The 86,108-nt window shown below is 60.5% G+C and carries 82 protein-coding genes and 1 pseudogene; 53 read left to right on the plus strand and 30 right to left on the minus strand.

Annotated elements, in window-relative coordinates:
- The first annotated feature begins 271 nt into the window (after positions 1-271).
- The 7 genes from DWQ09_06855 (at position 272) to DWQ09_06885 (ending at position 6,270) form a co-directional block, all read left to right on the plus strand.
- A complete protein-coding gene (locus DWQ09_06855) occupies positions 272-1,030 on the plus strand; it encodes a bifunctional demethylmenaquinone methyltransferase/2-methoxy-6-polyprenyl-1,4-benzoquinol methylase UbiE (protein ID KAA3628819.1) in 759 nt (252 codons plus the stop codon).
- A gap of 245 nt (positions 1,031-1,275) precedes the next feature.
- The gene (locus DWQ09_06860) at positions 1,276-1,884 is read left to right on the plus strand and encodes a hypothetical protein (protein ID KAA3628747.1); all 609 of its coding nucleotides are present in this window, start codon (positions 1,276-1,278) and stop codon (positions 1,882-1,884) included.
- Complete coding sequence (locus DWQ09_06865) at positions 1,881-3,542, plus strand: ubiquinone biosynthesis regulatory protein kinase UbiB (GenBank protein KAA3628748.1); 1,662 nt, start codon at positions 1,881-1,883, stop codon at positions 3,540-3,542. The genes DWQ09_06860 and DWQ09_06865 overlap by 4 nt, the downstream gene beginning before the upstream one ends.
- A 279-nt stretch (positions 3,543-3,821) precedes the next feature.
- Positions 3,822-4,364 (plus strand): NfeD family protein, encoded by a 543-nt coding sequence (locus tag DWQ09_06870; protein ID KAA3628749.1) that lies wholly within the window; start codon positions 3,822-3,824, stop codon positions 4,362-4,364.
- A 122-nt stretch (positions 4,365-4,486) separates the two neighbouring features.
- The gene (locus tag DWQ09_06875; protein ID KAA3628750.1) at positions 4,487-5,440 is read left to right on the plus strand and encodes a paraslipin; all 954 of its coding nucleotides are present in this window, start codon (positions 4,487-4,489) and stop codon (positions 5,438-5,440) included.
- A 126-nt stretch (positions 5,441-5,566) separates the two neighbouring features.
- Positions 5,567-5,761 (plus strand): type II toxin-antitoxin system HicB family antitoxin, encoded by a 195-nt coding sequence (locus DWQ09_06880; GenBank protein KAA3628751.1) that lies wholly within the window; start codon positions 5,567-5,569, stop codon positions 5,759-5,761.
- A gap of 50 nt (positions 5,762-5,811) precedes the next feature.
- Entirely contained in the window at positions 5,812-6,270 is a 459-nt protein-coding gene (locus DWQ09_06885; GenBank protein KAA3628752.1) for a GNAT family N-acetyltransferase, read from the plus strand.
- Between the two features lie 234 nt (positions 6,271-6,504).
- Here DWQ09_06885 and DWQ09_06890 read toward each other — a convergent pair whose 3' ends face one another.
- Positions 6,505-7,692, minus strand: a complete 1,188-nt coding sequence (locus DWQ09_06890; protein ID KAA3628753.1) for a GGDEF domain-containing protein — start codon at positions 7,690-7,692, stop codon at positions 6,505-6,507.
- Positions 7,693-7,855: 163 nt separating this feature from the next.
- Positions 7,856-8,398 carry a DUF2889 domain-containing protein gene (locus tag DWQ09_06895; protein ID KAA3628754.1) on the minus strand — a complete coding sequence of 181 codons (543 nt, stop codon included), beginning with the start codon at positions 8,396-8,398 and terminating at the stop codon, positions 7,856-7,858.
- Between the two features lie 255 nt (positions 8,399-8,653).
- On the opposite strand from DWQ09_06895, the gene DWQ09_06900 reads away from it, so the two are divergent.
- The gene (locus tag DWQ09_06900; protein KAA3628755.1) at positions 8,654-9,136 is read left to right on the plus strand and encodes a peptidylprolyl isomerase; all 483 of its coding nucleotides are present in this window, start codon (positions 8,654-8,656) and stop codon (positions 9,134-9,136) included.
- A 12-nt stretch (positions 9,137-9,148) separates the two neighbouring features.
- Here DWQ09_06900 and DWQ09_06905 read toward each other — a convergent pair whose 3' ends face one another.
- Positions 9,149-9,649 carry a hypothetical protein gene (locus tag DWQ09_06905; GenBank protein ID KAA3628756.1) on the minus strand — a complete coding sequence of 167 codons (501 nt, stop codon included), beginning with the start codon at positions 9,647-9,649 and terminating at the stop codon, positions 9,149-9,151.
- A 212-nt stretch (positions 9,650-9,861) separates the two neighbouring features.
- On the minus strand, positions 9,862-10,215 hold the full coding sequence (locus tag DWQ09_06910; protein KAA3628757.1) for a phasin family protein: 354 nt from the start codon (positions 10,213-10,215) through the stop codon (positions 9,862-9,864).
- Positions 10,216-10,457: 242 nt separating this feature from the next.
- Between DWQ09_06910 and DWQ09_06915 the strand changes: the two are divergent.
- From DWQ09_06915 to DWQ09_06930, 4 genes and pseudogenes are all read left to right on the plus strand, one after another.
- Positions 10,458-10,731, plus strand: a pseudogene (locus DWQ09_06915) (cupin).
- A gap of 111 nt (positions 10,732-10,842) precedes the next feature.
- Positions 10,843-11,730 carry an AEC family transporter gene (locus tag DWQ09_06920; GenBank protein KAA3628758.1) on the plus strand — a complete coding sequence of 296 codons (888 nt, stop codon included), beginning with the start codon at positions 10,843-10,845 and terminating at the stop codon, positions 11,728-11,730.
- Positions 11,731-11,934: 204 nt separating this feature from the next.
- Positions 11,935-12,474 carry a universal stress protein gene (locus tag DWQ09_06925; protein KAA3628759.1) on the plus strand — a complete coding sequence of 180 codons (540 nt, stop codon included), beginning with the start codon at positions 11,935-11,937 and terminating at the stop codon, positions 12,472-12,474.
- A 106-nt stretch (positions 12,475-12,580) separates the two neighbouring features.
- Positions 12,581-14,311, plus strand: a complete 1,731-nt coding sequence (locus DWQ09_06930; protein KAA3628760.1) for a hypothetical protein — start codon at positions 12,581-12,583, stop codon at positions 14,309-14,311.
- 46 nt (positions 14,312-14,357) lie between these two features.
- Here DWQ09_06930 and DWQ09_06935 read toward each other — a convergent pair whose 3' ends face one another.
- Together DWQ09_06935 and DWQ09_06940 are read right to left on the minus strand one after the other, a co-directional pair.
- On the minus strand, positions 14,358-14,774 hold the full coding sequence (locus DWQ09_06935) for an acyl-CoA thioesterase (protein KAA3628761.1): 417 nt from the start codon (positions 14,772-14,774) through the stop codon (positions 14,358-14,360).
- Positions 14,771-15,088 carry a RidA family protein gene (locus DWQ09_06940; protein KAA3628820.1) on the minus strand — a complete coding sequence of 106 codons (318 nt, stop codon included), beginning with the start codon at positions 15,086-15,088 and terminating at the stop codon, positions 14,771-14,773. Before DWQ09_06940 ends, DWQ09_06935 begins: the two co-directional genes overlap by 4 nt.
- Positions 15,089-15,246: 158 nt before the next feature.
- On the opposite strand from DWQ09_06940, the gene DWQ09_06945 reads away from it, so the two are divergent.
- The 6 genes from DWQ09_06945 (at position 15,247) to DWQ09_06970 (ending at position 22,747) form a co-directional block, all read left to right on the plus strand.
- Positions 15,247-16,041 (plus strand): SDR family NAD(P)-dependent oxidoreductase, encoded by a 795-nt coding sequence (locus DWQ09_06945; protein KAA3628762.1) that lies wholly within the window; start codon positions 15,247-15,249, stop codon positions 16,039-16,041.
- Positions 16,042-16,047: 6 nt separating this feature from the next.
- Positions 16,048-16,545 (plus strand): MarR family transcriptional regulator, encoded by a 498-nt coding sequence (locus DWQ09_06950; GenBank protein ID KAA3628763.1) that lies wholly within the window; start codon positions 16,048-16,050, stop codon positions 16,543-16,545.
- 9 nt (positions 16,546-16,554) lie between these two features.
- Positions 16,555-17,373, plus strand: coding sequence for an enoyl-CoA hydratase family protein (locus tag DWQ09_06955; GenBank protein KAA3628764.1), 819 nt, complete (start codon positions 16,555-16,557; stop codon positions 17,371-17,373).
- A 10-nt stretch (positions 17,374-17,383) separates the two neighbouring features.
- A complete protein-coding gene (locus DWQ09_06960) occupies positions 17,384-18,589 on the plus strand; it encodes an acyl-CoA dehydrogenase (protein KAA3628765.1) in 1,206 nt (401 codons plus the stop codon).
- Between the two features lie 259 nt (positions 18,590-18,848).
- Positions 18,849-20,471 carry a benzoate-CoA ligase family protein gene (locus tag DWQ09_06965; protein KAA3628766.1) on the plus strand — a complete coding sequence of 541 codons (1,623 nt, stop codon included), beginning with the start codon at positions 18,849-18,851 and terminating at the stop codon, positions 20,469-20,471.
- 26 nt (positions 20,472-20,497) lie between these two features.
- Positions 20,498-22,747: a bifunctional salicylyl-CoA 5-hydroxylase/oxidoreductase gene (locus tag DWQ09_06970; protein ID KAA3628821.1), complete on the plus strand. Its 2,250-nt coding sequence runs from the start codon at positions 20,498-20,500 to the stop codon at positions 22,745-22,747.
- A gap of 173 nt (positions 22,748-22,920) precedes the next feature.
- Here DWQ09_06970 and DWQ09_06975 read toward each other — a convergent pair whose 3' ends face one another.
- The 6 genes from DWQ09_06975 to DWQ09_07000 all read right to left on the minus strand — a co-directional run bounded on the left by DWQ09_06975 (position 22,921) and on the right by DWQ09_07000 (position 28,858).
- Positions 22,921-23,763: a deoxyribonuclease IV gene (locus DWQ09_06975; GenBank protein KAA3628767.1), complete on the minus strand. Its 843-nt coding sequence runs from the start codon at positions 23,761-23,763 to the stop codon at positions 22,921-22,923.
- Positions 23,763-24,803, minus strand: coding sequence for a DUF2157 domain-containing protein (locus tag DWQ09_06980; protein ID KAA3628768.1), 1,041 nt, complete (start codon positions 24,801-24,803; stop codon positions 23,763-23,765). Before DWQ09_06980 ends, DWQ09_06975 begins: the two co-directional genes overlap by 1 nt.
- 34 nt (positions 24,804-24,837) lie before the next feature.
- Positions 24,838-25,389, minus strand: coding sequence for a DJ-1/PfpI family protein (locus DWQ09_06985; GenBank protein ID KAA3628769.1), 552 nt, complete (start codon positions 25,387-25,389; stop codon positions 24,838-24,840).
- Complete coding sequence (locus tag DWQ09_06990; GenBank protein ID KAA3628770.1) at positions 25,266-26,147, minus strand: divergent polysaccharide deacetylase family protein; 882 nt, start codon at positions 26,145-26,147, stop codon at positions 25,266-25,268. The genes DWQ09_06985 and DWQ09_06990 overlap by 124 nt, the downstream gene beginning before the upstream one ends.
- Before the next feature lie 34 nt (positions 26,148-26,181).
- Positions 26,182-27,519 (minus strand): S41 family peptidase, encoded by a 1,338-nt coding sequence (locus tag DWQ09_06995; protein KAA3628771.1) that lies wholly within the window; start codon positions 27,517-27,519, stop codon positions 26,182-26,184.
- 145 nt (positions 27,520-27,664) lie between these two features.
- Positions 27,665-28,858 (minus strand): peptidase M23, encoded by a 1,194-nt coding sequence (locus DWQ09_07000; protein KAA3628772.1) that lies wholly within the window; start codon positions 28,856-28,858, stop codon positions 27,665-27,667.
- Positions 28,859-29,008: 150 nt separating this feature from the next.
- On the opposite strand from DWQ09_07000, the gene DWQ09_07005 reads away from it, so the two are divergent.
- From DWQ09_07005 to DWQ09_07025, 5 genes are all read left to right on the plus strand, one after another.
- A complete protein-coding gene (locus DWQ09_07005) occupies positions 29,009-29,329 on the plus strand; it encodes an ArsR family transcriptional regulator (protein ID KAA3628822.1) in 321 nt (106 codons plus the stop codon).
- Between the two features lie 131 nt (positions 29,330-29,460).
- Entirely contained in the window at positions 29,461-29,925 is a 465-nt protein-coding gene (locus DWQ09_07010) for a rhodanese-like domain-containing protein (GenBank protein ID KAA3628773.1), read from the plus strand.
- Between the two features lie 2 nt (positions 29,926-29,927).
- On the plus strand, positions 29,928-30,191 hold the full coding sequence (grxC, locus tag DWQ09_07015) for a glutaredoxin 3 (protein ID KAA3628774.1): 264 nt from the start codon (positions 29,928-29,930) through the stop codon (positions 30,189-30,191).
- 21 nt (positions 30,192-30,212) lie between these two features.
- The gene (locus tag DWQ09_07020; GenBank protein KAA3628775.1) at positions 30,213-30,686 is read left to right on the plus strand and encodes a protein-export chaperone SecB; all 474 of its coding nucleotides are present in this window, start codon (positions 30,213-30,215) and stop codon (positions 30,684-30,686) included.
- 20 nt (positions 30,687-30,706) lie between these two features.
- Positions 30,707-31,717 (plus strand): NAD(P)-dependent glycerol-3-phosphate dehydrogenase, encoded by a 1,011-nt coding sequence (locus DWQ09_07025; GenBank protein KAA3628823.1) that lies wholly within the window; start codon positions 30,707-30,709, stop codon positions 31,715-31,717.
- Here DWQ09_07025 and trmL read toward each other — a convergent pair.
- Positions 31,714-32,178: a tRNA (uridine(34)/cytosine(34)/5-carboxymethylaminomethyluridine(34)-2'-O)-methyltransferase TrmL gene (gene trmL / locus DWQ09_07030; protein KAA3628776.1), complete on the minus strand. Its 465-nt coding sequence runs from the start codon at positions 32,176-32,178 to the stop codon at positions 31,714-31,716. The genes DWQ09_07025 and trmL overlap by 4 nt on opposite strands.
- A 26-nt stretch (positions 32,179-32,204) precedes the next feature.
- Between trmL and DWQ09_07035 the strand changes: the two genes are divergently transcribed.
- From DWQ09_07035 to DWQ09_07115, 17 genes are all read left to right on the plus strand, one after another.
- A complete protein-coding gene (locus DWQ09_07035) occupies positions 32,205-33,152 on the plus strand; it encodes a dihydroorotate dehydrogenase (GenBank protein KAA3628777.1) in 948 nt (315 codons plus the stop codon).
- 194 nt (positions 33,153-33,346) lie between these two features.
- Positions 33,347-34,324, plus strand: coding sequence for a hypothetical protein (locus DWQ09_07040; GenBank protein KAA3628778.1), 978 nt, complete (start codon positions 33,347-33,349; stop codon positions 34,322-34,324).
- Positions 34,321-34,932 carry a hypothetical protein gene (locus DWQ09_07045; GenBank protein ID KAA3628779.1) on the plus strand — a complete coding sequence of 204 codons (612 nt, stop codon included), beginning with the start codon at positions 34,321-34,323 and terminating at the stop codon, positions 34,930-34,932. The genes DWQ09_07040 and DWQ09_07045 overlap by 4 nt, the downstream gene beginning before the upstream one ends.
- A complete protein-coding gene (locus DWQ09_07050; GenBank protein ID KAA3628780.1) occupies positions 34,929-35,612 on the plus strand; it encodes a hypothetical protein in 684 nt (227 codons plus the stop codon). The genes DWQ09_07045 and DWQ09_07050 overlap by 4 nt, the downstream gene beginning before the upstream one ends.
- Positions 35,613-35,637: 25 nt before the next feature.
- Complete coding sequence (locus tag DWQ09_07055) at positions 35,638-35,958, plus strand: MSHA biogenesis protein MshK (GenBank protein ID KAA3628781.1); 321 nt, start codon at positions 35,638-35,640, stop codon at positions 35,956-35,958.
- Positions 35,955-37,661: a pilus (MSHA type) biogenesis protein MshL gene (locus DWQ09_07060; protein ID KAA3628782.1), complete on the plus strand. Its 1,707-nt coding sequence runs from the start codon at positions 35,955-35,957 to the stop codon at positions 37,659-37,661. The genes DWQ09_07055 and DWQ09_07060 overlap by 4 nt, the downstream gene beginning before the upstream one ends.
- 43 nt (positions 37,662-37,704) lie before the next feature.
- Complete coding sequence (locus DWQ09_07065; GenBank protein ID KAA3628783.1) at positions 37,705-38,622, plus strand: AAA family ATPase; 918 nt, start codon at positions 37,705-37,707, stop codon at positions 38,620-38,622.
- Positions 38,619-39,773 carry a hypothetical protein gene (locus tag DWQ09_07070; protein KAA3628784.1) on the plus strand — a complete coding sequence of 385 codons (1,155 nt, stop codon included), beginning with the start codon at positions 38,619-38,621 and terminating at the stop codon, positions 39,771-39,773. Before DWQ09_07065 ends, DWQ09_07070 begins: the two co-directional genes overlap by 4 nt.
- A 15-nt stretch (positions 39,774-39,788) precedes the next feature.
- Positions 39,789-41,531: a type II/IV secretion system protein gene (locus DWQ09_07075; protein KAA3628785.1), complete on the plus strand. Its 1,743-nt coding sequence runs from the start codon at positions 39,789-39,791 to the stop codon at positions 41,529-41,531.
- 29 nt (positions 41,532-41,560) lie between these two features.
- Positions 41,561-42,802, plus strand: coding sequence for a type II secretion system F family protein (locus DWQ09_07080; protein KAA3628786.1), 1,242 nt, complete (start codon positions 41,561-41,563; stop codon positions 42,800-42,802).
- 21 nt (positions 42,803-42,823) lie between these two features.
- Entirely contained in the window at positions 42,824-43,369 is a 546-nt protein-coding gene (locus DWQ09_07085) for a type II secretion system protein (protein ID KAA3628787.1), read from the plus strand.
- A 205-nt stretch (positions 43,370-43,574) separates the two neighbouring features.
- Complete coding sequence (locus tag DWQ09_07090; protein KAA3628788.1) at positions 43,575-44,048, plus strand: type II secretion system protein; 474 nt, start codon at positions 43,575-43,577, stop codon at positions 44,046-44,048.
- Positions 44,049-44,104: 56 nt separating this feature from the next.
- Positions 44,105-44,644, plus strand: coding sequence for a prepilin-type N-terminal cleavage/methylation domain-containing protein (locus tag DWQ09_07095; protein KAA3628789.1), 540 nt, complete (start codon positions 44,105-44,107; stop codon positions 44,642-44,644).
- Positions 44,641-45,117, plus strand: coding sequence for a prepilin-type N-terminal cleavage/methylation domain-containing protein (locus tag DWQ09_07100; protein ID KAA3628790.1), 477 nt, complete (start codon positions 44,641-44,643; stop codon positions 45,115-45,117). Before DWQ09_07095 ends, DWQ09_07100 begins: the two co-directional genes overlap by 4 nt.
- Positions 45,118-45,136: 19 nt before the next feature.
- Entirely contained in the window at positions 45,137-45,991 is an 855-nt protein-coding gene (locus DWQ09_07105) for a type II secretion system protein (protein ID KAA3628824.1), read from the plus strand.
- Positions 45,988-46,425 (plus strand): pilus assembly protein MshP, encoded by a 438-nt coding sequence (locus DWQ09_07110; GenBank protein KAA3628791.1) that lies wholly within the window; start codon positions 45,988-45,990, stop codon positions 46,423-46,425. The genes DWQ09_07105 and DWQ09_07110 overlap by 4 nt, the downstream gene beginning before the upstream one ends.
- Complete coding sequence (locus DWQ09_07115) at positions 46,425-51,233, plus strand: hypothetical protein (protein ID KAA3628792.1); 4,809 nt, start codon at positions 46,425-46,427, stop codon at positions 51,231-51,233. Before DWQ09_07110 ends, DWQ09_07115 begins: the two co-directional genes overlap by 1 nt.
- A 211-nt stretch (positions 51,234-51,444) precedes the next feature.
- On the opposite strand, the gene DWQ09_07120 is transcribed toward DWQ09_07115, so the two are convergent.
- The 16 genes from DWQ09_07120 to DWQ09_07195 all read right to left on the minus strand — a co-directional run bounded on the left by DWQ09_07120 (position 51,445) and on the right by DWQ09_07195 (position 69,679).
- The gene (locus DWQ09_07120) at positions 51,445-52,866 is read right to left on the minus strand and encodes a nitrogen regulation protein NR(I) (GenBank protein KAA3628793.1); all 1,422 of its coding nucleotides are present in this window, start codon (positions 52,864-52,866) and stop codon (positions 51,445-51,447) included.
- Positions 52,859-53,932, minus strand: a complete 1,074-nt coding sequence (locus tag DWQ09_07125) for a nitrogen regulation protein NR(II) (protein ID KAA3628794.1) — start codon at positions 53,930-53,932, stop codon at positions 52,859-52,861. The genes DWQ09_07120 and DWQ09_07125 overlap by 8 nt, the downstream gene beginning before the upstream one ends.
- Before the next feature lie 224 nt (positions 53,933-54,156).
- Positions 54,157-54,762 carry a DUF4124 domain-containing protein gene (locus DWQ09_07130; GenBank protein KAA3628795.1) on the minus strand — a complete coding sequence of 202 codons (606 nt, stop codon included), beginning with the start codon at positions 54,760-54,762 and terminating at the stop codon, positions 54,157-54,159.
- A gap of 126 nt (positions 54,763-54,888) precedes the next feature.
- On the minus strand, positions 54,889-56,298 hold the full coding sequence (locus tag DWQ09_07135) for a glutamate--ammonia ligase (GenBank protein ID KAA3628796.1): 1,410 nt from the start codon (positions 56,296-56,298) through the stop codon (positions 54,889-54,891).
- A gap of 300 nt (positions 56,299-56,598) precedes the next feature.
- Positions 56,599-57,768: a cation transporter gene (locus DWQ09_07140; GenBank protein KAA3628797.1), complete on the minus strand. Its 1,170-nt coding sequence runs from the start codon at positions 57,766-57,768 to the stop codon at positions 56,599-56,601.
- Positions 57,765-57,995: a sulfurtransferase TusA family protein gene (locus DWQ09_07145; protein KAA3628798.1), complete on the minus strand. Its 231-nt coding sequence runs from the start codon at positions 57,993-57,995 to the stop codon at positions 57,765-57,767. Before DWQ09_07145 ends, DWQ09_07140 begins: the two co-directional genes overlap by 4 nt.
- Positions 57,992-59,035 (minus strand): tRNA (5-methylaminomethyl-2-thiouridylate)-methyltransferase, encoded by a 1,044-nt coding sequence (locus DWQ09_07150; GenBank protein KAA3628799.1) that lies wholly within the window; start codon positions 59,033-59,035, stop codon positions 57,992-57,994. Before DWQ09_07150 ends, DWQ09_07145 begins: the two co-directional genes overlap by 4 nt.
- 84 nt (positions 59,036-59,119) lie before the next feature.
- Positions 59,120-61,225, minus strand: a complete 2,106-nt coding sequence (ppk1, locus tag DWQ09_07155) for a polyphosphate kinase 1 (GenBank protein KAA3628825.1) — start codon at positions 61,223-61,225, stop codon at positions 59,120-59,122.
- A 61-nt stretch (positions 61,226-61,286) separates the two neighbouring features.
- Positions 61,287-62,261: a porphobilinogen synthase gene (locus DWQ09_07160; GenBank protein ID KAA3628826.1), complete on the minus strand. Its 975-nt coding sequence runs from the start codon at positions 62,259-62,261 to the stop codon at positions 61,287-61,289.
- 159 nt (positions 62,262-62,420) lie between these two features.
- Positions 62,421-63,344: an AEC family transporter gene (locus tag DWQ09_07165; GenBank protein KAA3628800.1), complete on the minus strand. Its 924-nt coding sequence runs from the start codon at positions 63,342-63,344 to the stop codon at positions 62,421-62,423.
- A 12-nt stretch (positions 63,345-63,356) separates the two neighbouring features.
- Positions 63,357-63,914, minus strand: a complete 558-nt coding sequence (locus DWQ09_07170; GenBank protein ID KAA3628801.1) for a tRNA threonylcarbamoyladenosine biosynthesis protein RimN — start codon at positions 63,912-63,914, stop codon at positions 63,357-63,359.
- Positions 63,915-63,920: 6 nt separating this feature from the next.
- A complete protein-coding gene (gene purE / locus DWQ09_07175) occupies positions 63,921-64,433 on the minus strand; it encodes a 5-(carboxyamino)imidazole ribonucleotide mutase (protein KAA3628802.1) in 513 nt (170 codons plus the stop codon).
- A 48-nt stretch (positions 64,434-64,481) separates the two neighbouring features.
- Positions 64,482-66,782, minus strand: a complete 2,301-nt coding sequence (locus DWQ09_07180; protein KAA3628803.1) for a type I DNA topoisomerase — start codon at positions 66,780-66,782, stop codon at positions 64,482-64,484.
- A 134-nt stretch (positions 66,783-66,916) separates the two neighbouring features.
- Positions 66,917-67,396, minus strand: a complete 480-nt coding sequence (locus DWQ09_07185; protein KAA3628804.1) for a DUF494 domain-containing protein — start codon at positions 67,394-67,396, stop codon at positions 66,917-66,919.
- A 1-nt stretch (position 67,397) separates the two neighbouring features.
- The gene (gene dprA / locus DWQ09_07190; GenBank protein KAA3628827.1) at positions 67,398-68,486 is read right to left on the minus strand and encodes a DNA-protecting protein DprA; all 1,089 of its coding nucleotides are present in this window, start codon (positions 68,484-68,486) and stop codon (positions 67,398-67,400) included.
- A 149-nt stretch (positions 68,487-68,635) separates the two neighbouring features.
- Positions 68,636-69,679 (minus strand): LysM domain-containing protein, encoded by a 1,044-nt coding sequence (locus tag DWQ09_07195; GenBank protein KAA3628805.1) that lies wholly within the window; start codon positions 69,677-69,679, stop codon positions 68,636-68,638.
- Between the two features lie 216 nt (positions 69,680-69,895).
- On the opposite strand from DWQ09_07195, the gene DWQ09_07200 reads away from it, so the two are divergent.
- From DWQ09_07200 to DWQ09_07240, 9 genes are all read left to right on the plus strand, one after another.
- On the plus strand, positions 69,896-70,399 hold the full coding sequence (locus DWQ09_07200) for a peptide deformylase (GenBank protein KAA3628806.1): 504 nt from the start codon (positions 69,896-69,898) through the stop codon (positions 70,397-70,399).
- 82 nt (positions 70,400-70,481) lie between these two features.
- Positions 70,482-71,435 carry a methionyl-tRNA formyltransferase gene (locus DWQ09_07205; protein ID KAA3628807.1) on the plus strand — a complete coding sequence of 318 codons (954 nt, stop codon included), beginning with the start codon at positions 70,482-70,484 and terminating at the stop codon, positions 71,433-71,435.
- Positions 71,432-72,775, plus strand: coding sequence for a 16S rRNA (cytosine(967)-C(5))-methyltransferase RsmB (locus DWQ09_07210; protein ID KAA3628808.1), 1,344 nt, complete (start codon positions 71,432-71,434; stop codon positions 72,773-72,775). The genes DWQ09_07205 and DWQ09_07210 overlap by 4 nt, the downstream gene beginning before the upstream one ends.
- A gap of 3 nt (positions 72,776-72,778) precedes the next feature.
- Positions 72,779-73,411: a DUF4390 domain-containing protein gene (locus DWQ09_07215; GenBank protein ID KAA3628809.1), complete on the plus strand. Its 633-nt coding sequence runs from the start codon at positions 72,779-72,781 to the stop codon at positions 73,409-73,411.
- Complete coding sequence (locus tag DWQ09_07220; GenBank protein ID KAA3628810.1) at positions 73,384-75,645, plus strand: HAMP domain-containing protein; 2,262 nt, start codon at positions 73,384-73,386, stop codon at positions 75,643-75,645. Before DWQ09_07215 ends, DWQ09_07220 begins: the two co-directional genes overlap by 28 nt.
- Entirely contained in the window at positions 75,642-77,024 is a 1,383-nt protein-coding gene (locus tag DWQ09_07225) for a sigma-54-dependent Fis family transcriptional regulator (protein KAA3628811.1), read from the plus strand. The genes DWQ09_07220 and DWQ09_07225 overlap by 4 nt, the downstream gene beginning before the upstream one ends.
- A 57-nt stretch (positions 77,025-77,081) precedes the next feature.
- Entirely contained in the window at positions 77,082-78,455 is a 1,374-nt protein-coding gene (locus DWQ09_07230; GenBank protein ID KAA3628812.1) for a Trk system potassium transporter TrkA, read from the plus strand.
- A 5-nt stretch (positions 78,456-78,460) separates the two neighbouring features.
- On the plus strand, positions 78,461-79,912 hold the full coding sequence (locus DWQ09_07235; GenBank protein ID KAA3628813.1) for a potassium transporter: 1,452 nt from the start codon (positions 78,461-78,463) through the stop codon (positions 79,910-79,912).
- A 10-nt stretch (positions 79,913-79,922) separates the two neighbouring features.
- A complete protein-coding gene (locus tag DWQ09_07240) occupies positions 79,923-80,513 on the plus strand; it encodes a methyltransferase domain-containing protein (GenBank protein ID KAA3628828.1) in 591 nt (196 codons plus the stop codon).
- Between the two features lie 8 nt (positions 80,514-80,521).
- On the opposite strand, the gene DWQ09_07245 is transcribed toward DWQ09_07240, so the two are convergent.
- Entirely contained in the window at positions 80,522-80,746 is a 225-nt protein-coding gene (locus DWQ09_07245) for a DUF2007 domain-containing protein (protein KAA3628814.1), read from the minus strand.
- Between the two features lie 121 nt (positions 80,747-80,867).
- On the opposite strand from DWQ09_07245, the gene DWQ09_07250 reads away from it, so the two are divergent.
- The 4 genes from DWQ09_07250 to DWQ09_07265 all read left to right on the plus strand — a co-directional run bounded on the left by DWQ09_07250 (position 80,868) and on the right by DWQ09_07265 (position 85,777).
- Positions 80,868-81,287, plus strand: coding sequence for a rhodanese-like domain-containing protein (locus tag DWQ09_07250; GenBank protein ID KAA3628815.1), 420 nt, complete (start codon positions 80,868-80,870; stop codon positions 81,285-81,287).
- A gap of 171 nt (positions 81,288-81,458) precedes the next feature.
- Positions 81,459-83,129 (plus strand): methyl-accepting chemotaxis protein, encoded by a 1,671-nt coding sequence (locus tag DWQ09_07255; GenBank protein ID KAA3628816.1) that lies wholly within the window; start codon positions 81,459-81,461, stop codon positions 83,127-83,129.
- A gap of 90 nt (positions 83,130-83,219) precedes the next feature.
- Positions 83,220-85,040: a translational GTPase TypA gene (gene typA / locus DWQ09_07260; GenBank protein ID KAA3628817.1), complete on the plus strand. Its 1,821-nt coding sequence runs from the start codon at positions 83,220-83,222 to the stop codon at positions 85,038-85,040.
- Positions 85,041-85,339: 299 nt separating this feature from the next.
- On the plus strand, positions 85,340-85,777 hold the full coding sequence (locus tag DWQ09_07265) for a D-tyrosyl-tRNA(Tyr) deacylase (GenBank protein KAA3628818.1): 438 nt from the start codon (positions 85,340-85,342) through the stop codon (positions 85,775-85,777).
- Positions 85,778-86,108 lie beyond the last annotated feature (331 nt).

Genomic DNA, 86,108 nt, shown 5'->3' on the forward strand with positions numbered 1-86,108 from the left:
CTTTCATCGACTGGGCATCCTCAACCAACGAACCAAACAAATACTGATGCCAAAACAATGGCATCACATCAGTGACTAAGGTGTAAACCATGTGCCCGGTTCAATTCGTAAACAATGTTCGGGTTGCACAGTGAGGGCGGTGTGGGCGTGCCGCTGCCCCTCACCCCACACTCTTCCGGTGGAAGAGGAATTGAAGAATCTGTTCTCTTTGCGAACTTCGCGCCTTGGCGTCTTTGCGCGGGACAAGAGCTCTATCCAGAAGGCACAAACCGTGAACAACGACAACGATCAACCCACCGTCGACTTCGGCTATCAGCAGGTGCCGCTCCACGAAAAGCACAGGCGCGTGGCGCAGGTCTTTCACTCGGTGGCGGGCAGGTACGACCTCATGAACGACCTCATGTCGTTCGGCGTCCACCGCATCTGGAAACGTTTCACCATCGAACGCAGCGGTGTGCGCACCGGTCAGCGCGTTCTCGATATCGCGGGCGGTACCGGCGATCTCGCCAAAGCCTTCGCAAAACGGGTGGGCGACAGTGGCGAGGTGGTGCTGGCGGATATCAACGGTTCGATGCTCGACGTCGGTCGCACGCGCCTGATCGATGAGGGCGTGGTTGGCAATGTGCGCTACGTGCAGGCCGATGCCCAGCATCTGCCGTTTCCGGATGGCTACTTCAATTGCATCACCATCGCTTTCGGACTGCGCAACGTTACGGACAAAGATGCCGCGCTGCGCTCGATGTTTCGGGTACTGCGCCCCGGAGGCAAGGCGATGGTGCTGGAGTTTTCGAAACCTATGGCACCCGGCCTGGGACCGGTCTACGACCTTTATTCCTTTAAGCTGCTGCCGGTGATGGGCAAACTGGTGGCCAACGATGCCGAAAGCTATCGCTATCTCGCCGAGTCGATCCGCATGCACCCGGATCAGGGGATGCTCAAGGTCATGATGGAGGATGCCGGCTTCGAACGCTGCGAGTACCACAACCTGAGCGGCGGGATCGTCGCGCTGCACATCGGCTACAAGCTGTGAGCTGATCGCGCGAAAACAACATGATAAACGTAAGCAACCACCAAAGACACTGAAGCCACCGAAAGTGCGAATATGAATGTTGGGAAACGACTGTCGCAACGGCGACTGGTGGATTCGATTGCCTCGGGCTGGGCCGCCGACAGAGCACAGAACTGTTTTTCGGTGTGTTCAGTGTCATCGGTGGTTCCGCCTTTTTATAAACTGCGTAACTGGTGAGACACGAAGCCTGCTAACGAGCACGAATCATGGACCCCTTATCGCTGCCCCTTGCTCTCATCGAAGCCGCCTGGAACGCGGTGATCCGCGCCCGTCCCGAACTGCAGGCGGCGGTCACAGCGCTCGATGGCCGCGTGGTGCAGATAACGCTGAAGGGGTTGGAGCGCAGCTTCTTCGTACTGGTCAGTGAAGGCCAACTGCAGTTGCAGGGTGAGTGGCAAGGTGAACCCGACGCCCACATCAGTGGCACACCGCTGGCATTCATGGCGCTGCGCGCCGGCGAGGAGGCGACCCTGTTCCGTGGCGAGGTGACCATCGACGGTGATGCGCAACTGGGGCGCGAGTTTCGCAAGCTGCTCGATCAGATCGCGGAGCATTGGGAAGCTCCCCTGGCCGGCGTGGTGGGCGAAGAGTCGGCTGCCAAATTGAAGGCCGCGTGGGAAGAGTTCTTCGACTGGAGCGGGCAGACACTCCTGACCTTCGCCCGCGATTTCGCCGGCTATATGAAAAGCGACGCCGAACTGCTGGCCGAGCGCGAGGCGGTGGCGAATTTTCTCGACGCCGTCGACACCCTGCGTTCCGATGTCGACCGGTTGGCGGCGCGCGTCAAACGCCTGCAGGATCGGAGCGCCGGGTGATCCGCCCCGGCGAGGCATGGCGGCTCATCCACATAGCCTGGGTGCTGGTGGTGCACGGACTCGACGACATCATCCTTGCGACTCACCTGTTCCGCCCGGTACGTTTTTTACGCTATCTGACACCGTGGTTCTTCCTGAAGAGCCGCCGCGGCCCGCGCGGTGCGCGCATACGCGCGGCGCTGGAGGATCTGGGGCCGATCTTCGTCAAGTTCGGGCAGATGCTCTCCACGCGCCGCGACCTGCTGCCCCTCGACATCGCCATCGAACTGGCCAGGCTGCAGGACAGCGTGCCGCCCTACCCGGGTGCGCAGTCCAAAGCCATTGTCGCGAAGGCGTTGGGTAAACCGCTGGAAGAGGCGTACGCAAGTTTCGAGGACGAACCGTTCGCCAGCGCCTCTATCGCCCAGGTGCACGGCGCAATCCTGCCCGATGGCACTGCGGTGGTGGTCAAGGTGTTGCGCCCGGGCATCGAGCGCGTCATCCGTCGTGATGTCGCGTTGCTCTATCGTATCGCCGAGTTGGCCGAGCGCTATTGGAAAGAGGGGCGGCGACTGCGTCCCGTCGAAGTGGTCGAGGAGTACGAGACCACCATCATCGACGAACTGGACCTGATGCGTGAGGCCGCCAACGCCTCTCAATTGCGCCGCAACTTCGAAGCGAGCGACCTGCTTTACGTCCCCGAGGTCTACTGGTCGCACACGCGACGCAATGTGCTCACCCTCGAGCGCATCAGCGGTACCCAGGTCAGCGATATCGACGCCTTGCGCGCTCAGGGCATCGATATGCGCGACCTCGCGCACCGCGGCGTGGAGATCTTCTTCACCCAGGTGTTTCGTGACAATTTTTTTCATGCCGACATGCACCCCGGTAACATCTTCGTCACACCGCAGGGCAACTACATCGCGGTCGATTTCGGTATCGTCGGCAGCCTGACGCCCAGCGATCAGCGCTATCTGGCCGAGAACTTCATCGCCTTCTTCCGTCGTGACTACCGGCGTGTGGCGGAGTTGCACATCGAGTCGGGTTGGGTTCCCGGTGAAACACGGGTCGATGAGTTCGAGGCGGCGATCCGCACCGTGTGCGAACCGATCTTCGGGCGCCCGCTGAAAGAGATCTCATTCGGTCTGTTTCTGCTCAATCTGTTCCAGACCGCGCGGCGCTTCGACATGGAGGTGCAGCCGCAGCTGATTCTGCTGCAGAAGACCTTGCTCAACATCGAGGGGCTGGGGCGCGAGCTCTACCCCGATCTCGATCTGTGGGCGACCGCCAAACCCTTCCTCGAGCGCTGGATGCAGGAGCAGGTCGGCACCCGCGCCCTGATTCGCGGCTTGAAAGAGCAGGTGCCGCGCTGGGCGGAGATCCTGCCGCAGCTGCCCGGCGAACTGCACGACTTCGTGCACCGCGCCAATAGCGGCAAGCTGGAGGTGCAGTGGAAATCCGACGAGTTGAAACGGATTCGCAAGGAGATCCGCGAAGGGCACCAGCGCACCTACATCGCCATCGCCGGTGGCAGCCTGATCATCTCCGCGGCCGTGTTGTTGGGTCTCGATGGTTATGCATCCAAGATGATCTGGAACGCCCCTGTGCTGACCTGGGTCTCCGGTGTACTGGGTGCGGCTCTGCTGCTCGCCGCCTGGCCGGGCGGCGGTGAGGATTGAGACCACTCCGCCGGTCCCCCGCCCTTTGCAGAGGTATATAGCTCGCCAAGGGACCTGGCGGGATCCGCTCCCAGCCGAACACCACATCACAAAACGCCTTCGCCCTCAGGGAGAAGGCCGGGATGAGGGTGATTTTCAAGGCTGTACTACCGCCGCATGTCTGATGCACGGCAACCCATGGGACCGCTGCCTCCCAAACCCCATTTCCGCGTTCCCCACCAATAGCGCTAGAATCGACCCCGGGCTAGAAAGACCCGGAGGAACATCGAGCGCGACGGAATGCGGCCTTACCCGCGAATCCTCGCAACCAACCTCACGCCGTCAATAACGACAAAGTCAGTACCACCTCACGTGTGGTGGTCGCAACAGGGGGTAAGCATGAATCCTGTCATCATCTGGTTTCTGATCGGTCTGGCACTGGTGCTGGCGGAGCTCGCCGTGCCCGGCGTCATACTCATCTTTTTCGGCATCGGCGCCTGGGTGGCGGCGCTGACCACCTGGCTCGATCTCACCACCTCGCTCGATTCCCAGCTCATGGTCTTTGCCATTACTTCGGTTGTGCTGTTGGTGCTGATGCGCCGCTGGATCAAGGGCCGCATGTACGGCCACGTCACGGAGGAGCAGGATCTAAATGTCGATCTCGACGAGTTCGTCGGTTACCGCGTCACCGTCACCCAGACCATTGAGCCGGGTAAGGGCGATGGACGTGTCGAATTCAAAGGCGCGCCGTGGAATGCGATGGCGGACGAATCGATTGCCGCCGGCGAGCAGGCCGTGATCGAAAAGGTAGATGGGATTACCTTGAAGGTCCGTAAAGGTTGATGAAGTTGTCGGTATCAAGGCTTGTGCCAAGCGTTTGCATGCCCCACACCCTGGTCAATCCCTGATAGGAAAAGGGTAAGGGGTGAGGGGAACTACGGTTCAATTGACAAAGGGGAACAACAATGGGTTTTGAGATCAGTCTGAGTCTGGTGGTGTCGATCGGTATCGCCATCCTGGTCGTCGTCACCATCATCAACACCGCGCGCATCGTCCCGCAGCGCGAGGCCTTCATCATCGAGCGGCTCGGAAAATACGCCAAGACGCTGAGCGCCGGTTTCCACATCCTCATTCCCTTTGTCGACCGCGTCGCCTACACGCATTCACTCAAAGAGGTGGCCATCGACGTTCCCTCACAGACCTGCATCACCCGCGACAATATCGCGGTGGAGGTCGACGGCGTGCTCTACCTGCAGGTGATCGATGCCGCCAAGGCGAGCTACGGTATCGACAACTTCCGCTTCGCCGCCACACAGCTGGCGCAGACCACCATGCGCTCCGAAATCGGCAAGCTGGAACTGGACCGCACCTTCGAAGAACGCGAGGCGATCAACGGCGCCATCATCTCGGCGGTGGACAAAGCCTCCGATCCCTGGGGCGTCAAGATCACCCGCTACGAGATCCGCAACATCACCCCGCCGCGCAGCGTTCAAGATGCACTGGAAAAGCAGATGCGCGCTGAGCGCGAAAAGCGTGCCGTCATCGCCGAATCGGAAGGCGAACGCCAGTCCAAGATCAACATCGCCGAAGGCACCAAGCAGCAGGCTATCAAGATCGCCGAGGGCGAGAAGGAAAAACTCATCAACGAGGCCGAGGGCAAGGCCAAGGAGATCATGTTGCTCGCCGAAGCGACCGCGCGCGGCATCGAGCGCATCGCGCGTGCCATCAACGAGCCGGGCGGCAAAGACGCCGTCAATCTCCGGGTTGCGGAACAGTATGTGCGCGAGTTTGGCAATCTTGCCAAGCAGGGCAACACCATCATCGTGCCGTCAACGCTGAGCGACGTGTCGGGAATGGTGGCTTCGGTGATGACATTGATCAAGGAGACGGGTCGGGGCGGATCGCAGGTGGGGCAATAGCGCTGGAGATGGGCTGGCGGACCGCATTCAAGCCAATGTTTGGCGACAAGGAAAGCAGGGTGCCTGGGGCGATTCGAAGCAGGTGAAGGTCCGTTACAAGTAAGCTGGCTGGAAACAGGGCCTGAGATGAAATACGCCATCGTCATCGGGAAGGCCGCAGGCAATTACTCTGCCTACGCTCCCGACCCGCCGCGGTGTGTTGCCACCGGCCAAACCATCGAAGAGATGGAATCTCAGATTAGGGAGGCTATCGAATTCCATAGGGACGGTATGCGGAAGGAGGGGGAGCCCATCCCTCCGGCTACCAGCCAGGTCGAGTAAGTTGATGTCGCCTGATCGGAGTCGGCTAATGGGTATCCCCTGTTAAGAGGATGGTCGAGATTCGAGAGAAAGACCAGAACGACGATACTGAAGAGGTTGTTTCTTTGGCAACGGAAGATTTGCGTCGAATATACAGGCCGTGCGCGCATGCTACAGGTAAACCCCCCAGCGGCCATTCGTTAACTACGTTGGTAGCTGTAAAAGACAAAAACATCGTCGGTGTAATTGAATACTTTGCGGGTGATGGGGCCATACATTTCCAGGGTTTGGCAGTTCATCCTGTGTATCGCAGGCAGGGTATAGCCTCGGTACTTGTAAAAGAAATTGAATCAATTGCTATCAGGCTGGGAGCTCAAAAAGTAGTACTTAATACGATTCTGGAAACCGGCAACCCCGGTATGTTCACCAAGCTGGGTTACGAAATAACCTCTGTGGTTCCAGCCAGTGATTTTGAAGGCTTGGATGGCAAACAGGTAACAAAGGTCGGTATGCGTCGAATACTTGCCTGACAAAACAGACAGAACAATCAGGAATAATCAGCGATAGACCCTGAGGTTTCCCCGCATTTCACGCTGCTGCCACACAGGCCGATGCGGCTTGTTTGCCAAGTGGCTCTATCGCCTGCCAGGAACAATCACGGGGACAGACCACGGTTAGTAGGTTCGGTTACTAAAAACGATCTGTCCCCGGTTACCCTGAAAGGTTATTGCCGCTGCCAACCGCCCTGCCGAGTCAGGCAGAACCTAAACACCGATGCTGCTTTTCTGGCTGTCGCTGATGCGCCACAGATCGCTATTCTCGTGCTCCGTTTCGGAAAGATTGCGGTAGTAGACGACCCGATCGCGGCCTGTGCGTTTGGCGAACAGGAGTGCCGCATCGGCTGCGGCAACCAGGCCCGCGCCATCCGTGGCACAGGCTGGAAAATCGGCGACGCCAAAGCTGGCACTGATCTGCATCGCGGGCAGATCGGCTGCTTTTGCCACCTCACCCATTTTCCTGCGCAGCCTTTCCGCAATCTCCATGGCCCCGGCGCCATCGGTCTCGGGCATGATCACCGCAAACTCCTCGCCACCGTAGCGGGCGGCGTAGTCCACGTCCCGGAGTCCTGTCTTCATGATCTTGCCGAAGCTTGAAAGGACGGCATCGCCTTTCTGGTGGCCGTAGCGGTCGTTGATCTGCTTGAAATGATCGAGGTCGAGTAGCAGCAACGTCAGCGTGTGGCCGTATCGCTCGGCCCGGGCGACTTCCTCCTGCAGGCGCTGCTGGAAGTGGCCGTGGTTTCCGAGACCGGTCAGCGCATCGGATTCCGCCATTGCCTTGGTCTTTTCCTGGAGGGCCTTAAGCTCTGCATATTGGCTGTTGAGCTCGTTGTTCGTTGCGGTGAGCAGGTCTTCTTTCTCGCGCAACGCCCACATCAGGCTGTTGAAGTTCTCGGCGATCTCGCTGATCGGTCCGCGGCCGAACGAGGCTTGATAGATATCGCACGCGGCGCAATCGCCGAGTTTGGCGGCGAAACGCCCCTGCACCGCGCCCCGGCAATGGGTGCCCGACACCAGCCAGCAGCGGATGTGATGCTCCCCGTATGACGGGCATTCCGTGTGGGTACAACCTTTTACCAGCCAGCAGGTCGGGATGTGTGTGTCGTAGAAACTGACGTCCCACTTGCGCTCGGTAATGGCGGCGTGGGTCAGGCTGGAGAATCGCTCCCGTGCCTCGTCAAGAGTACGGGCCTGGGCTCGGATGCGGTCCTCTTCCCGGCCGATGGCAAAGGCGAGAAGACCAAAAAGGATTGGCGCCACCTGGATGAACACGTAGGCGCCCGCGCCACCGTCATACCGCTCGACGGTGTGGCCCAGCAGTGCGTAGGCCAGCCCGAAGAGCGCGCCGGCGGCGCCGTAGCGAAACGCTCTTTTCTGTAGGAGTTCCTTCACATATAGTACCGCTGCGAGTATTCAGACCATGATCGGCGGCGGTCCCCGTTTCTTGAGCCCGGTGGGGTGAGGTGGCGGGAGCAACCCGGTTGCCGGCCGCTCTGCGCACGAGCGTAAGCCAGCTCGTGTCGTCAAGACGGCGCGTGCACGAATCTGATCGTTTTTAAGTGGAAAACTCCGGCCACCGCTTTCTTACCTTTTCCCCGTCCGCTGCCCAGGTTACGCAGCTGTCGATGACGCGCGGTTTGGGGCGGCTGGGTTTGTTGCGGTTGTGTTCTTCCACTTCGCGATACATGGTCTGATAAGCAGTAGTGCCGATGGGCCCGAGCATCTCGATCAGGTGGGTGCAACCCAATACGCCGCCCACGCGTTCGCGCACCTGCTTCATCCAGCCCGAGCCGATGCGCAATCCAATCAGCTTTCTCATGCCGTCGGTCACCGTGGTGCAGGTTGCGGCGGGGACGAAATCGGACGCGGCCACCAGGTCGTGGATGACGAACTCGATATCGAGCGTCACCCGCAGGCTCATGCCGTGGACGGGCTCGCCCGCCTCGATACGGCCGCGGTACTCGCTGTCCACGCCATAGGTGCGAACATCCTCCAGCGTGGCTTCGATGTCCCACAGCCCATCGTGACGACGATACCCGTTGCAGACTATCGTCCGGGTATGGATGTGCTCGCGTGCAACAGGCTCGGGTAGGGGCATTGGCTTTTTCCGGATCAGTCCTGCGCGCATTTTATCACCGATGGCGTGAACCGTAGCGCGGGTGCGCCCTTCACGGTCGCTCTCAGATGAATAGGTGATTCGGTAGAGGTACCGGTACCGGTGATCCGGGTGGTAATTTCCACCAACAACCTCGGCAAGCACGCGTTCGACGCACAGGGCGGGTACTTCAGTCCGACAATGAACTAGAATGCCCGGGGCACGGGGACGATCAGGGCATCAAGGGCCGGTGACACGATGAACATAGCGAAAAATTCGGTGGTGCAGTTTGGCTATACCCTGAAGTCGGAGACGGGCGACGTGATCGAATCCGCCAGCCCTGCTGCGCCGGTTGCGTATCTGCACGGGCAGGGCAACATCATCGCCGGTCTCGAACGGGCGTTGGAAGGCAGGGCCGAGGGTGATCAATTTTCCGTGACCGTGCCTCCGGAAGACGCTTACGGAGCGCGTAAGGATGGGTCGGTGCAGCGCATTGCCGTGAAGCATCTGCAGGGAGCGCGCAAGTGGAAGCCGGGCATGATTGCCCATGTCGATACCGAACACGGCAGGCACCAGGTACAGATCGTCAAAGTGGGCAAGTTCATGGCCGATGTCGACACCAACCACCCGCTGGCCGGCAAGACGCTGGTATTCGATATTCAGGTGGTCTCAGTGCGCGCTGCCACCGACGAAGAACTGGCCCATGGGCATGCGCACGGCGCGGGCGGCCATCATCACTAGCGGGCTCAAGAATCAGATACCCGCCATTGTGCCTGGTTCGTGATTGCCGAAGAAACCTTGCGGGTCTTCCAGAAACTGAATCGAATCGAGAATCGATTTGAGGTGGGACACCTCTTCCTGCGCAAGTTTTGTGTAGAACGCCTTTTCAAACGGGTCCGTAACCTCATCGGCGCGCTGCTGATAGAAGTGGCTGCCGCGGCGCTCGAAATCGGCGGCCTGATTGAGTGCGGCGATATCGTCGGTGTCGATGGCCTGCCGTTCTTTGATCTCTTCCATGGCTTGGGTGAAGATTTCGGCGACGGAATGGTTGCCATCTGATTGGGATTCGGGCCAGCTGCCGCTGGTTTCCAGCGACTGGTAAATCTCTTTGATGCGGGCGATGTGATCTTCTTCGGACTCCCGCAGGTACTCGAACATCCGCTGCCCGAATTTACTGGTCGCCTTGTCGCGGGCGGCCTTGTAATAGGCCATTCCCTCGACTTCCATCTGCAGTGCTTTCTTCAATGCGGTCATGCGGCTGTCGGACACGATCGATGCTCCCTGGTCATGTTGTTCTGGTAGCGCCGCAATGTTGCAGACGCCAACTTTGCCGACAGGCTAACCCGATTTGGCGGCCACGGCGAGCCTCCCTACGCAGTACCGGGGGTAAGCGTCCAAAGAAAAGGCCGCCACCTCAGGGAGGTGGCGGCCTTTCGACTTCGTGTTACTGCTGAAGGTGAAGCGTCTTAGGCAGCTTTCAGACCGACGGAAGCGAAGCTCTCCTTGGCCACTTTCTGAGCCTCGGCGGTGAACTTCTCACCCATCTCGGCCACACTCTTGGCATCGGCAACCAGCTTCTCGCCAACGGTCTTGGCAACTTCCTGCTGGTCGGCGATATAGGCTTGTAGACCGGCTACGTCCTGCACCGCCAGGGCGGCCTTCAGCTGGGAGACACCCAGTTTGGAGTAGGCTTCCAGGCTGGAGACCTGCAGGGCAGCCAGCTTCTCGAAGTTCTCGACGCCCAGGGCGTTCAGCTTCTGAACCGGGGCCAGGGCAACCTTGAACTGCTCGAAAACATCAGTGTAAGAATTCAGTTTCATGTGCGTATCCTCTCAAAGTAAATAGGGGTTGGGTTCTTTGTTGCAGTGCAATATACGCCTGTTGATGTTGCGTTGCAACAAGATTTTTCGACGCAATGAAAATATTTTTTAGAGCGTGGCTATTCCCTATATATATCTTTTTATTCAATAAGTTATAAGTCATCGCCAGCGCGGAATCGATTCAATGAGCGGTCCGTAAGGGTCGATTTTTCGGCGCTGTGACCCGAAAGGAGAGCCGAGAGATGCGACTCATCAGGGCGCAGGAGTTCGCGGCAGAAAGCCCGTGGGGGGCGCTTGAGATTGCCAATATGGCCGGTATCACCACCCGATTGCATTGGACCGATCGACCATACCGATGGCACGTGAGCGACGGGGATGAGGTTTTCGCCGTCCTCGATGGGCGCGTGGTACTGGAGCTGGGCGACTTTTTAATGCGGCTTCGGGAGAACCGGGCATGTCGTCCATCCCATCGGCGAAGCACGGGTTCTGGTGGTGGAGAGAGAGTGCAGCGATTGAACACGGCGCGGTTGGAGGACACGCGCAGAAAGGCCTGATCGTCAACTGGAGCGCGGGATAGGTTAGGGTACACTCGGGACCGATCTTTACCGACCCAGTGAAAGCCCGTCATTGTCCACCACACTCGCTCAAGAACTTTTCGCCATCATCGCCCCCGTTTTTCTGGTCGCGGGGATCGGCTTCGCGTGGGGGCGTTTTCGGCTTCCGTTCGATACCAAGGGTATGACGACGTTGGTGACCTGGGTCGGCACGCCGGCCCTGGTGGTCTCCACGCTGTTGAAAACCGCGCCGGCGCTGGGCACCTTGAGCAAGTTGCTGCTGGTGGCCGTCGTTGTCCATGTTGCGATGGGGTTGCTGGGCTACCTGGTTCTGAAACGCGCCAGGCTTTCCTGCAAGGCGTTTCTGCCCAGCCTGATCTTCGGTAATTGCGGCAACATGGGTTTACCGTTATCCCTGTTTGCCTTCGGCGAGTCGGGCCTGGCGTTGGCTATCGCCTTTTTCACCGTATCTGCGATTGGCATGTTTACCGCCGGGCAGGCGATTGCGGCGGGGCGCACTTCGCTCGGCATACTATTACGCACCCCGATACTCTGGGCGGTGGCGCTGGCCATGGTCTTGCTGGCGACCGGGACTCGTTTGCCGGGTTGGGCAGGCAGCACGGTCGATCTGCTCGGCCAGTTCACCATCCCCATCATGATCCTGGCGCTGGGGGTCTCCCTGGCCAAGTTGCAAGTGCACTCCCTGGGGCGCAGCGCCCTCCTCAGTCTGGTGCGCATCGGCGGTGGTATGGCGCTGGGATTTGGAATTGGCGCCCTGTTCGGATTGGAAGGTATTGAGCTGGGTGTGGTCGTGCTTCAGGCGTCGATGCCGGTGGCGGTGTTCAACTACCTCTTTGCGCAGTACTACAGCAACGAGCCGGAAGAGGTAGCGGGTTTGGTGGTGGTCTCCACGGCGATGAGTTTTATGATGCTGCCGTTTCTGCTGCCGGTGATTCTCTGAGCCTTTAAGGCCTGTTTCGGGAGCATTCAGGTATCGTGTCGAGCAGCGGCATGGCGAGGGGGCAATTCCTTAACGGTATGACCTGACCCGCTGTGCGGTCAGACCTTTCGTTACGAATTCTCCACGAACGGACGATTTGGAATCCGCGTGGGTTTTCGATGATGGAAGTGGGTTGCTTGCGTCAGGCGGAGAGTCGACAATGTCATACCTGCGCTGTCGCATCACCCCTCACTATCGACCAAGGAGTTGCCCGTGACCCAGGAGATCAAGACCATCCTCTACGCAACGGATCTGGGCGAGCATACCCGCCCGGTATTTCGCTATGCCATCGTGCTGGCCAAATGTGTAGGGGCAAAGATCGTGGTGGCGCATGCGATGGAACCGCTGGGCACCACGGCAAAAGCGGTCATCGAAAGCTACCTTCCCGAAGGCAACTACCAGAAGCTGCACGATGAGGGTTTTGCCAAAACGCGGGCGTTGATGACCTCGCGTATCGAGAAGGCCTGCGAGGAAGAACTCGGTGTCAGCGCTGCCGACAGCCAATTGATTGAGGATATCGTGGTGCTCGAAGGCGTACCCGCGCGGGTGCTCTACAAAGAGGCACAAAAGCGCAAAGCACAACTCATCGTGCTCGGCTCGCACGGCCATTCGCGGCTCGGGGAACTGCTCCTCGGTTCTACCGCACGGCGGCTGACGCAGATCAGCAAGATACCGGTGTTGTTGGTGCCGACCGAAGGCGATTGAGATACGCTTCAAATAGTGCAGCCGAGGCCGGGTCTTTCCCGGCCTTGCTTTTCTCGCAGTGTCATCTGCTACATTGCGTTGGTTGCTGAGGGGGGAACCGCGCGGCATGTCTGACCACACCACACTGATCGATGTCCTGATTCTGCTGGCCACTGCCGTCGTGGCGGTGCCGTTGTCGCAGCGCCTCGGCCTCGGTACCGTGCTCGGCTATCTGGTCGGTGGTGTTGTCATTGGGCCGTGGGGACTGGGGCTGATCGACGGCGTGGAGGAGATACGCCACATCGGCGAATTTGGCGTGGTATTTCTGCTCTTTGCCATCGGTATCGAGCTGCGACCTTCGCGACTCTGGGGTATCCGTCACAGCGTATTGGGCCTGGGCTCGGCGCAGGTGATCGTGACGGGTTTGGTGCTGGCCGGAGCGGTGTATGCGCTGGGTTTGCCGCTCAGCATCGCGCTGCTCGTGGGTTTCGGCCTGGCGCTGTCGTCTACGGCCTTCGGGCTACAGTTGCTCACCGAGCGTGGCGAGCTCAATACCACTTACGGGCGTACGTCGCTCGGCATACTGCTCTTTCAGGATCTCGCCGTCGTGCCACTTCTGGCCCTGGTGCCGCTGCTCAGCGAAAAGCCGCTGGAGCTGACCGAGAGCGTTGGTTTCGCGCTGCTCGAAGGGGTGCTGATCATCGTCGGCGTGGTGGTGATCGGTCGCTATGTGTTGAACCATGTGTTCAACCTGGTGGCGCGCAGTCGCAGCAGCGAGGCGTTCGCCGCGGTTGCGTTGCTGGTGGTACTGGGGACCGCGGCCCTGATGCAGAAGGCCGGCCTGTCGATGGCGATGGGCGCCTTCATCGCCGGCGTGATGCTGGCCGAGTCCAAATACCGCCACCAGGTGATCGCCGATATCGAACCCTTTCGCGGGTTTCTGCTGGGGCTGTTCTTCATGACAGTGGGCATGTCCATAGATTTCGGTCTGCTGTTTGAGCGTGCCGGCTCAGTGGTCGCGTCGGTGGCGGGGGTGATGACCGTCAAGGCGCTGCTGATACTGGTGATCTGCCGCGTCTCCGGCCTGCACCTCGCCAACGCCAGTGCCGTGGCGTTGCTGCTGGCGCAGAGCGGCGAGTTCGGTTTCGTGCTGTTCGGGGTGGCCGCGGTGGCCGGGGTTATGACCACCGACCTGTTTCATTTCCTCACTCTCATCGTGGCGCTGAGCATGGCGGCGACACCACTGCTGGCGCGCGTCCTGACCTGGACTCTGCAGACCTGGGGGCAGCGGCAAGCCGGACACGAGATGCGTGAAAGCCCGGTGATCGGTCTTTCGGGTCACGTCATCATCGCCGGCTTCGGGCGGGTCGGCGAGCGCGTAGCACGGGTGCTGGGGCGGGCGGAGATCCCCTACGTGGCGATCGACATGGATGCGGATCGTGTTACCGCGGCGCGCGCACGTGGCTATTCCGTATTCTATGGCGACGCCAGCCGCAAAGACGTGCTGGATGCGGCGGATGCCGAAGCGGCGGGGTTGCTGCTGGTAAGCCTGGATAGTCCCAGTAGCGCCGAGCGCTGTGTCGAAGCGATGCACAGGCACTATCCGCAGCTCCCTATCCACACCCGGGCCCGCGATCGCGAGGGGGCGATCAAGTTGCGCGAGCTGGGGGCTTCGGTCGCCGTCTCCGAGACCTTTGAGGCGAGCCTGCAGTTGGGAGGCGGCGTACTGCAGGCGCTGGGTCGCGAACCGGAACGGATCAGTGAACTGCTCGACGAGTTTCGCCGCAGTGTCTACGGCGTAGCGGGCGAATCCCAGAATTACGGCGCGGCGAAGGGCGAGAACGATCACCTGCCCTGACGGCCGCGTGCCCGCATTGGGTGCTGGTTTAGGGCCCGCCGATTTCTCACCCGTCGTGATAGTGCGCCATGCATTCGCGTATTTCGGCCGGGATCCGCACCGGCCGCATGCCGTCCATCTGGCAGCAGACCAGCCTCTGGGTGATGCGCAGTCGTTGCTGACTTTCGCAGCTGACCGCATGGTGCAGGGTAAACGACGAGTTGCCCAGTTGCGGTACGGTCAGCGCAAAGCTGAGCTGGTCCCCAAGCCGTGACGGGGCATCGAAATGGACGTCGAAATGGGTGGTGGGGATAGCCAGTTTCAGGTCGGCGTGCAAGCGCCGGAAATCGCAATCCAGCGCCTCGGCAAACCAGTTCTCCACCGCCTGATTGACCATCTCGAAATAGCGGGGATAGAAGACGATCCCCGCCATATCGACGTGTTCGAAGCGCACCGGGACGGTGGTGACGAAGGCGTTGCTCATGGGACTACGGCGGTCGCCTCGATCTCCAGTTTGGCGCCGTCTTCGATGAAGCCTTTGACCTCGATGACCGACATCACCGGGAAGTTGCGGCCGATCACCTCGCGGTAGGCTTCGCCAAGCTTGGCGAGTGAACCCAGGTACTCGCGTTTGTCGCCGATGAACCAGGTCATGCGCACGATGTGCTCGGGCCTGGCGTTACCGGCGGCGAGGATCGCCACGATGTTGCTCAGTGCCTGGCGCGCCTGCCCGGCAAAGTCGTCGGTCTCGAACTCCTCGTTGGCGTTCCAGCCCACCTGGCCGCCGAGAAAGATCATTTTGCCGCTCGCGGCGATGCCGTTGCTATAGCCCTTGGGGCGTTTCCAGCCCTCTGGTTGCAGTATTTCCACGTGCCTTTCCTCCCAAATTAACTTGCATTTGCCAAAAAATAGTTTAGATATAAAATAATGAAATGTAAAACGTCTATTTTGTACTCATGAGTCACGACCACTCGTCGCGCCCCTTGTCCGGCCGTACCGCACTCATCACCGGCGGCAGCCGCGGCATTGGTGCCGCCTGCGCCGCGGCACTGGCGTCGGAAGGCTGCGATCTGATCCTGCTGGGGCGCAATGCCGAGACCCTGGACACTCACACCGCGCTGTTGCGTAATGAACACAGGGTTGAGGTTCACGCCCTGGTCGCCGACGCATCCCATGAAGACGCGCTGCGCACGGCCATGACCCAGGCCCGCGATGGGCATGGCCCGATCGATATTCTGGTCAACAACGTGGGTGGGGCGGTGAGCGGGCTGCTGGAACGGACCACTTCCGAGCAGTGGCACCAGACTCTGGCAATGAACCTTACCAGCACCTTCGTCTGCACACAGTTGCTGTTGCCGGCGATGAAAAAAGCGGGCTGGGGCCGCATCGTCAATATTGCCTCTACGGCGGGGCTCAAAGGGTACGCGTATGTGGTGCCCTATTGCGCGGCCAAGCATGGCGTGGTGGGCATGACACGCGCGCTGGCGGTGGAGCTGGCCGGCAGCGGGGTGACGGTCAACACCGTCTGCCCCGGTTACACCGACACCGATATGACGCGCTCCACGGTCGACACCATCGAAAAGGTGACCGGGCGCAGCCGCGAGCAGGCCTACGCGGAACTGGCCGCCGGCAATCCGCAGCGGCGGTTGATCCAACCCGGGGAGGTGGCGCACGCGGTGTCCTGGCTGTGCCTGCCGCAGAGCGGCGCGGTCACCGGGCAGGCGCTGGCGGTCGCTGGCGGCGAGATCTGAGGAGCGATGTGCATGGAGCCGGCCGCAGGTTACGAAGATCGTGAAACGGCGACCAGCGCCGCCGATCGCAAAGAGATCCGCATGTGGTTGCGTCTGCTGACCTGCACCAACCTGATCGAGCGCGAGTTGCGCGCGCGCCTCAACCGCGAGTTTCAGACCACGCTGCCGCGCTTTGACGTGCTCGCGCAGCTGGAGCGCGAACCCGAGGGGCTCACCATGGGACAGCTCTCGACGCGCATGATGGTGACCGGGGGCAATGTCACCGGCGTTATCGACCGCCTTGCCGCCGATGGCTTGGTCGAACGCCTGCTCGCGCCGGGGGACCGGCGCAGCAACATCGTGCGCCTTACCGCGGCCGGACGGAATCTGTTCGCAAAGATGGCGGCGGTGCACCATGAAACGTTGCACGGGCTGCTTGACGGATTCACGCGCAGCGATGTGGACGGGCTTTTCGCCGCGCTGGGAAACCTGAAGGCGACACTGCGCAGTAACATCATCGAATAGGAGCGTTGCATGTACACTCTCAAAGCCGCGGAATGGCAACCGCAACACTTCGACTGGTCGGTCACCGACCGGGTCGCCACCGTCACCCTCAACCGGCCGGAGCGCAAAAACCCACTCACTTTTGAAAGCTATGCCGAACTGCGCGACACGTTCCGCAATTTGGCTTACGCCGAGGATGTGAAGGCGGTGGTGATCACCGGTGCGGGGGAGAATTTCTGCTCCGGCGGTGACGTGCACGAGATTATCGGCCCGCTGACGCAGATGGGCATGGATGGGCTGCTGAACTTCACGCGCATGACCGGCGATGTGGTCAAAGCGATGCGCGCGTGTCCGCAACCGATAGTTGCCGCCATCGACGGTGTATGCGTCGGTGCCGGTGCCATTCTCGCCATGGCCAGCGATCTGCGTTACGGCACGGCACGCAGCCAGGTGGGTTTCCTGTTCGTCAAGGTCGGCCTCGCCGGGGCGGACATGGGCGCCTGCGCCATTCTGCCGCGCATCATCGGGCACGGACGCGCTTCCGAGCTGCTCTATACCGGACGCATGATGAGCGCCGCCGAAGCGTTGGCCTGGGGTTTCTACAACGCCCAGCCCGAACCCGACGAATTGCTGGCGACCGCCCAGGCGACGGCGCAGCGCATCGCCCGTGGCCCCACCTTCGCGCACGCCATGACCAAACGCTGCCTGCATCAGGAGTGGGACATGGGTATCGACGAGGCAATCGAGGCCGAGGCGCAGGCGCAGGCCATCTGCATGCAGACCAAGGATTTCGAACGCGCCTACCACGCCTTCGTCAAAAAACAGCGCCCCGAGTTCAAGGGCGACTGAGAGCTACACCATGCCGGATACGAGCTTTCTCAACTGGCCCTTCTTCGATCAGGCGCACCGTGCCCTCGCGGCCGACCTTGAGGCGTGGTGCGGTCGGTATCTTGAACCGTTGATCGAGCGCGAACATGCCGCCGGGAACGACAACAGCGCATTGGATGCAACGTCGCAGGCGCTGGTCAGCGCCCTGGGCGCTGGCGGTTGGCTGCGCTACTGCGTACCGCAGGAGCACGGCGGCGCGTACCCCGAACGGCTCGATGTACGCAGCCTGTGCCTGCTGCGCGAGACGTTGGCCCGCCACTCGGGTCTGGCCGATTTCGCCTTCGCCATGCAGGGTCTGGGGACGGGTTCGATCAGCCTGTTCGGCGGCCTGGATCAGCAGCAACGCTATCTGCCGCCGGTGGCGCAAGGTGACAGGATCGCCGCTTTCGCGATCTCGGAACCGGAGGCCGGTTCCGACCCGGCGGCGATGACGACCCGGGCCGAGCGCGACGGCGACGGCTACCGGCTGAATGGCACCAAGACCTGGATCTCCAACGCCGGGCTCGCCGATCACTATGTGCTTTTTGCGCGCACCGGCGAAGCCGGCGCCAAAGGACTGTCGGCGTTCATTGTCGACGTCGATTCGCCTGGACTGTCTGTCAGCGAACGCATTGCGGTCATCGCGCCGCATCCGTTGGGGACGCTGCAGCTCGATGACTGCCGCGTACCGGCCGAAGCCTTGCTGGGTGCCGAGGGTGAGGGGTTCAAGATCGCCATGGCCACGCTGGACATCTTTCGCGCAACCGTTGGCGCTGCGGCACTCGGGTTCGCGCGCCGTGCGCTCGATGCGGCACTGGCACGCAGCGCGCAACGGATCATCGGCGGCCGTCCACTCGCCGATTACCAGCTTGCCCAGAGCAAGATCGCGCAGATGGCGGTGGAGATCGATGCGGCTGCGTTACTCATCTATCGCGCCGCTTGGACCAAAGATGCTCAGGGTGGTCGCATCAGCCGCGAGGCGGCCATGGCCAAGTACTACGCCACGGAGGCCGCCCAGCGGGTTGTCGATCAGGCGCTGCAGCTGCACGGAGGTTTGGGTGTGGTGGCGGGCGAGACCGTCGAGCGGCTCTATCGCGAGGTGCGCGCACTGCGCATCTACGAAGGCACCAGCGAGGTTCAGCAACTGATCATCGCCGGCCAGGTGCGCGCGGTGCATGCCGCGGAGCGCGATGTGTAACCATCGGGTGCGCGAAGTGAATGAATGGTTTTGGTGTTCAACTTCGTGAACTTTGTGTACTTCGTGGTGAATAAGGAAGTTTTTGAGTCTATTGGTTTGCGCGAACGGCGAAAGGGCAACCGCCGTGAACCACAAAGTACACGAAGTGCACAAAGTAAGAACAAGAAGACTTCTGTTTGTCGGTAGCGTGAACTTCGTGGTCGGTAGGGCGGACCGTGTGTCGCCCGATCGGTTCGAGTGACCGGGAGGAGGAAGAGTGATGGATACTTTTGTACGTGATCATCTGCCACCCGAGGAGTTGTGGCCAGTGCGGGATTTCAGCGGTGTGCCGGAGCTGGCCGCCTATCCGGAGCAATTCAACTGCGCCGCCGAACTCCTCGATCACTGGGTCATCGACGGCAGGGGCGAGCAACCGGTGCTGCACTTCGGTGACGCGGTGTGGAACTATGGCGAATTGCAGGACAAGGCCAACCGCATTGCGCGGGTGCTGGTCGAGGATCTCGGGGTCGAACCGGGCAACCGGGTGCTGCTGCGCGCGCCCAACAATCCGATGCTGGTCGCCTGCTGGATGGCGGTGGCCAAGGCTGGCGCGGTGGTGGTCGCCACCATGCCGCTGCTGCGCAGCCATGAGTTGGCCTACATCATCGACAAGGCACGCGTGCGTCACGCCTTGTGCGATGTCGCGCTGATCGATGAACTGGCGCAGGCGCACGGCGAAACGCAACGGCTCAGGCATCTGCTCACTTTTTCCAGTGACGGTTGCGGCTTTCAACCGCTGGAGCGCGCGATGGCCGTCAAGCCGGACGGGTTCGACAACGTCGACACCGCGGCGGAAGACCCGGTACTGATCGCCTTCACCTCCGGCACTACCGGGCAGCCCAAGGGAACGGTGCATTTTCATCGCGATATCCTCGCCATGTGCGACACTTTCGCCCGTCACGTCGCGCACATTCAATCCCATGACATCTTCACCGGCTCGCCGCCGGTCGCCTTTACCTTCGGGCTCGGTGCGCTGGTGGCCTTTCCCATGCGTTTCGGCGCCTCCACGGTGATGGTGGAGCAGTTCGGTCCCACCACCATGCTCGAGACCATCCAGCGTCACAAGGTGACCGGCATGTACACCGCGCCCACGGCGTATCGGGCGATGCTCGGGCAGGTGGGCGATTACGATCTCGGCAGCCTGACGATGTGCATCTCTGCCGGCGAGCATCTGCCCAAGCCCACCTGGGAGGCGTGGCACGAAGCGACCGGGCTGAAGATCATCGACGGCATCGGTTCGACCGAGATGCTGCACATCTTCATCTCCGCCGCCGGCGACGATATCCGCCCCGGTGCGACGGGCAAGGCGGTGCCCGGTTACCGCGCCTGCATCGTCGATCGCCAGGGGGATCCGCTGCCGATCGGCGAAGAGGGGTGGCTCGCGGTGCAGGGGCCGACGGGGTGCCGTTATCTTGCCGCCATCGACAAGCAGCGCGCCTACGTGAAAAAGGGCTGGAACATCACCGGCGACATCTACCGCCAGGACGAGGAAGGTTATTTCTGGTACGTGGCGCGCGGCGACGACATGATCGTCTCGGCCGGCTACAACATCTCCGGTCCCGAAGTGGAGAACTGTCTGCTGGCCCATCCCCAGGTCGCCGAATGCGGCGTGGTGGCGGCGCCCGATGAGGAGCGCGGCCATATCGTCAAGGCCTACGTGGTGTTGCGCGAAGGGGCGGTGGGCGACGCCGCGATGGTCAAGACGCTGCAGAACTACGTCAAGCAGGAGATCGCCCCCTACAAGTATCCACGCGCCATCGAGTTCCGCGGCAGTCTGCCGCGTACCCAGACAGGCAAGCTGCAACGTTTTCGACTGCGCGAAGAGGCGCAGCAATCCAGCTAGAAGGAAACTGCATGAATATCGTCTGTATCGGTGGCGGGCCGGGCTCGCTCTACTTTTCGCTGCTGGCAAAAAAGCGGTTTCCTGATTGGCGGGTGCGAATCTTCGAGCGCAACCCCCCCGATGTCACCTGGGGTTTCGGCGTGGTCTTCTCCGACGACACCATGGAGGGTTTTCGCGAGAACGATGAGTTCACCTACCAGGCGATCACCCAGAGTTTTGTGCATTGGGACGCTATCGACATTCACTATCGGGGTGAGGTGCTGCGCTCCGGCGGCCACGGCTTTGCCGGCATGCAGCGGCTCAAGCTGCTGCAGATTCTCGAGGCGCGCGCGCGCGAGTTGGGCGTGGAGATTGCACACAATGTGCAGATCACGGGGCTCGAATCGTTTGCCGATGCCGATCTCATCGTTGCCGGTGACGGCATCAACTCGGTTGTCCGCGATCGCTATGCGCGCGAGTTTCAAACCCAGGTGGTGATGCGTCCCAACAAGTTCGTCTGGCTGGGCACCACCAAACCGTTTGACGCCTTCACCTTCTACTTCAATGAGAACGAACACGGCCTGTGGCGCGGGCACTGCTATCAGTACATGCCGGGCATCTCCACGTTCATCGTCGAGTGCACCGAAGAGACCTGGCGCCGTGCCGGGCTGGAGGAGGCGAGCGAAGAGGAGACCATCGCCTATTGCGAGGCGCTGTTCGCCAAAGAACTCGAGGGTGAGCGGCTGGTTTCCAACCGTTCGCTGTGGCGCAGTTTTCCACGCGTCAGCAACGGGCGCTACCACCACGACAACATCGTGCTGATCGGCGATGCGCTGCACACCGCGCATTTTTCCATCGGTTCGGGCACCAAGCTGGCGATGGAGGATGGCGTCGCGCTGATCGATGCCCTGGGCGCGCACGCCGAGTTACCCACAGCGCTGGCCGCGTATCAACAAGAGCGCGAACCGGTGGTCAACAGCCTGCAACGCGCAGCGCAGGTGAGCATGGGGTGGTTCGAGGAGACCGAGCGTTACTTCGGGCGACTCGAGCCGCTGCAGTTCGCCTACAGCCTGCTCACCCGCTCGCTGCGCATCAACCACGACAACCTGCGCCTGCGCGATGCCGGTTTTGTCGCCGAGATGGAGCGCTGGTTCGCCGACCAGGCCTATCGGCAGAGCGGCGAGCCGCGCCACCCGTCGGGGCGCACACCGCCGCCCATTTTCACTCCCTTCAAACTGCGCGACCTGGTGTTGGAGAACCGCATCGTCGTCTCGCCCATGTGCATGTATTCGGCCGCGGAAGGCACGGTCAACGACTGGCACCTGGTGCACCTTGGCAGTCGCGCCATCGGTGGCGCCGGCCTGATCTACACCGAAGCGACGGCGATTTCGGCGGAGGGGCGCATCTCGCTCGGCTGCGCGGGGATCTACTCCGATGCCAACGAGACGGCATGGCGTCGTATCGTCGATTTCATTCACGGCAACTCCACCGCCAGGACCTGTCTGCAGCTCAGCCACTCGGGGCGCAAGGGCTCGACCCGCAGTCCCTGGGAAGGTGCGGATCGGCCATTGTTGGAAGGCAACTGGGAGGTGGTGGCGCCCTCGCCGTTGCCCTATGCCGAGTACTGCCACGTGCCGCGGGCCATGACCCGCGCGGATATGGATCATATCGTCGACGATTATGTGCGGGCGGTGGGTCGCGCCGAACGCGCCGGTTTCGACATGCTGGAAGTGCACATGGCGCATGGTTACCTGCTCTCAACGTTTCTCTCGCCTTTGACCAACGAGCGCGATGACGAGTACGGCGGCTCGATCGAAAACCGTATGCGCTATCCGCTCGAAGTGTTTCGCGCGGTGCGCGCTGCCTGGCCGCAGGGCAAACCAATCTCGGTGCGCATCTCGGCGACGGACTGGCGGGCGGGTGGCTTTTCCCACGAGGATGGATTGGTGCTGATCGAGGCGTTGCGCGCAGCGGGTTGCGACATTGTCGATGTCTCGGCGGGGCAGGTGGTCTCCGATCAGAAGCCGGTCTACGGGCGTCTTTTCCAGACACCGTTCTCCACCCGTCTGCGCCTCGACAGCGGCATGCCGACCATGACCGTGGGCAATATCCAGTCCTTCGGCGATGCCAACGCAATCATTGCCAGCGGTCGCGCCGACCTTTGTGTCATTGCGCGCATGCATCTGGCCGATCCCTACTGGACGCGTCACGCCGCCTACGAATATGACTGGCCGCTTGAGTGGCCGCCGCAGTACGCCGCCATTGCGGTAGGGCGCTATACGCCGCGTTGGAGTTGATAGCCAAGAAACAGAGTCATTGCGGGTGTAGGAGCGACTTCGGCCGTGATGGGGTGCTCCAACGACTGATCGCGAATGAATTCGCTCCTACGTGGCGGTGAATTTTTGTAGGAGCGGTTTTAACCGCGAACGGCGAGGCCGGAGCCAGTCGCTGATCGCGACTGAAGTCGCCCCTACAGTTGCATTGAATAGAGCAGCGCGATCTCCTTCGGCCACAGCGACTCGTCAATGGTCTCCAGCACCATGGGGATTCCATCGAAACGCGGATCGTTCATGATGTAGCGGAATACCTCGGTACCGAGTTTGCCTTTACCGATGCTCTCATGACGATCGACGCGTGCGCCGAGGTCGGGTTTGGAATCGTTCAGGTGCATGCCGCGCAGATAACGGAAGCCGACGATGCGTTCAAACTCGGCGAAGGTGGCGTCGCACACCTCGGCCGTGCGCAGGTCGTAACCGGCGGTGAAGCTGTGGCAGGTGTCGAGGCAGACACCGATGCGGGTTTTGTCCTCGATGCCATTGATGATGGCGGCCAGGTGCTCGAAGCGGTAGCCGACATTGGTACCCTGCCCGGCGGTGTTTTCGATGACGGCGGTGACACCCTCGGTTTTCTCCAGCGTCCAGTTGATCGAATCGGCGACGATGCGCAGACATTCGTCTTCCGTGATCTTTTTGAGATGGCTGCCGGGGTGGAAGTTGAGCAGCTTCAACCCCAGCTGCTCGCAGCGTTGCATCTCGTCGAGAAAGGCGGCGCGCGATTTCTCCAGACCTTCGGTTTCGGGATGACCGAGGTTGATGAGGTAGCTGTCGTGGGGCAGCACCTGTTCCGGGGCGATGGCGACCGTTTGCAGATTTTCACGAAAGGCGTCGATGGTCGCGGCGTCGAACGGCTTGGCCGTCCACTGCCGCTGATTCTTGGTGAACAGCGCAAACGCCTTGGCGCCGATGGCCTGGGCGTTGAGGGGAGCGTTCTGGACACCGCCGCTGGCGGAGACGTGGGCACCGACGTATTTCATCATTCCATCCGGCTGGCGAGCAGCTCTTGCAGGGGTTGCGGGAGATGGCCGCGCAGGCGGCCCGACAGACGCTTTTCATTGCGCTGCCAGAGTATGCCGAGGTAGATGATCCCCAGGCCGATGGCACTCAGCACGATGGGGAAGAGCCAGCTGTCGGCAAAGACGCGGTTGGCGAGATGCCCGAGGTAAGCCGCGCAACCCAACGCACCGAAGACCACGAAGACGCGGCGGATCAACACGGCGCCGATGCCAATCAGTGCCAGATTGATGCAGAAGTAGAGAAACTTGTTGAGTTCGCTGTCGGAATGCTGCGCGCTCAAACCGCCCCAGAAGGTGAGCACACCGAAGAGATAGAGCCAGAAGGCGTAGTCGCCGCGGGTGGCGTGGCGTGAGCGCAGATCGATCCAGAAGGCGAAGAGCGTCATCGCCAGCCCGAACCAGAGCGAGACGAAGGCGCGAAACTGCCAGTCGTAACCCGCCTCGACCATCAGCATTGCCGCGACATCCATGCTCATGTACCAGAGCGTGACGGCCACCGGCATCAGCAGGAAGGGATGGCGGAAGCGCCAGGCGATGACGGCGGCTGCGGCCAGTGTGCCCAGTTCGAGAAAGATCCAGTGCCACTTGATGTAGCGGTGGTAGTCGCGGTAGGCGGTGTCGTCGGGCCACCAGCCCATCGCCACCTGCAGGCCGTAGATGGCCAGCGGCACCATGGCGACGGCGAACGCCGCGCAGATGCCGGTGGGTACCGGATAGCCCTTGTCTTCAAAACGCAGCGCAAGCTTGAGGCCGACACCCAGGTAGGCGAGCGCGATGAAGAAGATGCCCCAGCCGCCGAAGGTTTCCCAGCCCAGCGTCATGAACAGGCTCATGGCACCGATGGCGATCAGTCCGCCCAGGTAGTAGAGCACATGGGTGAAGTCGAAACGCGCTCCGGCGTGGGGTTGATTGCGCAGGAACGACCATAGCGCGTCGGCCTGCTCGGTGCTGATGATCGCTTGCCGGACGGCGGCGTCGAGGTGTTCGCGGGTGAGTTTCACTGGAACGTCCTTGTGTTGAACCGAGGGTGTTGATTCACGGGCGTTGCAAGCCGATCTCGACGCCGTCGCGTTGCGCCTTGCCGACCAGTGTTTCGATCAGCTGCAAGGCAAAATCCATGGCGGTTCCCGGTCCGCGCGAGGTGATCACCTTGCCGTCGCAGACTACGGGGTCGTCGCTCAGATGTGCGCCACCCCCACCCACCGACGCCAGTGCGCCGGGGTAGCTGGTCGCCGTCTTGCCCTGCAGCAGACCCGCCTTGGCCAAAACCTTGGGCGCAGCGCAGATGGCGGCGGTGAACTGGCCGTCGGCGGCCATGCGCTGCAGCAGATCGAGGATGCGTCCGTCCTGACCGAGGCGCTCGGCACCCGGCCCACCGCCGGGTAGCACGACCATATCGAAGGTTTCATTCATCACGGCATCGAGCGTGGTGTCGGGCACCAGCACAACGCCGCGACTGGCGGTTACCGCGCCGTCGTCAAGGCCGGCGCATACAACTTCGATCCCTGCGCGGCGCAGCAGATCGATGACGGTAACGGCTTCGAGCTCTTCGCAACCTTCGGCGAGGGGGATGAGGACGCGTGCCATAGTCGACCTTCGTTCTGTTGGAGGGTGATGATGTCAGAGAGGGATACCAGTTTCACGCCGTGGCGCTGCACGAGATCGGGCAGGTGTTCTTCGAGCAGTTCCAGCGTCGCAGGATAGGGATGACCGATTCCAACGGCCGTACCAGTGCGTTTGGCGACGGCGATCAGGCGTTCGAACTGTGCGATGACCGCTTCGGGGTTGGGGTCGTCATCGAGGAAGATGTCGCGTTTGGAATTGGGGATGCTGTGCTCGTGCGCCACCTGCTGCGCCACGCTGCGTTCCGTGGTGCGGCTATCGATAAAGAACAACTGCGGATGGGACTGGATCAGTTCCATCAGCCACTGCATGTGACCGGGATGCTGCGTGAGCAGACTGCCCATGTGGTTGTTGATGCCGACCACATACGGCACAGCAGCGAGGTTTTTCTCAACGGTGTTCAGGAACTCGGTGTGTGTCATGTGCAGGGTAATGCCGCCGGGACCGAGCGGATTGCCCTGCGTCGACTCCATGGGTAAATGGAGCAGGACCTCCTTGCCGTGCTTGTGCGCCTCTTCCGCGAGCCGTTTCGAAAACGGCGTGCCCGGGAGTATGGCGTTGGCGACGGGCCCCGACAGGCGCGTGGCCCGCAATCCCGCCTCGAGGCGGTCGCCCATGTCGTCGATGACGATGGCGATGACCGGCGTGCGATGATCGGCTAGCGCGAGGTGTTGCAGCGTTTGATACGCCTGCGCCGCGACTAATAGCGCGGCGCAGGCCAAAGATGTGATTGAAGGGCGTGTCCCCGGCAAACCGTCAACTCCCTCGCGCCTGCAGGATGCTCATGCCTTTGAGGAGATTGAGCGCTTCGAATAACGGGTAGTCCGACTGGGCCAGTTTGGCCGCTTTTTTCTTGGCGTCGGGCTTCTCTTCCTTTTTGGCGCTTTGCTCTTCGCTCTCCTTGCCGTTGCCGTTCTCCAGGTGTTTGGCAAGGTCTGCCTCCTTGACCCGCGTGACGCTGTCATCCTCGGCAGCGCTGATCTGGATATTGCCCAGTTCGATATCCGGCACGATCCCTTCGGCCTGGATCGAGCGTCCGGCGGGCGTGTAGTAACGCGCCGTGGTGAATTTGACCGCGGTCTGGTTGGTCATGGGTACGATGGTCTGTACTGAACCCTTGCCGAAGGTTTTCTCGCCCATGATCACGGCGCGCTTGTGGTCCTGCAGCGCACCGGCGACGATCTCGGACGCGGAGGCCGAGCCGCCGTTGACCAGCACCACCATGGGCGCGCCCTTCAGCACATCGTCCGGGTTGGCATTGAATCGCAGCTTGGAGTCGGCCACGCGGCCCTCGGTGTAGACGATCAGCCCCTTGGTCAGGAAGGCGTCACTGATCTCCACCGCCGCATTGAGCACACCGCCCGGGTTGTTGCGCAGATCGAGCACCAGCCCTTTGAGATTGCCCGCGCTCTCCTTGCGCAGTTTCGAGACCGCTTCACGCACGTATTCGTTGGTGCCGGACTGGAAGTGCGAGATGCGCAGATAGCCGAAACCGTCTTCCAGCACGCGGCTCTTAACGCTGCGGACCTTGATGACATCGCGGGTCAGCGTCAAGTTGAAGGGTTTCTGAACGCCTTCGCGCACTATCGTCAACGTGATATCGGTGCCGGGCTTGCCCCGCATCACCTTGACCGCTTCGTTCAGGGTCATGCCCTTTACCGGCGTCTCGTCGAGCTTGATGATCAGGTCGCCCGGCTTGACGCCGGCGCGCTGCGCGGGGGTGTCGTCGATCGGCGAGACGACCTTGACGAAGCCATCCTCCATGCCGACCTCGATGCCCAGGCCACCGAACTCACCCGAGGTGCCGATGCGCAACTCCTTGTAGGCCTCGACATCGAGATACGCCGAATGGGGGTCAAGACCGGAGAGCATGCCGCGGATGGCGCTCTCCAGCAGCGCCTTATCCTCGACGGGTTCCACGTAGTCCTTTTTGAGGCGGGAGAAGACCTCGGTGAAGACGCGCAGATCATCCAGGGGAATGCCGGTGGCGGTGTGCTCGTCGCGCTCGGCAAAAACCACGCGCCCCTGGATGAGCGTGACGCCCAGCACCACACCGATGAGCAGGACTAGCAGATTGCGGGTCACCAACTTCATGATCAACTCCGAGGCCAAAGGCCTATTCAGCAAGCACGAATTCTTAGATGTCTGGCTTCCGGTGCCGGTTCCGGGGGAGGGCTGGTCCTTTGTATCGCCCGATAAATCAGGGATATGGCGCCGTAGTTGCATTGAGTATGCACCATCATGCGGGCCAATTCATCCCAACATTCAAGCCCTTGGTGCTTTCGCACCAGCGCTGAGGATTGACCGGCCGACCCCCCTGACGGATCTCGAAATAGAGTCCAGCCTCGCTCTGGCCACCGCTTGCCCCGACACTGGCTACCACATCACCTGGTTCGACCCAGTCGCCGGTCTCTTTGAAAAGGCTCTGGTTGTGCCCGTAGAGACTCATGAAACCGTCACCGTGATCGATGATCAGCAGCAAACCAAAGCCGCGCAGCCAGTCGGCGAAGGCCACCCGGCCATGGGAGACGGCACGTACCTCCCGACCCTCGGGGGCATCGATGAGCATTCCCTGCCAACGCAGTTTGCCGATCGAACGGGGCTCGCCATAGCGGACGGCGATCTTGCCGCGCGTCGGCCAGCGCAGTTTGCCACGCAGCTTGGCGAATGCGGTGCGTTCGGCGTTTTCCGCCGCCGGGCGGCGCGCCAGATCCTGCAACAGGCGGACCAGGCGCTGTTCGTCCTCCTGAAGATTGGTGAGCTGTCTGCCGGTGGATTTGATCCCCTGGTTGATCCTTGCGAGCAACTCCCTGCGCGCGCTGCGCCCCGCCTCCAGTGTCCGCTGTTCGCCGAGTTGGCGATCGCGTAATGCCGCGAGTTCGACATTCTTTTCGGTTATCTGAAGTTCTACCTGGTCGAGTTCCTGCAGTGTGGTGCGAACCTGGCTGATCTGTTGGGCGCGGGCGCGATTGAAGTAGTCGTAGTAGACCAGCGCGCGACCGACACGCGCCGGGTCCTGCTGATTGAGAAGCATTTTTAGCTGCTCCTGGCGCCCCATGGCGTAGGCGGCGCGCACCTGCCTGGCGAGGAGGTCGCGTTGTTCGGCGAGGCTGCCATGCAGTTTGCCGCGCCGCTCATGGAGCGCCTTGAGTTCGCGCGACCCCTTCTCGAGGTCATTGTCGATAGTGCGCAGACTGCGTGCGACGCCGCCCAGTTGAGTCTCGATGTTTTGCAGAATGCCCTGGAGTTCACCACGTTCGGTCTGGGAGCGTTTCAACGCCTCCTGCAGGTCGCGGATCTGACCGCGTACCGCCTCCAGACGTTTCTGATGGGTCGGTTCTTCCTTGGCGGCGAGGGGCAGGGACAACAGGGTGCCTAAGGCAAGGAGGGTTGCGCTGGCGAGGAGACCGAAGGTGTAAGGGCCTGGTTTCACAGTATATTAGTGTATACTTGAATTCAGTGGTATTAATATAAGGTCAGCCAATCCGACGCGGGCACCGTCAGAGCGGCTACTTTACAGGAAATGCGGGGTCCCCGGTGTGTCGACCGGTTGGCATTGACGATGTCCAAGGTGAACAATTTTATGGTGATCGAGATCAGCAGTTTTCTGGCAGCCAAGGAAGAGGACATTGAGCGTACATCGCGTTCGCTGAAGGCGATGTCTCATCCCTTACGGTTGAAAATCCTTTGCACCCTCGGTGACGAGGAGGTCAGCGTGCAGGATATCGCCGAACATGTGGGTACTTCGCAGAGCAATATCTCCCAGCATCTGGCGATCCTGCGGGACAAGGGTATACTTGCGTCGCGCAAGGATGCCAATCGGGTCTATTACCGGGTAGGGGATGCCCGGACGCTGCGCTTGCTGGACATGATGCGCGAGGTGTTCTGCTCCAGTCCGGGTTGAACTCCCGCTTGGGCTTCCAGGCGGGGCCCGGGCAGCGAGCGAGCCCGGCGTAGTGCACCCACTGGTTGCCCGCACGGGCTTTTGTTTGATTGTGAGCCTGCCCTAGAGCCGGCGTTGAATGTCTGGGATCTATGGAACGCCTGATCGAGTTTTCAACCAATCATTGGTACTACACGCTGGCGCTTGCAGCGACTTTGGGGATGCTGACCTACTCGTTTGTGGCGCCACGTTTTCGCAAGTTCAAGGCGGTCTCGCCGATCGAGGCTACCGGATTGATCAACCGTCAGGACGCCGTGGTGCTCGATATCCGGGAAAGCCACGAGTACAACAGCGGCCACATCGTGGACTCGATCCATATCCCGCTCGCCAAGCTTCCGACACGGCTGAAAGAGCTGGAGTCGCACAAGTCCAAGCCCATCATCGTCATGTGCCGGACCGGCACGCGTACCACCCCCGCCTGCAACAGTCTGGTCAACAACGGTTTCGAACAGGTCTATACCCTACACGGTGGCTTGGTTGAATGGGAAGCGGCCAATTTGCCCGTGTCACGATCCAGTAAGCCCAAGAAAAAGCGCAAGGGTGACAAGAAGGAGTAGCCGTGGCCGAGGTTGTGATCTACACCACTGCCACTTGCCCCTACTGTATGCGGGCGCGGCGGCTGTTGGAGCGTAAAGGGGTCTCCTTTCAGGAAATCAGGGTCGATCTCGAACCCTCGCGCTGGCAGGAAATGGAAGAGCGCAGCCGGCGCAATACAGTCCCGCAGATCTTTATCGGACATCGCTCGATCGGCGGGTTTGACGATCTGGCTGAGTTGGATTTCGACGGTGAACTCGACGGACTGCTGGGAAGTTCGAGCCAATAACCGCAAACAGAAGAGAGCACGATGGCTGAAGAGAATCAGGAGCAACCGGCACCGGAGTCTAAAGGTGTCAACGTCCAGAAAATCTATCTCAAGGACGTTTCGTTGGAGGTACCCGGCGCGCCGCTGGTTTTCCAGAATGAGTGGAATCCCGATGCCGATGTGCAGCTGGGGACTGCCAGCAAGAAACTCGGCGACGGTGTCTTTGAGGTTGTGTTGACCGTGACCGTCACCACCAAACTCAAGGATCAGACCGCGTTCCTGGTGGAAGTCAAACAGGCCGGCGTCTTTAGCATGCAGGGTTTCGGCGAACAGGAGTACGGCCCGCTGCTCGGCAGTTTCTGCCCCGGCGTGCTGTTTCCCTACGCTCGTGAAGCGATCTCCGACCTCGTGGGTAAGGCAGGATTTCCCCAGCTGCTTCTTCAGCCGGTCAATTTCGATGCCCTGTATGCGCAGCACGTGCAGCAGCAGGCGCAGGCGGCCGAAAAGGCCCATTGAGCGGGATTGCGGTGGGGATGATGAAGCCGACCGCACCGCCCATCGCTGTACTCGGTGCCGGATCGTGGGGTACCGCCCTGGCGCTGCTGCTGGTGCGCAATGGCCATCGGGTGCGACTTTGGGACCACTTTTCCGAGCACATCGCCGCCCTGGTACGCGATCGGGTCAACAGCCGCTATCTGCCCGATTTTCCCTTGCCCAAAAAACTGGAACCCAGCGCTGATCTGGCGGCGACCATCGAGGGTGTGACCGATATCCTGGTCGTGGTTCCCAGCCATGTCTTTCAGGCGCTGCTCGAGGAGTTGCGCCCACTGATCGCCGCTGAGCAAAGATTGATCTGGGCGACCAAGGGGCTGGTGAACGGGCGACTGCTCCACGAGGTGGCAGCGGAAATTATCGGGGTCGATCGTCCGCTGGCGGCGGTGTCGGGGCCGAGCTTTGCGGGGGAAGTGGCCGCCTTATTGCCCACTGCCGTCACGGTGGCCTCCCCTTCGCAGGCTTATGCGCAAGTCGTGGCCGGGTACCTGCACAGTTCGCGATTCCGCGCCTACACCAGCCAGGATATGGTGGGCGTCGGTTTGGGTGGTGCGGTGAAGAACGTCCTGGCCGTGGCGGCCGGGATCGCGGATGGTTTGGGTTTTGGCGCCAACGGGCGGTCGGCCTTAATTACCCGTGGGCTGGCTGAGATGATGCGCCTGGGCGAAACCCTGGGAGCCGATCGCGAGACCTTTATGGGCTTGGCCGGTGTTGGCGATCTGGTGCTCACCTGCACCGACAACCAATCGCGCAACCGGCGCATGGGATTGGCGCTGGCACAGGGTTTGGGACAGCAACGCGCGATGGAGGAGATCGGGCAGGTGGTCGAGGGCGTCAGGACCACCAGGGAAGTGTGGGCCATGGCGCGTACTCATGGCGTCGACATGCCGATCACCGAACAGACCTATCGCGTGCTTTACGAAGATCGCTCGCCGCGTGAGGCGGTGCGGGATCTGCTGATCCGCGACCAGAAGCCGGAGTTTGACCTGGATTAGCCGGCGCCGGCAAAACCGTGCTGACGCCAGGCTTCGAACAGCACCACCGCTACGGCGTTGGACAGATTGAGGCTGCGGTTCCCGCCTACCATCGGAATGCATATCAGGTGCGCCGCGGGTAGCTCGTCCAACAATGGTTGGGGCAGACCACGGGTCTCGGGACCGAACAACAACGCATCTCCCGGCTGGTAGCGCACATCGGTGTGATGCTGGCGGCCACGCGTGGAGCAGGCAAGCACCCGGGTCGGCTGTGCCGCCGCAATAAAGTGCTCCAGGGAATCGTGCTCGCGCAACTCGGCGCGTTCGCGGTAGTCGAGACCGGCGCGACGCAGTTGCTTGTCATCAACGGAAAAACCCAACGGACGGATCAGGTGCAGGCGCGCACCCGTGTTGACGCACAGGCGTATGATGTTGCCGGTATTCGGGGGGATTTCGGGCTGGTAGAGTACGACGTGAAACACTGCGACTCCAAAGAGACGGGTAGAGCATGAGTGCCGAAGATCTGCCGACGCTGGCCATTGATTTCTGCGGTCTTGACTTCGCGACACCGCTGGTGCTGTTGTCGGGCTGCGTCGGGTTCGGCGAAGAGTACACGCGGGTGGAGGGATTTTCCAACCGCGACGCCGGCGCGGTGTGCCTCAAGGGCACCACCCTGGAGCCGCGGCTCGGCAATCCCGCCCATCGTGTCTATGAAACACCGGAAGGTATGCTCAACTCCATCGGGCTACAGAACCCAGGTGTTGATGCGGTCGTGCGCAAGATACTGCCGCAACTCGATTTTACCGAGACGCGCTTTATCGCCAATGTCTCCGGCTGCACCCTGGAGGAGTATGTGGAAGTGACGCGGCGATTCGACGCTTCGCCCATCGACGCCATCGAGATCAATATCTCCTGCCCCAACGTCGAGGCGGGGGGCGTCATCTTCGGCAACGATCCCGACATGTCGGCCCGCGTGGTGGCGGCCTGCCGCGCGGTGACCGAAAAACCGCTCATCACCAAGCTCTCGCCCAATCAGACCGATATTGCCGAGAATGCCCGGCGCTGTATCGAGGCCGGCAGTGATGCCTTTGCAGTCATCAACACTTTGATGGGTATGGCGGTCGATGTGGAAAGCCGGACACCGGTCATGGGCAACAATCAGGGCGGGCTCTCGGGCCCGGCCATCAAGCCGGTGGCGCTGTTGAAGGTCCATCAGGTCTACCAGGTGTGCCGCAATCACGGCATTCCCATCATTGGACAGGGGGGTATCACAACGGCGGAGGATGCCCTGGAGTTTCTGATCGCCGGTGCCTCTGCAGTGGGTATCGGAACGGCGCTTTTCTATGACCCCTTGGTGTGCAAAGAAATTAACAGCGGAATCAGCGACTACCTCCAACGTCATGATCTGCACGGGGTGGCGCAGTTGACCGGGTCGTTGCGGCTCAATCCGCGTTGACGGTCTGTGATGGATTTCAGGGGCCGCAGCGGGTTTGTAAAGAGTGATTAAATAAGTAGAAAAACCAAAGACAACATCGAGTTAGCTTATATACCTAATAACAAACTTGATGTAATATCAGGAATGTTGTGTTTCTATGGGCCAATTTTAATTGATTCCGGCGGCCCAATCCCGGAATCGCATAACCGTAGAATGTGATCGGGGAGGATCAGGCGCTGCTTTCATTTCTGAGAAAATCAGCTTCGCGCTCCGGTATCACCGGCATCGCACTGAGCGATGAGGGCCTGTCCCTTGTGCATGCAAAGCCCTCTTCACAGGGTGTACCGCAGATCGACAGTTGCGAGTTTCTCCCGGTCAATGGATCCACTGATGTAGCTGCGCAACTCGCGGACTGGGTCGCGCAGCACGACGCCAAGGGTCGTGTATGTGTTGGCGTGATGGAGCCCGGTGGATACCAACTGTTGCAGGTGGAGCCCCCCAACGTCGAACCGGGAGAGATGCGTGAGGCGGTGCGTTGGCGTATCAAGGATCTGGTGAGTTTTTCGGTCGAAAATGCGGCCATAGATCTGTTGCATCTTCCCGAGGGAGGTACACAGGGGCGCACGGCCTATGTCGTCGCTGCGGAAGGGGAGCTCATTGAGCAGCGCGCCGACCTGATCCTGGGTGCAGGCCTGGAGTTGCGGGCGATCGACATCACCGAGATGGCGCTGCGCAATATTGCGCAACGCATGCCGGAGAACGAAACCGGTGTCGCACTGCTCTGGGTGGGGCGTACCACGAGTCGAATCGGGCTATACAGACAATCCAATCTTTATCTGGCCCGCAGTATCAATACCGGATGGTCTCAGCTGGCAGGACGCGGCGACGAGAGTGGCCTGTCGCTGGCACCGGATGCGCAGTTGCTCGATGGTATGGTGCTCGAGATGCAGCGTTCGCTGGATTACTACGAAAGCCATTTCGGTCAGAACCCGGTTAACACATTGGTAGTGTTGCCGACGGTGGAACCCGTGCCCTCGCTGATAGAGCATCTGGAGCAGAACATGGCCCTCACGGTTCGGCTGTTTGAGCCCGAATCGATTGCTGATTGGGCAGAGATTCCCGACCCCGTTGTACTGGCGCGCTGCATTACCGCCTTGGGTGGTGCGCTGCGTGATGAGCATGGTGCGAAATGATGCAGCAGATCAACCTCTATCAGCCAGGACGGCACGCCGGACCAAGTCTTGCGGCGGCGAATGGTTACCTTGCCATGCTGATCATCGCTGTACTGCTGATGGGCGTTTACTACGCCATAGGCTTGTGGCAATTCAATCAGGCACGGCAGGAAGTTGCGCGATTGGAAATCAAGAATGGTGAACTATCCAATCAGCGCGATACCCTGAGTGAGCAGGTGCAGCAGATGCAACCCAGCGTAGCGCTGGAGACCGAGGTGAGCCGATTGGAGGGTGATCTGGAGGCAAAGCGAAAAGTACAGAAACTCCTCAACGGTGATACGGCGGGAAATCGCGCAGGCTTTTCCCAGCATTTGGAGGGACTGGCGCGCCACCCACTGAAAGGGTTGTGGTTGACGGGGGTCTCGATTGAAAACGGCGGCCGGCAATTGGGTCTGCGTGGCAATGCGTTGAGCGCCGAATTGCTGCCGCGCTACCTGGAGACGCTGCGCGATGAAGCGGCTTTTGCCGGGCGCGAGTTTCGCTCGTTGAACATGAATCGTCCCGTGCAGGATTCCACAAGTATCGAGTTTCAACTTCGCACGCTCGCTGACGAGGGGGAAAGCCGGTGAGTGATTGGAAGGAGCGGCTCGACGCCTGGCTCGCGGCGCGCACCAAGCGTGAACGGTGGCTGGTCTACATCGTAAGTTTTTTTCTGATTATCGCCATAGGCGATCAGCTCCTTACAGCGCCCCTGCAGAGTCGGTTACGATCAGTACAAACACAGATTGAATCGGAGCAGGAGACAGTTGCTGAACTGCAGGCGGAGGTCGCCAGGCTTTCGGTGCAACTGAGCCAAGATCCCAATCGCGCGCTGCGTGAACGCATCGCCCGGCTCCAAGCAGACCACGCTGTGCTCGATGAAGCGCTGCGCGAGCTCACGGTGGGTCTTATTCAACCCGCCGAGATGACTAAAGTGCTGCGCGAGATGCTCGTTGATGAGAAAGGGTTGAGTCTGGTGCGATTGGCCAACGGCCAGGGCGAACCGGTGATGTTGACGGCCGCGGCAGGTGATGCCGCTGGAGGCGCCGAGGCCAAAGCGGAGGAAGAGCCGCGCCTCTTTCGCCACACGCTGATTGTGGAGGTCGAAGGCGGTTATTTGGATGCTTTACGCTACCTCAAACGTTTGGAGGCGCTACAGTGGACCTTCTACTGGGACGGTATCGAATTGAACGTGGACAAGTATCCTAGATCGCGCATAGTGATTCGGCTCTCTACGCTTGGTTTGCGCGAGGGGTGGATCGGTGTCTAGTGCGCGTCACGCATTCGTGGTCGTAGTGCTGCTGGGCTGGCTGACACCGGTTGCCGCCGAGAGTCTGAGCGATCCAACCAAACCATGGGATTTCAAACCCCAGGCTGCGATCGATGCGGCTGCGGCTGCCGTACCAGCCCCAGCGCTGAGCTCGACCATGATCTCGCCAGAGCGTCGCATTGCGGTAATTGACGGACAGATAGTTCAGGAGGGTGATCGCTTGGGCGCAATGAGGGTGATCGCCATTCAGCCAGGTAGTGTGCGGCTGCGCGGACCACAGGGGTATTCGACTCTCAAACTGCTACCGACGCCGATAAAAAAAGTGGCGGGGAAGGCAACCGAATGAAACCGTTCCATCGGCAGGTGTTAATCGTGGCCCTGGGTGTGGGGTCTCTGTTGGCTGGATGTACGGCGCCGCCTCCGCGCGGTGGCAGTACCCTCGAAGAGATCCAGCAGACCGTGGATTCGGCCGCCCAGGAGCAACAGGTGGCGACTCCGGTAGCGGAGATTCCCCGCGCGGTCAGTGATGCCCTGCTGCCGCCGATTGCGGTGGGCTTGCCGGGTGCAGGCCCCAGAGAGGTGGAGCAGCGATTCGATGTCCGGGTTCATCAGGTGGATGCGCGCGCCTTCTTTATGGGGTTGGTTGAGGGCACCCGCCATAACGCCGTTGTTCACCCGGATGTATCGGGCACGATTTCCCTGGATTTGAAGAACGTCACAATCGATGAGGTGATGGATACGGTTCGCGATGTCTATGGTTACGAGTATCAGAAGACGCGCACCGGGTATCAGATAATGCCGATTCGCATGCGCTCGCAGATCTTTGAAGTCAACTACATCAACGTCAAGCGCAGTGGCAAGTCGTCCACCCAGGTCAGTTCAGGGCAGGTATCTGATCGAGTCAGCAGCACGGAAGATTCCAACGGCGAGAGCAGCACGACTACCGAAGCGACGGCGGGCAGTCGCATCGAGACGCAATCGGACTCCGATTTCTGGGCGGAACTGAAGAATGCTCTGCAGACCTTGATCGGAACGGAGGGCGGGCGCAACGTCGTAGTTACGCCACAGTCGGGACTGGTGGTGGTGCGCGCGTTGCCGGCGGAGCTTAGAGAGATCGCGGAATTCCTCAGCACCTCACAGGTGGTGTTGCAGCGTCAGGTGATTCTTGAGGCCAAGATCGTCGAGGTTTCGCTCAGTGACGGTTTTCAATCGGGAATCAACTGGGCACAACTGGGCACGCACAACGGCGAGAGCCTGGTCATCGGCCAAACCGGGGGCGGAACGCTGTTTGGCGATGGGGTCTCAAGTATCGCCGGCAATACCGGCAGTCTCGATCCCAATGCCTATAGCGGAGTCAGCGGTAACGATGTCAGCGCGTTCGGGGGTGCGTTCACAATTGCCGCGAACACCAGCAATTTCAACGCCTTTATCGAATTGTTGAAAGCTCAGGGCGATGTGCAGGTGCTCTCCAGTCCGCGCGTCTCGACCGTTAATAATCAGAAAGCCGTCATCAAGGTCGGATCGGATGAGTTCTTCGTCACCTCCATCTCCAGTACCACAACCACCGGTACGACGACGACCACAACACCCGAGATCGAGCTCACGCCGTTTTTCTCCGGCATTGCCCTGGATGTCACGCCGCAGATAGCCGATGGCGGGGAAATTATTCTGCATATCCATCCTACCGTCAGCGAGGTGGTGGATCAGACCAAAAGCATAACTGTCTTCGGAACCACACAAACGCTGCCGTTGGCGTTTAGCAGCGTGCGGGAGTCCGATAGCATCGTTCGTGCTGCCAGCGGCCAGGTGGTGGTGATTGGCGGCCTGATGAAAGACCAGACAAAATTCAACAAGGCGGGAACTCCGGGGCTCAGCGATGCGCCGGTAGTGGGTGGGTTGTTCCAGCATAAAAAACAGAGCGTTGCCAAAACGGAGTTGGTGATTTTGTTGAGACCCATTGTGGTCGACGCTAGCGGGCGGCAGTTCAGCGATGACTTGCGCGATACCGCAAAACGCATCCGCCGCTTGGGTGGCGATGCGTTGGAGTAACCGCAAGTGCGTCCTGTGACGCGCACCGCGCGAAGGTGGTGCCATGTATCTTGACCACTTTGGATTGCGCGATCTGCCCTTCCGGTTGACACCGGACACCAGCTACTTTTTCAATGCCGGCGGACATCAGGAAGCGCTCAATGTCCTGTTGCTGGCATTACGCAGTGGCGAAGGGTTTATCAAAGTCACCGGTGAGGTAGGTACTGGAAAGACCTTGCTTTGCCGCATGCTGCTCAATTCCCTTGGCGACGATCAGTATTGCACTGGCTATATTCCCAATCCACTGTTGACACCTGCAGCACTCGTGATGGCGTTGGCCGACGAACTGGATCTCAAGGTTGCGCGCAACCAGGGTTGGTATCGTCTTCTCAGGCTCATCAACGAGAGGCTGGTGGAGATCGTGCGCGAGGGTCGGCGCGTGGTATTGATTCTCGATGAGGCGCAAGCCATGCCGCAGGAGAGCATGGAGGCGCTGCGGCTGCTGTCGAATCTGGAAACCGAGAAGAACAAACTTTTGCAGGTTGTGATGTTCGGCCAACCCGAACTCGATGAAGCTCTGCAACGAAAATCGCTGCGCCAGTTGCGTCAACGTATTGCCTTTTCGTATCGATTGCCCGAGATGGATCGCAAGTCGATGGAAGCGTATGTGACACATCGTTTCTATGTCGCGGGGTACCGCGGGCCGTTGCCATTGACGGGTAACGCTTTGGATACGCTTTTCAAGGCCAGTCGGGGTATACCGCGTCTTATCAATATTTTGAGCCACAAATCGCTGATGGCGGCTTATGGCCGGGGGGACCGGGAAGTGACACCGCGGCATGTGCGTGCCGCGATAGAGGATACCGAAGATACGGCTGCGGCGTTTCAGGGTGGTTGGCTGCGTAAGCGCTGGGCCTGGTTGGGATTGGTCGCCATGGTAACACTTGGCGCAGGCGCTGCATTCTGGGGAAGCGTGGCATGAGCCTGGTCAATCAGATGCTCAAAGACCTGGAGACGCGGCGCGCCCCGGAGATGGGGGGGGAAGCCGTGCTGCGTGATCTTTCCACCGGCAGGCCTCACACCGCTGGTGCCCGTTCGCGTATGCCTGCCCTTGTCGCCGGCGGCCTGGTAGCGACGCTGTCTCTCGCTGCGGCGGGGTATTGGTTTGCGCAAAAATCGATTACCCCCGTTCAGATTACTCAGCCGCCGTCCCTGCACTCTGCCCTGCCCGCGGCTGTCATCGCCGGTGAGCGTGAAGCGAGGCCGGAGGCAGTGGATGCCGTAACGCCCAACCCGTTGGTTGAGACGGCGATTTTTCCCCTGAAGCAAGCGACGACCGGTTCAGAGGCGGTAGAGAAGACTGAGGCGGAATCGGTCACGCCAGCGCAAACCACTGCCCCTCCGGCCCCCATGGCCGCAACGATGCCGGCAGTCGAGGAAGCGCCGCCAGCGCCAATGCCAACCAAACCGGCTCGCGAGGTTATCGCGACGGCCAAGGCACCACCAGCGCCTCGGTCGGCCCCGCTGATGGAGCGCGTGACGCGACCGCAATCATCGCGCGAGAAAGCACAGAGCGCCTACCTGAAGGGCGCTGATCTGGTCAGGCTTAACCGTTTGGGCGAAGCGGAGACTTCGCTCCGCTCGGCGCTGGCATTGGATCCCGATTTGATCGAGGCGCGCGAAATACTGGCCGCTGTTTTGCTTCGCTCACAGCGAAGTGACGAGGCCGAGCGTGTCCTGTGGTTGGGGTTGGAGCGGAACAAGGGCGCTTACTCTCTGGCGCGCATCTACGCCCGGATCTTGGTGGAGAGAAACGAGGTCGATGCGGCAATCCAGGTCCTGGAAGCCTCCTTGCCGGCTCCAGCGCTCGATCCAGAGTTTTATGGTTTGTTGGCAGCGCTCTATCAGCGCGTGGCTGAACACGCAAAAGCAGCCGAGGCCTATCGCAGAGTACTGGCTATCACACCCGAGCGAGGTATCTGGTGGACGGGACTGGGGATTTCGCTGGAGCAGTTGAGCCGATCCTCCGAAGCGTTTCAAGCCTATCGTCGCGCTCGTGGGTCTTCAGGCATGGCGCCGCAACTGCTGTCATTCGTCGACGGCCGTCTGGAAGTGCTGAGGGTGAAACAATGATGAGGGAATTTTAGCGTGGCGCGGCAGAGAATCCGCCTGGGCGACCTGCTGGTTGAGCATTCGGTCATTACCACCGCGCAATTGCAGGAAGCGCTGGGGGCGCAGAAGAAACTAGGACTCAAGCTCGGCCGGACGCTGATCCGGCTGAATGCCATCACCGAGGACAAGTTGCTGGATTTCCTCGCTCAGCAACTCCAGGTTCCGTTCATAGATTTGAAGCGCTATCAGTACAACGCCGAGGCGGTGCGTCTGCTGCCCGAAACCTATGCTCGTCGTTTCCGGGCAATAGTCCTGAACGAGGAGCCGGACGGACATCTCCTGGTCGGCATGTCCGATCCCACCGATATCTTCAGCTACGACGAGATTTGTCGACTGTTGGGGCGCTCCGTGCGACAGGCGATTGTGCGCGAATCCGACGCGTTGACGCTTATCGATCAGGTCTATCGTCACAGTGATGAGATCGTCACCCTTGCCTCGCAGCTGGATGAGGAGATGGGCGAGACCGGTATCGATCTCGACCAGTTGATGCAGAACGAGGACACCGCCGATGCGCCGGTGGTCAAGTTACTGCAAACCTTGTTCGAAGATGCCGTGCGGGGCAACGCCTCGGATATTCATATCGAGCCCGACGAACAGGTATTGCGCATTCGCATGCGTGTTGATGGGGTTCTGCAGGAACAGGTGATGAAGGAGCGACGGATAGCGTCCGCGCTGGTGTCTCGCCTCAAGCTGATGTGCGGGCTCGACATTTCCGAGAAACGTCTGCCCCAGGATGGACGGTTCAACATTCGGGTTTCCGGTCGTGCTATCGATGTACGCCTCTCGACCATGCCGGTGCAGTATGGCGAATCGGTGGTAATGCGTTTGCTGGATCATTCGGCGGGACTGCTGGACCTCGATCATATGGGAATGCCGGCGGAGATGCTGAACCGGTTCCGCCGACTCATACACCGCCCCTACGGCATGATCCTGGTGACCGGTCCGACTGGAAGCGGCAAAACCACGACGCTTTACGCAGCGCTCAACGAACTCAACGTCCCGGCGAAGAAAATCATCACTGTTGAAGATCCGGTAGAGTACAAGTTGCCGCGCATCAATCAGGTCCAGGTGAATTTCAAGATCAACCTCACATTTGCGGGCGTGCTGCGCTCGGCATTGCGCCAGGACCCGGACATCATAATGGTTGGCGAAATGCGTGATGAAGAAACGATGCGTATCGGTTTGCGTTCGGCGCTGACCGGTCACCTGGTCCTCTCGACCTTGCATACCAACGATGCCGTGGGGGCGGGAAGTCGCCTGATCGATATGGGGGGCGAGGGCTATCTTGTGGCCTCGGGCCTGCGTGCGGTCCTGGCGCAACGTTTGATACGCAAGATATGCGAGCATTGCAAGCAGTCCTACACTCCGGATGCAGCGCAAAGCACCACCCTGGAAACGCTGCTGGGCACACCCGCCAGCGGCGGGCAGTTTATGCAGGGGGCGGGGTGCAATCGTTGCAACAATACGGGTTATCGCGGCCGGCTCGGTGTCTTCGAACTCCTGGAGCTGGATTCGTCGATGATGAACGCACTGCGTCGCGAGGATACGGCGGCATTTACCACTGCCGCCAACGATAACCCGGGCTATAGATCTCTGACGTTGGCGGCCTACGATTACGCGCGCGAGGGTGTGACCTCTCTCGATGAAGTATTGCGCGTGGCGGGGCAGGTGGAAGAGAGTGGAATTGGCGGCGCCGGTGTGGCTGGCGCTGTGGCTTGAGCGTCAGGCGATGAGATACCTCTCAGCAGATGATAGGTGGCACCGTGCAGTTTGAATACAAAGCCAGGGGGCGCGGCGGTGAAGCGTTGACGGGCGTTATCGAGGCGCCCTCGAAAGAGGCCGTAGCGACACAGTTGACGACTCAGGGCGTTACGCCCATTCAGATACTGGCCAAGTCTGGTGTACCCACCGAGAAATCCAGCGTACTGGAACGCTTCAGGAAACGGCCGCCGAACATCGATGATCTGATATTCCTCAGCCGGCAGATGTATGCGCTGATGAAGGCCGGTGTTCCCATGCTGCGTTCAATCGGCGGACTTGCCGAGTCGGCGCGCAACGAGCGGCTGCGGGAAGTGTTGCAAAAAATACGCGATGACCTGGAATCGGGTCGCACGCTCTCGGCGAGCCTCGCGCGGCATCCTCGGGTTTTCTCATCACTCTACGTCAGCATCATGCAGGTGGGTGAGACCACCGGCCAGATGGATGATGCCTTTCTGCAGATGGCACGCTATCTCGAACAGGAAAAACACACCCGGGCGCGGATCCGGCAGGCAATGCGGTATCCGGTAATCGTGCTCGGAGCGATTTCCATAGCCATTGTGATTATCAATTTGATGGTTATTCCAGCGTTTGCGCAGATGTTTGCCAATGCGCGTCTGGAACTGCCTTGGGCGACCAAGCTGTTGCTCGCGGTGTCGGCCTTTTTTGTCAATTACTGGCCACACATGCTGGTGGGATTGTTCGGGGGAATATGGTTGTTGAGACGTTACCTCAGAACGGCGCGTGGCGCGTATCGCTGGGATCGTCTCAAATTGCGATTGCCTATTATCGGCCCCATCGTTCTGCGCTCCATCCTGGCCCGTTTTTCACGCGCTTTCGCCATTTCGTTTAAAGCGGGGGTGCCTCTGGTCGCAGCGCTGACCACCGTGTCAAACGCGGTAGACAATCATTTTGTCGGCGACAAAGTGCGCTCGATGCGTAACGGCATTGAACGCGGCGACTCGCTGACGCGAACCGCGGCTGCGACAGGCCTGTTTACCACCGTGATACTGCAAATGCTCTCGGTGGGAGAAGAGACGGGCTCGGTCGATGCAATGTTGTTGGAGGCAGCGGATTTCTATGAGCGCGAAGTCGATTACGATCTCAAGTATCTCAGCGACGCGTTGGAGCCGATCTTGATTGCCGGCGTGGGTGTGATGGTATTGATCCTGGCGCTCGGCGTTTTCCTGCCGATGTGGGACATGGCCCAGATTGCACGAAGCGGGCGTTAGAACTGGCGGGTGCGCAAGTCAATGCACAATCGCGCAGGCATGAAGCGACAGAGGGGTTTTACGCTACTGGAACTGGCGCTCGTCGTCAGCTTCATCGCGATACTGATCGTGATCGCGATCGACCGGATGTGGTCGCTTCGAGCGGAGGCAGAGAAGGCTTCGGTGATGCAGGTCATAGGTGGCCTGCGCAGCGCCCTAGGGCTGCAGATCGCCAAGCGAGTGGTCGATGGCGGAATTCGCTCGATTGTGGCGCTCGAGAGCACCAATCCGATGTCGATGCTCAGCGTGAAACCGGCGCGCTATGTTGGGGAGGTGGTTCAGGAGGCGCAGTCTTTGGCTCAACCCGGTGACTGGTACTTCGTAACAGCGGCAGGCTATCTCGTCTACCGTATTCAGTTCCCTGAGGAGTTTCATAGCGATAGTGGAGGGCCGCCGCGCTTGCGGTTTAAGTTGCAACTCCAATTTGACGATAACAACGCGAATGGGGTGCACGATGCCAGTGAAGCCATTTACGGCCTGGACCTAGTTGCAGTGGATCCCTATACCTGGCCTGGATTTGCCCACTAACTGAGCAGGGAGAATATCGAAAAAATTGATAAATTATCAGGTATGCTGATTTATCAAAACAGTTTGTTTGTTTTTTAAAAACAATTGCGATATCTTTGTCCCGTAAGTTATAAAGATTACACGATAAGTCTATGAATACATAAAAATATTGTTACCTTTATGCGTATTATGAGGAGCGTGAGCTGACAACTTCGGAGTCCGTGTTATGAAAAGACAGGCAGGTTTTACGCTGATCGAGTTGGTTATTGTTATTGTTATCCTGGGTATTCTGGCTGCGACAGCGGTACCCAAATTCGTCAATCTGGAGAAGGATGCGCGCATTGCGGTGCTGCATGCCATGGAATCCAGTCTGCGCTCCGGAGCAATGATGGTGCATGCAAAGGCGGTGATTCAAGGGGTTAACGTCGGGGCCGCCAACCAATTGGTTGACATGAATGACGATGGTGATACCACGGACGCCGGTGTGGATATCCGTATTGATTTCGGGTACCCGGAAGATGCCAACAATGCATTCAATATCGACAATGTTATGGACGATATGGGGAATTTCACGGCTGTCACCGCCGGTGGTGTGAGAGAGTTCAGACTCAACGGCACCAACGGTTGCGAGGTCCAGTATGATGCTCCCGCAGCAGCGGGTGCTGTACCCACATACACCATCGATAGCTCGGCTTGTTAGTGAGGGTGCGCGACGAACGGTCAACGTTCGTCGCGCACGTCTTCTATTGAGCTCCGATTCGCAAGATATGCCTCGGATTGAATTGCAGTAGAGCATTGGCTGCAAGCCGCCATCAACCGACACTCGTTAGAATCCACCAAGGATTCACCTTGTTGGAGCTCATATTTGTAATCGTCTTGGCAGGTGTTTTGGCGGCAGTCGCTGGACCGCGACTCTTCTCCAGCGCTGATCTCTCCGCCCGCGGCTTCTTCGATGCGGCTATCAATTCCGCCCGTTACGCACAAAAACTGGCCGTTGCCAGTGGCTGCAATACCCGGGTTCAATTCACTGCAACCGGGTATGCGTTGCACCAGGCCACGACCTGCGGCGGTCTCACCTTTACGCGCATTGTGCCGGACCCCGCCGATGGCGCACCCTTTGCCGACACGGCACCTGCGGGCGTGATAGTAACCGCGTCTGAGGTCTACTTCGACGCTGCCGGGCGTCCGCGCAATCCCGCCACCGGTGCGTTGCTGGGTGTCTCCACCGACGTGGTCATCGGCGGCAGCCGTACGTTGCGGATCGAGCCGGAGAGCGGCTACGCGCACCAGCTATGAACGTACCCCTTTCAGCGCAGCGGGGACTTTCACTGATCGAACTGGTGATTGCGATCGTAGTCATCGGTATTGCCGTCACGGGTATAGTTGCCGCGTTCTCCAAGGTCTCTTCGTCCAGCGTCGATCCGATGCTGCAGGAGCAGGCTATCGCGATTGCCGAGGCCTACCTGGAAGAGATTTCTCTGCGACCATTTGTCGATCCCGATACCGCCACGGTGTGCCCCGCGCCCGAGGCCGCCCGGTCTCTCTACGACAACATATGCGATTACAACGGACTGTCTGATGTTGGCGCGCGCGACCAGACGGGTACAGCGATCGCGTCTTTATCGCAGTTCACAGTCACCGTTGCGGTGGTGAACGCAGCACTGAACGGTGTGCCGGCCGCCGACTCGCTGCGGATCGATGTGCGTGTCAATCACAGTTCGGGTCATGGGGTGTCGACCTATCTGAGCGGTTACAGGACGAGGGAGTAAGGGAGTGTTGCGTAGCTCAGTGCACCGCTCGGTTCAGCGTTGTGTTACAGCCAGGCAGCGCGGCTTCACGATTCTTGAAGCAGTGATCGTCATCGTACTAACCGGAATCATCGCTTCGATCACCACAGCCTTCATCATCGGTCCGGTTCAGGACTACACGGATATCTCCCGCCGTGCGCAGCTGGTGGATGCTGCGGAACTTGCACTGCGCCGTATGGCGCGTGACATCCGCCAGGCGTTGCCCAACAGCCTCCGCATCGCCGGGGGCGGGACCGTGCTGGAGATGTTGAATACGGTCGACGCCGCGCGCTATCGGGATGAGCCTCCTCCGAGTACGACGACCGCGATTCTGGATTTCGCGGCACCGGACACCGATTTTGACGTTATCGGTGCACTGCAGAACTTCGCAGCGATCAACACGGCGAGCGATCAGGTGGTCATCTACAATCTCTCAGCGACGGGCGCGACTAACAATGCCTATGTGGGGGATAATCGCGCGACACTGACGGGGGGAACAACCGCAACCCATATTCAGCTCGCCGCCGCCACGCTTTTTCCACTTGCCTCCCCCGGCCAGCGATTCTATGTCATCGATGAACCGGTGACCTATCTCTGCGATACCGGTGCCAACACACTGCGCCGTTACGCTGGCTACAACATCGTTGCCAGTCAGCTTGCCGTGGATACCAACGCTGAATTGCTGGCACAGGGCGCGTCATCGGCCTTGATGACTGACTTTGTGAATTCCTGCCAGTTCAGTTATCAGCCGGGTACTCCGCAACGGGCTGGATTGGTGACGCTACGGCTCACGCTGCGCGACGGAGGCGAGTCGATCACCCTGTTGCATCAGGTTCACGTGCACAATTCGCCATGAACACCGCCGCGAAAAAGCAACAGGGTTTTGCGCTGGTCATGGCCATCTTCATTCTGGTGATCATGGGCACTTTGGGTCTGTTTTTGGCGCGCATCAGTGGCGTGCAGCAGACCACGGTGATCTACAGCATGCTCGGTGCTCGTGCGTACCATGCGGCTCAAACCGGCATCGAGTGGGGCAGCTACCAGGCGCTCAACACACCGCCGGGCACCATGTGCGGAGCGGGCGTTCCGATAACCACCAACTTTACGCTGACCAACGGTGCCTTGGCTGGGTTCAGCGTCAGTGTCGTCTGCTCGTACACTACACATACGGAGGGAGGGAATCCGCCGTACAACGTTTTCGTATTGACCAGTACGGCGTTGACAGGCGTGTTCGGAAGCCCCGACTACGCCTCACGCACGGTCCGTTCTACGGTAACCGATGCACCTTGATGGAATCGATCGGCGATATCCAGATGAAGCGACGGGCGGTACGCGGTTGGATTTGGTTGCTCGTGCCATGCTTTTTAATGGTGGCCGAACCGTCGTTCGCCTGGCGCATGGAGGCGGGTACAGTCGCGTTACCGGCAACCGGTGTCGGTAGCGGTTTCCAGACGGTAACACTGCGCCAGAGTTACCCTGCGGCGCCGGTGGTGGTGCTCCTGCCCACCAACGAAAACCCCGGTGGTCAACCCGCCGCGCTGCGGGTTCGAAATGTCACCACAACGAGCTTTGAAGTGGTCCAGGTCGAACCGACCGGCGCTGATGGCCCGCATCCCGCAATGACTGTGCCCTACATCGCCGTGCAGCCTGGAATCCATCAGCTGCCGGATGGTAACTGGATCCAGGCCGGTATTCACTCGACTGTATCCGTGCAGCACGGATCCGGCGTCAGTGGCGGTGAAGGCTGGGACAGTGTCGGCTTCGCTGCCCCATTTGGTGGTACGCCTGCGACGCTGGTTCAGATACAGACCATGGCCAATGAAGTGGGTTCGCCACCTTCCGGCGTATCCGTCCCCTGGTTGACGGCCACCCACCGTTCGGTAACCGCGACGGGCATGGAGGTTGCCCTGGAACGCAGCGAGGTCAACAGCGGCTCCGTCAGTGTCGCCGAATCCGTGGGATGGATCGCGATCGCCGGAGCTTTGAACAGCAGTTTCACCGACAGTGTGGGCGCAACGATCAACTACGAAACACGCGTCGTTGGCAATTCCATTGGCGGGTGGAGCAACGGCTGCTACACAACGAGTTTCGTTGGCAGCTACGCAGCGGCACCGATCGTCATTGCGAGCAAGAACACGCACAATGGCGGCGATGGCGGCTGGTTGCGGCGCTGCAGCCTGAATGCGGCGGCGGCGGGGTTTACGGTCGATGAAGACCAGGCGCGCGACAGCGAACGCAGTCACACCACCGAAGGCGCGGGCATCGCGGTTTTTTCCACTGCATTCGATGCCGATTTCCCCGATCCTCCCCCGGCCTCTACAGACGCGGCGTGGCAGCTCGAAGCGGGCGTGGTCAATCTGCCCAGCACCGCTGCGAGCCCCAATTTCACCAGCGCGAATTTCACGCAACCCTTCAGCAGCATTCCGCTGGTCTTTGTCGTGGCGACAAACCAAGGCAGCGATCCCAGTTCCGTGCGGGTGCGCAACATCACAACGACCGGTTTTGAGCTGGCGCAAGTGGAGCCGACGGGCAACGACGGGCCACACATCGGTATGGAGGTGCATTACGTCGCCGTTACCCCGGGTACGCATCGTCTGCCGGATGGCACCGTGCTGGAAGCAGGGCGTGTCACTACCCAGGCGGTACAACACGGTAACGGTGTGAGTGGTGCCGAGAGTTGGCAGAGCGTCGCCTTCGGCACACCATTTGCCGGTACACCGACCGCCCTGGCCCAGATTCAAACCATGAACAATGAAGCGGCCACCCCCCCGGGCAGCCCCTCGGTACCCTGGCTCACGGCCGCCCAACAGTCAGTCTCCCCCATTGGTTTGCAGGTCGCGTTGGAACGCAGTGAAGTGGCGGCCGGATCCGTGACGCTTGCCGAGGCGATCGGCTGGTTGGCGATTCAATCGGGAATACAGGGCAGCTTCGAGGATGTGACGGGGTCGACCATAGATTACGAAACGATCACCTCCAATCAGAACATTCGCGGTTGGAACAACGGCTGCTACAGCGTTCCCTTTGTTGGTACCTATACCGTCAGTCCGTTGGTGGTAGCGCATGCGATAACCCACAACGGAGGGGATGGCGGGTGGCTGCGGCGCTGTAGTCTGAGTACCACCGCAGTGGGTTTGACCGTTGACGAGGATATCTACCGCGACAGCGAGCGCAATCACACCACCGAACGGGCGGGTATTCTGGTTTTTTCCGGACCATTTCATGCCTCGATAGGGTTGCTGGGCGAGTGGCGCTTCGACGAAGCGGGATGGCTCGGTGCAGCGGGAGAGGTTCGTGACAGCACCGGGCGTGGGAGTCACGGCCAATCCTATGGCGGGGCGGCGACCGCCAGTTTCTCTCCGGTTGCTGCGGGTAGTCCGGGTACCTGTCGTTATGGCGTGTTCGATGGTGTCGATGACTACGTCGAGATACCTCATAGCGCAGTGCTCAATGGCTCTGACACCCTCTCTTACGCTGCCTGGGTCAATCCGGACAGTTGGAGCGGTGTGCGGCAAGTCATGGCCAAATCGGTACACGGTGGCGGTAGTGGTCGTGCGCAAATGGGCATTTTCTCTGAAGGCGGAGTGTTGAAAGGGCGAGCCGAGACGGTGGCAGGGCGCTATGAGGTTTCTGCCTCGTTGATCTACGCCCCATTGGGCAGTTGGAGTCACGTTGTCCTGACTTTCTCCGGTGATAGTCTCAGGCTCTACGTCAATGGCGTGGAGCGCGCCGCAACGACGTTTGCGGCAACCACATTGGTGCAGACCACCGATCCATTGGCTATCAGCAAGCGGGTGGGAAGCAGTCAATATTTCTTCGATGGCCTGATCGATGAGGTCCGTGTCTACGCCAACGCGCTGACCCCCACCCAGGTACTCGAGGCAATGAATGCGCGCCACCTCTGCCCGGTTTCCAATGTCGATCACTTCGATATCAATATCGGCTCCGGGAGTGCCAGTACTTGTGTGCCGCAGGTGATTACCATCACCGCCGAGGATGCGGGAGGAAGTCCGGTGACCAGCTATCCGGGTGTGGTGACGCTTTCGACTTCCAGCAGCCATGGCGATTGGAGCGTCACTAGTGCTGCAGGTGTGCTCAACAATGGCGTGGCCGATGACGGGGCGGCAACCTACGGTTTTGCGGCGGGTGATAACGGCTCTATCGTGCTCGATCTTGCCAATGTGCATGCTGACGATCTGCGGATCACCGTCACTGACAGTGGAACGGGAGTCACCTCGACCTCGGCCTTATTGAGTTTCCGCGACAACGCGTTTGTTATCACCCCCACTACCTGCACAGGGGCAAGTTGCCCGGGCACCGGCAGCACCGAGGTGGTGGCCGGGCGCGATCACGATTTCCATGTCGAGTTCTGGCGTCGCGATGCGGCGGTGTCACCGAGTTGCGGAATCGAAACGGGCTACGCCGGGAACACTGATCTCAAGGTGTGGCGCACGGACGATGCCGATCATCCGGTGGTGGCTGTGGCTCCAACCATAGGTGTGGCAACGCTACCGAATGCATTGCCTGGCGCCAATAACCTCACGCTGAGTTTCACGGCAGGTGAAGCTGATTTCACCTTGACTACCACCGATGTCGGTAAGTACGCAGTGAGTCTGCGTGACGATACCAGCGGTTTCGCCGTGGATGACCTCGGCAATCCACGACCTATCGATGGCAGTACGGCGACGCTTACCGTGCGCCCCTTCGCAGCGACGGTGGTCAATGCGCAGGCGGGTGCGACCGTCAATCCCGGGGTGGATATTCCGGGAGGCGCCATCTTTACAGCGGCAGGAACCAGCTTCCAGGCGACAGTGCGCGGTGTGAGATGGCAGGGCGTCGATGATGCGGGCAACGACGGCGTGCCCGATCCCGGTGCGGATCTCGGCAATAACTCGACGACCGCAGCCTACGCATGGAATACCACGCTGGATGCCGGAGCGGCGCTCTCGCTGCCCTATGAGCCCGCTGCCGGTGTCATGGGTACGCTCACCCGCGCCGGTGCCGGTCCGGTGTCAGTGGGTGCCGGGGAATTTGCCGGCGGTGCTGCAGCACCGATCGATTTGCAGTACGGCGAGGTGGGCAGTTTCACGATGGGTGTGGCGGCAAGCGATTTTCTCAATACCGTCGGTGTGAATCTCACTGGTTGGAGCGGCGTGATCGGCCGCTTCACGCCCTTCGATTTTTCCGTCAGCAGCAATGCGCCGGAGTTTGCAACGCAATGCGCCGCCGGCTCCTTCACCTATGTCGGGCAGGTTTTCAACTATACGACGCAACCCGTGTTGAATGTCACCGCGCGTAATGCACTTGGTGCGACAACGCAGAACTACACCGGCACGTGGTTCCGCATGACCGATGCCAGTCTCACCAACAAGCTCTACAGCGCGCTGACCGGAACGCTGGATGTTGCCGGTCTACCGGTGCCGGATCCTGTTATCGTCGACCTGGGTTCGGGCAATGCCACACTGACCTTCGCAGCCGGTGCCGGGCTCGCGTTTCAACGCGGTGCACCCCTGGCGCCCTTCGATGCCGAGATTGCGCTGTCGATCGACGTGCGCGATGCCGACGCCGTGATCTACGATCCCGCGGCAGCCAACAACGGCAACTATTCCGTCGGCAGCGCCACCGCTGGTGGTGGTATCGCTTTCGACAATGGCAAGGCAATGCGCTGGGGGCGCGTCGTGTTGCGCAATGCCTTCGGTTCGGAGTTGGTAGCCCTGCCGGTACCACTGGCGATCGAGTACTGGGAGGATATCGATCCGACACCGGCCACGGTCTACAGCTTCGTCACGCATACCGCCGACACCTGTACGAGTCTGGTGGCGGGGGATTTCAGTCTGCCGCCGTTGAGTTTCACCGGCAATCTGGGTGTCGGTGATACGACGGTCACTGGCGTGACGCTGGCAGCGGGTTCCGGTTTTGTCACCCTGGCAGCGCCAGGCAGCGGTAACGATGGTGGCGTGGATGTGGTGGGCAACACACCGGGCCATCTCGACTACGATTGGGACGGCGACGGTAATCACGACAACGATCCCGTGGGACGTGCCACCTTCGGTATCTATTCGGGCCCGCCGCGGCGCATCTATCTGCGCGAGGTGTATTGAGCTGGCGCAAGGCCCTAACCACGAAGCACACAAAGTAATTCACTCTGCAGGTTTCCGATACTGCGGTAAGTTGCGTTACTCATCCCTCCCTCCATGCGTGTTGCGTCAGCCTATCGCGGGCTGTGTAACCGCCTTTGGAAGCTTTGTGAACTTCGCGTATTTTGTGGTTGATAGGTTCTTAAAACTTTTGGCGCGTAGTTCCAACGCTCTCTCAAACCTGCTCCTCGACTCCTGCTATGCCCAACTCCTTGATCTTGCGCGTCAGCGTATTGCGCCCCCAACCGAGCAGCTTCGCAGCATCCTGGCGACGACCACCGGTGTAACGCAACGCCGTTGAAATCAGGACGCGCTCAAAGCGCGGGCCGGCCTCGTCCAACAGGTTATCTCTGCCGCGCAACAGCTGCTGCTCCACCCATTTTTCGAGCGCCGGCCCCCAATCGTCGCAAGCCATCGTGGCGGTCTCCCCGGTACGCAGCTCCGGAGGCAGATCGTCGAGGTGAATCTCGCGACCGGAGGCCATTACGGTCAGCCAGCGACAGGTGTTTTCGAGTTGACGCACATTGCCCGGCCAGTCGAGCCGGCAGAGATAAGCCTCGGTCATGGGCCGCAGGATCTTGGTCTCTGTTCCCAATTCACGGGCTGCCTGGTCGAGAAAGTGACGCAACAGCAGCGGGATATCCTCGCGCCGCTCGCGCAGTGCCGGGATATGCACGCGGATCACGTTGAGGCGGTGGAAGAGATCCTCGCGGAATTTGCCCGCCTGGACCATCGATTCCAGGTTCTGATGCGTGGCCGCAATGATGCGTACGTCGACGTTCACGGGAGAGTGGCCGCCGACTCGAAAGAATTCGCCGTCGGCGAGAACGCGCAGTAACCGCGTCTGTAGCTCGGCGGGCATATCTCCGATCTCATCCAAAAACAGCGTACCGCCGTCTGCCTGTTCGAAGCGGCCGCGGCGCATGTTGGCCGCACCGGTAAACGCGCCTTTTTCGTGACCGAAGAGCTCCGATTCCAGCAGGTCGTGCGGAATGGCGGCCATGTTGAGCGCAATAAAGGGCTTGTCCGCCCGCGGGCTGTGGCGATGCAGGGCGCGGGCGACCAGTTCCTTGCCCGTACCCGATTCGCCGTTGATCAACACCGTGATATTGGAGCGGCTGAGTCTGCCGATGGCGCGAAATACCTCTTGCATGGCAGGGGCTTCGCCGATGATTTCCGGTGTCGGCGGGGGTTGCGCATCACCGTTGACAGGGGCATGGATTTCACGCCGGTGATTCACCGCGCGGCGTACCAGTTCCACCGCCTCATCGACGTCAAAGGGTTTGGGCAGGTATTCGAAGGCCCCGCCGCGGTAGGCCGACACAGCACTGTCCAGGTCGGAGTGCGCCGTGATGATGATAACCGGCAGGTCAGGGTATTCCTGGCGCAGCTGCTCGAGCAGTTCCAGTCCGCTGATGCCCGGCATACGCACGTCGGTGATGATGGCGTCGGGTTGACCCTTGCGCAGAGTATCGAGCACGCCATCAGCGTTCTCGAAGCAGGTGACCTGCATGTCTGCCTGCTGCAGGGCCTTTTCCAGTACCCAACGGATCGAGCGATCGTCGTCGATGACCCAGATTCTCTCGGGCTTACTCATGCGCGCTCTCCAACGGCAGGCGTACGGTGAATTCGGTATGTCCCGGCTCGCTGGCGCACTCCACCAGTCCGCCGTGCTGGTTGATCAGCGATTGGGCGATCGACAGACCCAAACCGCTGCCGTCCGGGCGACCGGTGACCATGGGATAAAAGATCTGTTCGATCATCGCCGCCGGAATGCCGGGGCCGTTGTCGATGACATCTACCCGTACCACCAGACGATGGCGGTGGTTGCCGATGGTGAACTGGCGTTCGATGCGAGTCTGCAGGGTGATCCTGCCGCTCTCACCCAAGGCCTGGGCGGCGTTGCGCACGATATTGAGCAGCGCCTGAATCAACTGATCGGGATCTGCCTGAAGATCAGGGATGCTGGGATCGTAGTTGGTGAGGATGCGAACCCGGGGGTCGACTTCCGCTTGAACAAGTACCCGTACCCGCTCCAGCACCTGGTGGATGTTGGTAGGGCTCTTGCTGCGACCTCCGCGTGGGCCGAGCATGCGGTTGAGCAATCCCTCCAGGCGGTCAGCTTCGCTGATAATGATTTGTGTGTACTCGCGCAGATCGGCATTCTGCAACTCGCGTTCCAGCAGTTGCGCGGCGCCACGCAAACCGCCCAGCGGATTGCGGATCTCATGAGCTAGGCCTCGCAGCAACGCCGAGGTGGCCTGCTGTTGCGAAAGCAGGTGTTCTTCCCGCGCTATGCGCAGATGGCGATCTAGTTGCTGCATCTCCAACAGCAGACCACGCCCCTGGTCGGCGAGCGGTGTGGCGGTGCAGTCGACGGTAACGCGTCGTCCGTCGATCAGTGACAGTGAAAGTTCGCGCTCGGTGATGGTTTGCGTCGATGCGAGGCAGTTGAGCAGTGTGTGGAGAAAGGCGTGGGATTCGGGCATCAGCTCGGCTAGCGGGCGGCCGCTGACCATGCGCGAACTGGTGCCGAGCAGCATCTCTGCGGCTGGATTGAGGTACATCATACACAGCGCTTCATCCAGCAGGACGACCGCCGTCGAGAGGTTTTCGACCGCGCCGATACTCAGTTCACGCTTGTGGTGCAGGACTTCATTCATAGCCGTGTTACCTGTGCAAGAAGCGAACCACAAGTGCGTGAAGCCGGAGCCAGCACGAATCCCGGCTCAAAAAGGTCGTAACTACAATGCGTTAGTACAACGTCCGTAGGCTGTTTTTAGGGATGCCAGGACGGCGTACAGGCATAGAGCCGGGACTCAGGCAGCAAGCCTGCTTGCGTGCACCATTATAGTGCATTTGGTGGGAGTACCGAGCGGAAGAGCGGTTAGAACTTGCTCTTCGCCGGGTCAGGCCTGAACCGAGGGGCCTGCGGCGCTTGCTGAACCGGGCCTTCGTTGGGCTGATTGGCGTCTTGGGGTCTTAGCAGCACCGATTGGCGGACCATGTGCAGCGTCAACGCTTCCGTACTCTTCAGCTCGTTGCCCTGATCGTCGATGACGGTGGCCAGCAAGGTGTGAGTGCCGCGCGCCATGTTGGACAGCGTGAACGTGGTGGCGGACACGGTCTTTTCCTGACGCACGCCATCGATACTCAGGGCGATTGCGTGACCGGCTGCCAGGGGCGGTTCGATGCCCAACTGAATGGCAACGTTGCCTTCGTTGTCCCGGATGGTGGTATCGTTGGCCGGGGATACGAAAGTGAGGGTTGCGTACCTCCCAGTCGTGGCAGTCTCCTTGGTTTCAGTGTTCTCGCGGGCGGGCGCCGTGGACGGTTTATAGGTCTGGATGGGTACCTTGGTGACCTCTTCCGCTCCCGGGTGTCGTTGATCGCTGTAGTGAATCACCCCGGCGCTATCTTTCCATTTGTAAACAACACCGTGGGCAGCGTTGGCCAGCAACAGCGTGATAACGAAGGCGAGCATCCTGTTCATATCACCGGATCCGATTCAAAGGGCGTATCGCAAGCATACGAAATCAGCCTCGGAGCGACAATGCACAGACAAAAAAGAAACCCCCGCTGAGCGGGGGTTTCCGGGCAGTGCGGGTACCGCGTCTGACTACAGGCTGTAGTACATATCGAACTCGATGGGATGAGTGGTCATGCGCAGACGGGTTACCTCGTCCATTTTGAGCGCGATGTAACCATCGATCATATCGTTGGTAAACACGCCTCCCTGAGTCAGGAACTCGCGATCCTTGTCCAGATAATCCAGCGCCTGATCCAATGAATGGCAAACGGTCGGGATCTCCCTCAACTCCTCGGCGGGCAGGTCGTAGAGATCCTTGTCCATGGCGTCGCCCGGGTGCATCTTGTTCTGAATGCCGTCGAGACCGGCCATCATCATGGCCGCGAACGCCAGGTAGGGATTGGCCATCGGATCGGGGAAGCGCACTTCGACGCGGCGGCCCTTGGGGCTCGACACCCAGGGAATACGCACCGAAGCCGAGCGGTTGCGTGCCGAGTAGGCCAGCAGTACCGGTGCTTCGAAGCCGGGGACCAGCCGCTTGTAGCTGTTGGTGGACGGGTTGGTGATGGCGTTCAGTGCACGGGCGTGCTTGAAAATACCACCGATGTAGTAGAGGGCGGTTTCCGACAAACCACCGTAGAGATCGCCTGAGAACAGGTTCTTGCCATCCTTGAACAAGGACTGGTGGACGTGCATACCGGATCCGTTGTCACCGACCAGAGGCTTGGGCATGAAGGTGGCGGTCTTGCCGTAGGCATGGGCCACGTTCAGGGTGACATACTTCTGGATCATCACCCAGTCGGCGCGCTGCGTCAGAGGGCCGAATTTGGTGCCGATCTCGCACTGACCGGCGGTGGCGACTTCGTGGTGGTGCACCTCGACCGGCACACCCATCTCTTCCATGGTCAGACACATGGCGTGACGGATGTCGTGCAGCGAATCGACCGGCGGTACCGGGAAGTAGCCGCCCTTCACGGAGGGGCGATGGCCGATATTACCGCCTGCGTAAACGCGCTCGGAGTTCCAGTCGGCCTCGTCGGAGTCGATCTTGACGAAGCAGCCGCTCATGTCGGTGCCCCAGCGGATATCGTCGAGGATGAAGAACTCGGGCTCGGGTCCGAAGTAAGCGACGTCGGCGATGCCGGTGGATTGCAGATAGGCCTCGGCGCGCTTGGCGACAGAGCGTGGATCGCGCTCGTAGCCCTGCATGGTATTGGGTTCGAGAATATCGCAGCGGATGTTGATCTGCGCCTCTTCGGAGAAGGGATCCAGTACGGCGCTGGCGGGATCCGGCATCAATACCATGTCGGATTCGTTGATCCCTTTCCAACCGGCGATGGACGAGCCGTCGAACATCTTGCCGTCGGTGAAGAGTTCATCGTCGACCATGGTGACCGGCATGGTCACATGCTGCTCCTTGCCGCGGGTGTCGGTAAAACGCAGGTCGACAAACTTGACCTCGTTATCCTTGATCATCTTGAGCACATCGGATCCGGACATTGAATTTCCTCCGCAGAGTTATGAGATGCCGCTTCCGGGGCGGCTCTGAATTTCGTGTCCCCATCAGAAAGCATGAACCGTGCCATGGATTTTCCCATCGAGCGGGGCCAGCGGTTTAATCGGGGATTGGACAATCTGTCCTGAACGGGCGGATAAAATACGCGAAATTGCAGGAATAAGCAGCTGTTTTTTCCGGATCAGGGAGTCACCACAGAGAGCGTGATGGTTATGTATTCATCGATTGCCCACCCCATGCGCTCTATTATGGTGCGGTAAAAAAAGAGTGCACCATTTTGGTGCCTAATGGTAGTAGATACGGACTTCACCCACGTATTGCAGCCGTTTGGCACCCTCGTGCAGGGCACTGCTGAGTTGCTTCTGCGCCTCCCGCGATTCCGCCACTGCCACGGGCAATACCACCTCGAGATGCACCTTGCCATCCAGGTAATGCAGGATGATGCGTTCTGCCTTGGCTGCGTGCTCGATGCCGCTCCATTCGTCATTCAGAGCAGCCAGCAGCTTTGACCGCATCGGCAGCCCGACCGAAGGGATGACCTCCTCGTCGTCCTCGGGATCGATATGAACGGTGACATCGGAGACGTCCTTGAGTTCGCGCACCAGCCGCGCCCGCACCTTCTCGCTGATCAGATGACCCTCCGAGACGCTGAGCATGGAATCGACCATGATGTGCACATCGACAAACGCATCGGCTCCCAGGCGTCGGCTGCGCAGCATGTGCATGGCCTCGACGCCCTCCACCGACATGATCACCTGGCGTATGCGCTCGACGGTCTCGGCATCGAGGCCGGTGTCGATCAGATCGCGAACCCCCTCCCAGCTGAGATCCCAGGCGATCTTGGCGATCATCAGCGCGACGAAGATGGCGGCGACGGCGTCGAGGTAGGGCAGTCCGGCCATGGAGCCACCAACGCCAATGATCACCACCACTGAGGAGATGGCGTCGCTGCGATGATGCCAGGCGTTGGCGCGCAACAGCGATGAGCGGATGCGTTTGGCGGCGGCCAGCGTGTATCGGGTGAGGATCTCCTTGGCGATCACCGAAACCACGGCCGCCGCCAAAGCCAACCAGCCGGGCGTCAGCAGTTTCTCGGGCTCAAGCAACCGCAACGAGGCATCGTAGAGGATTCCGGCGGTAACCATAAACAGCAAGACACCGACGATTACCGTGGCGAGCGTCTCGATCCGCCCGTGGCCGTAGGGATGCTCGGGATCGGGATCGCGGCTACCGTGCTTGGAGGCCACCAGCACCACACCATCGCTGATGAGATCCGACAGCGAGTGAATCCCGTCGGCGATCAGGGCCTGGGAGTGACCGATCCAGCCCAGCACGATCTTGATGATGGCGAGCAACAGATTGACGATCGCGCCAATGACCGTTACGCGGCGCGCAACGCGGTAGCGTGACTCCTCGGCGGTTTGCAGGTCGTCGATGACGGCGTCGTCGCTCATGTCGCACACACCTCGATTCTTACCCGGACATCGTCTTCATCGCGGTGAGTGCTCACTAACTTGTGACCATGAATCCGGCACCAGGCGGGAATATCGTTGAGCGCGCCGGGATCGCTGGCGATTACCTCCAGGGTGTCGCCGGGGGCGAGCCTGAGGATCTCGTTCTGGGTCTTGATCACCGGCATCGGGCAGAGCAACCCGCGGGCATCCAGCACATGGTGGCTCATACATACCATTCCGGAGGGATCTCCTCCTGCAGCAGCGGCTTGACGCTGATGGTGCGACGTTCGCCACCCAGAGGGGTCACCGCGACGCTGACACTCTCGGCCTCACGACCCTGGCTGAAGCGCGCGGTGAGCTGTGCGGCGAGGAGCAGATCGTCATCGCTCGGCTCGCCATCGATCAACACCATGGGGCCGTTGTGACTGACGGTGAAGAGATGGGTATACCGCTTGCGGTAGCCTTCCAGAAACTTGGTCTCCCCGGCTTCGCGCGCCACGATCATTTTGAAGTGCGGGCGCGGGCGCAGGTGGCGGCCGATCTTGAGCAGCAGGATGTCATCCAGGTCGTAGTCGCGCACACCGCGACCCTGCCACAGATCGCCGAGCCGCTTGGCGTAGCTCTCGTCGGTAAGAAAGCAGCAACCGCCAGCCGGTTGCGCGTAATCGTTGATCCCGAATTCAGCGGCCATCGCCATCTGCGGCTTGCGGTTGCGACCATTCAGGGCGTAGAGCTTCTCGCGATCGATCCAGCCCTCACGCTCGGGCAGCGTCGGGGGGAGGAGCTTGGCGCACAGCGGTCGTAGCAGGCGATCCTCAGCGCCTGATTCCCGGGCCACCACCGGCATGGTGTCGCGACGCTGGGACATGGGCCGCTGCCCGACTACCTCACCGGTAATGACGAAATCGAAGCCGTTCTCCTCGGTCCACTCCAGGGCCTTGCGGACCATGAAGATCTTGCAATCGAGACAGGGGTTGAGATTCGCGCCGTAGCCGTGCTTGGGGTAGAGCAACACGTCCTTGTACTCCTCGGCGATATCGACGATGTGGAGCTTGATGCCCAGCTGCTCGGCAACCCACAACGCATTGTTGCGCTTGGGCTTCTCCTGGTTGCGTTTGCGGATGGCGTGGGTGTGGCCCTCCACACAGAAGCCGGTGTAAAAATTGATCCCTTCTACGTGAACGCCCTGTTCCATCACCACCTTGGCCGCCAACATGGAGTCCAGGCCGCCGGAGATTAGCGCCACCGCCTCGGGTTGTTTCTTCATCAGGGGAGAGTTTGGATGTGCTGCGAGAGACCACCGAAGGATAGCAAAGCCTGCCGGTGCCATGCCAGTTTGATGAGGCGGGATCTAGGTGGTCAATTTGGCCAGCAGTTCAAGTTGTGCACAGCGCACCTTCTGGCCGCGGGGCTGGGTTGGCTTGTAGCGCCCGTCGGATTCCAGTAGCCAGGCCTGGGTATTGTCCTTCAGGTAGAGGGTAATCTCGCGCAGGATGCGCTGGATGATTTTCTTGTCCTCGATGGGGGTGGCCGCCTCGACGCGCTGAAAGAAGTTGCGGTTCATCCAATCGGCGCTGGAGATATAGAGCCGTGGCTCGCCGCCATTCTCGAAATAGAAGACACGGTGGTGCTCGAGGAATCGCCCGACGATGGACCGCACCTTGATGTTTTCAGAAACCCCGGGCACGCTGGGGCGCAGACAGCAGATACCGCGGACGATCAGCTCGATCTTCACCCCCGCTTGCGACGCTTCGTAAAGAGCGCGGATGATCTGCGGTTCAACCAGGGAATTCATTTTGGCGATTATCCGGCTGGGCTTGCCCGCGCGTGCATTATCGGCTTCCTGGCGAATGAGATCGATCATCCCCTTGTGGAGCGTGAACGGGGACTGCAGAAGTTTTTTCAGCTTGATCGCTTTGCCCAGGCCGGTGAGCTGGTGGAAGAGTTTATGCACATCCTCGCCGATGTCCCGATCGCAGGTCATGAAGCCGTAATCGGTGTACTGGCGTGCAGTGCCGGCGTGGTAGTTGCCGGTGCCGAGGTGGCAATAGCGGCGAATATTGCGCCCTTCGCGCCGTACCACCATCAGCAGCTTGGCGTGGGTCTTGTAACCCACCACGCCGTAGACCACGTGGGCGCCGGCCTCCTGCAACCGGGTCGCTAGCGCGATGTTGGCCTCTTCGTCAAAACGGGCGCGCAACTCGATGACCACCGTCACCTCCTTGCCGGCCCGGGCGGCACGCACCAGCGCATCAACGAGACGCGACTGGGGGTCCGTGCGGTAGAGCGTCTGTTTGATGGCCAGGACATCGGGATCGGTGGCGGCCTGGTTGACCAGATCGATCACCGGTATGAACGCCTGAAAGGGGTGGTGCAACAGAAGATCGCCGCGTTTCAGGACGTCGAACAGGTTCTCGTTGCGCGAGATTCTCTGCGGCAGGCTGGGAACGAAGGGCGGGTATTTGAGATCCGGCCGGTCCACCAGATCGATGATGGCCGCCAACCGATTGAGGTTCACCGGCCCCTGTACACGGTAGAGGTTATCGGGCCCGAGCTCGAACTGGCGCAACAGGTAATCCACCATGTGCGCGGGGCAATTCTCCGCCACCTCGAGGCGCACGGCATCACTGAAACGACGGGCGTGGAGCTCACCGGCCAATGCCTTGAGCAGGTCGTCTACCTCCTCCTCGTCGACGAACAGATCGCTATTGCGGGTGACCCGGAACTGGTAGCAACCCGTCACCGTCATGCCCGGGAACAGTTCACCGACATGCGCATGGATGATCGATGAGAGGAAGACGAAGTCGTGTTCGCCTTTGGCGTACTCCTTGGGGATGTGAATCAGGCGCGGCAGCGAGCGCGGTGCCTGGACGATGGCAATGGTGTTTTCGCGCCCGAAGGCGTCCTTGCCCTCCAGTGAGACAATGAAGTTCAGCGATTTGTTGAGGATGCGCGGGAAAGGGTGCGCGGGATCGAGCCCCATGGGGGTGAGCACCGGCAGTACTTCGCGGTTGAAGTGGCGCCGTGTCCAGTCACGCAGCCGTTCGTTCCAGTGGGCGCGTTTGGCGAAGCGGATACCAGCCTTGTCGAGCGCCGGAATCAGCTCCTCGTTGAGCACCCGGTACTGCTCGGCGACGATTTCGTGGGCGCGTTTGCCAATCAGCGCGAGCTGTTCCTGCGGTGTCAGCCCATCCTGTCCCACCTGGATAGCCCCGTACTCGACCTGTTGGATGAGACCCGCCACACGTATCTCAAAAAATTCGTCCATGTTGCGGCTGGAGATGCAGAGAAAGCGCAGACGCTCCAGCAGCGGCGTATCGGGGTTGCGGGCTTGTTCCAGAACGCGATGGTTGAACTCCAGCAGACTCAGTTCGCGGTTGAGATAGAGTTCCGGGGCGTCGAGATTGATCGGCGCCGCGACAACCGGGGCGGTGGTGGTTTCCACAGTTTCGTTCATCAGATTCATATTCGGTTGCACCCTATCAGGATGCATGTGACAGTTTCATGACACAGGGGTTTCATGCCTCCCCGCGCAACCAGAAGGCGGCCTGTTTGGCATAGTAGGTGAGGATGCCGTCGGCGCCGGCGCGCTTCATGGAGAGCAATGCTTCCAGCACGCAGGCTCGTTCATTGAGCCAGCCATTGGCGGCAGCGGCCTTGAGCATGACGTACTCGCCACTGACGTGATAGACGAATGTGGGAGCACCGAACTGGTCCTTTACGCGGCGCACGATGTCGAGGTAGGGGAGGCCGGGTTTTACCATCACCATGTCGGCACCCTCTTCGAGATCCAGCGCCACCTCGCGCAGCGCCTCCTCGGCGTTGGCAGGGTCCATCTGATAGGTGTATTTATTGCCCGTGCCGAGATTGGCGGCCGAGCCAACCGCATCGCGGAACGGTCCGTAGAAGCTGGAGGCGTACTTGGCCGAATAGGCGAGGATACGGGTGTGGATATAACCCTCTTCCTCGAGCACATCGCGGATCTCGCCGATGCGCCCGTCCATCATGTCCGAGGGTGCGACCACATCGGCGCCTGCCTCGGCGTGGGACAGCGCCTGACGCACCAATACCTCGACAGTCTCGTCATTGAGCACGTAGCCCTCATCGTCGATCAGTCCGTCCTGGCCGTGGGTCGTAAACGGATCGAGCGCTACGTCGGTAATCACGCCCAGCTCGGGGCAGGCCTCTTTGACGGCGGCCACGGCCCGCTGGGCAAGCCCGTCAGGGTTGAAGGCCTCGGCGGCATCCTCCGACTTCTTTTCTGCCGCCGTGACGGGGAACAGCGCCAGGGCCGGCACGCCCAGGCGCATCAGCTCCTGGGCTTCCTTCACCAACTCGTCGATGCTCACCCGTTCCACGCCGGGCATCGAAGGGACTGCTTCGCGCTGGCCTTTTCCCTCCAGGACGAAAAGCGGATAGATCAGATCATCGACGGTTAAGCGGCTTTCGCGCATTAGGCGTCTCGAGAAATCGTCGCGGCGCATGCGACGCATGCGCAGTCCGGGAAAGAAGCCGTTGGATGAGTCGGAGGGATTGGCCACGATTGCAGCTCCTTGCCTGTTATGCGGCGACCCTGCGTGGAGACCGTCAGGGCCCGGGGTGTTGTTGGAGTCGTCTGATAATACAGGAAAACCAGGTTATACGCCGACGGCCTAAAGGGAGGTAAGAAGGGTGAGGGTGAAGGGAAGCGTGATCACAGCCAGCCCGGTCTGCAGCGTCACCATGCCCGCGATCAGCTCATGATCGCCCCCCAGTTGCCGTGCCAGGATGTAGGCGCTGGTCGCACCGGGCAGTGCCGCGAACAATATTGCGATGGCCGTTGCCGTGGGCGGCAGATCCAGCAGGGTGGTGGTTAGCCACATCAGTCCCGGCATGATCATCAGTTTGGTGAGGCAGCTCAGCGCCATCGCGCCCCCCGCCTGGCGCAGGCTGCTCAGATTGAGTCCCGCACCTACAGCCAGCAGGCCCATGGGCAGCGCAGCGCGGCCCAGGATATCGAGCACGCCATCGACAGGCACGGGGACGCCGATGCCTGTGAGATTAAGGGCGATGCCGGTGGCACAGGCCAGCACCAGAGGGTTGCGCACGATACCCAGCAGCACCGCCAACGCACCGGCTGAGCGGCCGTGGCTCCCCCAACGGGTCAACACGGCCACGCACAGTACGTTGATCAGTGGGATCATGGTGGCCATTGCGATAGCCGCGAGCGTGAGGCCGGTTGCCCCATAGAGCGCAGCGGCGGCCGCAATGCCAATATAGGTGTTGAAGCGAATGCTTCCCTGAAACAGCGAGGTGAATGCCGGTCCGCTCATGCGCAGGGGGCCGCGCAGCGCGAGCAACAGCAGGCTGAGTGCAACTACTGCGATAACCATCGAGGCGGCCAGATCGGTGACCGGTTGCCCTGCGAGCGGCGCCCGGCCGAGGTTGTAGACCAGCAGCGCGGGGAAAAAGACGTAGTAGGTGAGTCGCTCCGCCGGCACCCAGAAACCCTCTCCCGGTAGCCCGAAGCGACGCAGCGCATAGCCGACAGCGATCAGGAGAAATACCGGGAGCAGGGCGGCGATGACGGAGTTCACAGTCCCGGTCCCTCAGGAGCCGCGCACGATGTGTTCGCCGCGCAGTTCGCGGATCTGGCTCGGCCGGCGCAGCCCTGCCGTGGCGCCGGGCAGGATGTAGTCGAGCCGGTTGGCGAAATACTGCCGCACGCGCAGAGCCGTACGCGCCGGTGGAGCGCCGGCAGGGTTGGCGCTGGTGGAAACCAGTGGCATTCCTGCGGCGCGACACAAAGCGGCGGCGACGGGGTGATGGGTGATGCGTACCGCCAGGGTGGCATGCTCCCCGCTCAGCCACGCCGGCGCGTGGGACGAGGTCGGCACCAACCAGGTCGTGGGCACAGGTCCGCGGTCGGTGATGCGCCGTACTTCATCAGCTGTCAGGGGGGCGAGCCACGGGCGACATTGCGCGAGATCGGCGGCGATGACGATAAACCCTTTGGCGGTCGGACGGCCCTTGAGCTCGCAGATGCGCAGTACCGATGCGAAATTGGCGGGATCGCAGCCCAGGCCCCATACCGCTTCGGTGGGATAAGCCACCACGCCGCCCGCGAAGATGATGCGAGCGGCGTGGCGCAACTGCCAGGGCGTCATGTGACCTCAGTCGCTGGCGTTGAGGCGTTGCTGCAGGGCTTCGTCTTTGGCCAGCACAGCGGCGGCGTTGCGGGCGCGCTCCTCACGCAGGCGGGAAGTCAGTTCGGCATTGCCCACTGCAAGAATCTGTGCCGCCAGATAGGCGGCATTCTTGGCACCCGGTTTACCGATGGCGACCGAGGCGACCGGAATCCCGCCGGGCATTTGCACGGTGGAGAGCAGGGCATCCATCCCCTGCAGCGATCCGGCATCCAGCGGCACGCCGATAACCGGCTTGATGGTGTGCGCGGCAACATTGCCTGCCAGATGGGCGGCCAGGCCTGCAGCACAGATGAAGACGCCGCAACCACGGTGCTCGGCATTCTCGATGTAGGCGCGCGTCGCGTCCGGCGTACGATGGGCCGAGGTGATCTTCATCTCGGCACGCACACCGAGCGCTCTCAGGGTTTCGAGGGTGGACTCCATGACCGGGAGGTCGGAATCTGAGCCCATCAGGATAGCGACAAAGGATTCAGACATGGTCGAACTCGCTACTGGTAGTGGATGTATTGGGGGGTGCCGAAAGGATCACTCCGTTTCGGCCACGCCCTCGTGGGGGACTGCGAACTTGCACTCTTTCTGCGGGCACACCTTTTCGGTGCCGCGACGTTTGGTGGTTTTGATGGTGAGCACCGGCCAGCCGCAATCGGGGCAGGGTTCGGCCAGCGGTTCGTTCCAAACCGCATAGTCGCACTTGGGATAGGTGGCACACGAATAGAAGATCTTGCCGTAGCGTGATTTGCGCTTGAGCAACGTACCCTCATTGCATTTCGGGCAGGTCACGCCGGTGTCGGCGGGTTTTTCCAGCGGCTCGATGTGCTTGCATTTGGGGTAGGTGCTGCAACCGATGAATTTGCCATATCGTCCCGTGCGGATGATCAGCGGGCTGCCGCATTTTGGGCACTCGCGCCCTTCGATCACCTCGGGCTCGGCGCTGGCCGCCTCCCCCTCTTCCTCAAGGCCGCGCGTGTAGTCGCACTCCGGATAACCGGTACAGCCCACGAAGCGGCCGCGTCTCCCGAGGCGGATCGACAGCGGTTTGCTGCATTTGGGGCATGCCTCGTCAAGTTCCTCGTGGGTGACATCGCTACGTTTGAGTGATTCGTCCTTTTCTTCGATCAGCGTTTTGAACGGTTTCCAGAACGCTTCCATCAGCGGGATCCACTCCTGTTCGCCGCGTGATACGGCGTCGAGCTGATCCTCCAATTGCGCGGTGAAGTCATAGTTCACGTAGCGGGTGAAGTGCTCGGAGAGGAACTTGCTGACGATGCGCCCCACGTCGGTGGGTTTGAAGCGGCGATTGTCGAGGATGACATACTCGCGTTGCAGCAGGGTCGAAATGATGGAGGCGTAGGTGGACGGGCGGCCGATGCCATGCTCTTCCAGCGCTTTGACCAAACTCGCTTCACCGTACCGGGGCGGCGGTTCGGTGAAGTGCTGATCCGCCTTCACGTCGATCAATTCCACCTGATCGCCCTCTTTGAGCGGGGGCAACAGCTTATTGTCCTCTTCCTGCTTCTGGCCTTCGTCTACATCCTCGCGGTAGACCGCCATGAAACCGGGATTCACCACCGTGGAACCGGTAGCGCGAAAAGTGGCTTTGTCGCCGCAGGCGAGATCAGCGGCCACGGTGTCGAGCGTGGCGTGGATCATCTGGCAGGCGATGGTGCGTTTCCAGATCAGTTCGTAGAGCTTGTACTGGTCGGCGCTGAGGGTTTTCTTTACTGCTTCCGGGGTGCGCAGGACCGAGGTGGGACGTATCGCCTCATGCGCCTCCTGGGCGTTTTTGGTTTTGGTTTTGAAGGTGCGCGCGGCGCCGGGCAGCTTGTCGGCACCGAAGCGCTCGGTGATGTAGGCACGAATCTCTTCCAGGGCATCGGCGGCGAGATTGACCGAGTCGGTACGCATGTAACTGATAAGGCCGACCGATTCACCTTCGAATTCCACGCCCTCGTAGAGCTGCTGAGCGATACGCATGGTGCGCTGAGCGGAAAAGCGCAGCTTGCGCGCCGCTTCCTGCTGCAGGGTCGAGGTAGTGAAGGGCGCGGCCGGGTTGCGCTTGCGTTGTTTGCGTTCGACGGCGGCCACCTGAAGGGAGCCTTTGGCGATGCGCAGCAGGTCTTCACGGGCGGCCTGGGCCTGCTTGTCCTTGTTGATATCGAACTGCGCCAGCTTCTTGCCTTTGTAGTACGTGAGCTTGGCATCGAACTCCTGCTTGTCCTTGCTTGCCACCGCCGCGAGCGACCAGTACTCGCGGGTGACAAATTTCTCGATCTCGATTTCGCGCTCGACGATCATGCGCAGTGCGGGACTCTGCACGCGCCCGGCCGAGAGCCCGCGCCGGACTTTCTTCCAGAGCAGCGGCGAGAGATTGAAACCGACCAGGTAATCGAGTGCGCGCCGAGCCTGCTGGGCGTTGACCAAATCCAGCGAAACGTCCCGGGAGTGCGAAATGGCCTCCTGTACGGCGCGTTTGGTGATCTCGTGAAAGACCACCCGGTGTACCTCGCGATCGGCGAGCAGCTTGCGTTCGCGCAACAACTCCAGCAGGTGCCAGGATATCGCCTCACCCTCGCGATCCGGGTCGGTAGCGAGGTAGAGCTGATCGGCTTTTTTCAACGCTTTGGCAATGGCCGCAAGGTGTTTTTCGTTCTTCTCGATGGTCTGGTATCGCATGGCGAAGCCATGGTCGGGGTCTACCGCACCCTCTTTCGGTTCCAGGTCGCGCAAATGACCGTACGAGGCCATGACCTCGAAGTCGGCGCCGAGGTACTTTTTGATGGTTTTGGCCTTGGCAGGCGATTCCACGATGACTAGGTTCTTGCTCATGATCTCCCATTCAGGTTTTCATCGTTGTCCGGCGCGGATGTACCGGCGATGCGCCACCAGCCCCTTCCAAAGCCCCTGATAGTCGGGTGGTCCAAGGGTGGGCTGCGCCGGGGCGCGGCTACACTGTGCAGGTTTTAGTGCAACGACCCTGAAGGCATGTCATAGACCAGATCATGCATCCACGCAAAGGCCGCTTCCCGGCCGGGTTGGTTGAACAGCACCAGCAGCGTGACCCACTTGATCTGCTCAAGTGTGATGTCTTCGTTCTCCAGCGCCATGGCGCGATCGATGACCAACTCGCGGCTGGCGTGATCGAGAATGCCGATGCTCTCGAGATAAAGGAGAAATCCCTGGCATCCCGGGTCGATGCGCCGCGCTTCCAGAGTCGTGTAATGGCGTAACGAATGCGGCGCCTGGGAGGTCAGGTCGTTGGGGTCACGCTGATAGATAGCGAGCTCCTCCAACCAGCTCAGTGCCTTGTCAATATCGTGGCCGGCGAAGCCCAGTTCCTCCAACTCCTCGCGCACGGTGTCCTGATCGGGCGTGGCCGGTCCGTCCGTATCGAGATAGTTCTCGAACAGATACACCAGGACGTCCAGCATGTTTTCCTTCATTTCAAACCCTTTTGGCCCGTCGCGTGTAGTGGCCACCGGCGGCAGATGATACATAACCTTGCAACTCAAGCACCAGCAGCATGGAGGAAACGGTTTCGGCCGTCAATCCGCTGCGCTGCACAAGGGTATCGACCGGGGTGGGGGTGTCATCGAGCTGCTGTAGAAGATGCTGATAGTCTGCATCGAGGGTGGTTTCGATAGCCGGATCGGTGGCGGGCGTTCGCGTCGGTGGGCCCAGCGTGGAAGCCAATTGACCAAGTTCTTCGAGGATATCAGTGGCCGTCTCGACCAGTTTGGCGCCCTGCCGGATCAGCGCGTGGCAACCGCGGGCCTGCGGATTGTGAATCGAGCCAGGAATGGCGAAGGTCTCGCGTCCCTGCTCGCCGGCAAGCTTGGCCGTGATCAACGATCCACTATGGGGTGTTGCCTCAACGACCAGGGTGCCCAGACTTAATCCGCTGATCAGCCGGTTGCGTTTAGGGAAGTGGCCCGGCGCTGGTCGGCTGCCCAAAGCAAATTCGGAGACCAGCGCGCCCTGCAAGGTGATGGTATGGGCAAGCTCGAGATGCTCGGCGGGGTAGACCCTGTCGAGACCAGTGCCGACGACGGCCACAGTGCGCCCGCCTCCTGCCAGCGCCCCGCGATGAGCGGCGCCGTCGATACCGGCCGCCAATCCGCTGGTGATCGTGAGGCCTGAACCTACCAGATAACGGGCGAATTCGAAGGCGTTCTCGCGCCCGCCGGGTGTTGGATTGCGGCTGCCCACAACAGCGAGTTGCGGGGTGACGAGACACTCCGGATCCCCGTGAACAAAAAGCGCCAACGGGGGATCGGGAATGTCGCGCAACAGGGCGGGATAGTGTGGGTCGTCGAGGGTGATCAGATGACGGTCGGGCTGGTTCAACCAGGCAAGATCTGACTCGATGACCCCCCAGTCGGGTGATTTGAGATAATCGATGGCCGTGCGCTTGAGCCCGCAGAGCTGCTGTTTCTCGGTCGCCGCGTCGAGAATCAGGGTGGGGGAAGCATAATGCTCGAGGATGCGGGCACCGGTTCGAGTGCCCAACCCCGGGGCTCGGATCAGTAGCAGCCAACGGACTGCTTCGGTGTGTGCGCGCAGGGATTCGGGAATGATCACCGGGTGTTCAGCGCTGTCGGAGCTTCCATGTCGCGATTCGCTGTCTCGTCACGCGGCCCCGGGGTATGCCCCCAGGGCCGTTTCGAATTGACCAACTGCTTTTAAGGGTTTCGTACCGCGTCGTCGATATGCATGGTACGGGTGGCGTTCATCACCAGGGCGTAGCTCACCCGCTCGAAGGGGCGAAATACCATAATCAGTCCGGAGCGTTCGTCGGGGAGCTGAACGCGCTGATTGTCCACCTTGGTGACTACATCCCGGATCTTGGCGCCACGCTGGAAGACGGCCAACACATTGCCCTGTTCCATGCCATCCTCGGTACCGAGATCGATCACCACAACCTGATACTGACCGATCTGCGAAACGCCATCGATTACCGCCAGGATTGCGCCGTCGACCTCTTTGGCGGGCGGATGGGGGTAGAAATTCTGTTGGATGATCTCCTCGCCCACCGGCAGCAGACGATCGCCAATCAGGGTTTCGCGTACGGTGCGTGACAGCTCCAGCGTGGCGGGATCGCCGGTACGCTCCAGCGTGGCGTCGCCCACGTAGAGCGCCTCGTAGCCCAAGGCGATTTCACTGCCTGGACGCTTGTAGGCCTTGCCCGGTCGGTAGACATTGAAACGGGTCGAGCTGCGATCGGGGACCGAGCGGACGTAGATACGGTCGCCAGTGCCGGCGATCAGGTGGCCATCCATGCTCTCCACGATGTAGGGTGCGTTCTCCAGCTCTTCGGGCGTGAGCACCGCACGTGAATCGTTAAGGAATTGAGCGATGGCATCCATCGGGATCGGTGGGATCGCTTCACGCAGCGGTGTGCCACGCACCTGAGGCGAGAGCTTGACCGTTTGGCGCCCGCGCAGCAGTTGCAACTGAGGCGTGCCATCGGCGCCGAACACCAGCGCGATGATGTCGCCGGGGTAGATTAGATGAGGATTCTCGATCTGAGGGTTGACGTGCCAGATTTCCGGCCAGCGCCATGGGTCCTGCATGAACATCGCGGAGATATCCCACAGTGTATCGCCCTTTTTGACGACATAGCGGTCCGGATGATCGGGTTGCAGGGCTATCGTATCGGCCAGGAGCCCCGGGCTGCACAACAGGGCAAAAGCCAGGCCAAGCCATTTTGTTCTAGACATGGTCATCCCTTATTTACGGTCTGCAAAATTGACCAGCATCTGCGCCTAAGCGGGCATCGTGGTGTCGCGCCAGGGCAGATTTGACCCGAGTGTAGCGGAAAAACAGTGCCGCTCAAAGAGTATCGTAAAACAAATTTTTGAACTTATCAGTAACTTGGCGGCCATTATTTATGCAGTTTCGTCAAATTGCGAACCGGCCCACATTCCGGATAACCTCTCTCTATGGCCAAACTCGACATTTTGCATTTCCCGGACCCCCGCCTGCGCACCCAGGCTCAGCCGGTCACAGAAGTGACAGCGGAGATTCGAACCCTGGTCGAGGATATGTTTGAGACCATGTATGACGCTCCCGGTATCGGCCTGGCGGCAACGCAGGTCAATGTCGCTCAACGGGTGGTGGTCATCGATGTGTCGGAGGAGAAGAACCAGCCGCTGTGCTTCATCAATCCGGAGATTGTTCAGCACTCCGGTGTGGAGGAGATGGAGGAGGGGTGCCTCTCGGTTCCCGGAATCTTCGAAACCGTATCGCGTGCCGAGCAGGTCCGCGTCAGGGCGTTGGATCGCAACGGGGAGGCGCTGGAACTGGATGCGGATGGGTTGCTCGCGGTCTGTATCCAGCACGAAATCGATCATCTTGATGGCAAGCTGTTCGTGGATTACCTCTCCGAGATGAAGCGTCAACGCATCCGTAAAAAACTGGAGAAGCAGCGCCGCCAGACGATGTGACCGAAGGCCACTGAAGGCCGGAGCGACGGCGCAAATCTGAAAACGAGTCGCGAGGCGCGTACCCCACCCCAAATTCGAGGAAATACGGTTGAGAATCATCTTTGCCGGCACGCCGGATTTTTCGGTTCCGCCGCTCCTGGCCCTGTTGGCGTCGATGCACGAAGTCTGTGCGGTCTACACGCAGCCGGATCGTCCGGCGGGTCGCGGGCGCAAGCTGCACACCAGCCCGGTAAAAGAAGCGGCGCTGGCGGCAGGGGTCCCGATCCAACAGCCGCTCACTCTCAGGGATGGGGCGGAACAGCAGCGATTGGCCGATCTGCACAGCGATCTGATGGTGGTTGTGGCTTATGGACTGATTCTTCCCAAGGAAGTGCTGACGGCACCGCGATTGGGGTGTGTAAACATCCATGCCAGCCTGTTGCCCCGTTGGCGTGGTGCCGCCCCCATTCAGCGCGCGATCGAGGCGGGTGATCGCGAAACCGGTATTACCTTGATGCAGATGGATGAAGGTCTGGATACGGGGGCCATGCTGGCCCAGACCGCCACCAGAATCGCAACGACCGAAACGGCGCAGTCCCTTCATGACCGGTTGATGGTTATGGGCGCCGAGCTTTTATTGGCATCGCTACCGGCATTGGAAACCGGGTCTATCCGCGCCCGGCCCCAGGATGAGAATTCTGCAACCTACGCCAGGAAGCTCAGCAAGGAGGAGGCGTGCATTGATTGGCGGCGCTCTGCCGCGCAACTGGATCGCGCGGTCCGGGCGTTCAATCCCTGGCCGGTGGCCTATACCGACTATGGGGGACAACCGTTGCGTATCTGGCGCGCCGAGCCGCTCGGGCAGGCGAGCCCTGCGTTGCCAGGCACTGTGCTCCGCAGCGGGGGCAGCGGGGTGGATGTTGCGACCGGTGACGGGGTTTTGCGGATACTTGAGTTGCAACCCGCCGGCTCGCGACGGATGCCGGCTGCTGATTTTGTCAACTCGCGCGATCTCTCGGATACCATTCTCGGAGCCACGATCGCTGTCCCGCGATGAAAGCACGACGCCTCCCCCCCAAACTGCCGCGTCGTGTTCCCAGCGGCCGGGCAGTCGCTGCGCGGGTGCTCCAGCAGGTGATCGACGAAGGGCGCTCGCTGAACGCAGCATTCGATGTCGCAGCCGCCGGGTTGGTGCTCCAGGAGCGCAGCCTGGCGAAGGAGCTCAGTTACGGCGTTCTGCGTTGGTTGCAGCCGCTGGAGGCGGTATTGGCGCACCTCATGGATCGCCCGCTGCGCCGCCGCGATCGCGATGTGCATGCACTGCTGCTGGCCGGCATCTATCAGATGCTGCATCTTGCCGTGCCCGATCACGTGGCGCTGTCCCAGACCGTGGAGGCGACGCGCCACCTGGGGAAGGACTGGGCGGTTGGGCTGGTCAACGCGGTGCTGCGCCAGCTCCAAAACCGACGCGATGCGGTGTCCGGGTGGGTCGAGGCGGCTGATGCCGCTTCCGCCCATCCTCGCTGGCTGTTGGAGGCGCTGCGCAGCGCCTGGCCCGACGATTGGGAAGCGCTTGTCGCTGCGAACAACCAGCGTCCCCCGATGACTTTGCGGGTAAATGCGCTGCGCACCACGCGCGGCGAATATTTACGCCGTCTGCAAAGCGCGGGCATTGCGGCTGAAATTCTGCCCTACTGTCCCCAGGCGCTGCGCCTCGAACGGGCGATGGATGTCCGTAGCCTGCCGGGGTTTGCCACCGGCGAGGTGTCGGTACAGGATGCTGCGGCGCAGCTGGCCGCCGCATTGTTGCAGCTGGCACCCGGTCAGCGCGTCCTCGATGCCTGCGCTGCACCCGGCGGCAAGACCTGTCATATCCTGGAACAGGAGCTGCGACTCGCCGAGGTGATGGCGATCGATGTCGACGCACAGCGCTTGACCACGTTGGAGTCCAACCTGCGGCGACTGGATTTGACGGCGACAGTGCGTGCGGCGGATGCCGCGCATCCCCAGGACTGGTGGGATGGCGTGCCCTTTGATCGCATACTGTTGGATGCTCCTTGCTCGGGTACCGGCGTCATTCGCCGCCATCCCGATATCAAGGTTTTACGCCGCCCGACGGATATTCCCGAATTGACACACCGCCAGGGTGTGCTGCTGGAGGCCTTGTGGCCGCTGGTCAAGCCGGGGGGTATGCTGTTGTATGCGACCTGCTCGGTGTTGCCGCAAGAGAACAGCGAGCGCATGGCGTCTTTCGTTGCCGCGCATACGGATGCCGCGAATGTGCCCATCGCGGCCGAGTGGGGCAGGGCGCAGCCGGTGGGCCGACAAATTCTTGCCGGCGCGGCGGGGATGGATGGGTTTTACTACGCGTGTGTCATAAAACGCGCAACCGATTGACGCGTGATTGCGGGCGGAGGTCAGCGCTTCGTGCAAGCGAACACACAGATGCGCCGGGAAAGAAGACATCGCCAGCTGTTCAGCATACTGGCGACGTTGCTCCTGGCGTGGAGCGCAGTGGCGGCAACGGCGACATGGGCCGACGGGGGCGTTTTTGTTGTCGAGCAGGCCGGCACGCGATTGGAAGAAGGTGTCTACAGGCTCGACGCTAGAATCTCCTACCAATTCAGCGAAGCCGTACGTGAGGCACTGCAGAACGGTGTCCCGCTGACCGTCGAGATTCAGATCGAAGTTTACCGCGGCCGCTGGTACTGGTTGAACGAGGATGTTGCGGAACTGAGCCAGTTCTATCTGCTGCAGTTTCACGCCTTGAGCCGTCAGTACCTGCTGACCAGTCTCAACAGCGGTGCCCAGCGCAGTTTCTCATCGTTGTATTCGGCGCTGGAGGTCATGGGGCGGATGCAGGATGTGCCGATTCTCGACAAAAAACTACTCAAGCCCGATACCCGTTATCAGGCACGTTTGCGCGTGCGGCTCGATATCGAATCGCTCCCTTCCCCCTTGCGGCCGGTCGCTTATCTCTCGGATGAGTGGCGTCTGGTGAGCGAATGGTACGAATGGTCCCTGAACTCCTGAAGCGTCTCACCACCGGGTGGGTACCTCTCATTCCATTGGGGGCCATACTGCTGGTCTCACTCTTTCTGATGGGGGATGCCACGGAGAACTCGACGCGCTTCGGACGCATGTTTTCAGTGCTGCTGGTCATCAACGTGCTGGGCCTGGCCGCCCTGCTCGGATTGATCGGCGTCAATCTCTATCGGTTGGTGTCGCAGTATCGTCGCGGCGTCGCCGGTGCACGCCTGACGGTGCGTATGGTAGCGATTTTTGTGGTGCTCTCCGTCGCGCCGGTGTTGGTGGTCTACTATTTTTCGCTGCAGTTCCTTCACCGCGGCATCGATAGCTGGTTCGATGTGAAAATCGAGAAGGCGCTGGAGGATTCTCTCGAACTGAGTCGCCTTGCGCTCGATCTGCGTATGCGCGAGGCACTGCGTCAGACCGAGCAGATGGCCGGAGAGTTGGCCGATGTCCCCGCCGCCGAGATTGCCGTCACGTTGGATGATCTGCGCTCGGGAAGCGGTGCCTCCGAATTGGCTTTGCTCGCGGGCAATGGTCGCGTGCTGGCGACCAGCAGCTCCGACTCGACGGTGCTGGTGCCCAACCAGCCGGGCGAAGGGGTATTGCTGCAGGTGCGCCAGTCCGGATCGTACGTCGGGCTTGATCCGATTCCCAACACCGGTCTGCATGTCCGCGCCGTCGTCAAGGTGCTGGTCACCGATCCCGGGGGTGAGAGCCGCACGCTGCAGGCGCTGTACGTAGTCCCCAAAAGCGCCGACACGCTCGCCGCCAGCGTTCAGGAGGCGTTCTCACAATACAAAGAGCTGACGTTTCTGCGCAACCCACTTAAATACAGTTTTACCCTGACCCTCTCGCTGGTGCTGTTGCTGAGTATTCTGGCTGCGGTGCTGGCGGCGTTCTTCTCGGCGCGCAGAATTGCTGCACCGATTCGCGATCTTGCGGAAGGGACGCGCGCGGTGGCTGCGGGGGATTACGCCAAACGGGTACCGCTCAGCACACGTGACGAGATGGGCTTTCTCGTCCAGTCGTTCAATACCATGACCCGGCGCATCGCCCGCACCAGCGCCGAGGCGCGGCGCAGCCAGCAGTTGTTGGAGGAGCAGAATGCCTACCTCGAAGCGGTGCTGGGCCATCTCTCCTCCGGCGTGGTGACGCTGGACGATGAACTGCGTATTCTGCGCATCAATCGGGCCGCGCAGCTGATTCTTGGCATCGAGGCCGCGCAGTGGGTGAGCCGTGATCTCGATGCCCTGGCAGCCAGCCAGCCGACATTGAAACCTTTTTTCACGACCCTGATCGAGCACCTGTCAGGCACCACCAGCGACTGGAATCAGGAGGTGGTATTGCCCGGCAGTGGATCGCGCAAGGTACTGATGTGCAGTGGCACGGCGCTGCCCGGCTGGGAGACCGGCGGCGGATTTGTGGTGGTGTTTGATGACGTGACCGCATTGGTTCAGGCGCAGCGCGATGCGGCCTGGGGCGAAGTGGCGCGGCGCCTCGCGCACGAGATCAAGAACCCGCTGACGCCGATCCAGCTCTCTGCCGAGCGCCTGCGTCAGAAGTACCTGGGCCGCCTGCCCGCCGAAGAGGCGCGTGCGTTGGATCGGTACACTCACACTATCGTGCAGCAGGTAAAGACCATGAAAGAGATGGTCAACGCCTTCTCGGATTATGCTCGACCACCGCCGCTGAAACTGGCGCCGGCCGAACTCAACAATCTGGTCAGCGAGGTGCTTGAACTCTATCGGCATGTCCGTGATCACGACAATCTGCACCTCGCGGTGACGCTAAGCGAAGATCTCCCGGTGGTGGAAGTCGACGCAGGTCGTATTCGGCAGCTGCTGCACAACCTGTTGAAGAATGCCCAGGAGGCAACGGCGGACCTGCCGGAGGCAGTGATCGAGATTGAGACTCGCAGTATCGAGGAGCGCAGCAATCGCTATGCTGAGCTCAAGCTCTGCGACAATGGACCTGGATTCCCCAGCGACATCGCGCCGCATGCTTTCGAACCCTACGTCACCAACAAACACAAGGGGACCGGATTGGGCCTGGCGATCGTGAAGAAAATTGTCGAAGAGCACGGTGGTATCATATGGGCCGAGTCCGCACCGACAGGCGGCGCCTGCCTTATCATCCGCCTGCCGGCCGCGGTGATCGACGCGACGCAAGAAGCAATCTCAGCGGTCGATACCGTGGGCGATGCCCATAACACCACCCGAGCCGCCAAGCGATGAGCAGACCGCACATACTGGTGGTGGATGATGAACCCGACATCCGCCAACTTCTCCAGGAGATCCTGGAGGATGAAGGGTACGAGGTGGAGGTGGCCGACTGCGCGGAGAGCGCGCGATCGTCGCTGCGCACACGTCGCCCCGACCTTATTCTTCTCGACATCTGGATGCCCGATCTCGACGGTGTATCGCTGCTGAAAGAGTGGTCGGAGGAGGATGGCCTGCCTTGTCCGGTGATCATGATGTCGGGACACGGTACGGTGGAGACAGCTGTCGAAGCAACGCGTCTGGGCGCCTACGACTATATCGAAAAACCCCTGTCGATTGCCAAGCTGCAGTTGACCGTAACCCGTGCGATGGAGATCGAGCGCCTGCAGCGCGAGAATGCCCAACTGCGCGAACACGGGCTCACTGAAATCGAGCCCGGCGGTCGCAGCAGCCTGATGCAGCATCTTCGCGAACAGTCGCAACGGATCGCCGAGCACGAAACATGGGTGCTGCTCACCGGTGAACCGGGCACCGGCAAAGAGACATTGGCACGCTACATTCATGCGCATAGTCCGCGCCGCACCGGACCTTTCATCGTCGTAGGCGTCGGCTCCATCGCCCGTGAAAATTCAGCAACCGAATTGTTCGGCAGCGAGGAAGGCGAGGTCATCCACTACGGTCGTCTCGAGCAGGCCAACGGCGGCACCCTGTTTCTCGATGAAATCGCCGACATGGATCCGGAAACCCAGGCGCGATTGGTGAGCGCGCTGGAGACGCGCTCGTTCTTGCGCGTTGGAGGTAATTCGCCGGTCAACGTCAACGTGCGCATCATTGCCGCAACGCATCGCGATTTGGAGCAGGACGTGCGAGTGGGGCACTTTCGTGAAGATCTCTACTACCATCTCAATGTGGTGCCGCTCGAGGTTCCGCCGCTGCGCGAACATTGTGAGGATGTGCCCGAATTATTGACGTTTTACGTGGATTATTTCGTTACCCGCGAGAATCTGCCCTACCGGCGGTTCTCCACGGCAGCGCAGAACCGCTTGCGCAATCACACCTGGCCCGGCAACATCCGCGAACTGAAGAATCTCGTACAGCGGCTGTTGATACTGGGCAGCGGCGAGGAGATCGGGCCCGATGAGGTGAGCGCGGCCTTGGGTGCCCAACCGGTGGTGCAGGTGGTCACGCAGACGGGTGGGGCGGTCGTCGATTTTGAACTGCCGCTGCGCGAGGCGCGCGAGCAGTTCGAGCGCAGTTACCTGGAGCATCATCTGCAACAAGTCGGCGGCAGCATTGCCCAGCTCGCGACCTTGGTTGGAATGGAGCGCACGCATCTCTATCGCAAACTGCGGGGATTGGGGATCAGCACGCGTCAAACCGCCGCCGAGAAGTAAACCAGATCAACTTCAGACGCAAGAACAACAATTGCCAAGCGACAGACCTGATCAAGCATGAAAATTCTTATCCTTGGCGCCGGCCAGGTCGGCGCGTCGGTAGCCGGCATTTTGGCTGGCGAGGCGAACGACATCACCATCGTCGATCGTGATCCGGTACGTCTGCGCGAGCTGCAGGATCGGCTCGATCTGCGCACCGTCGTCGGTTATGCCTCACATCCCGAGGTTCTGGAGCGCGCCGGCGGCGAAGACGCCGACATCATCCTGGCGGTGACCAACTCTGATGAGACCAACATGATCGCCTGCCAGATTGCCTACACCCTGTTTCATACGCCTACCAAGATCGCTCGGGTGCGCGCGGTAGAGTATCTTTCGCGCCCCGGCATTTTTGCGCAGGAGGCGTTACCGGTCGATGTGCTGATCAGCCCCGAGCAGTTGGTTACCGACTATGTGCAGCGGCTGATCGAGCATCCTGGTGCACTGCAAGTGCTGGAGTTCGCCGACGGCCGTGTGGGTCTGGTGGCGGTGCGCGCCTATTACGGTGGTCCATTGGTGGGCAATCAGCTCAAGGCGTTGCGCGAACACATGCCGGGTGTGGAGACACGGGTGGCGGCCGTGTTCCGTCACGACAAGCCGATCATCCCCGAAGGCGATACTGTCATCGAAGCCGACGATGAGGTTTTCTTCATCGCGGCCAAAAAAGACATACGTAAGGTGATGGGCGAATTCGGGCGTCTTGATCGCCCGGTCAAGAGCATCGTCATCGCCGGTGGCGGCAATATCGGTAAAGCGGTTGCCCAGGCCCTGGAGAACTCCTATCAGGTGAAACTCATCGAGCGTGGAGCCGCGCGCGCGCGCGAGATCTCCGAGCAGCTCGATCGCACTATCGTGCTGTTGGGCGATGCCGCAGACGAAGAGCTGCTGTTGGAAGAGAACATCGATAGCACCGACATTTTCTGCGCGCTGACCAACGAGGACGAAGCCAACATACTCTCCTCGATGCTGGCCAAGCGCCTCGGGGCGCGTAAGGTGATGGCGCTCATCAACCGCGCCTCGTACGTGGATCTGGTTGAATCGAGCACCATCGACATCGCCATCTCGCCGCAACAGGCGACCATCAGCGGATTGCTTACCCATGTGCGACGCGGTGACGTGGTCGTGGCGCATTCCCTGCGCCGTGGCGCGGCCGAGGCGATTGAGGCTGTCGCCCACGGCGACGCCAAAACCTCGAAGGTGGTGGGTCGCGCTATCGAGGATATTTCCCTGCCACCCGGCACCTCGATCGGCGCCATCGTGCGCGGCGATCAGGTGCTCATGGCCCATCATGACACGCTGATAGAGGCGGAGGATCATGTCATTCTGTTCCTCGTCGATAAAAAGTATGTGCCCCAGGTGGAAAAACTTTTCCAGGTTGGCGTCACCTTCATCTGATAGCCATGCAACTGGTCGCCGTACAACGCATCCTCGGTCTGTTACTGACCATCTTCAGCCTGACCATGCTGCCACCCATCGGGGTGGCGCTCTGGTACGCCGACGGTGCGACCCTCGCCTTCCTGTTGGCCTTCGTGGTGACTCTGGGTACCGGATTGGCGCTGTGGCTGCCGACAGCGGCCATGAAGAGGGAGTTGCGCCTGCGCGATGGGTTTGTCGTAGTGGTGATGTTCTGGGCCGTGCTGGGTTTGTTTGGTGCGCTGCCGTTGTCGTTGGCCGAAAGCCCGCGCATGAGTTTTACCGATGCGTTGTTTGAATCGCTTTCGGGACTGACCACTACCGGTGCCACGGTGATCATCGGTATCGATGACCTTCCCCATGCCATCCTCTACTATCGCCAGCAACTGCAATGGCTGGGAGGGATGGGCATCATCGTGCTGGCGGTGGCGATTCTGCCGATACTCGGCGTTGGCGGCATGCAGCTCTATCGGGCCGAGACCCCCGGCCCCATGAAGGACACCAAACTCACTCCGCGTATTACGGAGACCGCCAAGGCGCTCTGGTACATCTATCTGGGGATGACGATCCTGTGCGGGCTGGGTTACTGGCTGGCCGGCATGACACTGTTCGACGCGATTGGTCACGCCTTCTCCACCGTGGCGATCGGCGGATTTTCCACACACGATCTCAGTATGGGTTATTTCAACAGCGCGCTGATCGAGGCGGTTGCGGTGGTGTTCATGCTTTTGGCAGGCATGAATTTCGCGTTGCACTTTATGGCCTGGCGCAGCCTCTCCCTGCGCCTCTACTGGGACGATCCCGAGGTGCGCGCCTATCTCACCGTGCTGGGCGTATTGGCCACGATCACCACCGCTTACCTGATTTACTCGGGCACTTTCAGTGACTTTGGCACTGCCGTGCACCACGGCATCTTTCAGGCGGTTTCCATCGGCACCACTACGGGTTTCACCACGGCGGAATACTACGCGTGGCCAAGTTTTCTTCCGGTGATGCTGATCTTCGCCAGCTTCATCGGCGGCTGCGCCGGGTCCACTGGCGGTGGCATGAAGGTGATTCGCTGGTTGCTGATCTATCACCAGGGAAAGCGCGAGATCAAACGTCTGATCCATCCCAGCGCACAGGTGCCGGTGAAGATCGGCAACAAGGCGCTTTCCGAGCGTGTCATCAGTTCGGTGTGGGGGTTTTTCTCACTCTATGTGGTGACTTTCAGCGCCATGATGCTGCTGCTGATGGCAACCGGTCTCGATCAGGTGACGGCGTTCTCCGCAATTGCCGCCTGCCTCAACAATCTTGGACCCGGGCTGGGCGATGTGGGGGCCAACTATTCTGATCTGAGCGATCTCGCCAAGTGGATACTGGTCTTCGCCATGATGCTCGGGCGCCTGGAGATCTTTACTCTGCTGGTACTTTTCACCCCCAGCTTCTGGCGCCGGTAGATTTCTTGTGGTGAACGACGACGCCCTAGCCCAGCAGGCCAAGTGGGATGCCCGGTATCGAGACAGCTCGGTACAGGAGGCACAACCCGCTTTCGTCCTGCGTGGCTACGCGCATCTGCTGCCGGCGCACGGCCGTGCCTTGGATCTCGCCTCGGGGCTCGGCGGCAATGCGCTGTTTCTCGCGCAACACGGGTTGACGACAGAGGCCTGGGATATCTCCTCCGTGGCGGTCGAGAAACTCGGGGATTTCGCTCGGCAGCACCGGCTGCCGATGGTGGCGCAGGTACGCGATGTCTGTGCGGCACCCCCCGCGGCAGCGAGTTTCGATGTCATCGTTGTGACCCATTTTCTCGAACGCAGCCTGGCTCCGCTGTTGGTGGATGCCTTGCGCCCGCAGGGGCTGCTCTTCTACCAGACTTTCACCACTGCGCGTATTGATGATACGGGACCACCCGCGGGGCCTTACCGTCTGGAAGACAACGAATTGCTGACCCTGTTTCGTGATTTGCGGCTGCGGGCCTACCGCGAAGAACTACTGCTGGGCGACCTCAAGGCGGGTTGGCGCGGCGAGGCGTTGTTGGTCGGGCAGAAGTCACCCTGAAAACGGGGTTAGTCGTCGCAGTCCGCGGAATAGTCGGTAGCGAGGATCTCGCGGGCGCGATCTGCATCTGCAGCGTCCACGCGGAGCTTGATCCCCCCGACAGCGATCGCGTATAGCCAATCGGTTTGCACCAGGTGCTCGTCCGCCAGATACGCCTCGATGCCTTCGGCACGGAGGCGACCGAGGGCGATATGGGCGTCGGGCATGGTGTCAAAGGTAGCGATGGTGATCATGGTCGTTTGCAATACACACGGTTTCGGGGTGGCGCGTGCCAAGTTGCCGGGGTGTCGCCTACACGCTACTGTGTAGTGGCAGGAATGGCAGCAGTCTACCCGATTCAAGGACCCTTAACAGATGTCAGAATTTAAGCACCTCTCACCCAAAGATGCCCATCGCCTGGCGGGAGAAAACCCGCGCGCCGTGCTCATCGATATCCGCTCGACCATGGAGTATCTTTTCGTCGGTCATCCGAAGGGGGCGATTCATATTCCCTGGATGGACGAGCCGGATTGGACGGTGAATCCCCATTTTGTGACCCGCGTCCGTGAGCTGATGCTGGGGGGCGCGCTGGACGGCGAGGCGGGCGCTGCACCGGTGATCCTTATCTGCCGCAGCGGCAAGCGCTCGCTGGAGGCGGGCAAGAAGTTGATCGAGGCCGGGTTTGCAGAGGTCTATAACGTACTCGAGGGCTTCGAGGGCGAACTTGACGAGAACCACCATCGCAGTACGCGCGGCGGATGGCGTTTTCACCAATTGCCCTGGGAGCAGTGCTGAATCCCTCGAGATTCAAGTTTGGTCCGGCACCGCCGAAACAGGGGAGTACTGGGTGGTTGAAGACCGAGTGGAAATGCGTGTCTAAGGACTGGACCCAATTAATTCGAAACCGGCGCCGCTTCATGATCGAAGTAACGAATCGCCGGTGCTCACCAACAACGAGGTCCAGACATGAGTGACCATGTCGGTAGCCAAACCTTTGCGGCTTTTTTCATTGCCGCCGCGGCGGGCGGTGTGGTGGCTGCGGTTGGCGCAAGCATCGGTGGTGGTTCTGTAACCCTGGCTTTGGTCATCGGTGTTGTCTGCGCGGCCGTCGCTTTCCTGGTCACCTATCTGATGCTCGCCGCACCCATGGGCGCTGGCATCAGCTACATCCAACGGTTGCTCGATACCGATGGCAATTCAATCAAGGATATACAGCAACCCCGGTCCGCTGCGGTCGCGAGTCTGGTGCAGGAGGTCGGCGAATTCTTCACCAACCACAATGAGCTGGTGATCCAAATGGCTGAGATTGGCGGCGGTATGGCGATGGCGGCGGCGGAGGTTTCGTTCGCGTCCGATATGTTGAAGAAGCGGGTGCATTCGCAAGTCGCCCATGTCAGCGAAATTGCCAATGCAGCCGGCATCATCTCCAGTACGGTCCAGGCAGCGGTCGAGAGCTCAGCGCAATCGGTGGAGACCGCGCAAAAGACGCGCCGTGCCAGCTATATCGGTCAGGAGTTCATCCAGGATTCGACACAGAAGATGGAGCAGATGCGCACGCGCGTCGAGGCTGCCGCCAAGCTGATGTCCAGCCTGGAGGCGCGCGCCAACCAGATCAAACAGATCACGGGAGTTATCAACGATATCGCCGATCAGACCAATCTGCTGGCCCTCAACGCAGCTATCGAAGCGGCGCGCGCCGGGGACCAGGGGCGCGGTTTTGCGGTAGTCGCCGACGAAGTACGCAATCTCGCCAAACGCACCACTGCCGCGACCACTGAGATTGGTCAGATGGTGGGGGAGATCAATGAGGAAACGGGTCGCGCGGCCAGTACGATGCACAGCCTGGTGGATGCGGTCGCCGAGAGCAGTGAACAAACCGCCAAGGTCGACAAGCAGTTTGAAGAGGTACTGGAGCAGGCGCGTCAAGTGGAGCAGCAGATCCGGGTTGTAGCCGAAGGCGAGGAGCAGAATCACGCCCACCTGGAACAGATCTCGGGATCCATTCAGACGGTCTCGAGGCACCTTGCGGATACCGAGTCAGAGGTCGAATCGGTCGGTCGACAGGCGTTGCAACTTTCCGACCGGGCCGAGTCCCTGTTTGAAATCCTGGGTGATACCGATCTTGGTACCGTGCACGATCAGGTGCGCTCGATTGCGCAGCGGGCCGCTGCGCAGATCGGTAAGACATTCGAACAGGCCGTCAACAGCGGCCGACTGACGATTGACGATCTGTTCGATCGCAACTATCGGCCCATACCGGGTACCGATCCGCAAAAATCCACCACCCGTTTCGACGGATACACGGATGAGGTTCTGCCCGCCATTCAGGAGCCGATACTTGCGGAGTGTACGGCGATCACCTTTGCCGCGGCGGTGGACGACAGGGGCTATCTGCCCACTCACAACAGGAAATTTTCACAGCCATTGAGTGGGGATTACCAGAAGGATCTGGTGAACAATCGCACCAAGCGCATCTTCAATGACCGCACCGGTGCACGCTGTGGCAGTCATACCAAGCCCTTCCTCCTGCAAACCTACAAGCGCGATACCGGCGAAGTGATGCACGATCTCTCGGTGCCCATCTTTGTCAACGGTCGCCATTGGGGCGGGTTTCGAATCGGTTACCTGTCCAGATAGAAGCTGATCCGCAGCTACAGCATCCCGCCCCTATCCAGGGGCCGGCTTCCTGCTATAATCCGCCACCCTCTGCACAGGCGGTACCCTTTTGTGATCGAAAATCTCCGCAATATCGCCATCATCGCTCATGTCGATCACGGCAAAACCACGCTGGTGGATCAGCTGCTCAGACAGTCGGGGACGCTCGGTGAGCGGGCCACGCTGGTCGAGCGTGTGATGGATTCCAATGATTTGGAACGCGAGCGCGGCATCACGATCCTCTCCAAGAATACCGCTGTGCGCTGGCGCGACTACCGGATCAATATCGTCGACACCCCGGGTCACGCCGATTTTGGTGGCGAGGTCGAACGCGTGCTTTCCATGGTCGATTCAGTGCTGCTGCTGGTGGATGCTGTCGATGGGCCGATGCCGCAAACGCGCTTTGTGACCCAAAAGGCCTTCAGCCTGGGATTGAAGCCTATCGTGGTGATCAACAAAATCGATCGCCCGGGCGCCCGTCCCGAATGGGTGCTGAACGAAACCTTTGACCTCTTCGATCGATTGGGCGCCACCGATGAGCAGCTCGATTTCCCGGTGGTCTACGCCTCGGCACTGCAAGGTTATGCGTCGCGCGACGCGGGTGTGAGCGGGGGGGATATGACCCCGCTGTTTGAGACCATCGTCGAGCGGGTGCCGCCCCCGGATGTGGATCTGGTTGGACCCTTCCAACTGCAGGTGAGTTCGCTCGACTACAACAGCTATGTCGGTGTGATCGGTATCGGCCGCATCAAACGCGGTTCGGTCACGCGTAACCAACCGTTGACATTGATCGATCGCGACGGTGATCGGCGCAATGTGCGGCTGCTGCAGATCTTCGGGTTTCTGGGATTGGAGCGGATAGAAGTAGCGGAGGCGCAGGCCGGCGACATCGTGGCTTTCACCGGCGTCGATGGTCTGCAGATCTCTGACACCCTCTGCGATCAGGACAACGTGGAGGCACTTCCTGCGCTGACGGTCGACGAACCCACCGTCACCATGACGTTTCAGGTCAACACCTCACCTTTCGCCGGGCGCGAGGGCAAGTATCTCACCAGCCGCCAGTTGCTGGCCCGGCTCAAGCGCGAACTCGAGCACAACGTTGCGCTGCGGGTGGTTGAGACGGGCGATCCCGATCGTTTCCAGGTCTCGGGCCGCGGCGAGCTGCATCTTGCCATTCTCATCGAGAATATGCGGCGCGAGGGTTACGAACTGGCGGTATCGCGCCCGGAGGTGATCATCAAGGAGATCGACGGCCAACTCTGCGAACCTTACGAGACGTTGACGCTGGATGTGCCGGATCTCTATCAGGGTGCGGTGATGGAGCGCATTGGCGAGCGCTACGGCGAACTGCAGGATATGCGCCTCGATGGCAAAGGGCGTGTGCGGCTCGATTACGTCATTCCCTCACGCGGTCTGATCGGTTTTCAGACGGAGTTTCTCACCGCCACCAGCGGCACCGGATTGATCTATCACACCTTCGATCACTACGGCCCGGTAAAGCGGGGGCGAATCGGGACCCGCAATAACGGTGTGTTGATTGCCAACGCCGCCGGCAAGGCGCTGGCGTACGCCTTGTTCAATCTTCAGGAGCGGGGTCGGCTCTTCGTTGGCCACGGGGATGAGGTCTACGAAGGAATGGTGATCGGTATTCATTCCCGTGATAACGACCTCGTGGTCAATCCGATGAAGGCGAAACAACTCACCAACATCCGTGCCGCGGGCAGTGACGAAAACATTCTGCTCACGCCACCAATCCGCATGACCCTGGAACAGGCGCTGGAGTTCATCGACGATGATGAGCTGGTCGAAGTGACGCCAGGCAACGTGCGCGTGCGCAAGAAGAAACTCAAGGAGCATGAACGCAAGCGTGCCTCACGGGCTGTCGATGCCTGACGGGGCGATGATTCACGACCTGAAAACAGGCTGTCACAATTAAAAAACCCCGGCCGCGATGGCCGGGGTTAAGGTCGCCGTGCTTAGCTGACAGGGGATGGATCTCCATCCGTGGAGTGTTGTAATCCTACACCGTCTGCGTAGACATCCTGTCTCCCCATGACGGTAGGTAGAGATTGGCACAGTCCCTACAGGGTTACAGTGGAGGATCGGCGACAGGAGTATTGAGCTGTTGGCGCTTTTTCTTGTAGGAAATATCCTACAAAAGGACTGCCGGCGCCAAGGTGGCGGGGAATCGGATGATTGGCTTACTGCAGCGAGTCGAGCAGGCGCAGGTACTGGTGGCCGGTGAAGCCATCGGAGCAATCGATGCTGGTTTGCTGGTGTTGATCGGCGTTGAGCGCGATGACAGCGAAGCGACGGCGGCGCGGCTGTTGGATCGAGTGCTGGGCTATCGGGTATTTGCCGACGGTGACGGGAAAATGAACCGCAGCCTGCGCGATGTCGAGGGCGGATTGCTGCTCGTCCCGCAGTTTACCTTGGCGGCGGATACCCACAAGGGCATGCGCCCCAGCTTTACGCCCGCAGCCCCTCCCGAGGTTGGGGAGCGGCTCTTCGCTCACCTGCTTGCTCAGGCTAAGCGGGAGCATGCGCCTGTCGCCAGCGGTCGTTTCGGTGCGGCGATGAAAGTTGCCCTGGTGAACGAGGGGCCGGTGACTTTCTGGTTGCAGGTCTAGAATCTATCTCAGAATCCCCCGAGCGCCCGGCCCTTCGGGTTGGCCCCAGAGGTGCGCTGGCGGTGTTCTCGACTTGCCAATAGCGTTGCTATTGGCTGCGCCTTCGGGCCTACCCAGCGCACCTCTGGGGCTCAACACAGCACGCGCGGGATTTTAATGGAATGGTCGCCCCTTCCTTACCCGGCATCTGAGTGCCACAGTGGAAGCGTGAAGCAAACCACTTAACAGAAAGGGGCGACCGAGATGAAGATTACGACAGTAGGGATTGATGTGGCAAAGACGTTGTTGCAGGTTCATGGTGTGGATGAGCGAGGTCGGGCGGTTATTCGAA

It is taken from the genome of Pseudomonadota bacterium (assembly GCA_008501635.1).
Taxonomy (GTDB): Bacteria; Pseudomonadota; Gammaproteobacteria; order QQUJ01; family QQUJ01; genus QQUJ01.

Coding starts and splice junctions, on each gene's coding strand:
- DWQ09_07185 (KAA3628804.1), bottom strand. CDS start 67,396: ATGAAGGAAAACATGCTGGACGTCCTGGTGTATCTGTTCGAGAACTAT.
- DWQ09_07255 (KAA3628816.1), top strand. CDS start 81,459: ATGAGTGACCATGTCGGTAGCCAAACCTTTGCGGCTTTTTTCATTGCC.
- DWQ09_07235 (KAA3628813.1), top strand. CDS start 78,461: ATGCAACTGGTCGCCGTACAACGCATCCTCGGTCTGTTACTGACCATC.
- DWQ09_07200 (KAA3628806.1), top strand. CDS start 69,896: ATGGCCAAACTCGACATTTTGCATTTCCCGGACCCCCGCCTGCGCACC.
- DWQ09_06905 (KAA3628756.1), bottom strand. CDS start 9,649: ATGACCGCATTGAAGAAAGCACTGCAGATGGAAGTCGAGGGAATGGCC.
- DWQ09_07230 (KAA3628812.1), top strand. CDS start 77,082: ATGAAAATTCTTATCCTTGGCGCCGGCCAGGTCGGCGCGTCGGTAGCC.
- DWQ09_07195 (KAA3628805.1), bottom strand. CDS start 69,679: ATGACCATGTCTAGAACAAAATGGCTTGGCCTGGCTTTTGCCCTGTTG.
- DWQ09_06985 (KAA3628769.1), bottom strand. CDS start 25,389: ATGGCACGCGTCCTCATCCCCCTCGCCGAAGGTTGCGAAGAGCTCGAA.
- DWQ09_07090 (KAA3628788.1), top strand. CDS start 43,575: ATGAAAAGACAGGCAGGTTTTACGCTGATCGAGTTGGTTATTGTTATT.
- DWQ09_07025 (KAA3628823.1), top strand. CDS start 30,707: ATGAAGCCGACCGCACCGCCCATCGCTGTACTCGGTGCCGGATCGTGG.
- DWQ09_06965 (KAA3628766.1), top strand. CDS start 18,849: ATGGATACTTTTGTACGTGATCATCTGCCACCCGAGGAGTTGTGGCCA.
- DWQ09_06910 (KAA3628757.1), bottom strand. CDS start 10,215: ATGAAACTGAATTCTTACACTGATGTTTTCGAGCAGTTCAAGGTTGCC.
- DWQ09_07065 (KAA3628783.1), top strand. CDS start 37,705: ATGTATCTTGACCACTTTGGATTGCGCGATCTGCCCTTCCGGTTGACA.
- DWQ09_06995 (KAA3628771.1), bottom strand. CDS start 27,519: ATGAAGTTGGTGACCCGCAATCTGCTAGTCCTGCTCATCGGTGTGGTG.
- DWQ09_06950 (KAA3628763.1), top strand. CDS start 16,048: ATGTGCATGGAGCCGGCCGCAGGTTACGAAGATCGTGAAACGGCGACC.
- DWQ09_07245 (KAA3628814.1), bottom strand. CDS start 80,746: ATGATCACCATCGCTACCTTTGACACCATGCCCGACGCCCATATCGCC.
- DWQ09_07265 (KAA3628818.1), top strand. CDS start 85,340: ATGATTGGCTTACTGCAGCGAGTCGAGCAGGCGCAGGTACTGGTGGCC.
- DWQ09_07225 (KAA3628811.1), top strand. CDS start 75,642: ATGAGCAGACCGCACATACTGGTGGTGGATGATGAACCCGACATCCGC.
- DWQ09_06930 (KAA3628760.1), top strand. CDS start 12,581: ATGTCTGACCACACCACACTGATCGATGTCCTGATTCTGCTGGCCACT.
- DWQ09_07145 (KAA3628798.1), bottom strand. CDS start 57,995: ATGAGCCACCATGTGCTGGATGCCCGCGGGTTGCTCTGCCCGATGCCG.
- DWQ09_07170 (KAA3628801.1), bottom strand. CDS start 63,914: ATGACGCCCTGGCAGTTGCGCCACGCCGCTCGCATCATCTTCGCGGGC.
- DWQ09_07120 (KAA3628793.1), bottom strand. CDS start 52,866: ATGAGTAAGCCCGAGAGAATCTGGGTCATCGACGACGATCGCTCGATC.
- DWQ09_07085 (KAA3628787.1), top strand. CDS start 42,824: ATGCACAATCGCGCAGGCATGAAGCGACAGAGGGGTTTTACGCTACTG.
- DWQ09_06880 (KAA3628751.1), top strand. CDS start 5,567: ATGAAATACGCCATCGTCATCGGGAAGGCCGCAGGCAATTACTCTGCC.
- DWQ09_06860 (KAA3628747.1), top strand. CDS start 1,276: ATGGACCCCTTATCGCTGCCCCTTGCTCTCATCGAAGCCGCCTGGAAC.
- DWQ09_07130 (KAA3628795.1), bottom strand. CDS start 54,762: ATGAACAGGATGCTCGCCTTCGTTATCACGCTGTTGCTGGCCAACGCT.
- DWQ09_06955 (KAA3628764.1), top strand. CDS start 16,555: ATGTACACTCTCAAAGCCGCGGAATGGCAACCGCAACACTTCGACTGG.
- DWQ09_07250 (KAA3628815.1), top strand. CDS start 80,868: ATGTCAGAATTTAAGCACCTCTCACCCAAAGATGCCCATCGCCTGGCG.
- DWQ09_06885 (KAA3628752.1), top strand. CDS start 5,812: ATGGTCGAGATTCGAGAGAAAGACCAGAACGACGATACTGAAGAGGTT.
- DWQ09_07220 (KAA3628810.1), top strand. CDS start 73,384: ATGGTACGAATGGTCCCTGAACTCCTGAAGCGTCTCACCACCGGGTGG.
- DWQ09_06940 (KAA3628820.1), bottom strand. CDS start 15,088: ATGATCTTTCTCGGCGGCCAGGTGGGCTGGAACGCCAACGAGGAGTTC.
- DWQ09_06945 (KAA3628762.1), top strand. CDS start 15,247: ATGAGTCACGACCACTCGTCGCGCCCCTTGTCCGGCCGTACCGCACTC.
- DWQ09_07110 (KAA3628791.1), top strand. CDS start 45,988: ATGAACACCGCCGCGAAAAAGCAACAGGGTTTTGCGCTGGTCATGGCC.
- DWQ09_07035 (KAA3628777.1), top strand. CDS start 32,205: ATGAGTGCCGAAGATCTGCCGACGCTGGCCATTGATTTCTGCGGTCTT.
- DWQ09_07135 (KAA3628796.1), bottom strand. CDS start 56,298: ATGTCCGGATCCGATGTGCTCAAGATGATCAAGGATAACGAGGTCAAG.
- DWQ09_06875 (KAA3628750.1), top strand. CDS start 4,487: ATGGGTTTTGAGATCAGTCTGAGTCTGGTGGTGTCGATCGGTATCGCC.
- DWQ09_06900 (KAA3628755.1), top strand. CDS start 8,654: ATGAACATAGCGAAAAATTCGGTGGTGCAGTTTGGCTATACCCTGAAG.
- DWQ09_07005 (KAA3628822.1), top strand. CDS start 29,009: ATGGTGATCGAGATCAGCAGTTTTCTGGCAGCCAAGGAAGAGGACATT.
- DWQ09_07140 (KAA3628797.1), bottom strand. CDS start 57,768: ATGAGCGACGACGCCGTCATCGACGACCTGCAAACCGCCGAGGAGTCA.
- DWQ09_06975 (KAA3628767.1), bottom strand. CDS start 23,763: ATGAAATACGTCGGTGCCCACGTCTCCGCCAGCGGCGGTGTCCAGAAC.
- DWQ09_07115 (KAA3628792.1), top strand. CDS start 46,425: ATGGAATCGATCGGCGATATCCAGATGAAGCGACGGGCGGTACGCGGT.
- DWQ09_07020 (KAA3628775.1), top strand. CDS start 30,213: ATGGCTGAAGAGAATCAGGAGCAACCGGCACCGGAGTCTAAAGGTGTC.
- DWQ09_07100 (KAA3628790.1), top strand. CDS start 44,641: ATGAACGTACCCCTTTCAGCGCAGCGGGGACTTTCACTGATCGAACTG.
- DWQ09_07150 (KAA3628799.1), bottom strand. CDS start 59,035: ATGAAGAAACAACCCGAGGCGGTGGCGCTAATCTCCGGCGGCCTGGAC.
- DWQ09_07160 (KAA3628826.1), bottom strand. CDS start 62,261: ATGCGTCGCATGCGCCGCGACGATTTCTCGAGACGCCTAATGCGCGAA.
- DWQ09_07125 (KAA3628794.1), bottom strand. CDS start 53,932: ATGAATGAAGTCCTGCACCACAAGCGTGAACTGAGTATCGGCGCGGTC.
- purE (KAA3628802.1), bottom strand. CDS start 64,433: ATGTCTGAATCCTTTGTCGCTATCCTGATGGGCTCAGATTCCGACCTC.
- DWQ09_07010 (KAA3628773.1), top strand. CDS start 29,461: ATGGAACGCCTGATCGAGTTTTCAACCAATCATTGGTACTACACGCTG.
- DWQ09_06935 (KAA3628761.1), bottom strand. CDS start 14,774: ATGAGCAACGCCTTCGTCACCACCGTCCCGGTGCGCTTCGAACACGTC.
- ppk1 (KAA3628825.1), bottom strand. CDS start 61,225: ATGAACGAAACTGTGGAAACCACCACCGCCCCGGTTGTCGCGGCGCCG.
- DWQ09_07180 (KAA3628803.1), bottom strand. CDS start 66,782: ATGAGCAAGAACCTAGTCATCGTGGAATCGCCTGCCAAGGCCAAAACC.
- DWQ09_06895 (KAA3628754.1), bottom strand. CDS start 8,398: ATGCCCCTACCCGAGCCTGTTGCACGCGAGCACATCCATACCCGGACG.
- DWQ09_07210 (KAA3628808.1), top strand. CDS start 71,432: ATGAAAGCACGACGCCTCCCCCCCAAACTGCCGCGTCGTGTTCCCAGC.
- DWQ09_07070 (KAA3628784.1), top strand. CDS start 38,619: ATGAGCCTGGTCAATCAGATGCTCAAAGACCTGGAGACGCGGCGCGCC.
- DWQ09_07080 (KAA3628786.1), top strand. CDS start 41,561: ATGATAGGTGGCACCGTGCAGTTTGAATACAAAGCCAGGGGGCGCGGC.
- DWQ09_07060 (KAA3628782.1), top strand. CDS start 35,955: ATGAAACCGTTCCATCGGCAGGTGTTAATCGTGGCCCTGGGTGTGGGG.
- DWQ09_07045 (KAA3628779.1), top strand. CDS start 34,321: ATGATGCAGCAGATCAACCTCTATCAGCCAGGACGGCACGCCGGACCA.
- DWQ09_06960 (KAA3628765.1), top strand. CDS start 17,384: ATGCCGGATACGAGCTTTCTCAACTGGCCCTTCTTCGATCAGGCGCAC.
- DWQ09_06870 (KAA3628749.1), top strand. CDS start 3,822: ATGCGGCCTTACCCGCGAATCCTCGCAACCAACCTCACGCCGTCAATA.